This is a genomic window from Olivibacter domesticus (assembly GCF_900109575.1).
GTDB lineage: Bacteria > Bacteroidota > Bacteroidia > Sphingobacteriales > Sphingobacteriaceae > Olivibacter > Olivibacter domesticus.
Map to the genome: position 1 here is coordinate 288357 of NZ_FOAF01000001.1, position 115343 is coordinate 403699.

A 115343-nucleotide genomic window follows, 5' to 3' on the forward strand; every position below is an offset into this window, starting at 1 on the left:
AAAATTTAAGAGAGATTTTCAAAAATACAGCATACACAAAGCGCGAAGTTATGAGCTTGTTTTGCACTGGCTCAAGAGTAGGCTCAGCAGAAATCAGTTCCTCATTCTTTCGGGCGTTTTGGTTGGATCTACGTCAGGCTTGGCGGGAGTAGTTCTAAAGTCGCTTGTCCATTATATCCATTATTTTATCACCACCAAAGTGCATCTGGAATACCAACTGCTATTTTACGTTGTTTTTCCGTTTTTAGGTATTGTACTGACAACGCTTATTGTCGTCTTTGTTTTTAAAGGACAAGACCGGAAAGGTTTAGGGGCAATTCTTTATGAAATTGCAAGAAATTCAAGCATTGTCTCTTCTGTCAAGATGTATTCGCAAATAATACAGAGTGCGGTTACCGTTGGTTTGGGTGGCTCTGCCGGGCTGGAAAGTCCCATTGCCGTCACCGGTTCGGCTATTGGATCGAACTTCGCACAAACATATAAATTGGAATATAGGGAACGAACTCTTTTATTGGCTGCGGGTGCAACAGCTGGTATCGCTTCTGCATTTAATGCACCGATAGCGGGGATGATGTTTGCCTTCGAGATTTTGCTTACGGGGGTCGTGTTTTCGGACTTTATACCGTTGGTGGTAGCGGCTGTTTGTGGTAGCCTTATTTCCCGTATCTTTCTACAGGAGGATGTTCTTTTCGGTTTTCACTCGCGCGAAGCTTTCGATTATCATAATCTGCTTTATTTTTTGATTTTAGGTGTATTTACGGGGTTATATGCGAGATACTTTGTATTGGTCTCTCAACGTGTAGATCACTTTTTCCATAACCTCAGATTTTCACGGATACAAAAAGCAATAATTGGCGGATGCATCCTGTCCCTTTTATGTCTCTTATTGCCCCCTTTATTCGGGGAAGGCTATGAAACTGTTAAATTACTTAATGATGGGCAGGCAGCGGCTGTTCTGAAGAACAGTTTTTTCAGGTATTTAGATTTTGAAAACTTTTCCGTTATCATTTTTCTTGCTTTTGTATGTCTCTTAAAAGCGTTCGCTACCTCGGTCACCATATTCAGTGGGGGAAATGGTGGTAATTTCGCTCCTTCTTTATTTGCGGGTGGTACGCTGGGCTATTTATTCGCAATGATATGTCATGCCGTAGGTTTAACCGACGTGCCGGTAACTAATCTGGTGCTTGTGGGAATGGCCGGGGTGATGAGTGGTGTATTATATGCACCGCTGACAGCCATCTTCCTGATTGCCGAATCTAGCTCAGGGTATGATCTTTTTATTCCACTGATGATTGTTTCGGTTATTTCCTTTTTAATGGCAAGATGGTTCGCTCCGATATCTCCCGACTTACGTAAACTAGCTGACGAAGGTAAAATCTTTACGCGTGAACATGATAAGAATATTTTGACGCTTTTAGATACAAGTGAACTGGTGAGCAAAAACGCACAAATCATCTTGGATGATGCACCCCTGGAAGATCTGCTTAATATTATTAAAAATGGTAAAATGAATACTTTTGCAGTTTTGAACCAGCAAAGGAACCTCGTAGGCATCTTTACGTTGGATGATATACGCCCCTTTCTTTTTAATAATGATTTACAGGAGTGCTTGAATTTAAAACAGATCGTAAAAGCACCCGCGGCCATCATCAAAGAAACCGACCAGATGAAAGACATTATTAAGGCCTTTGATGAAACTGGTACCTGGAATTTGCCAGTTGTAAATAGTGATAACAAGTTTATTGGTTTCATCTCCAAATCATCGGTATTGACCAGCTATAGGCAATTGTTGAAGGAATATTCGTAATGGACGGTATTTGTTGTTAACAAATAATAAATTAGATTTATTTTTTAGGATGGATACAAGGAGAGATTTTTTGAAAAAGGCAGCCACGTTTGCTGGAAGTGCCTCTTTAATGCATTTGATGCCAGCCTCTATCGCGAAAGCGATGGCGATAGATCCAGCTTCCGGTAGCAGTTATCTGGACGCCGAACATGTAGTGCTACTGATGCAGGAGAACCGATCTTTTGATCATGCTTTTGGTACTTTACAAGGCGTACGTGGTTTTAATGATCCACGCGCGATCAGCTTACCGAATAAGAATAAGGTTTGGTGCCAAACGCGTAAAAGTGGTGAAACTTTTGCTCCTTTTCGGCTGGATATGAAGGACTCCAAGATTACGTGGATGGGCTGCCTACCGCATAATTGGACCGACCAGACTGATGCACGAAACGGCGGAAAGATGGATCGATGGCTGGATGTTAAACGATCGGGATTCAAAGAATTTGCCGAGATACCACTCACTATGGGGCACTATACACGCGGAGATATTCCTTTTTATTATTCATTAGCTGATGCTTTTACCATTTGCGATCAGCACTTTTGCTCGAGCTTAACAGGAACCAATCCTAATCGTTTGTATTTCTGGACAGGCAATATTCGGGAAGGCTTGGACGGAAAGGCTTTGGTTTGGAATGGTGACTCCGAGTATAGTGGAAAGGCTAACTGGAAAACGTTTCCCGAACGTCTGGAAGAGCAGGGTGTCGACTGGAAAATTTACCAGAATGAAATTTCTTCGAGCAGTGCAGGCTACAGTGGAGAGGCTAACAGCTGGTTGGCTAATTTCGGTTGTAATGTAATGGAGTATTTTCCACAATACAACGTGAAACTTAGCAGGCGTTATATCGATTTGCTTAATCAGCAAGAGGAAGAGCTATCACACAAAATCGGGGAGTATAGGCCAGAAAATAGCGGCGAGAAAATAGCGGAACTAAAAAAGAAATTGGAATACGTTATCGCTGAACAAGAATTATATACCTTAGAGCGCTATGAGCAACTGAGCGATCGCGAGAAGGCTTTGCATGATAGGGCTTTTGTGAATAATGCGGGCGATCCGGATTATATGAAGCTGGAAAGGCTCATGTATAAAGATGGGCAAACGAAACGAGCGCTAAATATCCCGAAGGGAGACATATTATATCAATTTAGACAGGACGTTAATAATGGTAAGCTACCGACCGTTTCGTGGCTTACGCCTCCTCAATTGTTCTCCGACCATCCCGACTCGCCTTGGTTCGGTGCTTGGTATGTGAGCGAGGTAATGGACATCCTTACACAAAACCCGGAGGTCTGGAAAAAAACGATTTTTATTCTCACCTACGACGAAAATGATGGCTATTTCGATCATGTGCCGCCATTTGGAGCACCTAACCCGTATAAGGATGGCACAGGGAAAGTATCGCCAGGTATTGATGTTAGGCCTGAATTTGTACGCCAAGAAGAGCAGTATTATCCGGAAAGTGGTCGGGAAAGCAATATAGGGTTGGGATTCCGTGTACCCTTGATCGTTGCATCTCCTTGGACAAGGGGCGGATGGGTGAACTCCCAGGTATTTGACCATACTTCACCCTTGCAATTCTTGGAAACTTTTCTTTCAAAGAAATTTAAGAAGCCTATTGTAGAAACTAACATCACGGCCTGGCGCCGTGCGGTCTGCGGCGATTTAACATCTTCTTTTAGGTCTTATGGGGGCGAGACTATTAAAAAGCCAATGAGTCTGGAAAAGGAACCTTTCATGGAAGGGATTCACCAAGCAAAATACAAAGGACTTCCAGCTAACTTCAAGGCTTTGACCACCGAAGAAATTGACCTCATTAATCGGAATGCGGTGGCGTCACCGTTTTTTCCGCAACAGGAAAAAGGTGTTCGCGATGCTTGTGTGCTTCCGTATGAGCTTTATGTAAATGGTTGCTATGATAAAGCTTTAAATCGATATGAGATTAGCTTTAAGGCGGCTAGTCAGATCTTTGGTAAGCACGCCTCTGGCGCTCCTTTTCTAGTATATGCCCTGAATTCTTATGGGGGGGAGCTAAGCCGTAGTTGGAATTATGCTCTTGAAGCCGGAACCGAACTGCGCGACGAATGGCCAGTAAATAAATTTGACGATGGATATTATTATTTAGGTGTATATGGTCCAAATGGTTTTTACCGATCTTTTAGCGGTACGGCTAATAATAATCCGCTGATACAGATCAGTTGCTTATATCAAAGTGATGCCTGGGAAAGGGGCTCTTTGACAGGCAAACTCTTGTTGAAGTTGATTAATAAGGATGAGCAGGATCACGAGCTGCTTGTTGAAGACAGAAGCTACGGCGATAAGACAAGGCATTTGGTAGTAGAAAGAGGGAGCACTGCTACTATCATACTGGATGTCAACAAAAATCATAATTGGTACGACGTAGAGGTGCGATGCAAGGGGTATGAGGATTTTGCAGAACGCTTTGCCGGTAGAATAGAAACAGGAAAACCATTGAAAACGGACCCTGTAATGGGTGGCATGGTATAATGTAACTAGGTAGAAGATACTAAATAAATTTTAATCAAGTAGGGCTAAATTTTGTACCATATATGAACGTAAACTTCCTATCAGGTTGGAATACGGACTCCAAATATTCATGGAGATAATGGAAGATTACTCATACATTCAACCTATCAATAGCTGATGGCTATTGAAACACGTCAAAAAAGCAAATGAAAGCACTAAATACAAATGATTGCTATCAAGCATTACTTCAACATTTCGAGCAACGCATTGATCTTAATGGGGAGGAGAAGGACTATATCTGCTCACAGTTTCGTTTAAGGGAACTGTTACCCAGGCAGTATCTTTTGGCGCAGGGTGAAATATGCCGCTATGAAAGTTATGTGTGTACGGGTTTTTTACGTTCTTTCCACGTGGATAGGCAAGGGAATGAACATACACTGCATTTTGCTCAGGAGGATTGGTGGATCTCGGATCTGCACAGTTTTCTGCGTCAGGAGTCTGCCAGCCGTAACATTATAGCGATCGAGAAATCAGCAGTTTTACAGATAGACCTACAACAGCGCGAAGCGTTAATGCAAAGTGTTCCGAAAACAGAACGCTTTTGGCGTATATTGAATGAAAGGGCCAGTATGGCGCAAGACCAGCGGATATTGAACAATATAAGCATGTCTGGCATGGAACGTTATCAGGCATTGTTAGAAAAATACCCCCATATCGAACAGCGTTTACCGCAGAAACATATTGCTTCCTTTTTGGGGATAACACCGGTTTTTCTGAGCCAAATACGCAAAGAAATGGTGAAAAAGTAGCAGGGAGCCAAAGCTCCCCCTAATTTTTATTTTTTCCATTCGGCGGCATCGTCCGCCACGGCTGTGGCTTCTATCTCGATAAGTGCATCGGGCGAGAAGAGGGAAGATACTTCAATAATAGTATCAGCCGGATATGGGGCTGTAAAATACTTGGCCCGAAGTGTTACAATTTTTTCAAAGTTACGCATATCGCGAAGCATGATAGTGACTTTGACTATGTTTTTTAAGCTTGATCCGCCGGCCTTTAATACCTTCTCTAGATTTTCAAATGCTTTTTGTGCCTGTGTGTCAAAATCTCCTATGCCTATCAATTTACCCTCATCGTTCAATGCTGTTTGTCCGGAAATAAATAGCAGGTCTCCTACACGATAGCCTTGTGCTAGGTGAAAAGGCTCGTAGGTATCGGGTATTATTTTAATCTGTTGAATGTTCATTTTTTACTATGTTGTTTAAACAAAATAAATCAATTCCTAGCGGCTCTCCATTCAACTATTTTAAGAAAGTTCGTTAAACTAATTTAATTTCTAAAGGCATATAGTCTCCAGATAAATTAATAGCGCATTTTACTTAATAATCTGTTCTTGCTTGTGTTTGGGGCAAGGTAAGGCGTGCAGATATGGCAGTAAATCCTGACATAATTTTAGATGTTGGTGTATAGGTGACACATTTGCAGTTGCATTGAAAAACGTTGTTTTATAATGGGCGCTTGGCTTTTTTTGGATTTATGGAAAGATAGGGTATATAATGTGTAACGAATAGCTGATGGTTAGCGACGATTCGCGATATTTTTAAACTTTTTCCAGATTGTTGCCTTGTTTGCATGATGATTGCACCACCTGGTTAAAAAACGGAGAGCGTCTCCGTATATTTAAATCTATTAAAAAATTACAGGTCTATGAAGGTACTAGTAATTGGAGGGGGGAATATGGGCTTCACCTACGCGGAAGCTATTGCAAAATCAACATTTTTAAAAGCCAAGGATCTGATGATCCTGGACAAGTCGGCCGAACGCGTGGCGGAATTGAAAAAACATCCGCTGCTGGATGCTTATGCCGACTTAAAAGAATGCTTACCCAAAGCAGATGTGATATTAATTGCCGTGAAACCGAACCATGCACAGGGATTAATGGCAGAAATGAAATCACTGGTAAAGAAGGGACAGGTATTTGTATCGATCATGGCTGGCGTTACGATTCAGGTAATACAAAAGGGACTGGGCGTAACGAAAGTAGTTAGGGCAATGCCTAATTTGCCGGCGCAGGTAGGACTGGGCATGACATCTTTTACCGCTGCGGAGCATGTCTCGAGATTGGAACTTTCTATGATTGAACAACTCTTGGACACCACCGGACGGTCGATTTATTTAGATACGGAAAAGGACATTGACGCGTCGACAGGTATTTCTGGCAGCGGCCCTGCCTATATTTTTTATTTTATGCAGTCTATGTTGGAGGCTGCACTCAACATGGGCTTTTCTGCCCGCGAAGCACGCACGCTGGTGCACCAAACTTTTGCTGGTGCAGTGGAGCTTTTCGGCTCGTCTGATCTGGACCCGAATGCTTGGATGGCAAAGGTTGCTTCTAAAGGTGGCACCACTCGGGCTGCACTTGACTCGATGGAGGATAATAATGTGAAGGAAATGATTAAGGAAGCAGCCTACGCGGCTTTTAACCGTGCTGTAGAACTGGGCAAGGAGTTTGATTATGCTTAAGGAACACAAAGAAATCAAACGGGTGGTGATCAAAGTGGGTACAAATGTGCTCACGAATAAGGATAACCGTATTGTGGGTACTGTTTTGAATAAACTGGTAGAGCAGATTGCTTATCTCTATGAAAATGATATCCTCACTGTACTGGTTTCTTCCGGTTCTGTTATTGCGGGAAAGGAGGTGATGCGCCACGAATTGCAGACACAGGACAAAATAGTAAGGAGACAGGTGTTTTCTGCTATTGGGCAGCCACGTATGATGCGCCATTACTATACGCTTTTTCAATCGTATGGCATGCGCTGCGCACAAGTGCTTGCTACGAAGCGCGACTTTGATCCCGGTAGGCACCGGGAAAATATGACCAATTGCTATGAAGGTCTTTTGCGAGAGGGCGTTATTCCGATCGCAAATGAAGATGATGCGGTATCTTTATCTATGTCTACTTTTACGGATAATGATGAACTGGCAAGTCTTGTGGCCGAATTGATCGATGCTGATATGCTGATTATCCTGACCGATGCAGAGGGTTTCTTTAATGGTCATCCGGCGGATCTTAGCAGTGAACTTATTAAACAGGTGGCTGTTGATGAACCGGTAGAACAATTTGTTAAGGAAAGTACAAAAGGCGAAGCGGAAGGTCGAGGTGGCATGAAATCTAAACTGAAGATTGCAAAAAAGACAGCACAGATGAATATTCCTACTTATATTGCAAACGGGAAGCGAGCCAATGTAATTTTAGATATTGTGAACGGAAAGGAAGTGGGTACGAAATTTACTTTGTAAATAATAAATAGGATGTTTGGTTCAGGAGAAATTTGATAGCAGCGTTTCTGGACGAGTTAAAGGGGCATTCACGAAAGGATTGCCCCTTTTCTATATTTAATTCGGATCATTCTTTACCCCACCAAGAGTGAAGGAGCTCTTGATGTTCTTCTACCCATCGTTTGGCGGTTTCCTTTTTATTTTTACCGGCTTCCATTTTGGTGAGCAAATCAGTCATTATTTCTTCGTTGAAGAATGCGTGTTGAAAATAGCGATATAGTTCTGGGAAATCTTTATCAAAATCTTTTCTGACAAACGTTTCGATATGTTCAGTGTCTCCATATATTTTTTTGGGGTCTTCAAGAAACTTGAGATCAAAACGGCCGAATAGCCAATGGGGCTGCCAGGCGGTAACCACCACCCATCGCTTTTCATTGACAGCCTTCTGCAGCTCTGAAGCCATCGCAATCATGGAAGAATTTAATTGTCGGTAATTTAGTTTATACGCTAACAACACACTGTCAGTATAGGTGGCCATCCCTGAACCGCGTTCGATACCGATGATTTTGCTGCCGAATTTATCACGCTTGTCGTTCAGTTCTTCAATGGAATTGATGTCTACATACTTTGGCACTACCAGCCCTAGCTTTGCATCTTCGTAGTTGACCCCTGCGCTGAAAATATTTTTAAAGGGTGCAATTTTATCGCCATGGGTTGTTGGCAGCCAAACATTCATGAAAACGTCGGTATCTCCATTATCCATAGATGCTAGTAAGAGATTAGGTGCTGCTTTATGGGTAACAACATGATAATCTTTTTGGGCGAGGAACTCTTTAGTGACCAAGGTCATCGCATTGCCCTCTGCCCATCCTTCTACCATCCCCATGCTGATCCGTTTGTTGATCCGCTCGCCGCAGCTCAATAGGATATTGCATAAAATAGTTATAACTAATAGTTTGTGTTTTATCATCTTTGTCAATTTAATCCTTTATTGCCGAAGGCTTGTGTAATACGGTCTAGAATGATAGCCAAAATAACGACCGACAAACCACTTTCAAACCCTAACCCAATATCCAAGTTGTTAATACCTTCCAATACTTTTTCTCCTAAGCCGCCTGCGGCAATCATGCCGGCGATGACCACCATGGATAAGGAAAGTAGGATGGTTTGGTTAACGCCAGTGAGAAGGGTTTTTAATGCTAATGGGAGTTCTACTTTAAACAATATTTGTTTTTGCGTTGCACCTAATGAGCGTGCTGCCTCTAACACATCACCGGGAACCTGCTGGATACCTAAGGCCGTTAAACGTACGGCAGGCGGCATAGCAAAAATGATCGTAGCAAAAGCGCCCGGTAGTTTTCCGATACTGAAGAAAAGCACCGCGGGGATGAGATAAACAAAGGCGGGCATGGTCTGCATCAGATCGAGAAGCGGCCGGATAATGCGCTGTGCAGTTTGACTCTTTGCTGACCATATTCCGAGCGGTACTGCCACTATTAAAGCGATGACGGTAGAGGAGATAATTAAGGCTAAGGTTTGCATCGTTTCTTCCCAAAATCCCATGAGATAGATCAATGCCAGCCCTAATAAGGTAAATGTGGCAATACGCTTTCCGGCATATTTCCAAGCTACGGCTGTAAATAGGGCGATTGTGATATAGAATGGAACGCTTACCAATACCCACTCAATACTTTCAATACCCGCGTTTCCAGTGGTTTTTATAAAATCAAATAAGGGTCGTAGATTTGCCATAAGCCACTTCACCGCGATGGCTACGTATTGTCCGATGTCGATTGTTTTTTCCATATCTTAACTGTTATTCGCGTGTTCTTTTAGTTTAGTAATCTCTTGCTCGTTAAATCGGGTGGCTTCAATGACCACAGAATTTTGACTGACAATGCCCAGCAGGCGTTTGCTGTCCCAGTCGATGACAGCAATGGGCGATCGGGTAGCGGTAATGAGTGGCAGCATCTCTTCTACGGTCACTTCAATGCTTACGGTAGGCACATTGGTCAACAGGATACTTTCTACCGTTTTTTCCTGCCTGTTGGCACATTGTACAGCATCGGCTACCCATACAAAACCGAGAAATGTATTTTGTTCGTCAACCACAGGTAGTACGTCTAAGCCGGTGCTGCGCATTTTGCGCAGGGTACCTTCGGGGCCATCTTTTCCAAATCGTACATGCGTTGGCTTTTCATGCATTAAGGTGCCCGCTGTAATGATGGTTTTGCGGTCTACTTTCTTAACAAAGGCTTCTACGTATGGTGTAGCGGGATTGGTAAGGATCTCTTCTGCCGTGCCGATTTGCTCGATAATGCCATCTTTCATAATCACTATGCGATCACCAAGCTTGATAGCTTCATCTAAATCGTGTGTAACGAATACTACTGTTTTTTTGAGTTTGTTTTGCAAGCCAAGTAATTCGTCTTGCATCTCGGTTTTGATCAAGGGGTCGAGTGCGGAGAAAGCTTCATCCATAAGTAGCACTTCAGGATCATTTGTTAAGGCCCGGGCTAGGCCAACACGCTGTTGCATGCCTCCGGAAAGCTGTGCGGGTGATTGACGCTCAAACCCATGCAATCCAACGGTGTCTATCGCTTGCTGGGCTTTGGTCTCGCGGGTTTCTTTATCTTCCCCGCGGAGTTCTAAACCGAAAGCAACATTTTCTAAGACTGTTCGGTGGGGGAGCAAACCGAATTTCTGAAATACCATGCTCATTTCCGTGCGGCGGACATCCAGTAACTCCCGGTGACTTTTGCGCGTTATATTGTCGCCGTTCACATAAACGTTTCCGGACGTAGGCTCTATTAACCGGTTTAAGCAGCGTAATAGGGTTGATTTTCCGCTGCCAGAGAGCCCCATGATGACAAAAAATTCACCTTCGTATATTTCAAAATTTGCTTGGTTGATGCCTACCGTACACTGGGTTTTAGATAGGATCTCTTTTTTGATGCTGCCCTCTTTTAGCATCTGCAGGGCATTTTCTTTATTCTTTCCAAAAATTAACACCAAATCTTCGACCTTTATTTTTACGGGTCTGTTTTCTTTCATATTAAGGGGATTTTATTCTACTTGCTGGATAATGTGTAATGCTACTCGTCTCCCGGATTATGGGCGAACCTGCTAATGGTTACAGAGATACAATGTATATAAAGATGTGGCCTATAGATAAGGATATATCGATAGCGTTAATGTTGCCTAACAAAAAAATGCATCTTGTGAACTAAAAACCGCGGTGCTTTAAAAGCGGCATGGAGGGATTTTTAAGATATTAATTAAGGATGTTTTTCTGATTCGATAAAATAAGCGATACGTACTATTGTATAGTTCTTTTTTTCTCATTGTTGCAAAGATACTAAAAAAAAATTAGAGGGGCTTTGCGCCTGATTTGTGAGCGGCACACTTGGAGCCTCCTTCATGTCCTATTCGCCCAATCGTCACGGTATATCCACACTATATTCGCCTTTTGGCTAGCAAATATGGGTTTCTAACAAATAACTAGCGGCTAAGTAGTGGGAGAAGAGGATGTGGAAATGTACAATCTTAAGCTTAGTGTGAAATAATTATTTTAATTATATTGCAGAATCAAAGTATAATTAAATATGCATGCTGTTCTAGATGAAATTAAGAAAATAAATACGTTTATTAAACAACCCGTGGAGTTCTTCCCGGAGCAGCTAACTAGAAAAGATAAAATTCGAGTCTTCTTATCGGCCATATTATATAAGGTGCTGTTTGTAGGTTTTATACTGGTGATATTGTATATGATAGAGAAGTATCTGTTCGTATTTCAAATGCCATTGTTAGGCACGAAATTATGGGTGATTTTTTTATATGCAGTTATCCTCGCGCCGTTATTCGAAGAACTGATTTTCCGTTTACCGCTTCGTTATAATAAGAATTGGATATGGCGTAAAATAGAAAGTTTGTTCCGTTTACAACCTCAGGTATTTTGGTTACAGAACTATAAATATATCTTGTATACATTTGTGTTCTTGTTTGGTATAGTTCATTTAATGAACTATACCAATAAGGAATTTCTTTTTTTTCTGATTGCGCCACTTATTGTTGGTTCGCAGTTATTTGGGGGGTTGTTGCTAAGTTATACACGTTTGAAATTGGGTTTTTGGTGGGGCGTTGCACAACACAGCATTTGGAATGGATTGATTATTACGTTATCATTGATTTTATTTCATAATAAGGAAGTTGTAAATATTAACCGAGAAGGATTTGCGTTGTCTATTCATGAACTGGGATATTTAGATAAGCAAGAGCAAGTTTTTGAGCTTTCTCAATTGAAAAATGGATCAGTCGATTTACTTGAAGTAAAAAATGGTTCAATTCAACAGTTAATGGATAGTTTATATCGCGATGATCACCTTGTTGTATTAAGCGATACATGGATGAATTTGACACTTAAGGCACCAAAGGGAATCGACAAGAAAGTGTTACTTAATGTATTAAAAGAACAATATCATATTAAATCGCTAACTGGTAAGTAATTTTTGTCTCTATTTATTATGGTGTTAGCCAATATGCGAAAGTATATTCACTAGTTTATTGAAGGGATCTCTAACGTAAAAACGATATACACCCCAAGGCTCGGTAGCTGGTCCATATTCTATCTTAAATCCAGCTTCTTTCATTTGAAGAAGAACAATATCCACATCATCTACTTCGATAGATATATCGGGCGTTGGTGTACCAGAGCCCCCTTCATTTGCAAAGCTGATTTGAACCTGCATTTTAACGTCATTTCCGTAGGTAGCAATCCAGCCATGATCCATTAGGCTTTCTAAACCAAGTATTTCACCGTAAAATTTCTTGGCTTCTGAGATATTTTCTGTGTTGATATTCGTAACAATCCGTTTTACTCTCATTTTTTACTTGTTTAAAGCGTTGCACTTGAAAATTAATTCTATCTGTTGGCTTGAAATATAAAGTGCCAAACTTAATTTTTTGTTTTATTTTAATTGGCTAAAAATACAACAGTCCGAATCTGAACGGCCAATGTACGATTCCGTACACCAATTGGAATGGATAGCTACTGATAATCTTTTTTTGCACGATTTTTTTCTTGGCAAATTTATTGTGGCCTTGCAGAGGAACGCGTGTAACAAAAATTATTTAGCTACATGATACGAAACTACTTCAAAATAGCTTGGCGTAACTTATGGAAGAACAAGCTGTATAGCATGATCAATATGGCAGGCTTAGCGATAGGGATTGGGGCCTGTTTGCTTATTTTCCTCTTTGTTCGCTATGAGTCGACGTATGATCAACATAATCTGAATGTTGATCGCATAGCGCGACTGACTACCACTGTATATACGCCCGAATCTGATCTTGCATTTGCTACCAGTCCGTATCCTTTAGCCGACGTGCTGCAGCGTGAATATCCTGAGGTGGCATCTGCTGTACGTATTGAATCTTCTCCTGCTGCTGTACGGTATAGGAATGAGCTGATTCGGGAAAATGGCTTCTATGAAGTAGACCAATCGGTGTTTTCGGTATTCACCTTTTCTTTTATTGCGGGGAATGCATCGGATGCCTTGACGGCCCCTAACACCATCGTGTTAACAGAACGTATCGCGAGGAAATATTTCGACACACCCGAGCGAGCTATAGGTAACACATTGCGCTGTAACGATAAACCCTACCGCGTGACGGCGGTGGTGGCCGACTTGCCACCTAACGTAGATATTAGGATAGAGGGGATGCTTTCGGCCAAATTTTCGGAGATAACTACATGGTCTGACATGGATTTTCCTCTATACACCTTTGTGCTTTTTAAGCAGCAAACTGACTTGAAAAACTTTGAATCTAAATTACAGAGGATTGCCAAGCAATACGCACAACCGGAACTGGATCGAACATGGTCAAAAGATTATCATTTACGTTTTCTGGTAGAGGAGCTTGGTGATGTACATTTCAGCACCGGCAAGCTGATGGACACGCCTAAAGGCAGCAAGCAGTTTAATTATATTTTTTCTCTGTTGGCGTTTTTTATTCTCTTTATTGCCTTGCTCAATTATATCAATTTATCTACTGCCAAGACAGTAGAGAGAGGAAAGGAAGTAGGGGTTCGTAAAGTGAGTGGAGCACGCCCGCTTCAATTGATCGGACAATTTTTGACGGAGTCTTTTTTGCTGATTGGCTTGGCTTGGGCTGGCGCCATTACACTGGTATTGCTATTGATCCCACATTTCAATGCTTTGTTGAATACCGGCATGGTATTCTCGTGGCAAGAATATGGACTGTTTTTACTGAGCATGTTTATCTTGACCAGCTTGCTGGCGGCTCTTTATCCGACTCTTGCGGTTATAGGTTACCAACCAGTTGAGGTGCTGAAAGGAAATTGGAAAACCAGCTTGAGAGGGATTGCTTTGTGTAAAGGGATTGTTACAATTCAATTTGTGATTGCTACGGCGATGATTACCGGTACGCTAGTGGTTTATCGGCAGATGGAATATGTAACCAAGACCGATTTGGGCTTTAATTTAGGCCAAATGCTGAGCATACGGGTGCCTACAGACAGCATATATCGAAGTCAAGTGAATGGCTTTTATGAAGCCTTACAGCAGCTACCTGGATTGGAAGGCCTAACGAGGGGTAGTGGTTTACAGGAAGACGATCTGGCTATGGCTACTACTTTTGCTAGGAGCAAGGGTGAGAAAAGGGAATTCATGTCTAACTATTTCCTGATTGATCCGAACTTTATACCCCTGTTACAGATTCACCTTGTTGCTGGTAGAAATTTATCTGACAGTTTACTTAGAGATAAAGAGGAAGCCTTTCTGGTGAATGAAAGTTTTGTACGTAATATGGGCTGGAAGGATGCGATTGGCCAACCTCTGGAGGGGTGGGGTCATCAAGGCAAAGTAGTGGGGGTAGTGAAGAACTTTTTCTACAGATCGATGCATAATCTGGTGGAACCCTTGGTGATGATCTATAATACCTTTCCGGCCACGGCAATTTCAATGAAAATAGCACCCCAGGATTTGTCTAAGGTGGAAAGCCTGTGGAAACGCTTTTTCCCGGATCGTGTAATTGATTATTCTTTCTTAGATGAGGCCTATGCAGCTAAATACAGAAAGGACAAAGTAACCAACCAATTGTTTAACTATTTTACCTTATTGGCCATTTTCGTTTCGTTCCTTGGTCTCTATGCTTTGGTAGCTGCAACCGCTGCTAGACGGGTGAAAGAAATCGGTATTCGGAAAGTGTTGGGGGCATCGGTGACAAATATTGTAGCACTTTTGTCAAATGACTTTATTAAACTGGTGGGTTTAGCTATCCTGATTGCTATGCCGATTGCTTGGTGGGTAATGAATAAATGGTTGGATGATTTTGCCTATCGAATGGAAATCCAGTGGTGGATATTTGCCCTCGCAGCACTGGTTATCGTGCTGATTGCGTTGCTCACTGTGAGTTGGCAGGCTATACGCGCAGCCGCCGCTAATCCTGTGAAATCTTTACGCAATGAATAATCAGACACATGGATTGCTTTTTTATAGTATTATACCGTAATTTTTAGATAAAATTTAAGCACCTCTCTACTATGTTGTTACAACTTAATTTTAATCTCGATTTATTGCAAAGCCATCCCCCAAAAGGTAGTATCGGAGAACAGTAAGGTACTCCAATGGTATGATAATTGCATAAGTTGTTGCTGACGAATTTTGGACTGCTTAAGAAAATTATTAGAAATTGTGTAATAGCTTGTTACATAATTTGCAATCTGATCGTTTTAAATAGATACATTAAAATTGTTTAAGAAAAATAGGGAAGTAAAGATTTAAATTGAATGGATTATGCAAAGTTTTTGGATGAAAGTAAGAGGTGACTTTTATAACGTTAATATGACCACTAAAAAGGAAACACAGATGTGCATTGTAGATATCATGAACGAGGAGGTTACATTTGAGTTTCGAAAGGAAGAAGTTTGTCGGTGTCGCGCAAAGCGAGTGGATCAGCAGCTGTTAAAGGAATTTGCGTATAGAATCGAGACTTATTTGCAAAGCTAGCAAAACGGAAGATTTGGGGTCTGATTAGAATAAAGTACTGATATAGGACTGTCAATGAATCGCGTAGGGCTTGTAACAATTGCACCATGGTTGTGGTGGATGAAATACAGGCTTAGTTGTGATTCGAAAGACCCAATTAAGATGCTGGCATAAATACCAGGGGCCTTAATTGGATCTTTGAGCATACGATGTTTTATTCAAAGGTGCTCACAATTTGGCTGATTTGATAACCAACACCATTCTGTGAGATGGTTACATAATCGACGCGGGAAAAGTTTCTGTATTTCATTGTTACCTTGGCAATGGCCATACCGTTATTTTCGTCTACTATGCTGTAATCTGTTTCACAATCCTGCTGAAAGTTTTTATTTCCTTTCAAAAATCCTACTAACTCTGACTTATTGAAGATAAAAGTCTTTTTTTTGCCGGTGTAACGTTGGTGGAACTGTTCACAGAACAGTTGATCGATACCTGCTACCTGTCCTTTGGATACGGCATTCGTATACTGTTCCAATGTAAGGTTAATGGCGGCAATTTTAGAGCGTTTAACTTTTTCGATTGTAGTGGCAAATGTGCCGCTTGTTAGCATGAAGGCTACTACGATAGTGGTGATGAACGTTTTCATAATATTTACTTTTTAATCTGTTGTTTTTTAATTATTGTTCCTATGCCAATAATTAGCATAATTGTTCCATTTTATTTAAGTATTTGTTTATCAGTGTAATATGTGTTTTTTAGAGATTCGTTTATGTTCGAAAACGTACACTCACTGTTCTCTGGCGCACAGTTGAAGGGCCGGATTCACGGTAGAAAATAAATGGATTTAATGTTAAATCATATCTGCCTAATTTATAAATTCGCAGCTACGGATATTTTTAACTCAAATGAATCGCTTGCTATTTTTTATATATGACTGATATTGCTTTTAAAACCTCGGAGGGTACAATACTGGGGTGGCGGGACGGAAATGTTATACGTGCCACAGGTATTCCTTATGCGACGGCCGAACGTTATCAGAAACCAGAGGAAACAACTGCTTTAAGATGGGGGGAACCTTACGCGGCTACCAAATGGTCGCCAGCTTGTCCGCAATCTTTTTCTCCTATATTGAGAGAGGTGCTGGGAATGGATATGCTGAATGGTTTACCCTTGAATGAAAATTGTCAGCATCTTTCGATAACGCTTCCTCCGCAGGATCGGTCATCTTCACCTAGGCCGGTCATGGTCTGGGTTCATGGTGGGTCGTATCTTACGGGTGCAGGTGATGCGACGGTGTATGATCCGGCATTACTGGTTTGCGAACAACAGGTTATTGTGGTCAATATCAACTACCGTTTGGGTTTATTTGGTTTTCTTGGGGGGTATAATGATATACCAGCTAACCTTGGATTATTGGACATCATAGCGGCCTTGCGCTGGATCAAAAAACATATTGAAGCATTTGGTGGCGATCCGGGAAATATTACGCTTTTTGGACAATCTGCTGGGGGTGACGCAATTGCCCATGTAATGTCGGCAGAGGGAATAGAGGGGTTATTTCACCGTGTTATTATTCAAAGCGCTCCTTTAGGTATACGAAAAGGAAAGACAGCCATCACTAAATCGATGATACGAAAAATGGAGGGTTTGGCGAAAGATGCGACTGTAGAGGAGCTTTTGGCTTTGCAGAACACGATGCTGTTTTCCATGAAACGAGTGGGCTTGAAAGGGGAAATGCCTTTTGGTGTCCAGTACGGACACCCGCCCTTACCGATGGAAGATAGGGTAGAGGAGGTCTGGCGGCAGCGTGCGGGGCAATGGGATGTACTGATCGGGTGGACAGATCGTGAAACCGCTCTTTTCGCGCCTTTTCTCAAACCTTTACAGCATTTAGCCGGTATACCATTGCTTGGCAAGCCTTCTTTGGAATGGCTAATTCGTAAAACAACCGACTGGATATACAGAACGCCGGGCAAGGTGTTTGCACAACTGATGTTGAATTCCGGTCGATCTGTTTACGAATACCAGATCGACTGGGGGACAAAGGATAATCCTTTCAAAGCGGCTCATGTTATAGATATTCCGCTATTATTCGGTAGCGAACAACTATGGAACGATGCTCTTTTATGCAAGGGAAAGTCGGCCGAAGAGTTACTAACGGAAGGAAGGAGCTTGCGGGCGATATGGGCTGCGTTTGCTCGAACCGGGGTGTTGGAAGAAGAGCTTTGTATTCCGGGGCTCGTGAGGTATCATAGGGTAATGGTTTAACTCCCAAAGGAAATATAAAGGCATAAACGCACATGGAAATGGATCATAAATTAAATGAAATTTCAATTAGAACGGATATTAGACCTGGAGATTTGGGCTACGTAATGTATCGGCATGGGAAACTGTATGGTGAGGAAAATAATTATGGAGTAGCATTTGAGACGTATGTGGGTTCGGGCCTGTATGAATTTTATAAAAATTATAACCCCGAATTAGATAGGGTTTGGATTTGTGAACAGGGTGATAAGATAGTGGGATTTCTATTATTGATGCACCGCGAGAATAACAGGGCACAACTTCGTTACTTTTATTTTGAACCGGAATGCAGAGGCCTTGGTTTAGGAAATAAGTTGATGCAACTTTTTATTGATTTTGCGAAAGCGTGCGAATATAACGCTGTTTATTTATGGACTACCGATGAGTTACCTACGGCTCATCATTTATATAAAAAATTCGGTTTTAAGTTGACAGAAGAGCGGCCTTCTAATCACTTTGGTAAATCACTGGTGGAGCAACGATATGACCTTATTCTTTAATTAAGAATAGGTTTCCAGCAATGAAATACGTTTTTACAAAGAAAGCCTACGTTCGAACAGTTTTTCCTGCCTCCACGTAATAGCTTCCTTTGATTACAGAATATGGCACTTTGCCTTCTAACTTTAGGCAATTATTTAATTAGATGTTTTTATTGTTACTAAAAAACCTAAACCCATAGCGCGCCACGAAAGCCCCTGGCAGCATAGTAGGATTCGGCACCGTTGTGATACAAGAAGACAGTGTTGTAACGGCGATCACAAAAAAGGGCACCGCCGAGCTTCCGGATGTCGGCAGGCGTTGTTATCCAGCTGGAGGTTTTTTTATCAAATTCTCCCAATTGTTGCAAAGCCCGATATTGTTCTTCTGTCAAAAGGGCAATGCCCATATCGGCTGCCATCTCTACAGCGCTATTTTCGGGTTTATGCTCTTTTCTTGCTTCCAATGCTTCATGGTCGTAACAAACACTTCTGCGACCTTTGGGACTTTCTGCTGAGCAATCGAAAAAAATATACTCGCCTGTTTTTTTGTCATAAGCAACAACGTCTGGTTCACCGCCCGTGTTTTCCATTTCATCGAGCGACCATAGTTTTTCTGTATTCGCTTCTAACTTTGCTTGTATTTTAGTCCACTCGAGGTCTTTATGACGGTTCATGTTTTTTTCAAAACGGACCTTTAATATGCTGATGAGTTCTAAATTTTGTTCTGGTGATAATTCCTTTTTATTATTTTTCATTCGGTATATGGTTTTCTTCTGAAGCCTGTATTACAAATTTAGTAATCCTTTTTGTCACTTGTTTATTTTCCTATCGAATATAGGAATCATTTAATCCTTTTCCATCAAGTATTTGCTGCATATGTTTTTCAACTCTCAATTCCCGGGTTTTAGATTGCTTAGGTTGCGAAAAATGAAAAAGATACGCTCTTTGCCGCCCTGGTGTCAATGCTTCAAAAGCAGTCTTCAAAGCAGGGATTTCCGTTAATTTTTTTTGAAATTCTTCGGAAACTGCAAATGCTGCCGTCTTTTTTAAATCCACTTTCAATCCGGCTTTTTCTACTTCAATGGCTTCATAAATATAGGCTTTCAAGATGGGCTCAGTCTCAATTATTTTTCGAACATCCGTGAACCGAATCTGGCGCGCCGCTTGTACATGCTCGGTTTGTTGGATGAGCATGCCGCTGGTGTTTTGTAATAATGCGCCTTTGAAAAACAAAAACGCACAGTATTCTTTAAACACATGTATTAAGATGATGTTTTTTTTCTGAAAGGTGTAACAAGGAGTACCCCATTTCAATTCTTCAGTTAGTCCGCAGTCAAGAACGATCGTTCTCATTTTCTTGATCTCTTCCTGCCACTTTTCGGTTTTATTAAAATAAAAATCAACTTTAGCATTCATCCTATTATTCATTTGTATGTTCGTTCGTCAATTTATTTTCTATGTTGTTGCCAATAGGAATACTTCACCACTTGCTGGTAAAAGATTGTCAGTTCTATTCGTAAAATAATATTGCACCATATCTTTTGTTGATATTGTTTTTACTTCTTTAAAGCCAGCGTCACGGGCCAGCGTCAATATTTCATTAGGAGCAAAAAAACTTCCAAACGGAGTTCCTGCTTCACGGGCACCTTTCTCTGCCATTTCCTGCATGGGTTTATCCTCTTCATCAAGAAGCTCCATTGGTAGGTAAAACGTCATAGCAAGCTTTGAACCTGATGCAAGGGAAGCAATCACTGCTAATGTAGAAGTAATGGCTTCTTTCGTAAGATACAAACTAACTCCTGTACAAGCAACGACAGCAGGCTTATTAGTATCAAAGCCGGCTTTTAATAACTTTTCCCACCAAGAAGAAATTTCGAAATTCACCGGTACAAAGTGCAAATATTTCGGAATACCAAAATCAAGTTCGATTAATCGTTGCTGTTTCCATGTCAATGTATCGGGTTGATCAATTTCATATATATGAAATTTGGAAGCAATATCTGGCTGGCGTTGAGCAAATGTATCAAGTCCTGCGCCGAGAATAACATATTGGTCAATTTCTTGTTTGCTTTGTTCTATAACGAAATCTTCAATAAAGCGAGCACGAGCTACAATAGAAGCCCGAAGGCGTTTCGTGAATTTCATATCGGGGCGTTGCTGCCAATCGTCAGGTGGTGCTATCAACTTCAAGCCAATTTCATCTTCAACTACATGCGGCATTGCATCTACTTGCAGATGCAATGCTCTCCATAGGGCTGTTCGTATCGCGGTATTGTCTGGTTCCTTTGTTTCTTTGTTTGGTTCCATCGTAGAATTCTTGTTATGCAGTTGTTAATTTAACTGAAGTATTTTTCCTATCAGCAGGCCTGAAATACCATGACAGGGCAGTCAAGATTAGTAATAATATTGGTCCGAAAAAATCTTTGCCACCGTTTCCAACCGCTAGATGGGAAAAGACAGCGCCCGACATGGCGAAGAAAAAGCCTGCATAAGCCCACTCTTTTAGCAAAGGGAATTTAGGAATAAGTACTGCTATTACCCCTAAGATTTTCCAAATACCCAATATGGTTAGAAAATAGATAGGGTAGCCTAGCTGGTTTATAACGGCTACTTCTTCTTTCATTTTAATTAATTGGACTATTCCTGTTGAAGACATTCCTAATGCAAGCCAGATAGTAGCAACCCAATAGATAATTTTAGTGCTTTTTGTCATGATAGATTATTTTAATTGACGTACAATTTCTTCCAGTCGGTTATGTGCCATGTTAATACCCTGAGCAAAGGGTAGCTGTAACTGTTGATCTCTGAGTGCTACTGATTTATATATAATATGTATATTGAGTTTGCTGGTGCTGTCCGTAAGTCGCTCAAATACTAAAAATTCAAGCTGAACATCAAAAGGTGCATTTTCCATTTCAAATGTCCGTGTTATTCGCTGATTCGGGACCACTTCATGGATTGCCCCATTTGCCCGAAATACAACTTTTCCTTGGTCATCTCTTGTCTCAAATTGGTAACTACCATGCTTTTTGTTTTCAAGTTTCAACACGTTTGTTCCCATCCATTGTCCTACAATATCAGGATCCACATATGCTTTAAAAAGTAATTCCAACGGCAAGTCAAATTCTCTTGCAATCACTAATTCTTGCTTGCCCTTTTCGGCATGGACCTTCGTTTTTCTTTCCATAATTTCTATTTATTTGGTTTGTAATTCTTCATGATGGTTTCCAGCTTATTAAACCTATCATCCCACATGTTGCGGAATGGTTCTATAAAGTCTGCTACTTCTTTCATTTTTTTTGCATTAAAGTGATAGTAAATTTCTCTGCCGTTTTGCTCTTGATTAAGCAATTCGCACTCGGTGAGTATTTGCAAATGTTTTGAAACGGTTGGCCTGGCGGTGTCAAAGTTGGAGGCTATTGCACCTGCTGTCATGGATTGCGTAGCTACCAATAGAAGAATAGCTCTTCTTGTTGGGTCTGCTATGGCTTGAAAAACATCGCGTCTTAAATTCATTGTGTAGCTATTTGACTACAAATATAAATGTAGTTATTTAACTACGCAAATTTTTTACAATTTTTATGTCTTTTATCGACTGCTTAATCAATGGACATCATTTAAATAATGTCTAATGAATACCTCTTGTTGGTTTTACTTGTTTATTCCCGCTATGGCTGCTATTTCAGCTGCTGATAGGTTTTCTGTAAAAACCATCACGTTCTTAGCTAACCCTTGGTAGATCCGTTCGCCGGGGAATTCTTCATTTTGTCCTAATTGCCATCTATTGGTATTGGCAAGATTTATGTTGGGTGCTACTGCCTGGCTTGCTTTTAATTGTCCATCTATGTATAGATATAGGTTCTTACCATCACACACACCCGCCACGTGGTGCCATTTACCATACCAATCGGTAGGGAGTTCTGCTATGCATTCTCCTCTTCCCCAACCGCCTGCGAAAAAATTTAACTTCTTACCATCAACCAATTGTAACACATGTTGATCACCTTTCGAAAAGATGTCTACCAGTTCTGCTGCAGGCATTTGAGGTTTGATCCACAACATAATGGTCATGCGGGTATCAATAGCATTTACAATGGCGTTTTGTTTCCATATAACATAACGCTGACTGTCTAACCTAAATGTTTGTTCTTTAGTTGAGAAGGCTTGTCCTTTTACATTTGCCACATTGGTAAAGGGTGTTTTATCTATTATCAATTCGCTCGACGCTACATCCCAGTTTGGGCCTCCAAGTAATAAAGCTTTCCGTGGCTGGTTATATACGACACATTTGCCATGTTGATCGGCTATCTTGATTGTCTTTTGCCCTTTTTCATTTGCCCGAAATACCCATTCCCTTTGTTGTTCCGCCCCAGCTTCCAGTGTGAAAGTATCCGTTCCTATAACTTGCTCATCGAAATGGACGGGTAATTGTATTTTTTGTGGGGCGCCATCTAAATTTTTTACTTTGTATTGTAATCGCTGCTTGGTACCGAGCTTTAACAAAGGTGTATAGGTTAATTGACTTACTTCAACAGCTGTTGCCTGTTTGTGATCTGAGGGGATAACTTGCATCGACCAGCGATGGTCTTCGAGTGTTAATTGATGGTTGCCAAAGGGATATAAACGAAAATACAGCGTGTCCTGCCGTGTTTCGTCTTCATGGAGCAGCACATTTTTAGAGGTATACGGTTTGCCGTCGAGCTTAATTTCCAATCGTTTAGTACGCATGGCTCCTTTATTACTAAGATGGACCACAACCGCTACGCGTTCATTAGGATTTACATGCTTCTTTGGGACCTCTACTTTATTTATGCGGACAAGGGGTTTTCTGCTGTCTGCAGTTATTGGACTGGCACACTTATTCCAAGGGCTATCGGATTTTTCACCAAGTGTAAATTCTAATAACGCGCCACTTGCTATCGTTTGGTGGTCTATTTCAAATTGCGCATATGGTTTTCCATTTACCTGAACTCCTTGTAGATAATAAGCGGAATCTTTATTAGCCTCTTTCTGTATCGATAAAATCTTTTTGCTGGGCAAATGAATGGTAACCTTATCAAACAAAGGGGTACCGAACGTATAAATCGGATTCCCGGGAGCCATTGGATAAAAGCCTAAGGCATTGAAGATATACCAACTGGATAGGGAACCAAGATCATCGTTTCCAGGCAATCCATCGGGAGTATCTGAAAAGCGCTTTGTTAGAATGCTATATACCCAATATTGGGTGAGATCAGGTCGCTGGGCATAGTTGAATAGGTAAGGTACATGAAAAGCGGGCTCATTGTCGAACACCAATTGCTGTTTAGATAGAAAATGCGCTAGGCGGCTGGTAAAAAGCGAGTCGCCCCCCATTAAATTAATGAGGTCTAGAGGATATTGAGGTACAAAATAGCTATATATATAGGCATCTCCTTCTTTGTAACCAACAGTACCTGGCTGTTCTTTCCATCCCGCATCGTCTTTTGGTATAAAAAGAAGTTCGTCAGTTTTGAACAGCTGACGATAAGCCCTGCTGTATCTTTCTGCAACATTTGCTGTTGCGGTATCATGCATCACTTTCCTGGCAAAATTGGCTAAAGCCCAGTCATCATAGGCATATTCCATCGTTCGGGTTACGGATTCACCCATGGTGGCAGGTATGAAGCCTTTTTTATGGTAAACAGTGAGATCTGGCTGCTTATATGGGCCCTGATAAATACTTCCTTTTAACGCTTGATATATTTCTTTGGCATCTGCTATTCTTTGGTTTTTTAGGTAAGAATCAACCAAGATAGGTACCGCATGGTTTCCTGTCATAGACTCGGTTGGAAGAAAACCACTTTGTTTATAGACATCTAACATCGATCCAACCATGTCTGCTTGTTTTTGTGGCCAAAGTAATTGGATCAAAGGATGTAATGTTCTGAAGGTATCCCAAGGAGAAAAGCCACCATACTGATTTTGTCTTTTTGTTTGATGTGTGAGCCCATCTACACCCATATAAAAACCATCTATATCCGAAATGACCCAAGGCAACAAACAAGCATGGTATAGGGCCGTGTAAAAACTGCGTTTATGATGTATATTAGTATCGTTGATGGAGATGGTTTGCATAAGTGCTGCCCATTCGTTGCTTGTTTGTTTGTTTGCATAAGAAAAGAGTGTTTCTTTTGTCTTTTTTGTTTCTTGTAGTAAGGCCTTAATGTTTTTCAAAGCAGCTGTATAACCTACTGGGGAAGCACTCACTAATACCGTTAGAACGGTAGGAGAGGTTTGGTTTCCTGTAAAATGAAGGGTATACCCACCATTTACCAGCTCTTGCTTTGAAACGGCCATGCTAAATTGAAATGCACTGCCATGTTGTGTACCATAAGCGGTGTTACTAGAGGTTAACGCGAGTGTGCCTACATCGTCGATCCAAAGCTTGGGTGCTGTTCTCGCCGGGAAGGTAATCTTTATGACGCCTACGCGGGCAGTGGCTGTACATTCTACTAAGGTGTTGTCGTCCTGAAACCTTATACTGTAATATCCCGGTTTGGCTTGTTCATCTTGGTGTCGAAAAGTGCGAAGCCTATTGCCGTCTTTGTTGATAGGCATGAGTTTTATATTGCCTTTTGATCCTTCGGGAAATCCACTTTTATGCCCAATGCAGGAAAAGTACTGAATGGAAGTATCTGCATAGTGGTATCCCGGTTGTCCGGCACCTACTGTTTCCGGACTCATCTGTATATAACCCCAAGGTGCAACGGCTCCTGGGTAGGTGCCTCCTTCTTTTCCCCATTTCGTATATACCTTGGCATTATCTGTACCAATAAAGGGGTCTACATACTTAATTTCTTCTTTCTCCTGTAGTGCGGAAGCCGGCGTGGCATATAAATAGGCTGTCGTTGAAAGTAGTAGAAGGAAAATTTTTTTGTACATGTGGTGTTCGTTAAGATCGCTTTTATTAAGACACTTTTTTAATCGCCAAATCTTAAAAACAAAAGAGCATAAAAGCAACAATATTTTTGTAAATAACAGAAAAATTAGGCTATAATTGCTAAAGATAGTATAACCAAGAGCAACATCAAATATCAACCTTTCAAAGCTTTTGAGATTAAAATGTTTATGCAAGAATTATTGCGGAAGATAAAGGAAGATGACGAATCGGCATTTAATGAATTGTATTTTCGTTATTTTAATCCACTCATTCATTTTTCCTATTCCTTTGTAAACAATAGGGACATAGCGGAAGAAATAGTAAATGACGTTTTCCTTAGATTATGGTTAAAAAGGAAAACTTTGCCTGATATCGCCAACGAAAAGGTGTTTCTTTATACCGCTGCTCGCAATGCTTCCTTAAATCATTTGCGTACTTTCTCAACCAAACGTTTTAAAAATATGGAAAGCTTTCTAACGTCTGACCATCACATCCTTGTTGAATTTAGTCCGGAACAATATTATATCAGTGCAGAAACAAAGAGTAGGATAGTTAAAGCAGTTAATAGCTTACCCCCTAAATGCCAGATTATCTACAAAATGGTGAAGGAAGATGGACTATCCATAGCGGAAGCCGCGGAGATATTGTTGCTTTCTTATAAAACTGTATTTACCCAATTACAGATTGCATTAAAAAAAATTGCCGTTGTGATAGAATAAGAAAATAAATAGTCGCATTGCTTTAAGAACTTCGGTAAAAAAACGTGTCATATAGATAACAACATGGTAGACAAAGAAGAAATTATTAGGTTAATAATTAAGCGGCTGGGTAAAGCGATCACCTCTGATGAAAGTGTACGGTTGGATGGATACTTAAAAAATTATCCCGAAGAAATGGCGCGGTGGGAAATAGAGGCTTTCATTAAGCTAAAAACGGCAGGTCAGCCCGACAATTTCACTCCTGAAGAGCTAAAGGAAAAAAATACGCAGCTTTGGGAAAACATTCATAGGGCTGAGATCCTGAATGAAAAACCTAACAATATACAACGTAATGATCGCATTGTTCGTTTTAGAAGCGTCTATTGGACTGCTGCCTGTATCTGTTTTATATTGATCGGTATAGCTGCATTTTTTATTTTTCAGAAACCTCAAGACCAATTGATTGCGCAAACGGCTTTTGGTGACACACAAAGTGTTGATCTGCCAGATGGTACGAAGGTAAAATTGAATGCCGGGAGTACTTTATATATAGATCAGCAATTTAACACGGATACAAGAAAGGTAAAACTGATAGGAGAGGCATACTTTCAAGTTGTCAGTCGGCCTAATGCTCCTTTTCTGGTAGAGGTAGGAAACATCAAGGTAGAGGTTTTAGGTACGGAGTTTAATGTGAAAGCGTACCCTAATGAGAATATTGAAACGACACTTATTCAGGGTAGGGTTGCTGTAAATGTTAACGAGGGAGAGCGTATTATCTTAAAGCCTTTGGAGAAGCTGACCGTCGCGACTGGCAATTTGCAAGGAGCAAGCGCAAAAAGTAAAAGGGTAAAGGTTAGTGAAATCACGGGTAAAGGATCCGATGATCGAGCGCAAATTGCGTGGCTTTCGAATCGATTTGCTTTTTCTGACGATCGCTTTGGAGATGTTGTGCATCAATTAGAAAGGAAATACGATGTTCATTTTAGGTTTCAGGACAGTACTTTACAAAATGAAAAGATTAATGGTGTGTTAGAGCATGAAAATTTAATACAATCATTGACGCTTTTGAAGCGAATAGTAGCTTTTGATTTTGAACAAAAACAAGACACTATAATTATCCGCAACGCAGAAAAATAAACGTAAAATATGAGAAAATGAAGACGAAACCAAGCTGAAAAGGAAAATAAATTAAGGACGAGTTGCCCCTCGCCCTTAATTTAACAAGGAACAAAGCTCCTTTATTCTAGTTATTAACCATACAAAGATAAGAAACCTTTTGATGTAATTCGCCTCACGGGGTAGCCGTTCTTTGTGAAAGCAAAAAATGAATGAAAATAAGATTTTTGAATGCTATTATCCTCAAACGTCCCTTTTACCTTAAACTTAGCATGATTATGAAAACCGGAATGCTGCTAACATTTGTAGGTGTAACACAGTTATTTGCCACTGGGCATACACAGGAGAAACTAACTATTAACGTAAAACAGTCGACAGTTAGTTATGTGCTCAATAAACTACAGCAGGAATCAACTTATCGTTTCTTCTACAATTCGGCTGTCTTGGATCCTCTTGGAAAAGTGGATATCGCTGTAAAAGATAAGGAGCTTACCCAGGTATTAGACCAACTTTTGGGAAATACGGTGCCTTATGAGGTACTTGATAAAAATGTTGTCCTTATAGGTAAGCAGGAAAACCGCCAACAAGCAATAAAGGGACGTGTGCTTGATGAGAGTGGCAGCCCTTTGTCGGGAGTAAGTGTGCGGATTCAAGGGAATAAGCAAGGAACTTCTACCGACAATGCAGGTGCTTTTTCATTGCCAGTTACCGTTGGTGCACAATTGGAATTCAGCTATATGGGCTATGAAAAGCAGGTGATCTCTATTGGTAACCAAACAACTCTCACCGTAACCCTGAAAATGGCAGCGGAAGGCCTTAATGAGGTAGTCGTGGTGGGATATAGCACACAAAGAAAAGCCGATCTTACAGGCGCGGTGTCTTCCATGAATATGGAAAGTGTAAAAAATACGGCAGTTACAGGTGTGGAACATGCACTTGAAGGAAAAATGGCGGGTGTAACTGTTCTACAGAACTCGGGAGCACCGGGAGCCTCGGCTTCGGTAAGGATTCGGGGTATCGGTACCTTGGGAAATAATAACCCTCTTTATATTCTGGATGGGGTTCCTGTAAATAGTATGAATGATGTGGATCCGAGTAGTATTGAGAAAATTGACGTACTAAAAGATGCAGCCTCTGCAGCCATTTACGGTTCGCGGGCAGCTAACGGAGTGGTTATTATAACCACTAAAAAGGGCATATCTTCTGATAAAGTGAATATTTCCTTTAATACCCAACAGGGTTTCCAAAGCCCTACGGGTAAAATAGATATGTTGAATGCGGTAGAGCGTAATCAAGTACATATGCAGGCTTATCGTAATTCAGGTTTAAACGTACCGGCTTATTATGGTACGCCTGAGGCGCAAATAACTGCAACCGATTGGCAGGATGAAATTTTTAAAAATGCCTATACAGCCAGTTACGATATCGGTTTCAGTGGTGGCAGCAATACGGCAAAATATAACATCATGGCAAGTCATTTCGATAATAATGGTTTTCTGAAAAATACCAATTTTAAGCGTACATCTTTTCGTGTAAACACGGAACTTAACTTAGCTAAGAATCTAAAAATTGGTGAGAATCTTATGTTAAGTGTCAACGATAATAAGGCCATTAATACCACTAGCGACTATTCTGGTGCACTTTATTCGGCACTTCTTTATCAACCTGATATCCCTGTTTACACATCCACGGGTGAGCTGAGTGGGGTAGGTGCTTTGGGCGGTGATGTGGAGAACCCCGTTGGTATCATCAACAGAGCAGATGATAAAACTGATCGAAAAAGAGTGATAGGAAATGTATTTGCTGAATGGAATGTGGTTGACCACCTTACCTTCAGATCTGATTTTGGATATGATTACACGAATGCGGTAAATAAAGTTTTCAGTCCGCGTATTCCGGAAGCTGGTCGGAAAAATGATGTGAACACCTTGTACCAAGTGACAGAGCAGACCACCCATTGGATTTCTACCAATACATTAAAATATGATAATATGTTCGGTAAGCATCATCTGATGGCTTTGGGAGGGATGGCTGTAGAATCCAACAATTACCTGAATGATAATCAAAGGGCCAGCGGTTTTATTTCAGAAGACGAGCGTTCGCGGTATTTCTCTAATGCTACTACCATCATTTCTATGTACAGCGGACGGGAGGAGTGGGGACTGATTTCCTATTTTGGCCGTCTAGATTATTCCTTTAACGATCGTTATCTATTGGCGGGAAATCTAAGGGCGGATGGTTCTTCTAAATTTGCTAAAAACAATCGCTGGGGGGTGTTTCCTTCTGTTTCAGGAGGCTGGCGTATTTCAGAGGAACCTTTTTTTGAAGGGGCAAAACATGCGTTTAACAACTTAAAATTAAGAGGCAGCTGGGGGCAGCTTGGCAATCAAAATATTTATGATAATTATCCTACCTATAGTATTATTAGGAACAATACCGACAATGATGGCTATTATAGTGTGTTTGGCGAGGGAGAAACACCAACGTTGGGACGTTTTGAATCTAATATTCCCAACCCAGATATTAAATGGGAAGTAACAACGCAATGGAATGTTGGTTTTGATATGGGTTTTCTGAACAATAACTTGGAAGTGGTAATGGATTATTATAATAAAACTACTTCCGATATCTTGCTGCAGGTGCCTATTACTTCACTGGCTGGTGTAACAACAGCGCCCTGGGTCAATGCAGGAAAGGTAGAGAATAAGGGCTTTGAAGCTGCCGTCACTTATCATAAACAAGATGGCGACTTTAAATATGATATTGGGGCTAATTTTGCTACGTTGACCAATAAGGTGCTGGCATTGGGTGCCTCGCAGGCGATCTACGGTTCTACCTTTAGGGGTAATACGCTAGTACGCACCACGACAGGGCTGCCGATTGGTTATTTTTATGGCTATAAAACAGCTGGTTTGTTCCAATCTGATGCGGAAGTCAATTCGTATGTAAATGCAAATGGACAAGTATATCAGCCTTCGGCGGTGGCAGGTGATGTGAAATTTGTAGACATTGATGGAAATGGCGTTATTAATGCAGATGACCGAACTAATTTGGGTAGTGGTTTCCCCAAATTAACTTATGGATTAAACTTTAATGCTAGTTATAAGCATTTTGATCTATCGATGTCATGGTATGGTGTGGGGGGCAATAAAATTTTAAATGCTACGAAGTGGACGGGCATATTTGTGGATCCGCATTATAATCAATATGCTGATATATTAAATGCTTGGAGTCCTGAAAACACTGATACGGCAATTCCACGTTTATCGATTACGGATCCAAATGGTAACCAGCAGATTTCTGATATCTACGTGGAAAGTGGTAATTATCTTCGTTTGCGCAATCTTACCTTGGGTTATACGCTGCCGAAATTTTCTATCCGTAAAATAGCCGTTAACAATCTCCGAATATATTTAACAGGGCAAAACCTACTTACGTTTACAAAATACTCAGGTATTGATCCGGAAATAGGTGAAACTTTTCCAGCATCGTATGGAAATAATGAGATTGGGGTAAACCGTGGGCAGTATCCGCAGGCTAAAACATTCATCATGGGCATTAACTTAAGCTTATAATTTATTATGGAACCGAGATGTAAATAATGTTGGCACACAGGACAATCATTATTTACTCGAGCTCTCATCAGCAATTTTAAAAAAAATAATAAGATGAAAACTAATAAAAAAATTCGATATACTTTTCTTGTCTTTTTCACAATAGTGCTAAGCGCTTGCACCAAAGATCTATTGGATAAGGAACCTAATGGATTAAACTCCTTTTGGAATACGGGTGCCGATGCTGAGCTGGGTATCAATGCGGCATATACACCTTTATATGAAGAAGAAGGTTTTGGTGAAGGTCAGTTCTGGTACCAAGCTGCCGGTGATGATTTTACCATTAATAACGCCGGTGAACGTAGTGATATTAACTTAACTAATTTTGCAACTACAACGAATGCTTCTGGATATGCATATGCCCGTTGGCAGATTTTCTACAGGGTTATCCGCAGAGCGAACGATGTGCTTCGAAATGTGCCTGATATTGATATGGATGAAACAATGAAAAATCGCATTTTGGGAGAAGCTAACTTTTTATTAGGTTTTGCATATTTCGAATTAGCAAAATGGTATGGTGGTCTGCCTTTTTATGATATCAATGATCCAGAGAATATCAATCAACCTCGGCAAACGAAAACTGAAACGTTTAATCGCATTGAGCAGTATTTGCTGACAGCAACCAAGCAGCTGCCCGATTGGATTTATACGGGTGATCAGGTAGGCCGTGCCCATTTAGGTGCTGCATGGGGATACCTGGCTAAACTATATGCCTATTGGGGGAAATGGGAAGCATCTAGAGAGGCATCGGATAACGTAATTAATAGTGGCGCTTATACGCTTCAGGAAGAGTACGCTAATCTTTTTTCGCTCGATCATGAGAAATCAAGCGAGGTGTTATTTGGCTTGGTGTGTGCTCCGGTACGGCATCAAACAACGATTACACCGATTATCTGTTTATCCAAAACTTTAACCGGAGGAGCGGGTTGGGCTTATTTTGCTCCAACTAAAAGCTTGGCGGATGCTTTTGAAGAAAATGATAGTCGTAGGAAAGCTACTTTGGCTGGTATCGATGAAACCGTGCGGTTGTTAGGACAAGATATTGTACTCAATTCTGATAATATCAACGACATGGAAACGGGCTATATGTGCGTTAAATTTATGCAACCTTATTGGAATGCCAACGCCTACTCTTGGGATGCAGGCTTAGATAATGCCATTTTACGTCTTGCTGATGTCTACTTGCTAAATGCCGAAGCTACCATGATGCTGAATGGAGGCGGACCACAACAGGCGGAAGTGCCTATTGCCGCAGCTGCTAACGCGTTAAACGCAGTACGGCTAAGGGCTTTTCATAATGATCAGAGCAAGCGCATTGATGCACCTACCTTTAACGATCTGATGCGAGAAAGGCGTTGTGAACTGGCCTATGAAGGCGATAGGCATTTAGATCTAAAACGCTGGAACTTGGCGCAAAGTACGTACAGCCAAGCAAGCACCACTACAGATCCAAGGGGGCCGCGTCAATTTGATCCTGTAACGAATGCTTCTTTTCCGCTTCCACAAACGGAACTGGATAACAGTAATGGCATATTGAAAAATAATCCGTTACCTACTTACTCAGATTTTGAATAGCGTTGGTAACTGATGAATATCACGCGAACAGATGCGTCGCATCTGTTCGCCATCTGGAGTTTTTTTTGGAAGTTTTAAATGCGAGAAAGGAATAGATACCACTTTAATCTTCCAGTGGATCCTTTGTAAAACGATAGAGATAAGGGGCTTTATGAGATTTTCCTGTATATTGTTTTTCGAGACGCTCTAAAATCCCAAGGCTTAACATCTTGCGTTGAAAGTTTGTTCTAACGAATGGATGTTGAAATACTGCTTCATACAGTTTTTGTAGCTCGTTCATGGTAAAAGAGTCACGCATGAGCTTTGAACCAACAAGCTTGGTATCAAGGTCGGTCTGTAAACGCTTAAGAGCTTTTTCTACAATTAGATTGTGATCGTATAAAAGTACGGGGATAGCTTCAATATCAAACCATTTAAATTCGGTGAAAAATGGCTCGGGTTTAGGATTCACTTTGGTGTCATCTACCAGTGCGTAGTAGCAAACAGAAACGAAACGCTGATTAAACCAATGATCTGCTGGTAAATTGCCTAAAAGGTCTTTCATGAGTTGGGAGACAATGGAGTTACTTGTTCGATTTTTTTTGCCACTGGTATAAAATTGCTCCAAAAAAATATTGTCGAGCCCGGTACGCTCTCGTAAAACACGTAGTGCTGCCATGTCCAGATCCTCGTCTTTACTTAAATAGCCACCTGGAAGAATGAAGTGCGCTGTTTGAGCAAATCGCAGTAGTAGAACTTTTAATTTGTTATCATGAAAACCGAAAATCACAGTGTCCAATGTAACTGATGGAACGTATTTCCCTTTGGCTTCCTGAATAAAATGTTCAATGCCCTCTTTTAACTCCTTATCACTGATCTGTTTAAGATAACTCATATTATACTGATAACAATTTCTAAGTTATGAAATGCAATGGAAGAAAAAAATATTTCTTTTATATTGTATCATTATGATACAATTGTATATATTTGTTAGGCAGTGCGATAGGAATAATTTCCGTGCCTGCTACTTTTTCGAAAAAACAGTTATAAACTTTTAAAATTCAATCGTATTATGAAAAAGCTAAGCTTATTTATTACCGGTATCTTTTTGATGTTATTAAACGTAGATGTCAAAGCCCAGCAGCAAGACAGCACGGATTATTTTGTAGGTAAATGGAAAGTGCTCGTAAAGGGGACGCCAAATGGCGACGCAACAATGGTTTTTGTATTAGACAAGGCGGCAGAATCGTTGGCGGGGGTTGTGCAGGACACTGTGGGCACTGAGATATCGAAAATTAGTAGTGTGGAACTCGCTGGTAATGCGGTAACGCTCTACTTTACAGCGCAAGGTTATGACGTTAATCTATTAATGAAAAAGGAAGATGAAAACAATGTGACGGGAAGTTTGATGGGAATGTTTGATGCGACGGGAAAGCGCTTAAAAAAGGATTGAACAACGTTCTATTATACAGAAGTGTACAAGCGTACACTTCTGTATCTTTAATGTTAACTAATGAACTAAATAATCGGCAGAAGCGATGTCCGTAAACAGATCGGCGGCTTTCGTTTCCCAGCCTAGGGCTGTACGCGTTTTCTCACTTGAGGCAGCACAGTCTAAACCGGCGAAATGGGTAAACCAGCCGAAATGTGCGGCTGCATCCTCACCGGTTTTGCTGACTACCGGCAGGCGCAAGCCTTTACCGATCTCCTCTGCAATTTTTCGAAAGGGAATACCTTCTTCTGCTACTGCATGAAATACCTTGAGCGCCGGGCGTTTTTCTACAATTAAGCGATAGAGGGATGCTGCATCTGAGCGGTGCACTGCTGGCCAATGATTGTTACCATCAGCAATATAGGCCGATTCACTTTTTTTCTGCGCAAGGTCAATAACGAGTGGCACAAAACCATGGTCGCCCGCCCCGTGTACACTTGCCGGTAAACGTACAATATATACATTGACACCTTTGGCGGCCACGGCATTCGCGGCCTCTTCTGAAGCGGCCCTTGGCACAATGTCGGAACTGGATAACAGCGGGTCGTCTTCCGTGAGCAGACGATCGTAATGCAAAAGACCTATTCCCGAAGTAATGACCAGCGACTTGTCCGAACCTATCAGTGCTTCACCCAGTAGTTCTATTACCCGGCGATCAGCTTCGCAGCTAGCTTTGTATTGCGAGAAGTCATGATTAAAGGCTGTGTGGATGACGGCATCACAATTGCTCGCACCTTGCCGGAGTGTTTCTGGATCGTTAACGTCGCCCTGATATGCACTTGCACCAGCAGTTGTTAATTGTTGGACAGCATGATCTGAGCGAACTAAGCCGAGCACGTCGTGTCCGTTCTGAAGAAGTTCTTGTACGATGGCGGAGCCCACAAATCCCGAGGCTCCTGTTACAAATATACGCATAGAATTACATTTTGTTTCTTACAAAATTGGTAGATCTGAACCCGTTAAACAAGGTCATTTGACCATCATTCTATTAACGTTGAAGCTGTGTGTGGCGGATACGGGTGAGGGTTTTTATCGATATACCTAGATATGCGGCAATCATGCGTAAGGGTAATCGTGATAAGAAACCGGGATAATTCCGAATAAAATCTGCATATTTCTCTTCTGGAGTGCCACTCAAGATGGTCAGCATGCGTTGCCTGCTGTGGTAGATATTTCGGGAGATAAGTTGTTCGGCCAATTTTTTGAAGGCGGGGATCTCGGTTAGCAGGGTGTTAAATGTTGACTTGTGCCAGAGTAAAATATTACTTGGTTCTACGGCTGCTATGCTGACATATGAAGGTATCTGCCGGTCATAGCTTTCTACATCCAGCGTCCATGTCAGTTCTGGCGAGAATTGCAGGATGTGCTCATTACCTGCTGTGGTGGTATTGAACGTTCTAAGCAAGCCGTTGACAATAAAAATTTTGTGCCGGCAAATTTCTCCAGCACGGAATATGAATTCGTTACGGCGCAAGATCCTGGGCATGGCCAGCGTACTGATTTTGCGGATTGCCTCATTGGGTAGGTTTGCCTGTGTGGCAAGATAATGTTCGAATTCGGTAAGCATTAATCAAAAATAGGAAACATTTTTGATAGGTGCTATAAGACCTGTACAAAGCTGGTTAGGTATTAATAACCTGTTGTTGGCATTTATGCCTTGCTGTTGTGCTTTATATATTGCCACTTGCATTTTCTTGCTACTTATAGCTAAATAGTCAAGTGAAATTTAGTATGATTTTTTTTGACACAGGTAATTTTTTATATATTCGAATATAGTTATTTATCTAAACGCTAGAAAGCTTAGTATAAACCTACTCTTCCATGAACGAAAAAAAAGATCATGCCTTGTTGCAGCGTTTATTTCCGACGATAATTCGATCAAGCCTGCTTTTCGGGCACGATGAATCCGTTTTAAAGCAGATGCTGATTGTAAAGTTACTGCATGCCTATCTTATACCTGGTTTTCTTGCTAATGAGGATATGATCTAAGTTTATGAAGACGAAGTTTTATTACGGTATTAGTTTATTCATAGGATGTTTATGGTTGACCGCTGTGACGGCGCAGGAGAAGAGCGAGAAATATACAGTTTCTGAAGCAGGGGAGGCCTACCCATTGGTACTGGTATATGATCGAGAAAACGATCCTGCCTACTTTTTTCGGGATATTTTTACACCGGTTTGCCTAGATAGTGTCTGTAAACCGGTGCGCATCAAGTTGTTTTGGGATTTGTTAGGGAATTACCTGAGATACGAGGTGCCAGCAGATGAACCCTTAACCAAGTTGGACCATGAGGAATTTACGCCTGAAGATCATGCACAGCTGCAGGCTATTCTTTCTAATGAAAATTCCTTATTAAAGGATTTTAAATTGGAAGATCTGGTTGACGCTAGAACGCAACATTTATCGGATTCGGTAGACGCCGTTACTGGTGCGACAAAGAATACGGTTAAAAGTGAGGTAATTGAGGGGGCTTTATATACCTGTTATACTTTATGGCATCTGGTACATGGGCCGGTAATGAATGAAATACAAAAGATTTCTCAAACAAAGTTGGATAATCAAATGCTCCATCGCTTTTTGCGGAGTGCTAATTTTCACTATGTGTACTTCGCATTGGATGAAGTAATGGATGAGGGCGGGGTAATCCGTGAGGGCTTTTTTCCTGATGTGTTGATTGTTTTGGCAAGTGACAATGTATTTGCAGCCCGTCATGTTTGGCAGCGAATCAATTTACGGTATTTTGCTGAACGTAAAGAGCAGGAGGAACTCTGGAGAATTTTTGTGCATTCACCCTATACCCAACAAGTCGTATTTTTAAAGCGGATGAAGCAATTGGCTTTAGATCCTAGAGTCGTTCGTCTCGTTACGGATTATCTGCCAAACCTAAATAATGCTTTATTCAAGCAGACATTAGCTGTACTGGCTAGCCAGGATTCGCTTCCGGAAGCTTCGCAGGAGCAACTTATCGTCTACCTGACCTCAACAGATAAAGATAAGGCTGAGGCGGTATATGAGGCGATGAATGGGCATGCTCAATTAAGTGAAAATTTCAATAAACAGTTAGGAATTTATAGTAAACCATAAAATAAATGATGATGAACGATTTTTTGAAAATTTATCCATTAAGCCTTATCTTCTTTTTCTGCTTATTGCGATTGGGTGCGCAAGAGCAGGTGTTGGTGGAGACTGAGTCTTTTCATCAAAAGGGGGGATGGGTTATTGATCAACAGTCCTTCCCGGTGCTCCATTCTTCTTACTTGATGGCTCACGGTATGGGGAGACCTGTCGCAGATGCCAGGGCGACTGTGAAATTTCCAAAAAAAGGAACCTATAAGGTATGGCTAAGAACAAAAGATTGGGCTCCTTATCCGGTGGGGCCTGGTAAATTTAAACTTTACGTTGATGGCAAAGCCTTGGCACCTACCTTTGGTGAAAGTGGTGACAGCGCTTGGAAATGGTACAGCGGAGGCGAGATAAACGTAGAGAAAGATTCGGTTGAATTGGTGCTGCAAGATTTAACGGGCTTTAATGGTCGGATAGATGCCATTCTGTTTAGCAATGGAAGTGATGCAGAACCTCCAAATGAGCTAGTGGCTTTGGATAAGCTTCGCAATGAGTTATTGGGCTTGCGTGCTGGTTTAAAAGAAATGGGAGACTTCGACTTGGTTGTGGTGGGAGGCGGCGTGGCAGGCACTTGTGCGGCGATATCTGCTGCCCGTTTGGGCTTGAAAGTGGCACTCATTCAGGACAGGCCCTTACTTGGCGGGAACAACAGCTCAGAAGTGCGTGTGCATCTTATGGGAGACCTCGACAAGAGTTATTATCCAAAATTGGGGCGGATTGTGCGTGAATTAGATAATGGCGATCCTGGTAATGGTAACCCGAATGCCAAAGAATATGGCGATGCTCGGAAGTTCGCCATCGTGAAGGCGGAAAAGAATCTTTCGCTGTTTGTCAATACGCATGTTTACCAGGCAGAGACGGAAAATAATATAGTCAAAGCTGTTGTGGGACGGGATATTGAGACGAATCAGGAAAAGCGCTTTACGGGTAAATATTTTGCAGACTGCACGGGCGATGGTACCTTGGGGTTTTTGGCTGGAGCGGATTTTCGTATGGGACGGGAAAGCAAACAGGAAACAGGTGAGACCTTAGCTGCCGATAAAGCGGATGATTTTACCTTGGGCACTTCTAATTTGTGGGCTTCTTTACCTGTTGACAGTGTAACGACGTTTCCGGAAACACCTTGGGCACTTACCTTTTCGGATGAATACCATATTGATGAAGAACAGTCGGATTGGCAATGGGAAACGGGCTTTGGCAACTTCAATACAATTACGGAAGCAGAGCAAATACGGGATCATAACCTTCGGGCTGTATATGGTAATTGGTCTTATCTTAAAAATCATAAACGCGATAAATATGATAAGAGGGACTTGGCCTGGGTGGCTTATATTGGAGGAAAACGAGAGTCGAGACGCTTGTTGGGCGATCATATCCTGACGCAGATGGATATTCAGGAAGGTAAAATATATCCAGATGCGACAGTGACGGCTACGTGGACCATTGATCTTCATTTCCCGGATAAGAAAAATAGTTTGTATTTTCCCGATGAAGAGTTTTTTGCCGGTACCAAACATATCCGGGTAGCGCCATATACCATACCTTATCGATGTCTTTATTCACGAAACATCAATAACCTTTTTATGGCAGGCAGAGATATTAGTACAACGCATGTAGCCTTTGGAAGTACGCGCGTTATGCGCACTTGTGGGATGATGGGAGAGGTTGTAGGAATGGCTGCTTTTTTGGCGAAAGAGCATCAAACAACACCTCGTGGGGTATATGAAAAACACTTGCCGGAATTTATGGGTATGATTAAGGATTAAAATTCCTTCATCATACCTTTCCTTATCATTCTGGAGCTCGATTTTGTTCATCCGTATTATCTCGCCGTTTACTTACGTTTGTCACGAAGGTGAATACGTTTATATTCCAAAGGTGTTACACCTTTTTGTTTCTTAAAATGCCTGTAAAAATTAGAAACGTTGTTAAATCCACATTCAAAACAAATAACCTCCGTAGGCAAAAGGTTTTCAATTAACATACGGCAGGAGTGGCTTACCCGAATTTCAATTAGAAAATCATAATAGCTTTTTCGAGTCATCATCTTAAAATACCGACAAAAGGAAGTTACACTTAAATTACTTATTGCGGCGACCTCCTGCAGTTTGATTTCTGATTTGTAATTGCTAAAAGTGTATGTGTAAACTCTGTTTAGCCGAATGGTATCTGCTTCATTTGGCGAATTAAAGGCATGGTATTCATTGGTGATCAATTTATACTCCTCGCTCTCCGCAAGGATTTTGAGTATGGAAAGTAAGAGAATGATCCGTTCAAGGCCTTCAGCTGTTGCCGTTTTCTGCATTAACGTAGCTACTTTCTCCTTTGTTTCACCGTAGATAATCATGCCGCTCTTGGCAGTTTCATATAGTTTGGGAATCATATAGGCTTCTGGAATATTGACCCATTCTTTTCCCAAATAATCCGGCATAAATTGTATAACGATCGCTTCGATATTTAAATCTGGATTCTGTTGAAAATATTCTTCACGACATCGCCAAGCGTGTGGTAAATTTTCGCCCAATAAGATGATTTCACCCGACGAGAAGTTATCAATATTATCTCCTATAAAACGTAAGCCTTCGCCTTTAATATTGTAATGTAATTCTAGCTCCGGATGATAGTGCCAAACATTGCCGAAATTAGGCATTACGTCGTGCTTAATATTAAAGGAGCTTTCCAGTTTTATGGGTATCTTTTTTAGGCGGGGTTTCATTATTAAATATTATTTATAAACTAAAGTTTCTTCGTCTATCTGTTACAGATAGCATCTATAAACCTCTTTTTTGTTTTTTTAATCGCTCCCTTAAATTCTATAGAGGAGTTTTTGGTTAGTTAATAATCGTTTTTATACCATGATTTCCTCAAAAGTAAAATATTTATATTTTCTATGCAAATATTGTATAATATGAAGGGAAAATCGTATAACAAAATCGATTTAACGGGCGCTATATTTGGATTTCATTTTATAACCTGCTTTAATCCACAGCAAGAAATAAGGAAGGACAGCAGCCATTGTGAACTATTTTGGGGCCGGTTTTGCCATGCCATTAATTTTGTTTACTTATTTAAAAAAAGAGATTGATAATTACGTGTTTATGACGATCGTTACAAGAGAGATAAGTGTTAATTTTCCAAGCAAGGTCACCTTCGGAAACGGATGCCTAGAGGAGATAGCTTCCGATATTCAACCAATGGGCCTGAAGAAAGTGCTGGTTATCAGCATAGCTCCCTTATTGCCTAAACTGAGCAAGTTGATTGATAGACTAGAAAAGGGAGGTGTTGAGCTTTTTATTAATACACAGATCGAACAAGAACCATCCTTTTTAGATTTTGAAAAGCTAGTACAACAATATACAGATAAAGATATTGATGGCGTTATTGGTATTGGAGGCGGGAGTGTGTTAGATATTGCAAAATTGGCGGCTGTGCAACTAAAGAGCGATCAAAAGTTGGAAGATCTGGTAGGAAAAAATCTTATTCAGAACAGACATCTTAAGCTAATTTGTGTACCTACCACTGCTGGAACAGGAAGTGAGGCGTCTCCTAACGCTATTTTGATCGATCCGGTAGATCACCAAAAAAAAGGCATTATCAGTCCTTATCTCGTGCCCGATCTGATCTGCGTAGATCCTTCATTAACATGTAGCGTGCCACCATCGGTAACGGCAGCTACAGGTCTTGACGCACTCACGCATTGTCTGGAGGCTTATACCAATAAATTTGCGCATCCTTTTATTGATATATATGCATTGGAAGGTGTAAGATTGATAGCCGCTAATTTGGTTAACGCCGTGGAAAACGGTGACGATCAAGAGGCACGTTATCAAGTAGCAATGGGCAGTTTATTTGGTGGTATCTGTTTAGGACCGGTAAATACGGCAGCTGTACATGCACTGGCCTACCCCTTAGGTACTCGCTTTCATATTGCTCATGGATTATCAAATGCATTGCTTTTACCGCATGTAATGGCCTTTAACATTCCATCGGCTCCTAAGCGGTATGCGGAGCTTGCTGTTGCTATGGGATGTGAAAAAAAAGCCAACGATACTGCCACTGCGATGGCAGGAGTAGAAAAAATCAAACAAATTATTGAAGATTGCAAACTTCCTAGCAAATTAAGCGACTTACATATTCCAGAAGAAGCCATTCCTGAAATGGCCGACGATGCAATGAAAATTACCAGGCTATTAGTGAACAATCCGAGAGAAGTTACGTTGCTAGATGCCGTATCGATTTACCAGGCCGCCTATTAATGACTCGATAATCTAAGAGCGCTCAAATCAGCAGTATGAAATACACGAAGACAGAAACCAAAAACAAATTAAGTTACGAATGAAAATAAAAAAGAAATATCATGGTACAATTGTTCCCTTAGTTACACCAATTAATGAGAAATTCCAGCTCGATAAGGAAGCCATTAATCGGATGTTAGAAAATTTAAAACAATTTGATGCATCTCCTTTTATATTGGGCACTACAGGAGAGTCTGCATTATTAAGTAATTCATTAAGGTTGGAGTATTTGGAAACCGTTTCCGGTATCCGGTCGTCAGAACATAAATTGTATGTGGGTATCTCTTCCAATTCTATGAGGGAAACGATAGAGTTCTCTAAGATGTGCTTTGATTTGGGTGCCGATGCAGTGGTTGCAACCTTACCCTTTTATTATAAATTGTCTGAGAACCAGATTAAGGAATATTTTCTACAATTGGCCGACCATGTGGCTGGACCGATGATTATCTACAATATTCCATCCACTACGCATATGTCTATACCTTTGGACCTATTAAATGAGTTGAGTTATCACGAACATATTGTAGGTACCAAAGATTCAGAACGCTCTGAAGAACGTTTAAAGGAATCGTTAGCCTTATGGTCTGATAGGCCTGATTTTAGTCATCTCTTGGGTTGGGCGGCTAAATCGACGTACGCCCTGATAAATGGCAGTGATGGTTTAGTACCTAGCACAGGGAATCTTGCTCCATCTATTTATCAAGGTATGTATCAAGCCATCGCCGAAGGAGCGGAAGAAAAAGCCTATCAATACCAACGCCAGTCTGATCTGTTGGGCGATCTTTATCAAACGGATAGAACCTTAGGCGAATCCCTTTGGGCGCTTAAAGTGCTGATGCAATCGGTCGGTTTATGTGAACCTTATATGATGCCGCCGCTACAAGGTCTTTCTGCCGAGGAAATTGATGCGTTAAAGGTATCCTTTCGGAAACTTGTTAAAGAAGAAGGAATAAAACTGAATATATATAATCATGTCTGAAAAGCCAATTATAGGAATTACAATGGGCGATCCGGCCAGTATTGGACCTGAAATCGCTATAAAAGCGCTATTGACAGAAGAGCTTTATCATATATGCCGCCCCATTTTGATAGGGAATGTGGAGGTGTTTGAGCAAATTATAGAAAAACTAAGTTTACCAGCAGTCATCCACCCCATTCAACATGTTGAACAGGCTAAGTATACATTTGGCCATCCAGATGTATATGATCTGGGAAAAATTGATTTAAATGCTATTAAATTCGGTGAAGTATCTATCGCAGCAGGAGACGCCGCCTTTCAATCGGTTAAAAAGGTCATTGAACTGGCAATGGATGGTCTGCTGGCTGCAACGGTAACAGGCCCGATTAATAAAAAATCAATTAGTGAGGCGGGACATGCCTTTCCAGGACATACGGAGATTTATGCGCATTATACCGGCACAAAAAAATATGCTATGTTGCTGGTGGAAGAGCAAATGAGGGTTATCCACGTGTCTACGCACGTTTCCTTGCGAGAAGCTTGTGATTTGGTGAAAAAAGATCGAATATTGGAAGTAATTGAACTGCTTCATAACGGCTTACTTAGTTTGGGTGTGGAGAATCTTAAAATTGGTGTGGCGGGCCTTAATCCACATGCGGGTGACTCAGGTTTATTTGGTACAGAAGATGATCAAGAAATCGCTCCCGCAGTAGTAGAGGCCCGTAAATTAGGTTATGATGTTGAAGGACCTGTTCCTGCAGATACTTTATTTTCAAAAGCAGCAACGGGCTATTATGGAGGGATAGTGGCTATGTATCACGATCAAGGGCATATTCCTTTTAAATTAACAGGCTTTAAATGGAATTCGGAGAAGCAGCAGATGGATAGCGTAAAAGGTGTTAATATTACAATGGGTTTGCCTATCATTCGTACATCAGTTGATCATGGTACAGCGTTTGAAATTGCAGGAAAAGGAATCGCAAGTCATGATGCCATGTTATTGGCAATCAAGGCTGCCACACAGTTAGCATTGAATAAAGTGAAAAAATGATAATAGTAATTGCAGACGATCTAACAGGGGCCACTGAAATAGGAGGGATTGGTTTGGGTTATCAGCTTAAAGTAGAGATTGCGAACCAATTGAATGCTCCCGTTACGCGAGGAATTGATCTATTTATTGTCAATACAGATACACGATCCATGCCGCTTGAGGATGCGATGGAATATTTACGGAAGGTACTAAACTGGGTAAGACAGTTGCGTTATACTTATATTTTTAAAAAAGTCGATTCAGTACTTCGAGGTCATGTGCTGGCCGAAATTAATATGTTGCTTGCTGCTACACAAACCAAACGGGCATTGCTTCTTCCTGCAAATCCTCGTTTAGGTAGAACGATACATGGCAGTAATTACTATGTAAATGGTAAGCTGATTCACGAGACCGATTTTTCCAGTGATCCTGAATTTCCGGTAAAGGATGCTAATGTGCTTCGTATGTTACACGCGACGGGAGAGGTTAGCGTACAAACTTGGAAACATCCATTTCCACAACGGGGCATTGTATTGGGCGAAGCAAAGACGGAATCTGATTTGAAAGCATGGATAAAAAAAACACCGGAAGAGACAACACTTGCAGGGGGTGCTTCCACTTTTCATGCGTTTTTACAGCAAATTTTAGCTGTGAAGTCAGTTGATGAACCTGTCGTCAAGAAACCATTCGCTGGTTTTAAGAAGCCGTGTTTGTATGTATGTGGAAGTAATTTCGAAGCTAGTGTGAAAAGAATTAAGGAGTGGGATTCAGCGCAGGAACCTGTGTTTTATATTCCAATACAACAGTGGAGTGAATTGACTTTTGAAAAATGGATAAACAATTGGACAATAGAAGTAAGCACCGCGATAGCTGCGCATAAAAAGGCCATCATAGCATTCGATAATCAATCACCTGCTACAGAAGTAGACGCAGCTTATTTAAGGCTAAGAATGGCAAAGTGTATCAAAATGCTGTTGGACCAAAATGCCATTGAGGAACTTGTGGTGGAAGGGGGAGCTACCGCTGGAGCTATATTGGAACAATTGCAAATATCAAAATTAGTGCCCTTGGAGGAATTGGCTCCTGGGGTAATTCGTTGCAGTATTAAAAGAAAACCAAAAATATGGATAACTTTAAAGCCGGGTAGTTATAACTGGTGCATCGCTGTAGCCTAAATACAAAAAACTAACTAATATTAAACGTATGATGAATAAAACTGCATTAGGGGCGGTTGATTATGGTATAATTACAATAGTAATTATGATAACGCTTTACATGGGGCTCCGTTATGCAAAAAATCAAACTTCTACTCATTCTTTCTTTTCCGCAAGAGGCAGAGTGCCGTCTTGGGCAATTGGTATATCACTATTAGCAACTTTAATCAGCAGTGTTACTTTTTTAGGCTACCCAAGTGAAGGATACACCTCTAATTGGATTTTATTGGTACAGGGGTTAATGGTGCCAATTGTGTTACTGGTGAGTATATGGTTTATTGTACCTATGTACCGAAAGGTTATCGGCCTTAGTACCTATGAATATTTTGAAAAAAGATTTGGCTCTTTCGCAAGATATTACAGCTCCATCGCGTTCGTATTGAGGCAATTTTCGGGTATGGGAACGGTGCTGTACCTATTAGCGGTAGCTTTAAGTAGTATGACTGGAGCAAACACTTTCTTCGTTATCGCTTGCACAGGTGCTGTGATCATTACCATCAACCTGCTCGGGGGCTTAGAAGCGGTTATTTGGTTGGATGTTTTTCAGGGATTTATGCTTTTCTTAAGTGGGGTTATTTGCTTGGTATTGATCTTTTTTGCAGTTGACGGAGGACCTAAACAAATATGGAATATCGCAGAAGCACATCATAGAACTGGTTTCGGTCCTTACACGATGGATTTTAAAAACCTTACCTTTATTGTAGTGGCAATTAATGGCCTATTTTATGGTATACAAAAATATGGTACAGACCAAACCGTCGTACAGCGCTATTTGACAGCAAAGACTAATAAAGGGGCTATAGGAGCGTCCCTTTTGGGAATCTTACTCACTGTTCCGGTATGGGCATTGTTTATGTTTATCGGCACTGCACTTTTTGCCTATTATACGCAGGAACCGCTTCCATCAACAATTAACGCCAATGGCGTGTTTCCGTACTTTATTATGACTGAACTTCCTACCGGTGTAGTTGGCTTCGTGCTGGCGGCCATGATTTCTGCAGCCATTTGTAGTTTAAGTGCTGACCTCAACTCCTTGGCAGCGGTAGGGGTTGAAGATTATTACAAGAAAATCAAGCCGGGTAAGTCGGATCGTACGTATCTGAAAAGTAGCAGATGGATTGTCGTCTTTTCTGGCGTGATGACTATAGCGCTTGGATTTGTTTATGCCTATTTAGGCAGTGAAGGTATTTTGGGCGTGATATTTACTTTATATGCTATTTTTTCAGGTGGTATTGTTGGCATCTTTCTCTTGGGGCTTTTTTCTAGCAGAGCAAATGAGAAGGGTGTCAATATAGCTATTATAACTTGTATACTTTTCACTGCTTATGCATTACTTACTTCAACGGAAATCGGTGTTGGCACGGAAAAGCACATTCTTCTAGACCTGGGAAAATTTAATTTTACTCATCACAAATTAATGCTTGGTGTGTATAGCCATATCCTCGTAATGGTTATAGGTTATCTTGCTAGTCTGTTTTTTCCGAAGCCTACCATTAATGAGAATTTATTGTATAGTGGCTGGTTAAAGATAAAAAGGGAAGAGAAACAAAATCGAAAAAATGAACAGGTTTTAAAAACTGATCATAAGAATTATCAAGAGGTGAAGTAATTCTCTTTGCTGGTATATCATCAGTAATATTTAAATTTTATATTTGCCCGATTAGTTATATCTTACAACAGATAAGCTATAAATGGAGGAAAAATGAAAATGACTGATTTGATTGTCGGAGGAGTATTAGTATTAGGAATTGGTCTATTAATAGCGGCTATCTGGCAATACACCAAAACAAAAACACTGTTGCATACCGGAACTAGAACGGAGGCTACTGTGATGGAGAACGTACTGGTGGAATCTCAATCGGATCATGGAACATCAATGATGTACCAGCCGATAATGGAATACGTTGTGAATGGAGTCCGGCAAAAATATGCGGCTACGGTGAGGTCTAATCCACCTTCATATGCCATTGGCGAAAAGGTTGCTATAATTTATGCGGAAGATAATCCGCAAGATGTCCGCATCGTTTCCTATTGGGGCTTACATTTGGCAAGTATCATTTTACTGGCATTTGCTATGCCTATGTTAACAATTTGTGGTGGATATTTTTTATTTAAAGCAGGGCTTATTTAAGTATATAGTATCATGTCAGAACAATGTTCACTTTATGTGCAAATTAAGATTGGGGAAAATAAATTAGCAGCATTCTTTGAGGATAAGCCGCAACCACCTTTAATCGATAATAATTGGTTGTTGTGGTGGGAAAGTAGAGCGATGTATTCAAAACCATCACTTACGGATATTTCAACCTACTCCATTCCTAATAATGGAGCGATTATTCAAGAATTTGTGAAAGATAACCGAATGGGTGCTTACGAAAACTATGATGAGGAAAGTGGTATATGGTATTTAGGCATTGTGTTCTTTAGCGAAAATTATACAGAGATCTTACCCATGCTCGCTTGGTTAAAAAGTTTAGCCAGCTATCTGGAAGAAGATGAAAAGGGTGTGGCATTTATCTATGACTTTTATTGGGGAGATGATTCGGTAATGGCCTATTTGGAATTTTCTGATAAAGAAGCGCTATTAATGCCGACATCGCATGTTTCAGAGATTAACCCAACCATACTCGCCCAAGCCAATCAGCACTTGGAAAGCATTGTGGAGGAGTTTCAGAAACGAAATGAAAATTGATGAAATTAACACGACCTGTGCTTGTGTAGCAACTCTTCCGATATGATCATCTTTATTAATAATATTAAGGAAACCTACAGTGTCTCCTTAATATTATATAAATTAGCCGTTGATATAAGCATTCATAACAAAGCCATTATTATAAGAAATTGATTTTTTGAGTTTTAAAATCTTTCTGTTCTTGAAGATTTTAAGACCACTACCGATGGCAATTGGGTTAATAAACAGATAGTATTCGTCAATTAAGTCGTTTGCGATCAAGGCGCTTACAAATTGGGCGCCACCATATACAAGAATATCTTTACCAGGCTCGTTTTTGAGCGCTTGCACAGCCGTCACCAAATCGCCATTTTTGACCTCTACATTTTTACCATTTATAGATGACTGTTGCCTGCTGAAGGCGATTTTGCGCATCTGGACTATTTTTTGGGCAACGGGGTACTCCGGACTATCGGGTTGGTTGTTCGCCACGTTTTCCCAATAGCTGACAATTTCGTTAGTTGTTTTGCGGCCTAGTATGATCGTGTCACAACTGTCGAGAAGGACGTTTATCAAATCGTTTAATGCTTGATCTGTTCCAAAGCTCCCAATCCAATCCAGTTGTCCTTCGGGCCCAGCCACAAAGCCGTCTAGGCTCATGTGCATCTGTAATTTTAATTTACGCATGTTGATTAGTTTTAAGTAATTGATAATCAAAGATACATGGTCAATGGCGGGAATAAGGGGGATGATTACGACATTATAAGGGGATGATTGTGCAGGTATGATCTCTGCGATGAATAATATATTCACATCATCTTGGCAAGGTTTCCCAGTTGTTTGAGTTTAAAATTTAGTTCTTGCGACCAAGGTAAGCCAATACATAACCGCATACAGTTTTCAAACTGATTTTGTAAGGTAAACATTCGCCCAGGCGCTATGCTGATACGTTGTTTCATGGCTAAATCATATAATGCTGTCGTATTGATTCTTTTATTAAATTCTACCCATAACGCAAGCCCACCTTGTGGTCTACTCATTTTAGTTCCTGCTGGAAAATATTCCGTTATAGCCTGGATATAGTGTTGATAATTGTCCCGTAAAGTGCCGCGAAGATGTCGAAGATGATTTTCATACCTACCGGTATTTAAAAAATTAGCTACAGCTTCTTGAACGATGGAAGTAGAAGAGATGGAATGAACTAGTTTCAATTTCAAGAGCTGATCTTTGTATTTACCCGGAGCAATCCAGCCTACTCGATAACCAGGTGCTAGCGTTTTGGAGATAGAGCTACACCATAAAACATTTCCCTCTTTATCGAATGATTTACAACATTTCGGACGTTGTGAACCAAAATAAAGATCCCCATATACATCATCCTCGATAAGTGGAATACCGTGTTTTGCTAAAAGAGTTACAACCGCTTGCTTATGTTGATCGGGCATACAGCTACCGAGCGGCGTATTGAAATTGGGAACCAACAAACAAAGATTGATCTTTGGAATAGCTTGCTTTAAGGCATCTATTTCAATCCCGGTAGTGGGATGTGTTGGTAGTTCCAACACTTTAAATCCCAGGTTGATGGCTAATTGTAAAATGCCGGGATAACAAGGGCTTTCTATCGCGATGGTGTCGCCTGGTTTTCCAATTGCCATTAAACTAAAAGATAGGGCGTTCATGCCACCGCTGGTGGTTATCAGATCATCTTCACTTAGATTTCCTCCCCAAGCTAACGAACGGGCAGCAACCATTCTTCGCAACCTTAGATTGCCTTGTAAGGACTCATATTCAGTACCCCCTTCCCGAAGTCGCCGTGTCGACTGCACAATCTCTTTTTTCAGTTTTGCTAATGGCAGGAGGTCCCCGGAAGGAATTCCAATAGAGAAAAGTGTAAGGTCATCCTTTCCCATATTGCCATAAACTTTGCTAATGAGTTCATCAGGTTCATGATCATTGGCCATAGATAAGGGTCGACTTGTTTCAGGAAGAGGAAGCTTCGGAGAAGATAAGTGGTTTACAAAATAACCTGATTGTGGCTTTGAATTGATGAGCGATTGGGCTTCCAGTTCTAAGAATACCCTTTTTGCTGTATTCATACTAATACCATGTTCTTGACACAGGATTCTAACAGAAGGCAATCTATCGCCCGCCTTTAAAACGCCATTTCTGATCTGAAAGGCAATTTTGTTTGCTATCTCGCTATACAAAAAATCTTTATGCATGGATAAAGATAACTGTGTCCATTCAAATATACAAAACTGATACTGTGTTTGTCGAATACTCTGCTCTAAATTTGAAGAAATTTAAATATTATGGTAGATACAGATACTAACAAATCAAGGGGAGATGCTTCAAATGGTTGGGTGAACGGCTTTATTGGTGTAGTCATATTCAGTGGCTCACTACCCGCAACAAGAGTGGCGATCTTAGATTTTGATCCGCTATTTTTAACGGTTGCCCGCGCAACGATTGCTGGTTTGCTTGCTCTATGTATGTTGCATGTTTTTAAGGAAAAGCGTCCTACAAAAGCTCAACTCTTTCCGCTGACAATTGTAGCAATAGGTGTAGTGCTTGGATTTCCATTATTGAGTGCACTGGCATTACAATACATTACTTCTGCACATTCCATCGTCTTTGTTGGTGTATTGCCGCTTAGCACGGCCGTATTCGGTGTTCTGCGTGGTGGCGAACGTCCACAACCGGCATTCTGGTTCTTTTCAGTGATGGGAAGCCTGTTAGTCATTGGTTTTGCGGTAGTCCAAGATCTCTCAGCATCGCCTATGGGTGATATCCTGATGTTGTTGGCGGTTATTTTGTGTGGACTTGGCTATGCAGAGGGGGCAACATTATCAAAAACATTGGGCGGCTGGCAAGTTATCTCTTGGGCGCTGGTGCTGTCGTTACCTTTTATGCTTCCTTTGACATTTTTCCTACAGCCTTCGTCATTCGTAGGGATAAGTACAGACGCTTGGATTGGTCTCACTTATGTGTCTTTATTCAGCATGCTTATTGGTTTTGTATTCTGGTATCGTGGATTAGCACAAGGTGGTATTGCCGCGGTGGGTCAGCTTCAACTGTTGCAGCCCTTTTTTGGATTGGCTCTTGCCGCCACTTTGCTTCATGAAAGTGTAAGCATTGGCATGTTAGGCGTAACTATTGGCATTATCTTCTGTGTTGCCGGGTCAAAGAAATTTGCAATTAAACCATAATGAAATCTATTGATGGTTTGCATGTCTGATAGCGGATTGATCACAGACGGTGAGGCAATGGATTATTTCCGTAATTTTCTCATATTTGATATGTATTGATAATTTTTGTGTTTAACAATTTATAAGAAGTTTCCCCTTGTGATCAAAGAATTTGAAGTGAAAATAGCTGATGAGGTTCTCATTGACTTGCAAAGAAGATTGGAAAATAGTCGTTGGATTGCTGACGATAAGACCATGGATTGGCAATATGGTACCAATATATCCTATTTAAAGGAATTGGTAGATTATTGGAAAAATACTTTTAGTTGGCGGAACGTAGAAGATAAGATCAACAGCTTTCCGAACTATATGGCAGATATAGACGGTTTTCAGATCCATTTCATCCATATAAAATCAAAAGCAAAGCGTTCAATTCCATTAATTATTACACACGGCTGGCCCGGGTCATTTTTGGAAATGCTGCACCTTATTCCAATGCTTACGGAAGATGAGGTTTTTTCTTTTGACCTCGTTATTCCATCTTTGCCGGGTTTCGGTTTTTCTTCTTTATCAACTCCACATGGATGTTCTTCCCGTACGGTAGCGAGCTTATGGAAGAAATTGATGAATGAGTTGGGTTATCATCGATTTGCCGTACAAGGGGGAGATATCGGTGCTGGGGTATCATCGTATATAGGTTTGCTATATCCTGAGCATGTAATTGGAATACATCTGAATTATATTCCGGGCTCTTATAAACCTTATATAGATCTCGAAAAGAGCGAGTTGGAAGAAATAGTTATTTATAGGAAAGATGCAGCCGAATGGTATAGTAGGGAAGGTGCTTACAGCTTTTTGCAAAGCACGAAGCCCGCAACGCCAGCGTATGGGTTAAATGATTCGCCACTGGGTTTGTGTGCATGGATTTTGGAGAAATTTATGTCCTGGAGCGATAATGATAGTGATATTGAGCATGTTTTTTCTAAGGATGAACTGCTGGCAAATATTACCTTATATTGGGTTTCGCAATCAATTTATACTTCTTTCTGTATTTATAATGAAAATAGTAAGGAACCATTTCATTTAAAAAAGGGCGAGTTTATAAGTCCTCCACTTTGTTTTGCCAAATTTCCCAAAGAATTGCCAACACCCCCACATGCGCTGGTTGGTAAAGGATATAATATTAAAGAATGGGTTGAAATGCCCCGAGGAGGTCATTTTGCTGCTTTAGAACAACCAACGTTATTAGCGGAAAGTATCAAAAGCTTTTTTATGAAATTGGCATAATCATCAATTTTGATGATGTTGTTTGTTGCGTACTGTACATCACTCATCATTTTTAAAAATTTTATGGATTAGGAAAAGAATGTATATATTTGTCTACTTAATCTATAGAGTTTATTATGTTTCAAAAGAAATTACTTTTTATTTTTTTGTCAGCCTTCATCTCACAACTTGTATTTGCCCAGCAAACAATCACGGGAACTGTAAAAGACGGTAACGATGTGGCCATTCTCGGTGCTACGATTGTCGTTAAAGGCACAACTATTAAGGCTGTGAGCGATGTGGACGGTGCATTCACTTTGCAGATCCAAAATCCGCCGCCTTATACACTTTCAGTTAGTTCGGTAGGATATAGAACGAGGGAGGTTCAGGTACCCTCAGGTCGTACTTCACCGGTTGATGTGGTATTATTTACGGATGACTTTCAACTTTCAGAAGTTGCGGTAACTGCCAGAAGACGTACAGAGCGTGTGCAGAATGTTCCCATATCGATCTCGGTGGTGGGAGGGGCACGTGTAGAAAATGCCGGTGCTTTTAACGTTAATCGTCTCAAGGAACTAGTTCCATCGGTACAGCTCTATTCTTCCAACCCACGTAATACAACGCTGAATATTCGAGGCCTTGGCTCTACTTTCGGCCTAACCAATGATGGGATTGATCCTGGTGTCGGTTTTTATGTTGATGGCGTTTATTTTGCTCGTCCGGCGGCCACGACACTCGACTTTATTGATGTAGAACGTATCGAAGTATTGAGAGGGCCCCAAGGAACATTGTTCGGTAAAAATACAACAGCAGGCGCCTTTAATATTACAACACGTAAACCTAGTTTCACTCCGGAGGTTAATTTTGAAGCAAGTTATGGAAATTATGGATACATTCAGGCAAAGAGCTCTATCACCGGGCCGCTTGGAAAAAAATTGGCCGCTCGTGTTTCCTTTTCCGGTACACAGCGAGATGGCCTCCTTTATAATGTTGCTACTGAAAAACATGTGAATGACCTGAATAACTTGGGTGTTCGCGGGCAATTGCTGTATGTACCTTCTGATAATGTGAGTATCATTTTAGCAGGCGATGCTTCCCGACAGCGACCTGACGGTTATGCGCAGGTATTTGCCGGTGTGGCTCCTACGCAACGGGCGGCATATAGGCAATTCGAGCAGATCATTGCAGACCTCGGTTACGATTTGCCAAGTCGCAATCCCTTTGATAGAAAAATTGATCATGATACACCGTGGAAGTCCGGCAACGATCTTGGAGGGGTTTCCTTGAATGCTGATGTTAAGCTAGGATCGGGTACACTTACCTCTACTACCGCTTGGCGTTATTGGAATTGGGATCCCTCTAACGACCGTGATTTTACGGGGCTTCCTGTTCTGTCACTTTCACAGGCTACGTCCAAACACCAACAATGGTCGCAGGAAGTCCGTTATGCAGGTGACTTTTCTTCTCGTTTAAGTGGGGTTTTCGGTATTTACGCTATTGGACAACGATTAAAGACTGACCCCTATCATGTAGAAGAATCTGGTGCAGCACAATGGCGCTTTTCGCAAAATTCCACCAGTCCACTTTGGTCTACGCCCGGCTTATTGGAGGGTTATGGCATCCGCACTTATTCTAAACTTACCTCATTTAGCGGTGCAGTATTCGGTCAATTGGATTGGTCGATCACAGACCGTTTACATGTGTTACCGGGGTTACGATTTAATTATGATGATAAGAAGGTCGACTTTAACCGTCAAACATACGGAGGGCTTCAGACCGAAGATCCTGATCTTTTGGCAATTAAGAGAGCCGTTTATACAGATCAGGCATTTAACGTAAATACAGATAATACCAATTTATCAGGGCAAATAACTGTAGCGTACAAAGCCAGTGAGCGCGTTAATGCCTATGGTACCTTCTCTACAAATTACAAACCAATTGGACTAAATCTCGGTGGCTTGCCAACTAGTAACGGTGAGCCAATGCTAGACCTTGCAGAAATTAAGCCTGAATATGTGAAACACTATGAAATAGGTATAAAAACAACTCCTTCTGAAAATTCTACGCTGAATTTCGCAGTCTATAATACTGACATTAAAGATTTTCAGACCCAGGTGCAAACTGCCGAGGTGGGTGTTAATCGGGGATATTTAGCTAATGCTGAAAAAGTAAGAGTACGGGGCGCCGAATTAGATGGAAATTTATTCCTTGGTCATATTCTTTCATTGTATGGTGCACTTTCTTATACAGATGGCAAATATATTTCCTTCAAAAATGCACCTGTTCCACTTGAGGAAACAGGCGCTGAGTCGGCATTCAAAGATATTTCAGGTGGTAAGCTACCCGGTATTTCTAAATGGGCAGGTTCTTTGGGAGGCCAAATTGACCTTCCGAGCAAGTTCCTTACACTGGGAGGGAATTATTTTCTTGCACTTGATTCTTACTTCCGTTCATCTTTTTCATCGAGCCCTTCGCCATCGCAATACTTAAATGTCGATGGATATGTCTTGCTGAATGCTCGACTCGGGTTTCAGGCAAGTCAAGGTGTTTCCTTCTTTGTGTGGAGCCGGAACTTATTAGATAAAGATTATTTTGAACAGTTGCTGCCTGCGGCTGGTAATGCTGGCCATTATGCAGCTGTTATTGGTGATCCGCGTACTTTTGGTGCTACGATTCGTTATAGCTTCGGCCGTTCCTATAGGTAGGGGATACATTGCCTTAGTTTAAAGCTTAGTAATGGAGACAAACAAGCTACTAACTCCTAACCAAATACCAGCATAATCTGTATGCTTCCTGACTATTATCTGACCGCTGTCTGTCTTTTTCTCAGATAAACCTCAGCCGAACCTCAGATGTGCGTCAGATAGCGGTAGAAGAAGGCTGGGAGCAAAGGCGAAGAAGGAGAGAAGTTCTTTAGTAGAAGGCAAAGGATTCTAATGAGGTAATTCTATATATTTATTGGGCTAAATAAAATTAACGATATAGACTTAATATGTAAATAAAATAACGTGGAGAATTTAAACAAATCCAAGCTATATGCTGCAACGAGGATCTTAATCTTGTTTTTGCCCTTTCTGAGTTTGGCACAAGAAGCCGCAAGGCCAAACATTCTGTTTATTGCTGCGGATGACTTAAATAATCATGAAGGTACATATGGGCAAAATTATGTGAAAACGCCTCATTTTGATCGCTTGGCCAAAAGTGGGGTGCAATTTAATAAGGCTTATAATCAGTATCCTTTATGTAGCCCCAGTAGAAGTTCTTTGATGACTGGACATAAACCCGACGTTACGCGGATCTATGATTTGCAAACGCATTTTAGGGAGATACTGCCCGAAGTAGTTACCCTGCCACAACTCTTTAAACAGCATGGTTATTTTACTGCTCGGGTAGGTAAGATTTATCACTATGGCGTGCCTTCACAGATCGGGACGAATGGTTTGGATGACTCTATTTCCTGGCAGATGCGCATTAACCCTAAGGGGAGAGATAAAACGGAAGAATCCTTGGTAAAGAATTTAACACCGGATAGGCACTTGGGCTCTGCCCTGGCATATCTAAATGCAGCTGGCACGGATGAAGAACAAACAGATGGTTTGATTGCCACGGAAGCGATTAAACTTTTAGAACAGCGTAAAAATGAAAAACAACCGTTCTTTCTTGCGGTAGGTTTCTTTAGACCGCATACCCCTTATATAGCTCCAAAGAAATATTTTGATTTGTACCCGCAGGAGACCGTGCCACTTCCCAAGCAGCTTCCGAATGATCTGGATGATATTCCACAAGATGCACTCTTTACGAAACCTGCACATTGGGGTTTAGATGAAGGGCAGCAAAAAGAAGCGCTACGGGCTTACTATGCATCCATCTCGTTTATGGATGCACAACTGGGAAGGGTCTTAGATGCGTTGGATAAGTTGGGCTTAGCGGAGAATACCATTGTCGTTTTTTGGAGTGATCATGGGTATAACGTGGGACAGCATGGTCAGTGGATGAAGCAAAGCTTGTTTGAAACGTCGGCGCGGGTGCCATTGATTTTTCGGGTACCGAAGCTGGGTGGAGGGAAAAAATCAAACAGAACCGTGGAACTACTGGATATTTATCCAACTTTGGCTGAACTGGCTAATTTGCCTGCTCCTACAGACTTAGATGGGAAGAGCTTGGTATCACTACTGGAAAACCCTGCCGCTAATTGGAACAAGGCCGCTTATACACAGGTAAAAAGGCCTAATGGAGTAGTGGGAAGAAGTGTACGAACTGAACGTTGGCGTTATACGGAATGGAATGAGGGAAAGGCAGGGGCCGAACTTTACGACCATGATCAAGACCCAGATGAATTTAATAATCTTGCTGCCGATTCACTTTATCAGACAATACGAATCACCTTGAAAGAAGAATTGAAGAAAAGATTTTAATCTTCAACTTCATGGTATGTCCACTATATAATCGGCTTTTAGCTATAAACATGATTATATAGTGGAATATTTGTATGGCTTTGCCATTCTGGTGAGCATGCTAAATTTGTGGGGTGAAGTAGAAAATGCTAAAATTGCTGATATAATAGGATATATTTCGTATTTTTTTTTCTGTTCCAATAGGTAGTTTTGTAACATCCTCGATATAAAACTAACAAAAACGCGAACAGATAAACCGATTATGAGGCAGCAATTGGAATGGGATGATCAGTCTATGTGGGATGGACTGATTAACGGACAGCAAGATGCTTTCACGGCTTTAGTGATGCATTATACGGATGTGCTCTATGTTTATGGTATGCGTTTATGCCAAGATGAGGAGTTGGTGAAGGATTGTGTGCAGGAGGTGTTCCTTTTTATGTGGCGCCGAAGGGCTTATCTGCAACAACCGGCTTCGCTAAAGTTCTATCTAATGAAAGCTGTTAGAAATAAGATTGCACGTGATCTTCCCAAATGGCAGATGAAGGGGCAGCCGTATGAAAACGAATTTAATTTTTCTGATTTTATCATAGAGCTTGAAGAGCATCAGGATGCTCCTCCGGCTATCCAACGACAGATGAAAGCTTATATCGATCAGTTGTCTCCCCGACAACGCGAAATTCTATATTTACGCTTTTATGAAGGTATTAAGCAACAGAAAATAGCTGAGATGATGAATTTAAACAATCAGTCGGTTTATAACTTATTGCGTAATGCGCTTGCTGCTTTAAAGGAAAAAGTAGATTATGAAGCGCTTATTGCTCATTTGTGTTGGTTAGTCTATCTGACGTCGGCCGTTATGAATTTTTAAAAAAAAAATCAGTTCACATGAGTAGATTTTGAGTAGTCGTGTCTATACAATTATAGATACACACGCAAAGCTGACCAATGCAAAAGTATAAATACTACAAAACAGTAGATTTTTTAAGTGATGATGAATTCATAGATTGGGTACGCGCACCGAACTGGGAAACCAATTTGTATTGGCAAGAGGTATTTATCCTTTTTCCTGCGGTTAAACCCTATGCCGATGAGGCACGCCAACTAGTAGTGCATATTCGCGTAAAGCCCATGAAGGGTGCTACCACCAATTTGAAGGAAGCAATTGTTGCAAAAGCACTTATTCAGGAAGTAAAAGGGAGTGGAACATCATCGAAACCGTTGACTATCCGTAGCCGTTCTAAATGGATGGTGGCAGCCTTGGTACTGATTGTATCGGGACTGCTGCTCGTTAAGATGCCGCTATATAGACCTACAAAACTGGAAGTTATTTCAGTGGATGATGCTCATATAAAGCAAGTCAAGAATGTATCTGATATGGTACTGCTAGTTGAATTACCGGATCAATCGACTGTTATCTTGCAACCGAAAGCATATATGTCTTATCGAACGGATTCTTTCGCATTAAAGCGTGAAGTTCATTTAGTTGGAGAAGCCTTTTTTGATATCAGCAAAAATAAACAAGTACCTTTTATTGTCAACACAGATCAGCTTATAACCAAGGTGCTGGGTACGAGCTTTTTCGTAAATGCTAGTCCTAATACTGCTGCGCATCGGGTTTTGGTCGCAAGTGGTTCGGTTCGGGTGGAGACGAAAAGGAATAAAAGCTCCACCGGACATCGCCAGCGTGAAGGACTAGTGCTACATGCTGGACAGGAGACGCACCTTAATGTCGATCGGCCAATGACGGTCACTTTTTCCGAACAGGCCTTGCATATAACAGAAGATTTGGAAAAGGCTTTTGATTTTCAAAATGTGCCGATGAGCAAAGTGGCAGCAACCTTACATGAGTATTATGGCTTAGATGTGCAGATAAAGAAACAAGAATTAGCAAAACGACCAATTACAGCCTTTCTGGGGAATGTTTCTTTGCAAGAGAAATTGAATTTAATTGCGAAAGCGGTAGAAGCTCGTTATCAACTGGATGATGGTGTTGTTATTTTTACCTTAGAGATTAACCAACAATAGAAACCAATATGAATAGTATGAACCAAACTTAAAAACACACATTATAATAAGCCCGCTAAAGCTGCTGGAACATCCTTAGCGGGAAATTGTGCCCTTTGCTATCAAAAAACCGTTTGTTAAAACGGTTAGGGGGCTATTTGTTAAATTTTTATTAAAACCTAACAACCAAATGTATGGAAAAAAAATCAACATTCATTGTTGTCATGAGGACAGGCACATTACAATTAATTATGGCGATATTCCTGCTGGGGAGTACTTGGGCTGCAAATACCCATGCGCAAGGAATATTGAAAGAACGGGTCTCGTTTCCAAGAAAAGAGGCCTCACTACAGACGCTGTTGAAACATATAGAGCAGTCGTTTGATATTCATTTTATTTATAGCCCAGCATTGGTTGATGTAAATCAACCCGTATCGATCGTTGCTGATGAAAAGCCACTGGACGCTTTATTAAATGAACTGTTAGATCCTTTGCATATTACCTACGAGCTTGCGGGCAATAACATCATACTGAAGCGGGTGCGCGGACACAAGCAGGTAACGATGAAAGGCGTAGTGCGTGATAAGGATGGTTTATTATTGAGCGGTGTATCCGTACTACTGAAAAATGCGGTGGGTAAAGGCACTTCCACAAACGAAGAAGGAGTTTTCTCGCTTTCAGTACCCGCAAATGCAACGCTCGTGTTTCGTTACGTTGGCTATAAAGAACAAGAGGTGGCGCTCGGTAACCGCACTTTTATTGAAGTCATGATGGTGGAGGATCCAGCCAATCTGGACGAAGTGGTGGTGGTGGGGTATGGCACACAGAAAAAAGCCAATTTAACGGGTGCTGTTGCAACAGTAAATGGAGAGGATCTGGTAAAGAGACCCGTAACGAATGCAGCCTCTATGTTGCAGGGGCAGGTACCGGGTTTACGTGTTGTACAAAATTCGGGTGAACCCGGAAATGAAGGACTGTCGGTTAGAATTCGTGGCCAAGGTACATTCAGTGGAGCAGGCTCTAATCCGTTGGTATTAATTGACGGTGTAGAAGGAAGCTTGAATGATGTGAATCCGAATGATATTGAAAATGTATCGGTATTGAAAGATGCGGCATCAGCTTCAATTTATGGATCGCGGGCTGCTAATGGGGTGATTTTGGTGACCACCAAGGCTGGTACATCCGGAGGGTTTGTGGTTGATTATACCTTTAATGGCGCTGTGCATAATCCAACGCGATTGTTTGATCTGATTACTAACTCGGCCGAATATATGGAATTGTGGAACGAGGCGAAAAGAAATAACGGAAATACCGCAGGCCTGTATTCACAGGAAACCATCGATTTATATCGAAATGCAACAGATAGAGTACAATACCCGAATGCGGATTGGTTGGACATAATGTTTAACCCGGCCTTTGTACAAACGCATAATCTGGGTATAAGTGGCGGTGCTGGCGGTACACATTACAATATGTCCATAGGTTATATCGATCAGCCAGGGGTAATGAAGGGTTTTGAATATAAAAGATACAATGCTCGCTTTAATATTGGCTCTTCTATTAATGACCATATTAAGGTGGGAGCGAATATTAGCGTGAAGCAGGGAGATGTTTCCCGACCTCGCCAGGGTGCGCAGGACGCCTTTATATCAACCATGTCACAGGCGCCTACTTATTTGCCTAAACTGCCTGATGGCCGGTATGCATTTAAGGCCTTTGATTTTGAATCTAACAATAAGAATATGGTGGCTATTGTGGAGAACGATGTGCTTTGGAAAAACAGGGATTACTCGGTGAACCTACAAGGCTGGTTGGATGTGCAGTTAAATAAAAAACTTAATTGGTATTCTAAGGCGGCTATTGTCGCTGATTTTGACAAATCGAAAGATTGGCGCCCTGTGGTGCCACTTTACAATTATCAGACAGGTAATTTTGCTACCGACCTGGATGTGGGGGGGAAGGGGCTGGCGGTAAACAACAGCGAAAATAGATACACAAATCTTTTCACTTACCTTAAATTTGAGGACGAACTGGGGGCTGGCCACAATGTGTCGGCGCAGGTTGGTTATAGCCAAGAATCGAACAAACACGAATACCTATATGGTTATCGCAGGGATTTTTTTAGTAATGATTTACAGGAATTAGATGCTGGTGGGCTTGCCGTACAAAATTCAAGTGGGTCTACTTATGAATGGGCGCTGCGTTCTTTCTTTGGTCGCTTAACCTACAACTATAAAGAACGCTATCTTTTGGAAATGAATATGCGTTACGATGGAACGTCCCGACTGCATAATGACCATCGCTGGGGTGCTTTTCCTTCGATTTCTGGGGCTTGGCGTGTATCGGAAGAGTCTTTTGTGAAGAATGCAGATCTTAAATGGCTCAATAACTTCAAAATTCGCGGCTCGTATGGTGAGCTGGGTAACCAGAACATTAATATTGACGTCCGTGCTAGCTCGCCTTATCAGTATTCGTATCAGGAAACTTATCCTTATCCTTTTCAGGAAATTTTAAATTATACCGGGAATTACCCTTTTGATAATACGAACCTGACTACTGGTGCAGCGCAAACAGCATTGGCAAACCAATTACTTATTTGGGAAACGACAAAGATTACCGATGTAGGGTTTGATTTAGCAGTGTTCAATGGCTTGGATATTACCCTCGATTGGTATAGAAAAACCACCACGGATATCTTGCGGGCATCGCAAGTAACAGGGATCGTTGGCCTGACAGCTCCAAACATTAACAATGGTACCATGCAAAATGAGGGGATTGAGCTAGCACTACGTTATAGCCATCGAGTGGCGTCGGGTGTGTTGGAAGGTTTGTCATACAGCTTTGGCGGAAATATTGACCGTTTTCGGAATAAGCTGGTTAAATTCGGCCAACGGGAAATTGGTAGTAATACGATCAAAGAAGAGGGACGCCCTTGGGACACATTCTATATGTTAGAGTGGACTGGCATCTTCCAAACAGAAGAGGAGATACAGGCTGCACCAAGGCAGTATAATGATGATACGCAGCCTGGTGACCTTATTTTTAAAGATCAGAATGGTGATGGCATCGTTGATGATGATGACCGTACTTATTTGGGTGGCCAATATCCATCTTTTGAGTATGCCTTTAACGGAAATGCCAGTTGGAAAAATTTTGATATTTCCTTTATGTTTCAGGGGGTAGAAGGAAGAAAGATCTATGTAGCCGATTGGGGAACAGTACCTTTTATCCAAGGATCACCACCAACTACGGATTGGCGAGATCGTTGGACGCCCGAAAATCCTTCGACTACTATGCCAAGGATCTATTGGGGCTTTGACGCACCTGCCAAGGTGCGACGAACATCTAGCTACTACTTGCAGGATGCTTCCTACCTCCGCTTAAAAAACCTAACCGTGGGCTATACTTTTCCAAGCGAGCTGGTGGAACGGATCGGTCTTAGAAAGCTTCGTTTATTTGTTTCAGGCGATAACCTCCTAACAATAACAAATTATCCAGGTCTTGACCCAGAGCGTGGCGGTAACGGTGTTTTTGTAGGTTATCCGCAAAATAAAATTTATTCTTTTGGTCTTAATGTACAATTTTAAGAAGAAAATGATGAAAAAGTATATATTTCTAGTTTGCACCACGATTTTTCTGTTAACTATGGGTGGTTGTAGTAAAGATTTTCTCGACAAAGATCCGTTGGATCGTTTGACAGCCGATCAATATTGGAAATCGAAGGCTGATTTTGATATGGCACTAACGGCTATCTATGGCCAATTGCAGAATAGTATCTTTTCTTATGGTAGTCCGAACTGGGACGTACTAACTGACAACGGATATGGGCAGCATAACTACAATGGAAGTCAGGGAATAGTGCGTGGTGAGATTTTTCCTTCTTCTGGAGGATATATTATCGATATTTATAATGCTTGCTACAGCGGGATAGCAAGAGCCAATATCTTCCTAGAGAAATTAAGCGCTTATGAAGGTGGCGAACTTGATGAATCCAATAGGGCACGCTACGCGGGGGAGGTGCGCTTTATTAGAGCTTACTACTATTATATGCTCTATGCCTGTTATGGAGCGGTGCCGATTATTACTGAGCCGCTAACTTTGGAAAACCAAGTTCAGCCGAAAGCCTCCGCAGCGGAAGTGCTGACCCAAACGCTGGCGGACCTGGATGCGGCCATTTCCAGTCTCGGATCTGACCTGTATGCTGGGGGAGGAGGCCACGCTGTGAAGACTTCTGCACAAGCTTTAAAGTTGCGCGTATTGATGTATGCTGCTTATGATGAAAACGGCGTGCCTAATCAGGAGATGTTGACGCAGGCCAGTACCTTGGCAAAAGAAATTATGGCAGCAGGCTATACATTGGCTCCTGCTTTTGAAAGCATATTTAGGGATGCTACACAGGAAGGGAACCCAGAAATTATTTTCTCCATTAAATTTCTAGCGCCAGATAATGCTACGCCGATGGACCAATGGTATGGTGATTGGGCTGTTGTTAGTCCCTTGCCTAATATCTTCAACGCGTTTGAAGCTGGCGATATTCGTCGGGATTTAACAATTTTTGACAAGGAGGTTAATTTCGACGGAGTTATTCATCGCCCTTCTAATAATTTGCCTACGGGGTATGGATTGAAAAAATTTCTTACACCTGGTTTAATACCTTATGGCTACTCTACGCAAAGCCAGCAAGATTGGGTAATGCTGAGGTATGCAGAGGTATTGCTCTTATTTGCGGAGGCTGAGAATGAACTATCCGGTCCTAGCGATGCGGTTCGTACTGCGGTGAATGCATTACGCGAGCGAGCGAAATTACAACCGATAGCTGCTGGGCTCAGTAAGGAAGGTATGCGCGAGGCTATCCGCCAAGAGCGGCGTGTGGAGTTGGCATTCGAAGGCTTTCGCTATTTTGACCTGAAGCGATGGCGAATCGCTCCAGAGGTGCTAAACAATGTGAAAGACGGCATACTTACGTACGTATTTGAAGAACGTTTTTACCAATGGCCGCTTCCACAAACGGAAATTGATAAAAGCCAGGGAATATTGGAACAAAATTCAGATTATTGATTCATAACACCGAAAGTTCTCTAGAACTTTCGGTGTTATTTAATTTTTTAGATCAGGCATTTTTATGAAACACTTATTTAACTTTTTATGTACATCGCTCATGGTAATCAATATGGTTTATGGTCAAGTGGTTGAACGACCGCGGCCAGCAGCTTGGGATAGTATTACCTTTGGTGGACGGTTCATAGATCGCTTTTTACCCATGGTAAATGGCCACACGCAGCAGGGAATATGGGGTGCCGAAGGTGTGCAAAAGCGTTACGTTGACAATGGCATTGAAGATAGTCTGCATTCGTATTGGTGTGGCAGTATCATCTATGATGCTACAGATAAATTGTACCATCAATATATTTGCGGCTGGGATGAAAATGCCGCCAAAGGTCATAATGAATGGCCTAATTCGATTGTTTATCATGCCACTAGTAAACAATTGAATGGCCCATACGGTATCAAAGACACCATCGGTTCCGGACATAACGCAGAGGTCTATCAGACTAAGAATGGAACATATGTGCTTTATGTGATCGACAAGCGGTATACGTCTTCTTCATTGAATGGCCCCTGGAAGCAGGATACCTTCCATTTTGATCAGCGGGACCGAAAAATTATCGAAGGTTTGTCGAACTTAACCTTTGCTAAAAGAGGGGATGGCTCTTACCTGATGGTTTGTAGGGGTGGAGGTGTATGGTTCAGTGCCGACGGTCTGTCCCCTTATTATCAGGTAACAGATAAGCGTGTTTACCCTGCTGTAGAGGGCCGGTTTGAAGACCCCGTGGTTTGGCGTGATCATATACAGTATCATTTGGTAGTAAATGACTGGTTAGGAAGGATTGCTTTCTATCTGCGTTCAAAAGATGGTGTACATTGGGTAACCGATCCGGGAGAGGCTTACACCCCTCATATTGCATTACACGAGGATGGCACAAAAGAAGCCTGGTTTAAATTTGAGCGTATGAAGGTTTTCCAAGACCAATATGGTCGGGCTATTCAAGCAAATTTTGCGGTTATTGATGTGCAAAAAAGTGAGGATAAAGCAAATGACAATCATAGTTCAAAGAATATAACCATTCCGTTAAATCCGGGTCTATTGATTACCTTACTCGATAAACAAATGCCTACGAGTAAAACGAAGACGATACAGTTAAAGATACAGGCGGAGCCAGGCTTTGATCCGGTAGAAGAGGTGGATGTGCAAAGTTTACGGTTTGGAGCATCTGATCAGGTTAATTTTGGTAGAGGCTGTAAGGTGCTGAGCGCTGCTCGTGAAGGAAAGGATCTAGTGGTGACATTTGATGCGGTAGGACATGGCATTACAAAAGAGGAATTTGCACCTAAGATGATCGGAAAATCTAAAAAGGGTAAACTACTATATGGATATACTCGTGTGCCATGGCTAAATTATGAGAAATCCCTTTTATCGACGCGTAAACCTTTTCTTTCAAAAGAAGGGGGGCATCTAATGATAAAGATTGAAAATTTTGGAGAGGTGCGTTCGGAAAAAGCAAAGGTTTTACTTTATAAATTGAATCAAGACAAAAAACAGCTTTTCGCAAGCGGAACTGTTCAATCTTTGGAACCATTTGGGAGTAGGACAATAAATTTGTCTGCAGAAAAATCTCTTAATAGCGAGCTGAAAGGTAATTTTAAGGTAGTGATCGTTACGACAAATGATACTAGTTTAGATTTCGATTTTCAAATGGGTGAAAATTTATAAGTTGATCATCAGGTATTGGTGCGGTTTAATTATGGAGTATGGGTCTAATAGCTTTTAGGAATGGACGGTAAGCAAGAAATCCAAAAATGAAATAAATTTGCGAAACAGACGGACCACATATATCTTTACCAAAACCAATTTTTTCTAATTTTTTATCTCAAGGGATATTACAATGGCAAAGACAGATTATAAAACAATAGAACAGTATCATAGTACTTTCCCTAGCGAACAGCAAGACAGAATGCAATCCATCCGTAATGTTATTCATAGCATTGTACCCGAAGCCGAAGAAGTCATAAGTTATCAAATACCTTGTTTCAAGTATAAAGGGTACTTCATTTATTATTCGGCATATACTAACCATATTTCACTTTCCTACCCGTTCAGTGAAGCGCTGCTTAAAACTTTTGACAAGGAATTGAAAAAATATAAAGTAAGCAAGTCGGCCATTCAGTTTCCTAATAAGGAAGCATTGCCATTAGACCTGATCAAGAGAATAGTTGCATTTAGAAAGAAAGAAAATGAAAAGACGTAAGGGCTAAGGTTTTTAATCAACCTTAATCCTTTATACATCTATATGAAGTTGATTCAGGTGAATCATCATGTCCTCACATTTTTGGGTGTATAACCGAATTTTTTCTTAAATGCTTTTGCGAAATGATGGGGATATTTAAATCCCATTAAATAAGAAATACTAGCGATACTATGCTCCCCTTTTTGTAGCAAGGCGTGTGATTGCTGCATCCTCACGTCATTGATATAGCCAAATACGGTATTGCCAAAAAGCTGTTTAAATCCCTTTTTTAATTTAAAATCATTAACGCCTGCAATTTCTGCCAATTGCATAAGTGAATAGTTGGCTCCAGGGTTGGCAGTTATAAGATCTTTTATTTGGCGGAGTTTCTCTACATCTTCTTTATGAAGTTTAATAGTTGATAGAGGGTATGTTTGCCGATCATTAAAAAATTGATCGATCTGTAAATTTAACAATTCTATTATTTTTGCCTCTATATAGGTTTTTTTAAAGATTCCATGATAGGGGCAATTCAGTATTTCTTGAATAACTTTGCTCATTGGATTCGTAATTATCCTACTTTGATTGCCTATCAGGGCTGGTTGATTTTCCTGTATCGCTTTGCCTAAATTACCCAGGCAACTCAAATCGTGCGCGAATAGTTTCTGGAAATACACGGTGGAAAATACAATATCTAAAACCTTACGGGAGCTGGGATAATATAAAGTACCATCTACTTCTGGCAAGAATAACAGTGTATGTTTACCATGGAGTATTTCAACATCCCTGCTTGCTATAGCAGTTTTGCGAACAAAATCGGAATGCCCTTCTATTTCAAACTGCATTTTTAAAAAGGGTTGTTCGTGTTTGGTAAACATTGAAATGGGAAATGGCATTTCCCAGTTTCTGTAAATTATACAAATCCCCTCCAAGGTGATAATCCTATGCGCTGCCTTTAAATAGGGATGATTAAACTGCATCATCTCATCACTGATATGTGTATCAGATAAATTGTAACCTTTTTCTGCTTGGAATATTTCTTGAAATGTCTGGTGTGATATGTGCTTGTACATGCATGCAGATTTTATTAAAATACTCCGTATAACGTTTAAATTAATCCCTAATATGTTATTTTGATTGACCTACTCTGTTTTATCTTTGCATTATTTATAATCAATCTAATTACACTTAATGCAAATGTATACAAAAATCAAAAATAATGGTAATTCATTTATCGGGCTTGGTTATGGGGGGCTTCTAGCAATATTACTTCTTTTTGTAGCAATAACTGCCGGTGGACAACAAAAAGTGGGGAAAATCAGTGGCATTATAAAAACTTCCGATGGCCAAGCATTGGCCTATGCTTCTGTTTTACTTGCAGATACACGCTATGGAATAATGTCCAATAATGAGGGTGTTTTTTCTTTTGAGGCACCTAGTGGTCAGTATATGCTTATCGTGACCTATGCTGGATTTACGACTGTCAGAATACCAGTTGACATAAAGACAGATATATCAAAGGATGTAGGTGTAATTATGGTGAATGCAGCCTCTAATGAGCTTAGAGAGGTTATTGTTTCAGATATCCAAAAAAACAAATTTGCCAAAAAGGAGAGCAATGCAATCGCGAGGATGCCTTTAGCTGATCTCGAAAATCCATCCTCATACAGCGTGGTCACAAAAGAAATTATGCAGGAGCAGATTGCGATCGACTATAATACGGCCGTTGCCAGTGTGCCTGGGGTTATTGTAAACAACGGTGTGAATGATAGCGGTAATGATGTGACGTTGCGTGGATTCCGAGGGCAGGCTACCTTCCGGAATGGCTTGGCTATTGATCCGCGAACACAGTCGGAAATCGCCAACGTAGAACGTATTGAAATATTGAAAGGACCGGCGGGTACCCTGTTTGGTGGCGCTATGTCAACCTATGGTGGCGTTGTAAATACGATTACAAAAAAGCCTTTTGAAAGTTTTAGGGGTGAAGTATCGTATACTACAGGTAGCTGGGGATTGAATCGTTTTACTGCGGATGTGAATACACCTTTAAATAAGGATCGAACTGCCCTGATGCGGGTAAATGCTTCTGGACATACCCAAAGCAGTCAGGACGCGGGATTTTTAAGAAGCACTTCCTTTGCTGCGAGCATGTTATTTAAAACGAGCGAACGGACTTCGGTCCGCTTTGATGCGGAGGTTTATTCGCCAACGAAGACGCTGAATGCTTACGTCAGAAACTCCAATGTATTAACGGTATCATCATTAAAAGATCTGAATTTGACACATAGACGGTCATTTACAAGTGATGACATCGGAACAACGCGTACCTCGGTTTACGCAATGGCTGAAATAGAGCATAAAATATCGAACCAGTGGATTTCCAAGACTTCTTTTCAGCATGGAGAATCGGGCGAGTCCAATTCGATCTTTTTAGTATTAACGTATCTAAATAATGATAGTATTTCAAGAGGCATTCGTCCTTTTGATCAATACCGCGTTATAACGGATAATCTGCAACAGAACTTTATTGGTGATTTCAAAATAGGTGGTTTGCGAAACAGAATGGTAATTGGATTGGATTATTTTGCTCATACCTTGAATTATCAGTTCGCTAATTTCCCCGCGGCGGGAGGAAGAACTAGTGTTTTTGCTCCTTATGATGCCGTAAGACTAGATGATGATACTCCTTGGAATGCTATATCAAGGAATCAGGTAAATGATTTGCAAAGAGCAAGTACCGTTAACCAAAGAGATAAATATTATACAATAAGTGCTTACGCTTCGGATGTAGTTAATATCACCGATAATATATTGGCTATGGCAAGTTTACGAGTTGATCGCTATGAGAATCAGCGAACACTGGTATCAGGTGTTAATCAGGATAATGCTTACGACCAAGTGCAGTTGTCGCCAAAATTTGGATTAGTGTATCAGGTGCTAAAAGATAAAGTTGCTCTATTTGGTAATTACGTAAATGGCTTCAGAAATATAGCCCCTGGTTTTGATACTAACGGTGATGTCGTTAATTGGAAGCCAGAGCAGGCAAATCAAATTGAAGGGGGAGTAAAATTAGATCTGCTTGATAATAAGTTAAGCAGTACCATTAGTTATTACAATATTGAAGTGAAAGACATGGTTCGTGCAATCGACAATATAACTTCCGTTCAAGATGGTAATCAAAAAAGTAAAGGCTTCGAAATGGAGTTGATTGCCAACCCTGTGGAAGGCTTAAATATTGTTGTCGGTTATGCTTACAATGATAATGAATATGAGCTAGCGAATGCAAGCTCTGAAGGAAAGCGTGCCCCCTGGACCCCAGTTCATGTGGCAAACTTCTGGGCAAGTTATAAATTGTTGCAGGGAAGGGTAAAAGGACTTGGATTCGGAGCCGGTTTTAACCACGCCGGAAAGACCTATATGGAAGTTTCTAACACCTTCTCTGTTCCAGCTTATAGCATTGTAGGGGCAACAGTGTTCTTTGATCAACCGAAATATCGGGTAGGATTGAAAGTGAATAATTTAACGAATCAAACTTATTGGAATTTCTATGGACAACCACAAAAGCCAACCGAATTAGTAGCTAATATTTCGTATAAATTTTAAACATATCAGGGTTCTACACTGCTAAACCAACAAACATATATGGAATCGAAAAGAAAATCAATGGATGCACCTCCAAAGAAAGCGGGTAAAAGCTTGATTAGCAAAATCATCGCTTGGATACACTTGTGGCCAAGCTTAGTGTCCGCTGTTATTCTAATTTTTGTATGCATAACGGGAACAGTGATTGTGTATTGCGATGAAATTATGGAATGGTCGGCAGGAAATGCGCGTTATGTGCAAGAAATTAAGAAAGAACGTTTGTCTGTCGAGCAGCTCGTGGCTAATTTGCGGCAGGAATTTCCCGATCGTCGGAATCCAGGATATATGGTAAGCTATAAGGATCCCAAAAGAAGCGTCCGCTTCAATATGTTTAGCAAAGAACTCGGACTAAGGATGGTCTATGTTGATCCATATACCGGAAAAGTGCTTAAAGATGATGGCACAATCTATTTCTTTTATATTACGGCCCACCTGCATAACTCACTGCTATTGGGGAAAACAGGTGCCTGGGTTGTAGATATTGCTACGATCATTTTCCTGATAGAGCTGATAACTGGATTGGTACTGTGGTGGCCAGCCAAATGGACAAAGTCTACACGTGATGCTAGTTTTAAAGTGAAATGGAAAGCGAAGTTTAAGCGATTAAATTATGATTTACATAATGTGATCGGATTTTATGCGCTTTCTATTTGTCTGATTCTCACAGTAACGGGGATGATCATCGCATTTAAGCCATTTGCTAAATTTACGATAGAAGCGTTTGGAGGAAGTGCCTCGCACGATTGGGAAGCGCAATTACCTGCATTTGACGCATCTAAACGGCCTTCAGATATCAACCGTACCATTTCAGAGCTCTTTGCTGCTCATCCAGATAAAAAAGAAGCCCAATTAGAAACTTTTAAAATTGATTCGGCTGGAACGTTGGGGTTGCGATTGGCACGAACTATAGGACTTAAAAGCGCAGATGACGCGCATGTTTTCTTTGTTGATCGTTACTCTGGAAAACCTGTAGCGGCACCAAAAGAGGCAAAAATGCATGAGGTGGTCGAAAATTGGTATTGGAGTTTACATATGGGAACATGGATGGGGCAGGTAGGAAAATTAGCTACCTTTATTGGTGGACTGGTAAGCACCAGTTTACCCATCACAGGTTTTTTAATCTGGTGGGGAAGACGACGTAAGAAAAAAAGCAATGTGGATGATATAAAAACAAAAGTTTCCATAAGTACGCCTTTGAGAAGTTATAAACCTAAAATGATGAAGCAGGCGAATAATTAGGAGCGATGCGAGAGGGTCAATGCAATAGTAGAAAAGCGATAACAAAAGAGAGAACGAGCGTCCGAACGTGAATTCTCCAAAAAAGCCATTGCTAAATCGTTTTTTATTTCTACTTTAGCCAAGTATAAACCTAATACAAGTGGCATTGATTTCTCTTGAAAAGGAAGCCGATCTATTGAGCAGAGTATCGAATGGCGATGAAAAAGCATTCGAACGGCTCTTTTATGCTTATTACGATTCGTTGGGTGCTTTTGTCTACCAGCTTACTTCTTCTCAAATATTGGCCGAGGAAATAGTGCAAGAGGCTTTTATAGAGGTGTGGCTACGTCGGGAATCTTTAACGGGAATTGCGTCATTCAAGAGCTTTATGTTTGTCCTTACCAAGAATAAAATGCTGAATGCTTTAAGGAAAATAGCAAGCGAAAAACTCAGAAACTGTGTTTGGCAAGAAAGCCTTGAACCTTATCAGTCGGCAGAACCTGTTGAAGACCCTATTGATCACTATAAATCGATACTTGAAGAGGCCATCCAAAAATTACCACCACAGCAGCAAAAGGTGTTTAAATTAAGTAAAATAGAACGCCTGAAACAGGAAGAGATTGCCCACCTGCTCAACCTGTCGCCCGAAACAGTAAAAAAACATATGAAATTGGCGTTGAAATTCCTGCGCAATTACTTCGCGGATGCACGTATTGACATGCCTTTGCTCGTAGTGTTACTGAGTCGCTTTTTTCGTTAATTTTTTCGCTGTATTACCCCTTTTTATTTTTGACTGTGTCTTTATACCAAATAAACCAATTGGCTAATTAATTATAAATGGAAACCAAGTTGCGCATCTTGTTCGAAAAGTATTTCAAAAAAACAGCTTCGCCGGAAGAAGAACTGGAGTTTTTTGCTTTGCTACAAAAGAACGAAGAGGATGGATCTCTAGAAGAATTATTGGAAAAAGCTTATCTGGTTTATGAGGAAAGTGAGCCCTTTTTTAATGCTGAACAGACAGGTCGGATGATGAACCAGATAAAGCAAGAAACTGCCGCGAAAGCTAGTATCAGGCGATATCACATATGGCAATATGCGGCCGTTATCTTGCTTGGTTTGTGCCTTGGGCTTTTTGTTTATAATTATATCGCCAAACCGGTAAATAACATGGCTGTAAAGCAGAAGACGGTTGTAAAACGGGATGTAGCACCAGGAAATGAAACAGCTACTATTACTTTATCCGATGGTCATACAATAACAGTGGAAGAGATGGCAAATGGTTTATTCAATGATCAGGGAAATGTTTTTCTGAAGGAACAGAGAGGTTTATTGAATTATGCCGCTATTGGGGCGGGTACTAAAGAGGGCGCGTTTCATACCCTTCAAGTGCCGAAAGGTGGACAATACCGGTTGGTACTGGCTGATGGCACGAAGGTTTGGTTGAATGCAGCTTCATCTTTACGTTATCCCACTCATTTCGGTGATAATATACGTGAAGTTAGCATCACCGGTGAAGCGTATTTTGAGGTAGCCCATGATGCCAACAAGCCTTTCTTTGTTAAATGTGAAGGGCAACGTATTCAAGTTTTAGGGACACATTTCAACGTGCGTGCTTACCCAGATGAGCGGCTAGTCAGAACTACTTTATTAGAGGGAAGCGTGGTCTTAACAAAAGATGATGTAGCAGACGATGTCACTAGTTTGCAACCGGGAGAAGAGGCCAGTCTGTTGGAGGGAGGAGATATGAGGGTTGAACGTCTAAGCGATGTTACTATACGCGTTGGCTGGACAAAAGGTTATTTTACCTTTTATCGGGCCGATCTTGGAACTGTGCTACGCGAATTGTCGAGGTGGTATAACGTGGAATTTAATGTGAAGGTGCCCACCACAAAAACTTATACCGGTAAAATTAACCGTAAACTGACGCTATCCGAGCTGATGAATGGTCTGGCTCTTTCTGGCATTTCTATTCAAATAGAGGATAAGGATCATATTATTGAATTACCAAAATGACTTATAACATAGATGAAGCGTATGAAAAAAAATGGAACTTATCATAGCTCAACATGAATGATTAAAGGAGCAATTATAGATTTAAATTAAACAAACCTAACATTAAGATTTATATGATCGCAATTAAAAACAAGGCGAGATGGGTTGCTATTGGCCTTTATTTAAGAAGAAAAGCACAAAAAAAGAGGATATCAGGCTGCATGCTGATCATCTCCTTATTATTGAATACTTCGGTGCTTGCTGCCCAGAACATCAACCTTAACATGAAAGGTGCCTTACTGGCAGAAGTTTTTGCTTCTATTGAAAAGCAGTCGGACTACACTTTTTTTTATAACGACCAACTGCTTGATCAGACACGTAAGGTGGATCTAGCTATCAAAAATGCCTCCGTGGAAGACGCCTTGAAAGCGGCTTTAACTAGCTTTCCCCTGGCGTATGAAATTAAAGGAAAGACCGTTTTTATTAGTGAAAAACACCTCGCAATTCCGACAAAAAGTGCAAAGCAATTGGCGTTGCACGGAAAGGTAGTTGATGAAGCAGGGTTACCCCTTGCAGGGGCCTCTGTACGGGTAAAAGGGGCTACGGCGGGGGCTTTGACGGATGGGAATGGCACTTTTACTATACGAGCTGCTTCGGGTGCTATTTTGGTTTTTTCTTACGTGGGTTATTCTGAAAAAGAAGTATCGGTTAGCGATACGAGTATGCTTACCATTACCTTAATTGCGGCCAGTAATAGTCTCGAACAAATTGTAGTGGTGGGTTATGGTACTTCGCGCAAAGGAAATCTTAGTACTGCTGTGGGCTCTGTAAAGGGGGACGAGCTACTGGAACGCCCCTCTGCACAGAATCTGTTGCAGGGAATGGCTGGCAAAATTGCTGGGGTAAACATCAATTTAAATTCCGGTAAACCAGGGGGCAACCCAGCGATTAAAATTCGGGGTACAGGTTCCATTAATGGTTCAAATACACCGCTCTATGTAATTGATGGTATTGTAGGGGCAGATCCAACTACTATTGATCCGAATATCATCCAATCCGTGGATGTCTTGAAGGATGCCTCTTCCGCCGCAATTTATGGATCGAGAGGCGCAAACGGTGTGGTAGTCATCACCACAAAAAATGGCGACCCTAACAGTTCTCAAATTGCTTTTGATAATACCTTAAGCCTGGCCTCACTACCGCGTGAACTCGACTTGCTGGATGCTACGGAAAGTTTGGAAATGTTCAAACGCCAATATGAATATGTACCGGGTAGAATTGCCCCTCATTTAGATCCCAACAATTTTTTTGCGCATAAGCAAGAGTTGTTTAACGACGATGGAACGCCTAAATATAATGTGAACTGGCAACGTGAAGCAACACGCTTGGCGGTATCGCACCAACATGCCTTGACATTTTCCGGTGGTAAAGATAATATTAAAGTGCTGGCCAACGTGTCGTATCGAAATAATGAAGGTATCATGTTGAATAGCTATTACAAGCAACTGAACGGTTTTTTAAACCTGGATTGGGATGTAAAACCCTGGTTAAACATCAAAGCCAATCTCAACACCGGCGGTTACCAAAGCAATAATATCGATAATAATACATTGGGATTGAATGCATTGCGGCAAAGCTTGGAATATTTGCCTTTCTTACCTATTACTTACCCGGATGGTACCTATTCGAGAAAGGGAGATTATCCCGGTGCAGAGAACTCAGAAAATCCTATTAAATTACTCAACGAAGTGAAGAACGTTACGGGGAGGACACAGTCTTTGGGAAACTTGATGGCAACGTTCCACTTATCAGATAAAATCGATTACCATGCTTCAGTAAGTGGGCAGCTATCCTCCAGTTACAACTTGTACTATGGTGGTAGGACCGTATACGATGTAGCGGAGAATCAGCAGGGAGTTGCCGAGAGGGGGCACACAGATTTTGGTTCATGGACGACTGAGCATTATTTTTCTTATAATACCAGCTGGAACAAACACCACCTAAATGCGGTAGCAGGGGCAAGTTGGTATTATTATGTTACGTCTAACGACCGCGCTGGAGCGGAAGGATTCTTTGATGATTTTTTTCAGTACAATAATCTCGGAACAGGAACTACACCACGCATACCCAGCTCCGGAAAAACGGAGAACCAGTTGAACTCTTATTTTACAAGAGCAAACTATAATTTCGATGATCGTTATCTTTTGGGGGCCTCTTTCCGGGTAGATGGTAGTTCGCGTTTTGGTGCGAATAACAAGTATGGTTATTTCCCCTCGTTTTCTGCTGCTTGGCGTATTTCACATGAGTCTTTTTTCAAAGAAATGAATAGTGGTATCGACGATTTAAAGCTGAGAGCAAGTTACGGTATCGTCGGAAATGCGGAAATAGGTGATTATGTTACGCTGAATCGATATAACAATGGCCAGGCGGTCTTTAATAATAATTATGAGTCATCCGTAACGCTGGCCGGTCTTGGAAATCCAGATTTGCGCTGGGAGAAGGCTAAGCAGCTGGATATTGGCTTAGATATTAGTTTGTTAAGCGGTCGCCTGTTGTTGACGGCAGACGTGTATAACAAGCGAAACGATGATTTACTTTATCTGCGAAAATTACCATTAACAACAGGTTACACCAATGTATTTGATAATATTGGAAGTATCCAAAACAGGGGTATTGAGCTTGGTATCAATACAGTGAATGTGAAAAAAAGCGATTTTACCTGGACTACCGGTTATAACTTTTCTATCAACCGCTCGGAGGTTATCGATATCAATAACGATGTGATTTATCCTTGGTTTGGCCGAATTATCGCCGGAGGTCCTCTAAATGAATTTTTTGGTTATGAACGCTTAGGGGTATGGGGAACGGATGAGGCAGAACAGGCCACACAGTATGGAAAAAAGCCGGGCGATATTAAATATCGCGATACCAATGACAATGGTGTAAAAGACGCGGACGATCGGGTCAATCTGGGCAATGCCATGCCAAAATGGGAAATGAATATGACGAATACGTTAAGCTATAAAGGGTTTTCGTTATTTATTGATTTGCAAGGCGTGTATGGAAATCATGTGATCAGCCTTGCCAAAGTACTCATGGTTAATCCAGGACCTAATGTGAACAGCTTTAAATCTATCTTAAATGCCTGGACACCTCAAAATCAGGAAACGATGCTCGGACAATTGCGGGTTAACTCAGATGGTTTTGATAATGAGGGGGGCGATTCATTCAACGTGGAAGACGGCTCTTTCCTGCGCGTACGTAATGTGGGTTTTGCTTACCGTTTCAATAAAGACTTCCTACAAAAAATAAAATTGAATACCTTAACACTGGGCGTTAATGTGGAGAATGCCCTGCTTTTCACTGGATACACGGGCTACGATCCGGAAGTGACTTCCTTCGATGCCGCCTTAAATCAGGGCGTGGATGTTTATCAATATCCCAAACCCAGAACAATCTCTTTTTCGCTTAAAACTAGTTTCTAACGTTATGAACAAAATCTTCAAAATATCCTTAATGATCTTGGTGCTTTTCAGTTCCTGCAGTAAATTTTTGGAAGAGGAACCTGCCAGTTTTCTGACAACTGATCAATACTATAAAACGGAAGATCAGATCCAAGCAGCGGCAAATGGCACTTATGATGGTTTGAACATGCCTTTTTCGAGCGAAATTACCGTGGCGGCTAGCCCTGTATATGCGTTGGAGTATATAACCGGATACAGTCGACGCCCACGCCCTTCTGGTGGTGCAGACGATCAATTCTTACTCTTGCAGAACATCGAGAATTCAAACGGTCGATTTGAAACCTGGTGGAGCTCCACCTATATACCCATCGAAAACTGCAATAGCTTTATTGCCAATGTGTCGCAGACGACGGTAATAAACGAGGAAAAGAAGAACCGATTTTTGGGTGAAGTGTATTTTCTACGTGCTTACTACTATTTCCGTGCCGTGCGATTGTTTGGAAGCATCCCGTTGAAAACCGAGCCTACACAGAATCTGGAGAATATGCTGATAGGTAAAACACCTGTAGAGGATATTTATAATCAGATTGTAAGCGATTTACAGTTTGCGGAAAACGCGGGTTTGCCCTGGACCGATAAGAGTGGCCGGATAAATCTGGCAGCCGTAAAAGGACTATTAACAGAAGTATATATGACAATGGCGGGCTATCCTTTGCAAAAGGGTGCATCTTATTATCAAATGGCTTACGATAAGGCCATGGAGGTGATCAATGGAGGTGAATATAGCTTGTTTACCAGCTATGCTGACTTACGTGATCCTGCTCAGAATAATGCGGGGGAGCATATCTTGATGAATCAACGAGACCAACGAAATGCTACCAGCATTATCCATTTTAATTTCGTGCCTTACCCAGAACCTCCCGAACCGGTATCCGTTATTCCGAACTTTGGTGGGGCCATGGCGCCTACCTTGGCCTTTTATAATTCTTTCGCGGTCAATGACCTGCGTAAGCAAGAGAAACAGTTTTTTTACAATGTAAAATACGTAGGTGATGTTGTGGGTAAATTAAATCCGTTTATCTATAAATTTTGGGATGATGCAGCGGAAGAGACTTCCCGATCAGGTGCTAATTTTCCTTTAATGCGTTATGCCGATTTATTACTTTTATGTGCAGAAGCAAAAACGATGGTAGACGGAGGATCAACTGGTGATGCAGCGGCTGTTGAGGCTTATTATGCAGTGCGCTCGCGCGCTTTTCCGGGAATGGCAAGGCCTGCAACAATTACCTTCGAAGAGGTGTTAAAAGAACGTTACTGGGAGTTATGCTTTGAATTCCATACTTGGTTTGATATGCAGCGAACCCGTAAAGCGTTTGACGTTGAAAATAACCGAATTGTGGATTTGATCGGTTTTAAGACACCCAATCATGTGCATGCTTTCCGCGAACAGGATTTGCTGTGGCCTATTCCCCTTTCGGAAATACAAGCAAATCCAAATTTGAAATAGTTTGCCTGATTCATGAAAACAGAATTGATAAAATCGGTTTTTTGGTTAAGCTTTTGCTTGTTTAGCGTTTTCCTTTCAAAAGCGCAAACGGCTTACTTTGTAGATGGTTATCATGGAGGAAAATGGGGACACTATCCACCTCAATATACGAGCTTTATGGTAGAGCAGTTGCAGCGTCATCCGGATTGGAAACTTAATTTGGAAATTGAACCTGTTACCTGGTCTTGGGCCAAGCAGGTGGATAGGAAAGGTTATAATGCGTTTACCAAATTAATAGCCGATCAATCGGATAAAGGAAGGATTGAATATGTGAACCCTACGTATGGGCAGCCTTATTTATACAATATTTCGGGCGAAAGCATCATTCGGCAGTTTGCATATGGGATGAAAGAACTTAAAGGGCATTTTCCAACAATACAGCTCGATACTTATTCGTCTGAAGAACCTTGTTTCACCAGTGCCTTACCCCAGATTTTGCGTTCTTTTGGTTTTCAATATGCTTCGCTGAAAAATCCAAATACGTGCTGGGGTGGTTATGTTCGAGCATATGGAAAGGAGATGCTTGATTGGATTGGTCCTGATGGTACGGCTATTCCTACCGTTCCGCGTTATGCTATGGAGCAGTTGAAAGATGGCTCGACATGGGAAACCGTTGGCAATTACAATGGAAAAGTCTATATAGAATCGGCGTTGGCAGATGGTATCGAATATCCGGTAGGAATGTGCCTGCAAGATGCAGGTTGGAAAAACGGTCCATGGTTGGGCGCAAATAATGGAGGCTATCATCCTACGGTATATACTACTTGGCGCCATTACTTTGAAAAGGTGAGCATAAAGCGCAACTTAGCGAAATGGAACCTTTCGCAGGAAGATATACAAGTAAGCCTGGTGTGGGGATCGCAGGTTTTACAGCGGATTGCCCAACAGGTGCGAAAGGCTGAAAATAAATTGCTGATGGCTGAAAAATGGGCGGCAATGGATCATGCATTATATGGAACAGTATGGTCCGATTCTGTCTTTAGAGGGGCTTGGTATCCACTTTTATTGGCGCAACACCATGATTGCTGGATTGTGCCTTACAATAAGGTAGATAGCTTGGATTGGGCAGCGAAGGTGCGGCAATGGACAAGCGTCACGGAGCAATTGGCAGACGAGGTAATGGCGAGTGGGGACACTTTGGAGTCTATTGTGCCAACGACGTTAATTGTGCGTAATACCTTGCCTTATGAACGTAACGATATAGTGGATTATATACTACCGGATGCGCAGGTTGACACGGGCTTAGTGGTGTTGAATGCAAAGGAAGAGACAATGCCTACCCAGTGGAGCCATCAGCCTGATGGCTGGCATCTGTTATTTAAGGCAAGGGTACCGGCTATGGGAGAAGCTTTATACCGACTGGCGAAACGAAAAGATAGGCCTGTTCCTTTTGCAAAGGTATTACAGGAGGGAGAAGAAATGGCAATAGAGACCGATAAATATACGATTCGCTTGAACAGCGGTTTGGGTGGAGTGATCACGAGCCTACGGATGAAAGATAGAATGGATAAAGAGCTTGTAGATACAAGAGAAAATAAAGGTTTCAACGAGCTGAGAGGTTTCTTTTATGATGAGCAACGCTTTCGTTCAAGCACGGAGCAAGCGGCGAGTATTGCACTCTTGGAGTGCGGCGCGGTGCATCTGAAACTCTTAATAAAGGGTGAAATAGCGGGACATCCCTTTACTCAACGGATTTACTTAACAAAAGGCGAACCTCGAATCGACTTTGAATTGAATATTGATTGGCAAGGGCAACCGCATATTGGACAGTTTAATGAGGAAAAGCTTCGAGCGGAAAATAGGGAGAAAGCTTTCTATAATGATCGTTATAAATTGCTGTTACTATTTCCGACAAACTTGAAGCGACAACATATTTCCAAAAATGGTCCTTTTGATGTAACTGAAAGTAAATTGAATAATACATTTTTCAGCACTTGGGATAGCATCAAAAACAATGTATTATTAGATTGGGTAGATGTTAGAGATGGGACGGCGCAGCAAGGCCTTGCTTTGTTTAGTGATCATACGACTTCTTATGCGCACGGGGAAAAACATCCGCTGGCTTTGAACGTGCAATATGCAGGAAAAGCGCTGTGGGGACGAAATTACGGAGTGGACGGGCCTACGCAAATAAAATATAGTATACTACCTCACGAGGGGGATTGGGCAAAAGGCCAGCTGTGGTATGCAAATGACAAGTTAGTAAATCCTTTGAAAGCGCAAATCCGGAGCGATTGTGCACGAAAAGGGGAGCAATCTTTGTTCAATTTTAGTAAGCCAGGCTATCAATTGACCAGTTTGCAGTGTGTTGGCGATGATATACTACTACGTGTCTTCAATGCTGCAAGCGACGGGGCACCACTGAAAATAGGAATGGACCTACCGGTGAGTAAGGCTCATCTGGAAGATTTGAATGGGAAAACAGGCGAGGATTTAAAAATAACACATCAGCATAATAAATCAGAAGTATTTGTACAAATGCCTCGTTTTGGTTTTCGTACGATACGGATCAAGATAAATAACTAATATAGATGATTATGAAAAAGGTTTTCCTTATATGGATTTTGTTAATTATTTGTAGGATATCTTATGCACAGTCGGTCCAACCCTTTAAGAAGGGTGATCGGGTTGTATTCGCAGGTAATAGTATCACAGAGGCAGGATTGTATGAAAATTACATATGGTTGTATTACATCACTCATTTCCCCGAAGCGAGGTTGCAGGTTTTCAATGGTGGGATAGGGGGCGACGTGGCGGGTCAGATTTATGATCGCCTACAGAAAGATCTATTGGCCAAAGATCCGTCTGTGCTAGTGCTAACCTTTGGCATGAACGATAGTAAATATTTTGAATATAGGGATACTACCAAAACAATACAAGTAACGAAACAGGCAGTTGACACTTCTTATGCCAGTTTTTTAAAAATTGAAGAAGTGTTGAGAAACCGTTCGGCTATCCGAAAAATTATGATGTCTTCTTCTCCTTACGATGAAACCATGCGGAATAAGGATAACTATTTCAAAGGCAAAAGCCATACCCTAGATCTTATTACTGCTTTCCAAAAGGACGCGGCAGTGCGTAATAACTGGGAATATATTGATTTATTACATCCTATGCTAGCTATTACGCATCGGGAACAAATGAAAAAACCGGATTTTACCATAACGGGACCAGATAGGATTCATCCGGGTAGTGCAGGGCATTTTGTGATGGCGTATCTTTTTTTAAAAGATCAGGGACTAGCCGGAAAGCCAGTAGCTGATATCCGCATTCTGGCGAAACAAAAGAAGCTTGTGAAGGCCTTAAATGCCAAAATCACGCATATTCAGGATGATGGAAAGGGCTTTAGCTTCCGTTATTTAGCAAAATCATTACCTTACCCCATTGATACCTTGCCGCGTGTTTGGCAAAATGCCCAAATCCAAAGGGATGCTTTAAACCTTATTCCTTTTACAAAGGAATTTAATCAGGAAGTGATGGCCGTTGATGGCTTGGATGCAGGCAACTATGCCTTGAAAATTGATGAGAAGTTTATACATACTTATAGCGCGGATGAATTGGCAAAAGGTATTAACCTAGCAGAAATGACGCAAACACCACAATATCAACAATCGCTCCGGATCATGGAGCTTAATCGGAAACACCGCGAGCTTGAAGGTAAGTTCAGGAATTATTATTGGGTAAATTATAACTTTTTGAAAGAAAAGGGCTTGTTACTCAACGATAGTGAAGTAGCACGAGATACCATCATGAACCATCAGGAGGATAATGGCTGGTTAAAAGCGAAGACGGCCGATTATGAGCAGATCCGGGTATCGAGCTCCCGTAAGCAGCTGGAGCAGGAAATGCAAGCGCTACGGGACGAAATATATCGTGTAAATAAACCAATGGAACATCGTATTACTTTAACGCTCTTATAATGATATCTCAAAATAGGCAAATATGGATCGCTCAGCTGGTGATACTTTTTATGATATCTTTTGCAGCTTGTTCTCCACCTCCTAAAAATGGGAAGAAAACCGCAGTGGATTACGTAAATCCTTTTATTGGCGCAAGCACTAGTGTGGGCGCAGCGGGTGTATATCATGGTTTGGGAAAAACTATACCAGGGGCTACAACACCTTTTGGGATGGTACAAGTGGGGCCTAACACCATTACCGGAGGTGATAATGGCTCCGGTTACAGCTATGAACATACAAGTATAGAGGGCTTCGCTTTTACACAAATGAGTGGCATCGGCTGGTTTGGTGATTTAGGAAATTTTTTAGTAATGCCTACCGTCGGTCCGCTCAAAACGGCTGCTGGAAAAGAAGGAAAAACGCCTGGCTACCGCAGCAGTTATGATAAGGAAAGTGAACAAGCTTCGGCGGGTTACTATGGAGTGAATTTAACTGATTATCATATCAAGGCAGAGATGACGGCTGCGCCACATAGTGGAATGCTTCGATTTACCTTTCCTGAGAATGAGCAGTCGCGCATACAGATTGATTTGGCACGAAGGGTTGGAGGTACAGCTATCGAACAGGAAGTCCGTGTGTTAGATGATCACAGTATAAGTGGATGGATGCGATGTACACCTGAAGGGGGTGGTTGGGGCAATGGTGACGGGCAGGCTGACTACACCGTTTATTTCTACGCTGAGTTTAGTAAGCCGCTCAAAGATTTTGGTGTTTGGCGCGCAGCAATTCCTGATACGGCACATCGTAAACGAGAAAATGTGGAAGCGGATTATTATCAGCAATGGGTGGCTGATGCTACTATTGAAGCAGGAATAAAGGACGCAAAGGGTAAACATTTAGGTTTTTTTACCTCGTTTGAGACGGAAGGGCAGGAGCAAGTATTGATGAAAGCAGGTATTTCTTTTGTAGATGAGGCTGGTGCAAAACAAAATGTGAACACAGAGATAAAAGGGTGGGATTTTGAGGAAGCGCATGAGCATGCCCGTCATTTATGGTCGGAAGCATTAAATAAGATGCAGATTGCTGGTGGAACGGAAGAGGAAAAAACCGTGTTTTATACGGCGTTATATCGAACAATGCTCGATCCGCGATCCTTGCAAGACCTAGACGGTCGATATCCGGGCGGGGATGGGAAAATACATAAGGCGAATAAAGACCACATACGTCGAACTATTTTCAGTGGTTGGGATGTGTTCAGAAGCCAGATGCCTTTACAAAGTTTAATCAATCCACAGGTAGTAAGTGATCTTATTCAGTCGTTAACCAACTTAGCAGACGAAAAGGGGAAAAACTATTTTGAACGATGGGAGCTACTTAATGCGTACTCGGGCTGCATGATTGGGAATCCCGCTGTTAATGTATTGTCGGAAGCCTATACAAAAGGCATCCGAAATTATGACGTAGAACGTGCTTATCAATTAGCCGTTGGTTCTTTGGAAAAATTTGGTAATGGGACAGACCTTTATACGGCAGGTAATCAAGGAGTATCGCTTACATTGGAATATAGCTATAACGATTGGTGCCTCGGTAAACTGGCGGAACAGTTAGGCAAACAAACGGAGGCTGATAAATTCTTTAAACGGTCTTTGGCTTATCAAAAGCTTTTTGATAAAGAAAAAGCTTGGTTTAGACCGAAGGATGGTCGTGGAAATTGGCTGCCTTGGCCTGCAAACGGGAGAGAAGAACAATGGTATGGCACGATTGAATGCAACCCTTATCAGCAGGGCTGGTTTGTGCCACATGATATCTCAGGTTTGGCAGGCTTGATGGGCGGAAAGGAAAAAATGCTAATCGATTTGGAATCTTTTTTTGAACGTACCCCCGCTGATTTTAGCTGGAACGACTTTTATAATCATGCCAATGAGCCGGTTCATCATGTTGCCTTTTTATTTAATAAACTGGGTAAACCTTCTTTAACTCAAAAATGGACAAGGCAAATATGCGAACAAGCTTATCGCAATGCAGTAGAGAAGGGGTTGGTAGGAAATGAAGATGTTGGCCAGATGTCGGCTTGGTACGTATTGGCGTCGAGCGGTATCCACCCGATTGCAGCGGCCGACGGCACTTATGAAATTACTAGTCCGGTATTTGATAGCATCCGCATTCGTGTTGATAATAGGAGTGGTAAGGACGGGGAAAAGCATTTTACGATTGTTGCTCATCATAATTCTCCGAAAAATCGCTATATCCAGTCGATCCAGTTAAATGGTAAACCCTATCATCGGTCTTATATTTCACATGAGGAAATCATGAAAGGGGGTGACCTTGTGCTTGAAATGGGGGATACACCACAAGATAATATTTAATGAATGATGACACAGCAAGTTAACTTACAGACAAACTAACATATCAGATGAGAAAATCGCTCTTTTTACTACTTACTTTTTGGGTTCATTTTGCTGTTGCGCAGAAGGCTGATTTACTCAGGTATGTAAATACCTTACAGGGAACCGACTCGGAACCGAAACTATCTTATGGGAATACCTATCCCACCATCGCACTGCCTTTTGCGCAGCATTTCTTTTCGGCACAAACTGGAAAAAATGGTGATGGATGGAAGTATAAGTATACGGATAACAGTATTCGGGGTTTTCAACAAGTGCATCAATGTAGCCCGTGGATGAACGATTATGCGGTGTTTTCATTGATGCCAGTATCGGGCGCTCTGAAAGTGAAGGAAGACGATCGGGCTAGTACATTTAAACATGAAAATGAGTTGGGGAAGCCAAATTATTATCAGGTAACATTCGACAATGGGATAAAAACAGAGATCTCGCCCACGGAGAGAGGAGCGCATATGCGCTTTAGCTTTCCAAAAAAAGACGAAGCACATTTGGTGCTGGATGGTTTCCTGAAAACGGCTGCGATCAAGATTATGCCGAAAGAAAAGAAAATTATCGGTTATGTTAAGAATGGCTTGTTTACGCAGGAGAATTTTAAAAATTACTTCGTGATGGAGTTTGACCAACCTTTTAGCGCCTTTGGTACTTGGACGGCAAAAGGCGAAGGTGTAAATACAGGAGAAGTTACCATTGACGGTGAACAAGTGGGGGCTTATCTGACATTTAAAAAAGGAGCAAAGGTGCAGGTAAAAATGGCTTCTTCGTATGTCAGTGAAGAGCAAGCGGTATTGAATTTACACCGCGAGTTGGGAGGTCATAAAAACTTGGAAGAGACAAAGCAAGAAGGGGCTGCTGTTTGGAACAAATTGCTGGGTAGAGTGTTGGTAGAGGGCGGCACGGAGGAGGAAATGGCGACCTTCTACTCTTGTTTATTTCGGGCAAATCTCTTTTCGAGGAAGTTTTACGAGTTGGATGAAACAAATAAACCCATTTATTTCAGTCCGTATGACGGAAAGATACACAAGGGATATATGTACACAGATAACGGCTTCTGGGATACCTTTCGCGCTCAATTTCCTTTGAATAATATCTTGCATAGAGAAATGCAGGGGCGCTACATGCAGTCGCTTTTGGACGCATACGATCAGTCGGGATGGCTGCCCACTTGGTCAAATCCGGGTATGTCGGGTGTAATGCTCGGTAATCACGCCATCTCTTTATTGGCAGATGCTTGGGTGAAGGGCGTGCGTACTTTCGATCCGGAAAAAGCATTAGAGGCTTACTTACATGAAGCAACAAACCGAGGGCCTTTTGGCGGATCTAATGGTAGAGAGGGATGGGAAAGTTATTTTATCAAAGGCTATATTCCTTATGGGAAGATTCATGAAACAACAGCCAAAACACTGGAGTATGCGTACGATGACTTTTGTGCCTACCAACTAGCTAAGGCTATTGGTAACGACTATTATGCTGGAATATTTGAGCGGCAGCTATACAACTACCGCCATGTGTGGGATCCGGAGGTTGGATTTATGAGGGGGAAATTGGAAGATGGTAGTTGGATGCCGAATTTTGACCCAATAGAATGGGGTGGTGCTTTTACCGAAGGAAATCCTTGGCAATATACGTGGTCGGTATTCCACGACTTAGGTGGTTTGGCTAATTTGATGGGAGGAACCAAACAGTTTATTGCGAAGCTTGATACCTTTTTTAACATGCATAGTCGATTTAAGGTAGGTACCTATAAACAGGAAATACATGAGATGACCGAAATGGTATTGGCTAAAATGGGTCAATACGCACATGGCAACCAGCCTGTACAACATGTCGCTTATGCTTATAACTATGCAGGCGAACCCTGGAAAACACAGGCTCAAGTACGTAAAATTATGCGTCAGCTATACAATGCCTCTCCAAAAGGTTTTCCAGGAGACGAAGATCAAGGGCAAATGTCTTCTTGGTATGTAATTAGTGCACTTGGTTTGTACAGTGTATGTCCAGGAACCTCACAATATAATGTAGGCAGTCCGGTTTTCAAGAAGGCTACAATTAGCTTGGAAAATGGGAAGAAATTTATTATTGAAGCGGAAAATAACAATCGGCAAAACGTGTATATCGAGTCTGCCAATCTGAACGGGAAGCCTTTCGATCGCAATTGGCTTGACATGGGAGAGATAGAACAAGGTGGCGTCTTTCAATTGAAGATGAGCAGTCAACCAAACAAACAACGCGGAAAAAGGGAAGAAGATAAACCATTTTCAATCAGCAAGATGAAACCATAATATAAACAAACACATTAAACTATAGTGTTTGTTTTGCCAAGTCGATAAAAATTATAATAACGGTTGTTATGACGTGTTTGAAAAAAATTTATATCAGTATTTTTTTAAGTGGAAGCTTGGTCAGTGCCGCAGGGCAGACGACGCATTTGCATATATCACCGGTTTTGCAAAATAAGATGGTGGTACAGCAGAATAAACCTTTTAAAGTTTGGGGAACGGCAAAGGCCGGTGAAGAGATTGAGGTGAAGGCCGATTGGCTATCGAGTAAGGTGTCGGTCACAGCCACCGAAAAGGGACACTTTTTGGCAATATTAGATGTACCTGCTGCTAAAGCGGGTGATTTTAGAAATCACCAAGTGGAAATCCGCACAAGTGACGAAGTAGTCATGCTTGACTCTTTACTCATAGGCGACCTGTGGTTTTGCTCTGGACAATCGAATATGCAATTTTCACTAAAGGAAGATAAACATGCGGCGGAAGAATTGCCGCATGCGGCTGATGCTAATTTGCGTCTGTTTAATGCTGGCCTTAATTTTAGTGAAGAACCATTAGATTCGATAGCCGGTAAATGGCAGCTTTGTACGCCAGAAACGGCAAAAGACTTCAGCGCGGTTGCTTACTATATGGCGAAGAAGCTACGGGATTCATTACGTTATCCAATTGGTGTGATTTTCACTGGTATTGGAGCATCGGCAGCACAGGCCTATGTTCCCAAGGATGTTTTGGCAACAGATTCGCAGTTGAACAAATCTTACTTGGCGCCATATTTAGCTAGCCCGAAAGCAAAAGAGGAAATAGATGGTGGATTTTCTTTCGAAAAAGTAACACGTCCTTATTTGTTATACAATGCGATGATTCACCCTTTTCGAAATCTCTCTATAAAAGGCTTCTGTTGGTATCAGGGGGAAGCAAATCATTTTGAAAGGAAAATATATACTCATTTAACACAGACATTAATAAGTGCTTGGCGTCAAGTATTTAAGCAGGGTGATCTGCCCTTTTACTACGTGCAGATTGCTCCTTTCTATCATGAAAAAGAAGACCCTGCTTTGGCCTTTGATGCTTTTTTCAGGGAAGCGCAGGAAAGGATTGCCGATCTGAATAATACCGAAATGATTGTGAGTATGGATGTGGGAGAAGCGAGAGACTTACACCCCAAAGATAAACGGCCCTTGGGCGAGCGGCTAGCTTATACGGCTTTAAACCGTACTTATGGGTACTTGAATGTAACCTATAAGGGGCCCAAAATGTTATATATACAGTATGAAGGTAATAAGGCAATTGTGCATTATGCAGCACAGACAATAGTAGGCGGACTGACCACTCGTAATGGTGAGTCGCCTGCTTTTTTTGCCTTGGCTGGTGATGATCAGGTGTTTTATCCGGCAAAAGCTAAAATTACAGAACATACTATTGAACTGACAGCGGATAGTGTAACGAACCCCGTAGCTGTTCGCTATGCTTTTTTCAACTATCCCGTCACTAACCTACAAAATGGTGCTGGTTTCCCAGCCCTGCCTTTTCGAACCGACCATTGGCCTGAACCGCTAATCAAGTAAACTAATATGCGATGTGTTAAGTGGATTGATGCCTTTTAAACCATTAAATCTTAAATTATGAGAAAACAATTAATGTTCACGAGCTTATGCTTATTGCTTTTTACCAGTGCTTGTCAGCGTGTTATGAAAGAAGTAGACCAGTCTGCCTCATTGCAGGTAGCATCCATCCCAGATTACGTTGTTGTGACGCTCAAGAACGTGGCAAGTAGTAAGTTGATGGAGGTGGCAGGAGACCCTCTGTATAATAAAAAATTTGGCGACCAAGCTAAATTGCAGCAATGGGAAACATCTTTATCGGATGGAAAGGTTAGTCGATGGCAGAAATGGCATTTGATTTATCGCACGACCGTTGATAATGTTAAGTATTATCATATTAGAAATTTGCACAGCGGAAAGTTGATTGATGTACCCGGAGCATCTGATTCAATTGGCATGCAAATACAGCAATATGCTGCTTTTCCTTTTTTAGGAGATCAGCAGTTATGGCGTTTGGAGGAGCAATCAAGCGGAACTTCGTTTAAATTGGTGAACAAAGGAAATGGTTTAGCGTTGGCGGTAGCTAATGGAACAACAGCGAATGGTGCTGCTGTCATTCAGGAGAATGCGGCGAATGAAAGCCGGCAACTTTGGAACATCGCCGTTGAAGAAGACGATACTTACCGTGATGACGAGGTAGTTCGCTTTTTCAACAGAAATGAGTCGGAGCAGGGTTCGGTGGCCTTTGATCAGGGAAATAGTATTTTGTTGAGCTGGGGATCGAATAATGGTAAGGTATTATGGGTGACACAAGATGCGTGGGATGGCACTTCACTAACGGCAGATGATAAATTTCCCTGTAACTATTTCTTCAGCTACGGAAATTCTATGCTTTTACAACCGTCGCTTACGGACTGGAATAATCTACATACACCTAACGTAACCATCCCAGGAGGAGCGAATGGTCGACCGAGACAAGTCTGTACTATTCAAACGGATAATACCTTCGCTTGGCCTGGTGTAGGCGTAGAAATTGGTGATAAAATTTATGTACACTGTGGTGAGGGGTCTGGTTTAAATGCAACAAACCAGTCGCTCTACGTTTTTACACAAAGCGCCAGTACGACTTGGCAAACACAACGTACATTGCCCAGCGGAATGAGTGGTCAAACGGCGATTCTTTATGCAACGGGTATGGCAAAGCCAGGAGATGGCTATGTGTATGCTTTTGGTAGTGAAACGGTGGGTTTTGGCTATGAAAGCTATATTCATGTCGCCCGTTTTTTGGAATCGAACCCGCAGCAATGGGAATTTTTTAATGGCACCACATGGACCGCTACTCCTAACACAGGAGCGGGTTCAAAAGTAGCCGACGGATTGGGATCTAGTGCGGTATCGTATCTTAATGGAAAGTACATCTTAATGACCATGGACCAAGGTTTTAATTGTGATGCAAATCGTCATATTTATTTAGCTACTGCTGACAGTCCGACCGGGCCCTTTACGGAGCGTAAGGCGGTGTATACCATCAATGAATACTTCTACGGCCAATATGCACGCTATTATACGCCCGCGATTCATCCTCATTTTGACAATGGACGGAATGAACTCCTGTTAACTTATTGTTTAAATTATTCTGCCTGCGGTTTAGATGGATGTCAGGAAGGAGTTATTGACCCATATTATTATCGTGTTAAAGGTATTCGTGTACCTTATGCCATGATTGGATTGTAAATTGTCGTTATGAGTTGCTCGTTATTCACATCACCAAGCTTGGTACAGCGTTCTTACGAAAAGAAAGTTGAGACAAATTTGCTAGACTTTGATTCAAAATGTATACCCGTTTTGGTTACTTTTGGTTAGTTGAAGGTTAACTGTGATATCGAGGAAGCCTGTATACTAGTCTAAATTATAAAGATTAAATATGAAGAAAAATTTATCGGTTATCCTTTTATTTATTGTGTATACCGTTCATGCAAAAATACATGTCGATAATACACCGGAAAAGAAAGATACACGACCAAATATTATCCTCATTATGGCGGATGACCTTGGCTATTCCGATCTAGGTTGTTATGGGGGTGAAATCAACACACCAAATTTAGATAAAATCGCAAAGCAAGGCTTACAGTTTACGCAATTCTATAATATATCTAGGTGTTGTCCCACACGTGCCGCACTGCTTACCGGAATGTATAACCATTCCGCTGGAATAGGGGATATGACAACGAAGCAAGATGATCAAGCTTACAAAGGCTACCTGGGGGAAAATACAGTTACCATTGCGGAAGTGCTGAAAGAGGCAGGATATAGAACGGCTATGGCTGGTAAATGGCATGTGTCTAACACCTTAACGCAATCCGATCCTAAGGAGCAATTACGTTGGTTGAACCATCAGGCTGCATATCCTTTGTTTTCTCCTTTGGAGCAATACCCAACCCAAAGAGGTTTTGAAAAATTTTATGGAACGATCTGGGGCGTGATTGATTTCTTTGATCCTTTTAGCCTGGTGGAGGGAACAAGCCCTGTGAAAAATGTGTCGAAAAATTACTATCATACTGATGCTATAAATGATAAAACCGCGGAATACGTGCGTGAGTTTAGCAAAGAGGATAAACCTTTCTTTTTATATGTAGCTCACAATGCGCCACATTGGCCAATACAAGCACTTCCTGAAGATATTGCCAAATATGAGAATACCTACAAAGAAGGTTGGGAAACCATTAGACAGCGCCGTTATGAGAAAATGGTGCAGCTTGGGTTGATCGATTCGACAATAACCAAGTTATCTCCGCGGCATCCTGGGCAGATGAGCTGGGCTGATAATCCACATAAAGAATGGGATGCAAGGGCCATGGCTGTTCATGCGGCGATGATTGACCGAATGGATCAGGGTATCGGCAGAATACTAAAGACGCTGGAAGAAACCGGTGAAATAGGTAATACGATTATCGTTTTTTTGAGCGATAATGGGGCGAGCGCGGAGCGCAGCGATCAATATGGGCCGGGTTTCGATCGACCAAGTGAAACGCGTGATGGCCAGCATATCTCTTATGCTACTGATAAAAGCGTTATGCCGGGAGCACAGACGACCTTTTTCTCCATCGGTCCGAATTGGGCTAATGTAGCCAATACACCCTATCGCTTATGGAAGTCGCAATCAATGGAGGGGGGAATACATACACCTATGCTTGTTTCATGGCCAAAGGGTATAGCGCACAAGGGAAATAGAAGTGCACGTGTTAGCCATGTGATGGACTTTATGGCTACTTTCATTGAGGTAGCCAGTGCTACTTATCCGCAAGAATATGCAGGAAAGTCAATATTGCCATTAGAAGGACAGAGTTTTGTTTCCGTGCTCAATGGTGAAAATGCTAAAGGACATAAAATTTTATTCAATGAACATGAGGGAAGTAAGTATGTACGCCAAAACGATTGGAAGTTAGTGATGACAAAAGAGGATGAAAAATGGCATCTTTATAATTTAACAAACGATCCTACGGAATTGAATGACTTAACGCAACAGTATCCCGATAAGACAAAATCCTTGATAAGCTTGTGGGATGATTGGGCACAAAAACATCATGTTTTACCAAAACCGTAATCAGAAAAACTCTTGAAGTAACAACGAAATGATATTTTATGAAAAATGTTCAGAAAAAATTAGTTGGGTTGTTGTTGGCAACAGCCATAAGCACCTCGTTATATGCTAAACCAATTCATCATTATAAAGAAGAAAGGCCGAACATCATTATCATTATGGCTGACGATCTCGATTCGCGACAGTTGAGCTGTTATGGAGGACAGAATATTCGTACCGAAAACATTGATCAGTTGGCTTCTGAGGGCCTGAAATTTAATTCTATTATTGCGTCGGAAGCGATGTGTATACCTACAAGGGCTTCCTTGTTCACTGGCTTATATCCAGCGAAACATGGTGCTTATCAAAACCATAAGCCCGTATACGGACATTTGAAAAGTGTGGTTCACTATTTGAATGAAGCAGGCTATCGCGTGGGATTAACCGGTAAGAACCATGTCACTAAACCAACTTCCGTTTTTCCTTTTGATAGGATTGCTGGTTTTGAGCCGAATTGTGTGTCAAAAACGGATGATTATACCTTGGATAGTGTAAGACATTATATTCAACAAAAGGATCCTTTCTGTCTTTTTGTAATGAGTATTAACCCGCATGCGCCTTGGACCATGGGTAATCCTAGCGAATTTGACCCAGCTAAACTGAAATTGCCAGCACATTGGGTGGATACCAAATTAATAAGGGAGCAGTTCTGTAAGTATTTGGCAGAGGTGCGAAGGTTGGATAATCAGGTTGGCGATATCATGAAATTATTGAAAGAAACAGGAACTGAAGAAAATACTATTGTTATTTTTCTGGGTGAACAAGGGCCGCAATTTCCGGGAGGTAAATGGACACTGTTTGATAATGGACAGAAAAGCTCGATGATTGTTAAATGGCCAGAAAATGTAAAAGCTCATACGGAAACGGATGCCATTGTACAGTATGAAGATATTACACCTACTTTGATAGATATCGTGGGTGGTAAACCCGTAACAGGTTTAGATGGATTGAGTTTTAAAGAGGTGCTGCAAGGAAAAACTGAAACACATAGGGAGGTGGCTTATGGTATTCACAACAATATACCCGAAGGGCCAGCGTATCCGATAAGAAGTATAAGAGACCTTCACTATAAATTTATCCGGAACTTAACACCCGATTCTACTTATTATATAAAGTACATGATGAATACCAGCAATGAGCAATTGGCGTGGACTACCTGGGTGCATAAAGCTACAAGTAACGATCAAGCTAAAAGGCTCATACAAAGGATTCAACACCGCCCTGCGATAGAATTGTACGATTTACAAAAAGATCCATATGAGTTAGAAAATTTAGCCGACAAACCTGCTTATCAGGATGTGGTTGACAAATATGCAAAGCATTTGGATGCTTGGATGAAAGCACAGGGAGATAAGGGGGTGGCCATGGATATTCCAATTAATAAAAATGGAAAAGAATAATATGAAAAAATGCAAAGGTTTTTAGCTAGGCTTTGCTTGTTATTGCAATCATTTTTCTTATCTGCACAAAATAAAAAACCGAACATCGTACTCAATATGGCGGATGAGATGATTTACTGATCAATATGGGTTTTTACCAGATACCACGTACAGCTTAAATAGGTATTTCGATTTTGGTTTGTTATCTTAGATAAATATTTAAGAAATATTTTATGAACCTAAAGATAACATCCATCGTAGCAGCTATAGGCTTCATTATAATCTCGTGTGGCCAGCGCTCAATAAAACAAGAGGGAGAACATGCTAAGGACAGCACCACAATAACATCTGTTGCTACTAATGCGGTTATTCCCTTTTTTGAAGCGAAAAACTATTTTGTTAAAAACACGTATAAAAATGAAGAGGTAGCAACCTTAAAAATTACCTCTCAAGAAGAATTTGATAACGTTTTTGGCCCTGCTACTGTGATGGGAGAAAAGGGAAAACCAACCCAGCTTGATTTTTCTAAACAGTATGCCCTTGCAGTTATTACACCAGTTACGAATAAAGAGACCAGTTTGAGGGTCAATAGTTTAACTTATCGTAATACCGAAATCGTGCTTGATTACAAAATTACGGAAGATGAATCACAGTCATTTACTACCCAACCATTTTTATTGATTTTGGTAGACAAGGAATATAGTGGATCAGTAAATTTTGAAAAAGAGTAAAAGCGATTTCTTTTTTAACTAAAATGGTACTGAAAAGTCGGTCGTCCAAAAGTACTGATACTAGTGCAATATTAATTTTCCACCTTTTACCAATTCTTTGAAGGGCAGTGTTAACGTTTTTAATGTTTTGCCATTGAGTTGGGCCTCTTTGGTATACCCGTTGCGGTTTTCTTCCTGATTTGCATAAATGATAAATTTTCCCTTTCTGGCAGTTTCTGGCAGTGCAATGGTAACCGTATCGAATAGGGGAGTTCCAATTTGAAAACCTGGATTGGGGGAAGTGAGTCCTCTCACGTCAAATATGCCCATACCTGCCAAAACATACCATGCCCCCAATTGGCCCTGATCTTCATCTTGGCCATAACCGTAGCCATGAATGCCATCTGTTCCATAAAATTCATTGCAAATAGCATGCACCCATTTTTTAGTAAGATCTGGTCGGCCAGCGAAATGAAAAAGCCAGGAAACATGCAAGTTAGGTTGGTTTCCATGATTATAGAGGCCTTGTATGCCAGCAAAAGCATCAATTTGCTTACCACCGCCAAAAACATTTTTTTGCGATTCCATGAAGATGCTATCTAATCGTCGGTTAAAAGTCTCCTTGCCGATCATATTCACTAATCCTACGGGATCTTGCGGCACATAAAAGGTGTATTGCCAGGCATTTCCTTCCTGAAAGCCTTTCCAAGGTGCAAGCGGATCAAAATCTTGTATGAATTGACCATTTACATCCTTCGGCCTGATGAATTTTGTGGAAGGATCATAAAGTGTTTTCCATGCACTCGCTAATCTCGAAAAGACCTGATAATCATCTGCCTTACCCAGCGACTGTGCAAATTGTGCGGCGGCGTAACAGGAAAAGGCATATTCAAGCGTGTGGGATGCTCCAAATGCGGAACCTTCTCTATCTAATTCGGGCTTGCCCGTTTTGTCGGGAATAAAGGGTGAGAATCCATTTTTTACAAAGACACCGAGGTCTAATTTTCCTGCTCCAGGAATACGTTTTGCAGCAACCAATTCATTCTTGCGTACTGCTTCATAAGCTAAAGGAACATCGAAGTTTCTCAATCCTACGTTATAGGCTGCGGCAATTGCTAGACCTGTGTAGTTCGTTCCTACACCCGACACGTATTTACTGGTAGCTATACCATCGCCGAGCCAGTTGGCATCCTTATATACAAGAAGCTGACTTTGTATCCAGTCTTCAAAGTACTCTGGATAGGCGATCGACCATAGTTGAGTAAGGTTCCAAAAGGCTCCCCAGATCGCATCGGTATTATAGTGGGCATGGAGCGGTTTTCGATTAGGGCCCAAGGGAATTTGGCCGATGCTACCGTCATTTTTGGGATAAGAACCATTTACATCGCTTGCTAATCCTCTGCCTAACAAAGCATGGTATAAACCAGTATAAAATTTAATTTTATCCGTTTCTTTACCACCTGTTACCTGTATTCTCCCCAAATAATCGTTCCATGTTTTAAAAGCTTGTTGTTTGGCGGTTTCGAAAGAGAGCTCTTTAGCTTCTGCTAACAAATTCTGCTTTGCATTCTCTACAGAGGTATATGACAAACCAACCTTTATCTGAATAGACTCTTTCTCCTGCGTTTTGAACCGAAGATATAAGCCAGCCCCCTTACCTGTTGCCTGTGCTTGCCCTTCTGAAGGTACACTATCGATAAAGGTGCCATATGCAAGGGGTTTCTTGTCTACAACCGCATAAAAGTACATGTTCACCGTCGCATTCTCTTGGTATTTTTTTACATAGGCAGGTTTAGTGACCACATAACCTTCTATGCTATTGTCTTTATATGTCACAGCGGCATCCAAAACGGGTCCGCTTTCGCCCATTTGGTGACCGATATCAAAAATGATATTGGATGAATCTGATGCAGGAAAGGTATAACGATGGAAACCAACCCGCGGCGTAGCCGTAAGCTCAGCTGTTATCTTATAATCTTTCAGTAGCACGCGATAATACCCGGCAGTAGCCCATTCATCTTTCTTGTCGAATGCTGAGCGATATCCGGAAGCTGCGTCTTCTAGTTTACCCGCCTGTGTTTGCAGTTTGCCTGTTGTAGGAGCAAAAACTATCCCGCCAATTTGAAACTCATGAAAGTTCGCGAACCCTTCAATAGAGGTATGCCGTTCGTCGTAGCCCACAGCTTCCCATCCGGAAGCATTTCCATAGCTCCCATTTGTGCTTGGGGCTAATTTGGCCATACCAAATGGTAGGGCAGCAGGTGTGTAGAAGAAATATCGGCTATGCGCTGTTCCGATGTTAGGTTTAACATAGTGAATAAGGTCGTTTGTCTCCTTTGGTTGGCCGGTAACATTTGTTGTAAGCAATATGCTTAACAACACAAAAATATAGTTAGTTCTCATTGCTCAGGTGTCTTTCGCTTTGAATTTAAATTATTCATGGATACCATTACTTGTATGTATGTACATATTGGGTAAATATATTTATAAATTCTGAAATATCAAGTGGTATTTTTCTTTTTAACGTAAATCCATCGGAAGAAAGACGCACCTGTATATTCTAATTTTAACTAATAGATATTGAGATTTTCCGAGCTATCCTCTATATGTATATACAACATACAAACATCGACCGTTGTAGAACGAGAAGTTATTAAATGCTTCTATTTGGGGGAAGTCTAGAGACTTATTTGCAGAGCTTGTTTTGAATAGTGTTACATGACCAAGCCCATTCTACTACTTTGAGATCGGACTTAAAAAAGAAAGGAATAAACGAGGGTAAACTATTTTTACATCTTTAGTCCCGTCGACTTTCAACGGTAAATGTAAAGCTATCTGCTTTATAGTAACCCAGATTATATTCGATTGGACGACCTGCCTGATCGAATACGAAACGCTTTCTAAACAGAATCGGGTCTCCCTGGGTAATTTCGAGCTTGTCTGCTATAAATTTAGTTGCCGCTTTTGCATTTATCTCTTCTTGTGATAAATCGGCTATGATAAGGTAATCTTGTTCCAATATCTCATATAGCGGGCGCTTAAAATCTTCCTCTCCCGTAAGTCCCACACGTGGATGAAAGTAGGAAATGAAGTAGACAAATGGGTCATCTTTTTTTCCACGTAACCGTTCTAGTTTTAACACTTTACGATTTTCCTTTAGTTCAAAAAAATCAGCGATATGTTCCTCAGGAACAACCCAGCTAACATGCAATTCAAAATTTTTAACTTCAATACCACGATTTTTCATTTCTTGCGAAAAACTTAGCCAATTTTTCGATTTAGAGCTAAATTTTGGGGAAGCAACTTTGGTACCGACACCTTTCTTTCTGACCAACAGCTCCTCATAGACCAATTTATTGATAGCTAAGCGTAAGGTAGTGCGTGAAATGGCTAAGCGTTTTGCAAGTTCTACTTCATTAGGTAGCAATTTACCATTTTGATATTCGGGCGACTTGATCAACTCTCGTAGAAGCATTTCTGCTTGCATATGTAGGGGGATAGCACTTTTATGATTTATCTGAAGATCCATGGTAACCGTTTAATGAGCTAATTTAAGATAATTTGTAGAATTTAAAAAATAGTTATATGTTTGTATGTATATACATATTGTTTATATGTACTGTCAAACCATAAAATTATGAATGCGTCTTTTAAATTGATTATTGCTATTGTCTCGCTAGGTGGTTTACTTTTTGGTTTTGATATGGCGGTGGTTTCTGGAATTATCCCTTTGGTTAAAAGTGATTTCGGTTTGAGTCCTTTGCAAGAGGGCCTTTTCGTTTCATCCGCTTTGATCGGATGCATTTTAGGAGTTGCTTTCGCTGGAAAGTTGAGTGATAAGTATGGCAGGAAGTTATTGTTAATTGCTGCTGCCGCTCTCTTTTTTTTATCTGCTATCGGTTGTAGCTTAAGTCCGGGTTTTGAGCTGTTGCTGGTTGCTAGATGGTTAAGTGGTGTTGGTGTTGGTGTAGCGTCTATTGTGGTTCCACTTTACATTGCTGAAGTCGCTCCTTCCAAGATCCGGGGGCGTGCCGTTACCTTCTATCAATTAGCTGTAACGATAGGCATCTTGGTGGCTTACCTTAGTAATGCCCTGGTTTTACACTATGAATGGCATTGGTTTGATGGAACTTATTGGCGAATGATGTTTTTAATAGGCGCGTTGCCAGCATTGCTGTTTTGGATTGGACTATATCGAATTCCGGAAAGTCCTCGTTGGCTGATGCAACAGGGAAATGACACAAAGGCATCAGCAATTATGCGGGAACTCGAGATCCATGAAATCGTTGTTACGCCCTCTTCTACTAAAGGAGCAAAAGTATCGCTTTTTACGCCAGTATACCGACAAGCTCTGTTACTGGGACTGTTGCTGCCCCTCTTTTCTCAATTGAGCGGAATTAACGCCATCGTGTACTTTGGACCAACTATTTTATTGCAATCGGGCTTGTCATTAAGCGGGTCATTGCAAACGCAGATTTGGTTTGGCTTAGCAAATGTAATCTTTACCTGCATCGCTATTTGGAAAGTGGATAGCTGGGGCCGTCGTCCATTATACCTTGTGGGTTCGGCCGGTGCAACGATTAGTCTGCTGTTAACAAGCTGGTTTATAAACTATAACATTCAATTGTATGGTTGGCTTCTCGTGCTTACCATTCTGGGGTTTCTACTATGTTTTGCCTTCTCTATTGGTCCACTGAAATTTGTGGTGGCCTCCGAAATATTTCCAAGTGCCATTCGCGGACAAGCGATGGCTGTGAGTGTTTTAGTGATGTGGATTGCCGACGCATTAGTAGGTCAATTAACACCCTTGATGCTTTCAAGCTGGGGATCTGCCTGGACCTTCCGATTTTTCGCTGTCTGCTGCGCCATTGCTTTTTTTGCTGTCTTTTATTTGCTACCGGAAACAAAAGGTAAATCCCTAGAAGAAATAGAAGCATACTGGTTAAACAAATTTAAAAAGAAACAAAAAAATGAAAATACCAACTTAAAATAACCTACCAATATACTAACCATTAATAAACTTAAATGCGATGAAAGAAACAAAGATGTACAAATGTTGGATATCCTATCTAATGGGATTATCGCTCCTACTAACGGTCCAATTGGATGCCGCTGCAAGGCAGGGCAATATCGTAGTAAAAGGAGTTGTTTTTGAGAGACAGGACGGGGAAGTGCCTTTAGCAGGTGCAAGTGTAGTTGTAAAAGGAAGCGGGGATGGTACCATTACAAACGCACAGGGGAGGTTTCAATTAACAGTGGCTAATGAAGACGTAACACTTGTTTTTAGCTACATTGGTATGACACCGCAGGAAATTGTCATTGGTAAGCAGCGCGACTTTAATGTTTATCTCGAGTCGGGTGATGAAACATTAGATGAGGTGGTTGTAACCGGCTATGGTACGCAGCGAAAATCCGATCTTACAGGTGCGGTAGCAGTAGTTTCTTCAAAGGAGTTACTCAAGGTTCCTGCAAACAATGCGCTGCAAGGCTTGAAAGGTAAAGTGTCGGGAGTCAATGTGTTTTTAAACTCCGGCTCACCAACCGGTAGCCCAAGGGTGCTGATAAGAGGGCTCGGTACTATTAATTCCTCTTCTAATCCACTTTACGTGGTAGATGGAGTAGTAATGGAAAATATCCAATTTCTAAATCCAAATGATATTGACCGTATGGAGGTTTTAAAAGATGCCTCTTCCACTGCAATATACGGCGCTCGAGGCGCTAATGGGGTGATATTGGTTTCTACCAAGCGTGGTGCGCCAACGGAGGGATTGGTGATAGGATACGATGGATTTGTTAGCTTGGGTGTCTTGCCAAAAAAGCTTGATGTACTAAATTCAAATGAGTTTTTGGAAGTTATAGAAAGAGGTTTCCAAAATTATAGTAAATACAATACAAGTGGCACTCCTCCTGTTTTTACTAGGTCGGATCCACGTTTATTCGATGCCGAGGGTAATCCATTGTACGATACCGATTGGCAGGAAGAAGCAACTCGTACGGCTGTTTCACATAACCATCAATTGTCTGTACTGGGTAAAGCGGAAAAGTCTTCTTTCGGAGCATTCATGAATTATGCAAAGACTGAAGGAATCATGCTTAACAACTGGCTGGAGCGGATAAATGGTAAGTTGGCGTATGATGCAAACCCAAAAAAATGGCTTTCTTTAGGAACGAATATATTGGTGAACTACAATCGTGGTAATGAATTTGAAGAAGGGGGGGGACATCAGATGCCAAGAAGATCAATGCTGGAAATGCCCCCTATATTTCCGGTTAAATTTCCAGATGGCACATGGGCACATAGTGGCATGATCAGCGATTCTTATTCATTAGAAGCAATACCAAACCCGGTACACGTATTAACAACACAAGATCGTTTGCGGAAACGTACGCAGATTTTTGGCAATAGTTATGTGACATTCCATATATTACCTGGATTGGATCTGCGTACGCAGTTCGGTTTTGATAAACAGGATAACATTATCCAAAATTATGATCCTACTGATTTGATTAATATTTCTTCACCATTAGGTTACGCCTATATTGAAAATCAGCATTCGTTTTATTGGCAAGAAGAAACTTATTTGAATTACAATAAAGAAATTGGTGACCATCGTATAAATGGCGTCATTGGCTTAAGCTGGCAAGAGCGGACGGCGGAAACAAATGCTATTTCTGCGCGAGGCTTTTCAGACAACTTTTTCCGCTTTAATAGTATTCAAGCAGCGAGTCAACCGGGTGCGCCAACCTCTTCGTACGATAGATGGTCAATGAACTCTTATTTTTTAAGAGGTAGCTATAGTTATCGAAGTAAATACTTGTTGACCTTTACTGGCCGTATAGATGGATCGTCGCGTTTTGGCGCTAATAATAAATACGGAATTTTTCCATCCGTAGGTTTAGGATGGGTATTGTCGCAAGAACGCTTTCTTGCTGATATCGATGTAATCGACGAGCTGAAGTTACGTTCTAGCTATGGAATAACTGGAAATACCGAAATTCCTACCTATCAATCGTTGGCTACGATCTCTTCCGAAACAACGCTGATCAATGGGTCCCGGGTTTCGCAGAGCTACATCAACAGATTGCCCAATCCAAATTTAGAATGGGAGAAAACAAAGCAGTTTGACATCGGTATGGACCTTGTGCTCTTAAATCGACGATTGACACTTGGACTCGACTACTATCATAAACTAACCACAGACCTGTTGCTAGATCGACCAGTACCTACATCTACTGGATTTGCGGCTGTTAGAGATAACATTGGTTCCGTTTCTAATAAGGGTATAGAAGTGTTAATTAGTGGTACACCAGTTAAATCGGCCGATTTTAATTGGGAAACGACGCTTAACTTTAACTATAATAAAAACCGTATTGAGGCTTTGGGCCTAAACGATGAAGATATCTTTCCCGGACCTAACTGGGTGTCTGGTAGCCAGACCATCTTGAGAGTGGGAGAGAGTCTCAGCTCATTTTGGGGTTATAAACGGCTGGGTACCTGGAGTACGGCCGAAGCAGCTGAAGCAGCAAAGGTAGGAGCGATCCCCGGTGAAGCAAAGCGCAGCACCGAACGCACCATTATTGGCAATGGCTTACCAGATTGGACGGGTAGCTTTATAAATAATTTCAGGTATAAGAATATTGACTTGAGCATAGATCTTCAATTCGTGATGGGCGTTGACATTCTTCAGCAATTCTTTCATTCTATGGAAGACCGGACTGGGTACTCTAACGGACTTAAACGGACATTATATGACAGCTGGACCGAAGATCATCAGAATACCATGATTCAGCAGATACGGAATGGCCCTTATTCAGGTCAAAATAGTGAAGTAGACGACCACTGGGTAGCAAATGGATCTTATTTGAGAGCAAATGCTATCAGTATTGGCTACAACTTCGGTGTAGAGCAACTGAGCAAAATAGGATTGAAAAACTGGAGGGTTTATGCGAGTGTTCAGAATGCTTTTTTAATAACGTCTGACAGTTTTATGGGATACGACCCGGAGGCTACTTCTTGGGAAGGAGATCAATGGGGACAGAATATTTTCTTCCATCAGTATCCACGGCCGAGAACTTTCACGTTGGGAACAAGCTTTCAATTTTAAGCACAGCGTGAAGATGACTAAATTAAATTTAAATCGTAGAAAAATGAAACCTATCATATTTTGTTTGATCATAGCAACGGTGTTCTTCAGTTCTTGTAAAAAGTTTCTCGATGAAGTTCCGAAGGACGAAATTTCCGGTAGTCAATATTTTGCACAACCGGAGCATGCTACAAATGCTGTAAACGGACTTTACAGGACAGGTGCGCCCCAACTTTACGACGGAGCAGGCACCCACTACTCTGGCGCCAAAATGTTTTTTGGACCGTATTTAACAGGTTATATTGATAATGAATTTAAGGGACAAGAGGTGCACGTTCAGCATGCTCAAAACATGACATTCAACGCAACAAACCTATCAACTTATTTTCAGGACATTTGGAGTATTTTATACCGAGGGATTTCTAGAGCCAATAACGCTATTAAATATATCCCGACAACGCCGGGACTGTCTGATACGCAGCGTAACCAATTGTTGGGTGAATCTCGCTTTTTTCGAGCCATGGGTTATTTTCAATTGGCAAGGTTATTTGGAGAAGTACCCTTAATTACCGAGCCATACGAAGGCTTGGAAAATCTAAATGTAACGAAGAGTTCGCTTGAAGAGGTTTATAACCTTATTACATCAGATTTGGAATTTGTGGTCAATGAAGCGGAATTGGCTTCCTCTACTATGGCCAATAATGCTGGCCGGATAACACAAGGTACCGCGGCAACGCTTTTGGCGGATGTTTATCTGACCATGAGCGGTTATCCTTTGCAAAAAAATGAATATACTAAAAGCGCAGCGGTTGCCAAGTCGATTATAAATAGTGGTGTGTATCAATTGACGACACACGATCGGAACGCAGACGGAACAGTTAATCTGAATAGCACTGCTTACAACAAGTTGCGGCGGGTAGATAACAACAGCAGCGAATATATTTACTATTTTGAATTTGCGATTGGCATTTCTACCTCTACGCATGTGCATTGGGCTTTCCCGAGCACAGCAGCGTCATTCACCGCCTTTGCAATAACTAATAATGCTTATGGTCCTTCTACAACCTTTTTGCGAGGTTATAATAGCGATGGCGACCTGCGTATACAGGAAAAGCAATATTTCCATTCATCTCTAACGAGACCAAATGGCACGGTTCTTAATTTCGCTCCTTCTCCGTATATGTGGATGGATGACGAAGCAACATTTGAAACGGCGAGCTCGGGTAAGGATCTGGCCATTTACACCTACTCCGATGTGTTATTGATAGCTGCTGAAGCGATAGCGCTTTCTGAAGGTGTGACGGACGAAGCGCTAAACTACCTAACGCAGGTAAGAAGTCGAGCTTTTTGGAAAACCGATGCCAATCAATTGAAGCAATCGCTCGCAGGCCTGTCAGTAGAGCAATTTGTACAGGAAGTATGGAAAGAACGTTATAGGGAATTGGTATTCGAGGGTCGTCAATGGTTCGATGTACAACGAACGAGGATGTTTCCGGTACCGGTTGGCAATGCAAGTGGAGAAATCCGTTTCGAACCTGTTGTGGGACATGCGAATGGCAAAGGGGCTATTATACAGGAAAAGCATTTATTACTACCCATCCCAACAGATGAGATACAGAGAAATCCGAGTTTGGTACAAAATCCCGGTTACTAGGGATAAGGTATAAAACGCTTATTCGCCATCACAAAGGGCAGCTCATTAATTTAGAAGATAGAAGAGAAGAAAATCAGAATAAATATATATGGAACAAGAAAACAAGGAAATGGAACTAAGCAACAAAAATGAGCACCTGAATTATGAAATATGTCCGACTTACCCGGCAAAAGGCGAAATTTTTAAAGGCTTCGATACATTAGCTGCCAGTATGCGCGATCTTCCTATATGTCTCTTAGACGGTTACATAGGGGTAGATTGGAAAGAGCTTGTACATAAACTGGGCTTAGCTTTCGAAAAGCTGAACAAAAAGGTGTACTTTGTCTCTGTGGCGGATAGCATGTTGCCAACAGCTAAGATTGATGCTATGGTGAATCCTTTTCTCGGGGGCGACGACCCGCTTATTGGTTCAAAAACGACCTTATCATTAGCTGACTTTTTTGATGGCGAAAAGTTATCTGAAATTATTCCTGAGCCAGATGAGTCACTTGTGGTGATTTACGGCTGTGGGGCAGCACTTTGCCATACCACAGCGCCGATTATCTATTTTGATCTACCTAAAAACGTGATTCAACAAAGAATGCGTGGAGGTCTCGTTCGTAACATCGGCAGTGACCTTAAACAGGATAATAAGCAGATCTACAAACGTTTTTACTTTGTGGATTGGGTTATCTTGAATAAGCACAAAAAGGACGTACTGCCTCGCATAATGATAATGGTAGACCAACAAATTGGCGAAACCATTACCTGGATGTACGGTGATGTTCTAAGGAGAACACTCAATGCCATGTCGCAAAGTTATTTTAGGGTAAGACCTTGGTTTGAATCTGGCGTTTGGGGCGGACAATGGCTGAAGAAACATCTGGCCGATTTGGATCAGACAGTCGCAAACTACGCTTGGTCTTTTGAGATGATTGTTCCGGAAAATGGTATCGTGTTAGCCGATGGAGAAAATAAGTTGGAGGTTTCTTTTGATCAACTGATGTTTTTAGAAGGCGAACAGGTACTTGGGAAAGCCTTTGAACGATTTGGTGATGAATTTCCTATCCGTTTTGACTTTCTAGATACGTATGATGGTGGAAACTTATCGATTCAATGCCATCCGAGTACAACCTATATCAAAGAGCATTTCGGTGAAAATTTCACGCAAGATGAAACTTATTATATTGTTGACTGTGAGCAAGATGCTGTGGTGTACCTAGGTTTTCAAGAGGATATTAATCCTACAGGCTTCAAAAAAGTCTTGGAAGAGAGTTTTGAGCAAAACCGTAAAATACCTATTGAACAATATGTGCAAAAATTTCAAGCAGAAAAGCATGGATTGTACCTTATACCAAATGGTACAGTCCACGCTTCTGGTAAGAATAATTTAGTGTTAGAGATCAGTGCGACACCTTATATCTTCACTTTCAAAATGTACGATTGGCTAAGACCCGATTTGGATGGAAATCCGAGGCCATTGAATATCGACAGGGCTTTTGATAACCTCGATTTTTCTAGAAAAGGAAAAGTGGTCCCAGATACATTGATTGCTCAACCGGCAACGAAAGTGATAGATGAACAGAGCTGCGTTGTGCATTTGCCTACGCATCCTGAACATTTTTACGACATATTCCGTTATGAGTTTGACGATCGTGTTGATATATTAACGAATGGACAATGTCATATCCTTATGTTGGTTGAGGGAGAAACGATTGAGTTAACCACGGCTGATGGATCTCAACAGCTGTTTCATTTTGTGGAAACCTTCGCTGTTCCCGCAGCCGCCAATAGCTATACGCTTCGTAACATAGGAAATAGCAAAGCGAAAGTGATAGTCGCATTTGTGAAAGAGGAAGCTTGTTTCATTAAAAAAAATTAAAATAATGCAGATAACAAGATATTTTTGGTTTTTGCTTGTGATGTTTATCCCAACAATTGGATTTGCTTCGGATGAAGCCCACCTGCTTTGGGAGATTGGTAAAAAAGACAATAGTCCGCAGGGTATGGCCCTGGCTCCTGATGGATATCAGCAATTTATAAAAAATGATTTCGGCTTTGAAGATCGCTTTTTTCTCGTTGGCCATTCAGATGCTGGTACCGAATGGCCCTATGTGTTGCCAGGTCCGGCAACAAAATGGGGAGGCACAGGACCTACTGCCGGTATACGCTCTCACATTTTGAATATTGATTTCGAACTCGAAAAAGTAAGTAGCAAGTCGAGCTTCTATTTCGAAGTAAATGTATTGCAAACCGATCCACACCAGGCTCCTGTGGTGAAGGTGTTGATTAATGGAAACGCCCATCAGGTTGCGCTTGAAAAAGGAAACGGTAAAGAAGAACCAACAGGTTCTTTTGATAGTGGTAAGGCACAACGTATTTATATAGAAGTGCCAGATGGACAGTTGAAAAATGGTTTTAATGAAATCCAGCTAACGAGCCTTCAAGGAGGATGGCTGGTGTTCGATAATTTAAGTTTGAAAGGACCTGCTTCGGTAGAGATAAAGACAAGTAAAAATGCTCTGCTGCGAGGAGTAAAGGCAGCAAATTATGAGTTTGAGCAAAATGGACACAATTTTCAACCGCTGTTGGTAGACGTTTGCCATCTGAAGGGGCAGCCGCTTATAGAAGTCAAACTAGCTGGGCAATCTATTTTCAAACAACAACTTGATTCGGGCAGGTATGTTTTTGAAGCACCGATGCCTGCAGTACAACGCCAAGAAGAAAGCATCTATGCCGTTTATATTGACGGGCAGTTAGCAACAAGAGAGAAGATTGTAAGAGCTCCTCAACAAGTTGTAAGCCCTTCGGATTATGTTAATACAATGATAGGCGCAGGGCATTCCCGTTGGATGATAGCACCAGGGCCGTGGATGCCCTTTGGTATGGTGAAGCTAAGTCCAGATAACCAAAACAGCGGGTGGCAGGCAGGTTACGATCCTACTATTGAATCTGTTGGTACCTTTAGCCATATCCATGAATGGACTATGGCTGGTTTAGGGACCTTTCCCGTTACTGGCCCTTTGGAAACTACCATTGGAGATGAACATCAACCGGATAGTGGCTATCGATCTCGAATGGATAAGTCGAGTGAAAATGCAGCACTGGGGTATTATCGTGTTGACCTCACAGATTACCAGATCACAGCCGAATTAACAGCCGGTACAAGAAGCAGTTTTCAACGCTATACATACCATAAAGGTGATACGGGAAGAATTATGATAGATCTGCAAATTCCGAGTGAGTATCCCTACGCTATAGAAGAAGCAAGCATCAAGCAAGTTAGTGCAAACCGTGTTATAGGCCATAGCAAACAACTATCAAAGAATGTTTGGTCTGGAGGTGTTGACCAGGCTTATACCGTATATTTTGTAATGGAATTCGATCAGCCTATACGTGATTTCGGCAGCTGGAGAGATAATGTGGTAGCTAAGGGTCGCAATTTAGAGACCGATAAAATAGGGCAGGCGGGCATGTTCGTTGAGTTTGATACAAGGAAAACACGTACAGTTCAAGTGAGGACAGGTATCTCTTACGCTGGCATTGAGCAAGCCGAAGAAAATCTGCAACAAGAGATAAGCACTCCGTTTGGATGGTCATTTGAAAAGGTTTTTAAGGCACATAAAGATGTATGGAATGAATTATTAGGTCGTATAAAAATTGAATCAAGCGACTTTCTTGAAAAACAACGTTTTTATACTAATATGTATCGTTCGCTGGCTAGTAGAAATACATTTAGTGACGTCGGTGGAAGTTGGATATCGGCAGATGAGCAGATACGTCGCTTTGCAGATAAGGAAGATCGCGCTTTAGGCTGTGACGCCTTCTGGAATACCTTCTGGAACCTAAATCAGTTTTGGAACCTGGTAACACCCGAATGGTCCAACAAATGGGTGAGGTCTCAGCTGGCGATGTATACGGCCAATGGATGGCTTGCAAAAGGGCCTGCTGGTATGGAATATGTGCCGGTGATGGTTGCTGAGCATGAAATACCGCTCATTGTTGGCGCCTACCAAATGGGTATCCGCGATTATGACGTAAATAAAGCCTTCGAGGCAGTATATAAGATGCAGACAACATTGCCAGCTGCAGTAGAAGGTGGCTATGCTGGAAATCGAGATTTAGCTACTTATCTTAAACATCAATATGTGCCTTATGATGAAGGACGTTTTTCCAATTCATTGGAGTACAGTTTTGATGATTGGACGGTAGCTCAGTTTGCAAAAGCGCTTCATAAAGACAAAGAATACAACCTTTTTTCTCAGCGAGGTTCATGGTGGAAAAATGCTATCGATACAGCAACAGGCTATGCTAGAATGCGCGATAAGTCCGGAAATTGGTTGCCAGACTTCGATCCATTTAAGTCCGGTGCCAACAAGCATTATGTGGAAGGAAACGCTTGGCAGCTTACCTATTTTGTTCCTCAGGATGTTGCCGAGCTGGCTACCTATGTAGGTGAAGAAACTTTCAGAAAGCGCTTGGAATGGGGATTTAATGAAAGTTATAGATGGCGTTTTAATGGACCAAATGATCAATATTGGGATTATCCGGTTGTACAGGGTAATCAGCAATCTATGCACTTTGCCTTTCTATTTAACTGGGTCAAATACCCTTGGTTGACACAAAAATGGAGCCGGGCAATTATGGAACGCTATTATGGGCACGGCATTGCCAACGCCTATTTGGGAGATGAGGATCAAGGTCAGATGAGTGCTTGGTTTGTGATGAATGCACTAGGTTTATTTCAGACGGACGGTGGTACACGCGTAAACCCCATATACGAAATTGGGAGCCCACTTTTCCAAAAGGTTACCATTGACCTTGGCAATCGCTACGGCAGGGGTAAATCTTTTGTCATTGAAGCCCGAAATAACAGCAAGAAGAATATTTATATACAAAGCGCTTATTTAAATGGTGAACCATGGAATAATTGTTGGCTCTCGGCAGCCGATTTATTAAAGGGAGGTACGCTCGTATTTGAGATGGGGCCCACACCGAATAAAACATGGGGTATAACTGGTATACCTGCCGCAAAATGAGCATCTACTAAAAAAATATTAAAATGAAGAATTTACCTATAAGTTTACTAATCGGGGCTGTTGTGTTTTTAATAGCTTGCAGGTCAGGTGATAAGAGTAGGAGTCAAGACAATGCTTTACGTGAAAAAATCGCTTCAGATACCTCATTAAATGTTGTGAAAGAGCGTGCCCTGAAAGTGGTAAGCACGGGCTTTAATGCAGGAGATGGCTACCGCGAAGTATGGATTCGTGATTATAATACTTTTATCAACCTGGCAGCCCAGGTTCATCCCAGCGATACGTTAAGGGATAACTTGATTATCTTTTTTCAGTTACAAGGTTCGGACGGCAATATTGTAGACGGATTTGTTCCAAAATCTACTGTTAAACCTACCAAAGGGGGTTATGATTATATTTACAATGATTTGGCCCCACATTATGCCGGGCATAAAAATACGGTGGAAACTGATCAGGAAACTTCATTAATCCAAGCCGTTTATAAGTATGCGAAAGCTACCAATGATACAGCCTTCCTGCATAGCAAAGTAGGGCAGTTTTCGATGATCGATCGGATGGAACAGGCCTTGTCTTTTCTGATGAAAGAGCGTTACAATGAAAAATATGGATTACTCTGGGGTGCTACCACAGCTGATTGGGGAGATGTACAGCCAGAGCATGATTGGGGCGTGTATTTAACGAATGATTCGCATTTGGCTATTGATATTTACGATAATGCGATGTTTCTGATAGCGCTGGATAATTTTATGCAGATGGCACCTGAGCGTGCTAAAAAATGGAAACCTATTCATGCGCAAATCGCTAGCAATGCGATGAAGTATCTATGGGATGAGAAAAATCAAAAGTTTATCCCACATATCTACTTGAAGGGTTCTCCTTTTGACAATACCTTCGATGAAAATGCTATTTTTTACCATGGCGGCACAGCAATAGCCATTGAGGCTGGCTTATTGTCTAAAGAACAGATTAAAAGCTCACTCAATAAAATGATAGCCAATGTAAAAGCATCAGGAGCAGCAACTATTGGATTGACAGTCTACCCAACCTATCCGGAGGGATCTTTCAAAAACAAAGGAATGTACCCTTATGGCTATCAAAATGGGGGCGATTGGACGTGGTTTGGTGGGCGGATGATTCAGCAGCTGGTAATAAATGGTTTTGAAGAAGAAGCTTATGAGCAACTGAAACCTATGGTGGGTAGGGTGTTGAAAAATAATGGCTTTTTTGAATGGTATACACGCGATAATAAACCCGAGGGTTCCGGAACGTTCAGGGGAGAAGCAGGTGTATTATATGATGCCATCATTTTATTAGAGGAGCGTATAAAAGAGCAAAAAATGTAATACTCAAGCTTGGCGCTTGATCGATTGCTTGCGTAATGGCTTGCCTTTGGATCAGGATGTGTACGACGCGGCGGTTTGGAGCGTTATTGCCCCACTAAGCGAATGATATGGTGTGTCCTTCAGTATTGAGTTAATCAGGATCCAATAGGTAGGCACACCATATAAGAAGGTGCTTTTGCGCAGCCCTATAGACAAGCGCCAAAATTAAGTGAATTTGAGCTTTTCTTCCTCTAAATCCAGCAAAAGCAGATGCTGGCGGATGACCTCTTCATCCAATTGTTCCTCTACCTTGTTTTTATTCAAAAGCCATTGTCGCTGGTGGTCGAGGATATTTAGATAGATCAATTTACATTCCGCGGAAATTAATACATCTTCTGCTATGCGACTATTGTCTTCCCACTTGCGGGCAATAAGTTGTAAAACAGGCTGACTACCTAGCTCTTCGCTGTAGTTATTCTTAAGATGTTGCAAGGCGTAAGTGGCCAGTTGCTTTCGGATAGAAAGGTAAACTTCTTCTTCTGGAAGACTTTCATCAAGATTAGGTATTTTTATTTTCTTGATTAAATAGGGAAGCGTTAAGCCTTGTAGTAAGAGGGTTAATAAAATAACGACAAAGGTAATGAAGAGAATAAGGTTACGTTGTGGAAAGGCTGAACCGTCACTTAATTGTACCGGTATAGATAGGGCTGCTGCTAATGAGACCACACCCCGCATTCCAGTCCAACCCAATACGAAAGGTATTTTATAACCAGGATTCCTGCTATCAGCAACAGTTATAAAATTGCGTGCAATAAGCGTAACGATTACAGCACCATAAGTTGATAAAATTCTTCCTATTATCAATACCCCCGTTATGAGTATGCCATAACCAATAGCCGATGAAACACTTACCCCCTCCAGTCCGGCAGTAATTTCAGGTAAATCAAGCCCAATAAGCATAAAAACGAGTCCGTTCAATACAAAACATAAGCTCTCCCAAACGTTAACTCCTCTCAGACGTGAGGTACTGCTCAGAAAAAAGTGTCTTTTATTGGATAAAAATAGCCCCCCACTTACCACCGCCAATACACCGGAGCTATGCACTTCTTCTGCTGCAATATAGATAAGGTAAGGTGTTACAATAGAGAGCACGATATCTATATTTGCATCTGTTGGCAGAAATTTGTGGGCTTTCATAAAAATCCAGCCAATCAATAGACCAATACCTATACCGCCAATCAACATCCACCCAAAACTTAGGGCGGCTTCATGCCAGATAAACTGACCTGAGGCAACGGCAATGAGGGCAAAACGAAAAATGATGAGTGACGATGCATCGTTTAACAAGCTTTCCCCTTCTAAAATGGAAGCCATTCGTTTGGGTACTTTTACAAATTTTAAGATCGCACCGGCACTAACTGCATCCGGTGGCGAAACAATACCCCCCAAGAGAAAGCCCAATGCCAATGAAAAGCCCGGAATAAAGTGATTCGCTACAAATGCTACAGACATGGCTGATAGAAATACAACAATAAATGCAAAACTGCTGATGATACGGCGCCAACGCCAAAGTTCTTTCCATGATATGGCCCAGGAAGCTTCGTATAATAAAGGTGGTAGAAAAATAACAAAAATAAGCTCGGGATCGATGTGTATCACTGGGATACCCGGAATAAAGCTAATAAGTAAGCCTGCTAGTACCAGGAGCACCGGATAGGCCACTTTTAATTTATTAGCCAACATTATAAGCAGTAGGATAGTGACAATAAGACCAAGGTAAAACGGAAAATGATCCAACATTTTATGTAAGGTTTAAATAAATTACATAAAGATATGAATTAGGTCATTTATATGGATACGAACATCGATACAAAAGTTGACTTACTTCAAAAACTATTGCCGCTTATAGCTGTGTCTTTTACTCTTTCAAATAAAAGAGGCGATCGGTTCCAATGGAAAGCCTTATAATTGTGATTATGTTTTATTGTGTTTCCTTTAAATGTAAAACCAGCTACTGATTTTGCATAAACAATTGGCTGGTCAAATGTGTCAAATTGATTGTTGACAATAACAATGTTCTTATGAAAATACTTCTTCTGATTGACTAAGTCAGGTATTTCCGGGTAAATGGAAATAATCGCGTTTGTAAACTGAAACATGTTGGTGAGTGCGTTTACAAAACGGTTATTGCGTATAATAACGTCGGTGCAGGCCCCAGTTTCGAACTCATCGGCATGACCTATATCAATCAGATTAAAATGGACTTTTTTTACCAATGTGTCCTCCTCCTTATTTTTTTATTAGGAAATCCAGCTCGGCAATAGCAAAGCTTTTGCCCTTAGCGGCGATCATTTCTGATTCAATTCGTACAAAACGAGCGCTAGCTGCTTGATCAAAATAATGTGTTCTAGCCGTTGGATCGTTGATCAAGTTTCCAAATGTGACTGTTCCGAGTGTCTTCCAGTTTTGTCCGTCGCTGCTGATTTTAATGACACCTTTTTCGAGCATGCCCTCGGGGTACAGGTTTTGAGGCGTATAAATGAGTCCTGTTAACGAATAGGATTTTCCCAAATCTATTGTTATGGTATGTGTTCCGGCTTGTTCTTCCGACTGCCAATAGGTTCTCGGATCGGCATCGATAGCCAATGAGGCTGGATGTTTTGCCATTTCACTGCTTGCTTCAAGCACTCTCCAATCTTGCTTTGAGATACCTAAGGTCTGCGATACGATGGAACCCTTCAGGTTGTTTTTATCGATGGCAATGGCTTTGATCTCTCCCGGCGATGCTAAGAACGGACCTTGGTAGTGCATGGATTTTTCGGTAGGTTCGGTGCCGTTCAAGGTATAAAATATCCTATAATCGGCGCTGAGATTCTTGGTTGCATCTTCACCATGCGGTTTCCACCCAAAGTTGCTTGCTTTTGGCATGATACTAACCAGTCCCTTCATATCCCGGACGATTTCTAATTGGGGTGGTCTAGCGGGATAATAATAGGCTTCAATGCTGCTAATGGCAGGTATAAAGCGACCCTCGAGCACCCGTATTCTAAACTTGTTAGAGGTGACTTCTGGAAACCGTAAGATGCGCTTATAGCCCACGTTAGTTGCGCTGGCAACATCCTTCCATTGATTATCAATCCAGGCATCGAGGATAAGCTTCTCGATGCGTTCGCTGTGCGTGGCAACTGCTTCTTGTAATAATAGCCTATTTAGGGTAATCGTTTTCGGTGTTGAAATGATAATTTCGCCGGGTATAACCGGCAGCAAGGTATAGGAGGAGGCATCGTGGTCGAGCACTTCTTTAGGACCTGAAGCTTTTGCAAAGAGATCGTTTTGATAAGTTTCGTTGATCCGTTTACCCACTTCTTTCAATACCGCTACATCAGCAGGTGAAAATTTACCGTCGCGATTCGGGGGAATGTTTAGTAAAAAGGTTGAATTCCCACCAACGGAACGTTCGTAAATATCAAATACATCGTCGGCACTTCTAACCTTTTGGTAGTTATCATCGCGGTAAAACCATCCTTCGCGTATGGAGGTATTGGTTTCCGCTTGCTGATAATGTAAAAAATTTGCCTTGTAAAGCGCTTCCCGGCCACCGAGGGATTCGGCAGTTAAATCACCGAAATTATTCATAAGGGCTGGGTCTTCGGCGTAAGGAAGAACATTCCATTCTGTAGCACGTGTTTTACCGGCTTCATTGCCACACCAGCGAATGTCCTCTTTACCGAAAATGACCGCCTGCGGAGCCAACGTTTTAATCAGTTTTTTCCAAGCTTGGTAATTATACTTTTGGCCTCCCTTTGTTTTGGGGTGTGCACCATCAAACCACACTTCGTGAATAGGGCCATATTCGGTTAGTAACTCAAACAGCTGATTCAGAAAATATTCATTATAGTCGTCTACCTCAAACTGAAAGGTCGTTTTATTTTTAAAGGGGCGACCTGTTACCTGGCGCGGAATAGTCCGTTTGGTATATTTACTGAGGTTGCCATATAAGCCTTCGGGATTTTCAATTTGATACAGATCTGCAGGGGAGAGGTATACACCTACTTTTAAACCGTATTTTTGGCAGGATGTCACAAGCTCTTTTAAAACATCGCCTTTACCTTGTTGAAAGAGTGTAGACATGATGCCGTGTTTGGTATAACGACTTTGCCATAAAACAAATCCGTCATGGTGTTTAACAGTGAGAATGACCATCTTCATTCCGGCGGCTTTCATGGCTTCACACCATTGGTCTGTATGTAATTCCTTCAAGTCAACTATTTTAGGGTCTTCTTTTCCGCTGCCCCATTCCATGCGGGTAAAGGTGTTGGGACCGAAGTGGATGAAAGCAATAAATTCATTGCGTAAGGCGCTATATTGATTAGCGGTGGGAACTACATGTGCTGCTTTCTGAATGATCGTTTCGTTGGAATCTCCTTCCTCGACTTTTATAGTTCTTTGTACAGGCATAAGTGTGCCTGTCTCTTGGGCAATCCCATGCTGTATGAGGGTAAATAATAAGGGTGCTAAAAGAAATTTTTTATTCATTTTCGGATATGGATTGGCAAAATAAATTTAATGAGCTTATACTTTTGATGTTGGTTTATTGATGTGCCGTGCTGATATGTAGGGTACAACTTCCTGATTTGCCATGAGACCGGATTCGTCATTATAGCCTAAATCTATCGGAGACTTGCCCTGCCAATGGCTAGTTTTCCCTTGTATTTTAATGTTCGACGTTGTTGGATCTATCTCTAAGATAGTGAACAGCGAATTCTGATAAGGAAAGGTATAGGCTATCCAGGGATGTTCTTTATGAACAGCCTCTGAGTAGCTGTTATGTTTAAATCTTTCGCCTGCCCAAAAATAAGATGCAGAATTTATATGTACATAGGTAACGCCTTCAATGGTGACCGAAGCATCTATATGGGTATGTCCGTTTATGGCCAATAATATTTTATCTGAAGCAGTTGACAGTATTTCCTGCACTTCGCGCGCATTGTCTATCGCTCCGGGACCAGCAAGCGGTTGATGTGATACAATAATAATGGGCTCTCGTATGGTGGTTAGTTGCTCTTTTAGCCAGGCTACCTGTTCGGGATTTATATAGGAAGGATACCCCCCTTTATAGGTTGGTGAACCTTTATCATTACCATCAAGTATGATAAAGCAAACACCATTAACCTGTTTGGTGTAATAGCGTGCGGGCATGCCCCAATGTTCAATACATTCTTCTTTTGTATGATTATTGTCTGTATCATGGTTGCCAATGACATGTAAATGCGTTTCATGCGCCTGATTAAATAGCGAGATCAGTTCTGCATTTTTTTGGGAAGGATAGGCGAAGTCGCCCAATTGCATAAGGGCATCGGGCTTCGCTTTTGCCATTTCCGTTAGGAATTCTTCCAATCGTGCTGGTGCATCATGCATAATGTCATGATGTAAATCGGTAATCAAGCCAATTTTAACTTTTCTCTTAAACGTTTTTGGTAGTTTACCGAAAGCGATGGGCATCTGTAGGGCCATGCAAAGGCCGATGCCCTGTTGAATAAAGGTTCTCCGTTTCATTTACTGAATTAGGTTGGTTTCTGATTTTTTGTTCATAAGCTTCTATCAAAGAAAAATACACATAATTTTCTTTGCAGCTTCTAAGTGTTGTGGATGGAATTGGTTTTTAAATATAGACGTTACTTTTCGGATTTCACAGTATATGTTAACATAATTGTCAAACTAGCTAATAAAGTTTTAACGCCTATCTTTTTTTCTTTCGTTCTTTGGAAACAAACAAAATCTTTTGAAAAACGGGTGTTTTGCAGTATCTTAGATATGAAAAGCCTGAATGATTGAGAACCAAGATTAAAAACCATAAAAAGGGACATGAACATATTCCGGAATAAAAAGCTGCTTGTTGTGTTGGTGGTTGTTTTAACGATATTGGTAGCGGTATTTGCTTTTCCGCACGAAGAACCGATTGATTTCAATACGCAAGTAAAGCCTATTATCAATAAAAAATGTATATCATGCCATGGTGGTGTGAAACAGCAGGGGGGATTTAGTCTGTTATTCAAAGAGGAGGCTATGGCGGCAACCAATAGTGGTAAACCGGCAATTATTCCTGGAAATCCAGGTGATAGCGAATTTATAAAGCGTCTATCTGCAAAGGATCCAGAAGAACGAATGCCTTATAAACACGAACCGCTAAGTGAAGAAGAGATCGCTATCTTTAAGAAATGGATAAAGCAGGGCGCGAAATGGGGCAATCATTGGGCTTATTTACCTGTAAAAGAAGTACCAATTCCTTCAGAAGGGGCAGAATGGTCGCAAACCGATGTTGATCCTTTTATTTACGAGAAATTGAAGGAAGCT

82 protein-coding genes and 1 pseudogene (2 of these 83 cut by a window edge) are annotated in these 115343 nt (G+C 41.3%); 57 read left to right on the forward strand and 26 right to left on the reverse strand.

Annotated features, from left to right (window positions below; translation table 11 throughout):
- The 3 genes from BMY50_RS01235 to BMY50_RS01245 all read left to right on the forward strand — a co-directional run.
- On the forward strand, nucleotides 1-1807 hold the 3' portion of the coding sequence (locus tag BMY50_RS01235; RefSeq protein ID WP_093317074.1) for a chloride channel protein. The gene continues 38 nt to the left of window position 1, outside the view; 1807 of the gene's 1845 nt are visible here — the last part of the coding sequence; its start codon lies beyond the left edge, outside the window; the stop codon is at nucleotides 1805-1807.
- Between the two features lie 49 nt (nucleotides 1808-1856).
- Nucleotides 1857-4346 carry a phosphocholine-specific phospholipase C gene (locus tag BMY50_RS01240; RefSeq protein ID WP_093317078.1) on the forward strand — a complete coding sequence of 830 codons (2490 nt, stop codon included), beginning with the start codon at nucleotides 1857-1859 and terminating at the stop codon, nucleotides 4344-4346.
- A 185-nt stretch (nucleotides 4347-4531) separates the two neighbouring features.
- Nucleotides 4532-5134, forward strand: a complete 603-nt coding sequence (locus BMY50_RS01245) for a Crp/Fnr family transcriptional regulator (protein WP_093317083.1) — start codon at nucleotides 4532-4534, stop codon at nucleotides 5132-5134.
- A 26-nt stretch (nucleotides 5135-5160) separates the two neighbouring features.
- Here BMY50_RS01245 and BMY50_RS01250 read toward each other — a convergent pair whose 3' ends face one another.
- Nucleotides 5161-5568, reverse strand: a complete 408-nt coding sequence (locus BMY50_RS01250; protein WP_093317087.1) for a RidA family protein — start codon at nucleotides 5566-5568, stop codon at nucleotides 5161-5163.
- Between the two features lie 455 nt (nucleotides 5569-6023).
- On the opposite strand from BMY50_RS01250, the pseudogene proC reads away from it, so the two are divergent.
- Nucleotides 6024-6845 (forward strand): annotated as a pseudogene (gene proC / locus BMY50_RS01255) (pyrroline-5-carboxylate reductase); the annotation flags it as partial.
- Nucleotides 6838-7626, forward strand: coding sequence for a glutamate 5-kinase (gene proB / locus BMY50_RS01260; RefSeq protein WP_093317097.1), 789 nt, complete (start codon nucleotides 6838-6840; stop codon nucleotides 7624-7626). The pseudogene proC and the gene proB, both read left to right, overlap by 8 nt.
- Nucleotides 7627-7732: 106 nt before the next feature.
- Here the strand turns inward: proB and BMY50_RS01265 are convergent, their stop codons facing one another.
- The 3 genes from BMY50_RS01265 to BMY50_RS01275 are packed head-to-tail and all read right to left on the reverse strand — an operon-like array spanning nucleotide 7733 to nucleotide 10659.
- The gene (locus BMY50_RS01265; RefSeq protein ID WP_238383638.1) at nucleotides 7733-8575 is read right to left on the reverse strand and encodes a glycine betaine ABC transporter substrate-binding protein; all 843 of its coding nucleotides are present in this window, start codon (nucleotides 8573-8575) and stop codon (nucleotides 7733-7735) included.
- A 5-nt stretch (nucleotides 8576-8580) separates the two neighbouring features.
- Complete coding sequence (locus tag BMY50_RS01270; protein WP_093317102.1) at nucleotides 8581-9411, reverse strand: ABC transporter permease; 831 nt, start codon at nucleotides 9409-9411, stop codon at nucleotides 8581-8583.
- Nucleotides 9412-9414: 3 nt separating this feature from the next.
- A complete protein-coding gene (locus BMY50_RS01275; protein ID WP_093317105.1) occupies nucleotides 9415-10659 on the reverse strand; it encodes a quaternary amine ABC transporter ATP-binding protein in 1245 nt (414 codons plus the stop codon).
- 551 nt (nucleotides 10660-11210) lie between these two features.
- On the opposite strand from BMY50_RS01275, the gene BMY50_RS01280 reads away from it, so the two are divergent.
- Nucleotides 11211-12110, forward strand: a complete 900-nt coding sequence (locus tag BMY50_RS01280; RefSeq protein ID WP_093317109.1) for a CPBP family intramembrane glutamic endopeptidase — start codon at nucleotides 11211-11213, stop codon at nucleotides 12108-12110.
- A gap of 24 nt (nucleotides 12111-12134) precedes the next feature.
- Here the strand turns inward: BMY50_RS01280 and BMY50_RS01285 are convergent, their stop codons facing one another.
- Nucleotides 12135-12488: a VOC family protein gene (locus BMY50_RS01285; RefSeq protein ID WP_093317115.1), complete on the reverse strand. Its 354-nt coding sequence runs from the start codon at nucleotides 12486-12488 to the stop codon at nucleotides 12135-12137.
- A gap of 255 nt (nucleotides 12489-12743) precedes the next feature.
- Here BMY50_RS01285 and BMY50_RS01290 point away from each other — a divergent pair, with 255 nt between their 5' ends.
- Together BMY50_RS01290 and BMY50_RS01295 are read left to right on the forward strand one after the other, a co-directional pair.
- Entirely contained in the window at nucleotides 12744-15098 is a 2355-nt protein-coding gene (locus BMY50_RS01290; protein ID WP_093317119.1) for an ABC transporter permease, read from the forward strand.
- A gap of 324 nt (nucleotides 15099-15422) precedes the next feature.
- Nucleotides 15423-15635 carry a hypothetical protein gene (locus BMY50_RS01295; RefSeq protein ID WP_093317123.1) on the forward strand — a complete coding sequence of 71 codons (213 nt, stop codon included), beginning with the start codon at nucleotides 15423-15425 and terminating at the stop codon, nucleotides 15633-15635.
- Nucleotides 15636-15828: 193 nt separating this feature from the next.
- Here BMY50_RS01295 and BMY50_RS01300 read toward each other — a convergent pair whose 3' ends face one another.
- The gene (locus tag BMY50_RS01300) at nucleotides 15829-16260 is read right to left on the reverse strand and encodes a nuclear transport factor 2 family protein (RefSeq protein ID WP_093317128.1); all 432 of its coding nucleotides are present in this window, start codon (nucleotides 16258-16260) and stop codon (nucleotides 15829-15831) included.
- A 284-nt stretch (nucleotides 16261-16544) separates the two neighbouring features.
- Between BMY50_RS01300 and BMY50_RS01305 the strand changes: the two genes are divergently transcribed.
- The gene (locus BMY50_RS01305; protein WP_093317133.1) at nucleotides 16545-17882 is read left to right on the forward strand and encodes a carboxylesterase family protein; all 1338 of its coding nucleotides are present in this window, start codon (nucleotides 16545-16547) and stop codon (nucleotides 17880-17882) included.
- A 38-nt stretch (nucleotides 17883-17920) separates the two neighbouring features.
- Nucleotides 17921-18418, forward strand: coding sequence for a GNAT family N-acetyltransferase (locus tag BMY50_RS01310; protein WP_093323431.1), 498 nt, complete (start codon nucleotides 17921-17923; stop codon nucleotides 18416-18418).
- Nucleotides 18419-18585: 167 nt separating this feature from the next.
- Here BMY50_RS01310 and BMY50_RS01315 read toward each other — a convergent pair whose 3' ends face one another.
- The 7 genes from BMY50_RS01315 to BMY50_RS01345 form a co-directional block, all read right to left on the reverse strand.
- Nucleotides 18586-19152 carry a DUF4256 domain-containing protein gene (locus BMY50_RS01315; protein WP_093317138.1) on the reverse strand — a complete coding sequence of 189 codons (567 nt, stop codon included), beginning with the start codon at nucleotides 19150-19152 and terminating at the stop codon, nucleotides 18586-18588.
- 70 nt (nucleotides 19153-19222) lie between these two features.
- Nucleotides 19223-19813: a YdeI/OmpD-associated family protein gene (locus BMY50_RS01320; RefSeq protein ID WP_093317144.1), complete on the reverse strand. Its 591-nt coding sequence runs from the start codon at nucleotides 19811-19813 to the stop codon at nucleotides 19223-19225.
- A gap of 39 nt (nucleotides 19814-19852) precedes the next feature.
- A complete protein-coding gene (locus BMY50_RS01325) occupies nucleotides 19853-20704 on the reverse strand; it encodes a class I SAM-dependent methyltransferase (RefSeq protein ID WP_093317149.1) in 852 nt (283 codons plus the stop codon).
- Between the two features lie 13 nt (nucleotides 20705-20717).
- On the reverse strand, nucleotides 20718-21110 hold the full coding sequence (locus BMY50_RS01330; protein WP_093317153.1) for a DoxX family protein: 393 nt from the start codon (nucleotides 21108-21110) through the stop codon (nucleotides 20718-20720).
- Nucleotides 21111-21116: 6 nt separating this feature from the next.
- Nucleotides 21117-21584 carry an SRPBCC domain-containing protein gene (locus BMY50_RS01335; RefSeq protein ID WP_093317157.1) on the reverse strand — a complete coding sequence of 156 codons (468 nt, stop codon included), beginning with the start codon at nucleotides 21582-21584 and terminating at the stop codon, nucleotides 21117-21119.
- A 5-nt stretch (nucleotides 21585-21589) separates the two neighbouring features.
- Complete coding sequence (locus BMY50_RS01340) at nucleotides 21590-21913, reverse strand: ArsR/SmtB family transcription factor (RefSeq protein WP_093317167.1); 324 nt, start codon at nucleotides 21911-21913, stop codon at nucleotides 21590-21592.
- Nucleotides 21914-22048: 135 nt separating this feature from the next.
- Nucleotides 22049-25300 (reverse strand): GH92 family glycosyl hydrolase, encoded by a 3252-nt coding sequence (locus BMY50_RS01345; RefSeq protein ID WP_139202163.1) that lies wholly within the window; start codon nucleotides 25298-25300, stop codon nucleotides 22049-22051.
- Nucleotides 25301-25486: 186 nt separating this feature from the next.
- Here BMY50_RS01345 and BMY50_RS01350 point away from each other — a divergent pair, with 186 nt between their 5' ends.
- The 4 genes from BMY50_RS01350 to BMY50_RS01365 all read left to right on the forward strand — a co-directional run bounded on the left by BMY50_RS01350 (nucleotide 25487) and on the right by BMY50_RS01365 (nucleotide 32301).
- Nucleotides 25487-26017 carry an RNA polymerase sigma factor gene (locus tag BMY50_RS01350; protein ID WP_162276504.1) on the forward strand — a complete coding sequence of 177 codons (531 nt, stop codon included), beginning with the start codon at nucleotides 25487-25489 and terminating at the stop codon, nucleotides 26015-26017.
- 63 nt (nucleotides 26018-26080) lie between these two features.
- Entirely contained in the window at nucleotides 26081-27133 is a 1053-nt protein-coding gene (locus tag BMY50_RS01355) for a FecR family protein (protein ID WP_093317181.1), read from the forward strand.
- A gap of 191 nt (nucleotides 27134-27324) precedes the next feature.
- Complete coding sequence (locus BMY50_RS01360; protein WP_202907718.1) at nucleotides 27325-30687, forward strand: SusC/RagA family TonB-linked outer membrane protein; 3363 nt, start codon at nucleotides 27325-27327, stop codon at nucleotides 30685-30687.
- Nucleotides 30688-30780: 93 nt separating this feature from the next.
- A complete protein-coding gene (locus BMY50_RS01365; protein ID WP_093317187.1) occupies nucleotides 30781-32301 on the forward strand; it encodes a RagB/SusD family nutrient uptake outer membrane protein in 1521 nt (506 codons plus the stop codon).
- Nucleotides 32302-32404: 103 nt separating this feature from the next.
- Here BMY50_RS01365 and BMY50_RS01370 read toward each other — a convergent pair whose 3' ends face one another.
- Nucleotides 32405-33175 carry an NUDIX hydrolase gene (locus tag BMY50_RS01370; protein WP_093317191.1) on the reverse strand — a complete coding sequence of 257 codons (771 nt, stop codon included), beginning with the start codon at nucleotides 33173-33175 and terminating at the stop codon, nucleotides 32405-32407.
- Nucleotides 33176-33352: 177 nt separating this feature from the next.
- Between BMY50_RS01370 and BMY50_RS01375 the strand changes: the two genes are divergently transcribed.
- The gene (locus BMY50_RS01375; protein WP_093317196.1) at nucleotides 33353-33733 is read left to right on the forward strand and encodes a hypothetical protein; all 381 of its coding nucleotides are present in this window, start codon (nucleotides 33353-33355) and stop codon (nucleotides 33731-33733) included.
- Between the two features lie 57 nt (nucleotides 33734-33790).
- Here the strand turns inward: BMY50_RS01375 and BMY50_RS01380 are convergent, their stop codons facing one another.
- Entirely contained in the window at nucleotides 33791-34687 is an 897-nt protein-coding gene (locus tag BMY50_RS01380) for an SDR family oxidoreductase (RefSeq protein ID WP_093317199.1), read from the reverse strand.
- A gap of 73 nt (nucleotides 34688-34760) precedes the next feature.
- A complete protein-coding gene (locus BMY50_RS01385) occupies nucleotides 34761-35339 on the reverse strand; it encodes a Crp/Fnr family transcriptional regulator (RefSeq protein WP_093317203.1) in 579 nt (192 codons plus the stop codon).
- Between the two features lie 254 nt (nucleotides 35340-35593).
- Between BMY50_RS01385 and BMY50_RS28055 the strand changes: the two genes are divergently transcribed.
- From BMY50_RS28055 to BMY50_RS01395, 3 genes are read left to right on the forward strand one after another with little or no spacing between them, the layout of a single operon-like run.
- Nucleotides 35594-35761, forward strand: coding sequence for a hypothetical protein (locus BMY50_RS28055; protein WP_162276505.1), 168 nt, complete (start codon nucleotides 35594-35596; stop codon nucleotides 35759-35761).
- A 4-nt stretch (nucleotides 35762-35765) separates the two neighbouring features.
- The gene (locus tag BMY50_RS01390) at nucleotides 35766-36857 is read left to right on the forward strand and encodes a hypothetical protein (protein WP_093317208.1); all 1092 of its coding nucleotides are present in this window, start codon (nucleotides 35766-35768) and stop codon (nucleotides 36855-36857) included.
- A 5-nt stretch (nucleotides 36858-36862) separates the two neighbouring features.
- Nucleotides 36863-38662: an FAD-dependent oxidoreductase gene (locus BMY50_RS01395; protein ID WP_238383639.1), complete on the forward strand. Its 1800-nt coding sequence runs from the start codon at nucleotides 36863-36865 to the stop codon at nucleotides 38660-38662.
- A 68-nt stretch (nucleotides 38663-38730) separates the two neighbouring features.
- Here the strand turns inward: BMY50_RS01395 and BMY50_RS01400 are convergent, their stop codons facing one another.
- A complete protein-coding gene (locus tag BMY50_RS01400; RefSeq protein ID WP_093317213.1) occupies nucleotides 38731-39612 on the reverse strand; it encodes an AraC family transcriptional regulator in 882 nt (293 codons plus the stop codon).
- A 382-nt stretch (nucleotides 39613-39994) separates the two neighbouring features.
- Between BMY50_RS01400 and BMY50_RS01405 the strand changes: the two genes are divergently transcribed.
- The 7 genes from BMY50_RS01405 to BMY50_RS01435 all read left to right on the forward strand — a co-directional run bounded on the left by BMY50_RS01405 (nucleotide 39995) and on the right by BMY50_RS01435 (nucleotide 47085).
- A complete protein-coding gene (locus BMY50_RS01405) occupies nucleotides 39995-41152 on the forward strand; it encodes an iron-containing alcohol dehydrogenase (protein WP_093323438.1) in 1158 nt (385 codons plus the stop codon).
- Nucleotides 41153-41231: 79 nt separating this feature from the next.
- On the forward strand, nucleotides 41232-42170 hold the full coding sequence (locus BMY50_RS01410; RefSeq protein ID WP_093317218.1) for a dihydrodipicolinate synthase family protein: 939 nt from the start codon (nucleotides 41232-41234) through the stop codon (nucleotides 42168-42170).
- Nucleotides 42163-43200: a 4-hydroxythreonine-4-phosphate dehydrogenase PdxA gene (gene pdxA, locus BMY50_RS01415; RefSeq protein ID WP_093317222.1), complete on the forward strand. Its 1038-nt coding sequence runs from the start codon at nucleotides 42163-42165 to the stop codon at nucleotides 43198-43200. Before BMY50_RS01410 ends, pdxA begins: the two co-directional genes overlap by 8 nt.
- Nucleotides 43197-44354 (forward strand): four-carbon acid sugar kinase family protein, encoded by a 1158-nt coding sequence (locus tag BMY50_RS01420; RefSeq protein WP_093317226.1) that lies wholly within the window; start codon nucleotides 43197-43199, stop codon nucleotides 44352-44354. Before pdxA ends, BMY50_RS01420 begins: the two co-directional genes overlap by 4 nt.
- 28 nt (nucleotides 44355-44382) lie before the next feature.
- On the forward strand, nucleotides 44383-46002 hold the full coding sequence (locus BMY50_RS01425) for a sodium:solute symporter (RefSeq protein WP_238383640.1): 1620 nt from the start codon (nucleotides 44383-44385) through the stop codon (nucleotides 46000-46002).
- A gap of 93 nt (nucleotides 46003-46095) precedes the next feature.
- A complete protein-coding gene (locus BMY50_RS01430) occupies nucleotides 46096-46524 on the forward strand; it encodes a DUF3592 domain-containing protein (protein ID WP_093317235.1) in 429 nt (142 codons plus the stop codon).
- 12 nt (nucleotides 46525-46536) lie between these two features.
- A complete protein-coding gene (locus BMY50_RS01435) occupies nucleotides 46537-47085 on the forward strand; it encodes a hypothetical protein (protein WP_093317240.1) in 549 nt (182 codons plus the stop codon).
- A 102-nt stretch (nucleotides 47086-47187) separates the two neighbouring features.
- Here the strand turns inward: BMY50_RS01435 and BMY50_RS01440 are convergent, their stop codons facing one another.
- Nucleotides 47188-47877 (reverse strand): dihydrofolate reductase family protein, encoded by a 690-nt coding sequence (locus BMY50_RS01440; protein ID WP_202907719.1) that lies wholly within the window; start codon nucleotides 47875-47877, stop codon nucleotides 47188-47190.
- Nucleotides 47874-49286, reverse strand: a complete 1413-nt coding sequence (locus BMY50_RS01445; protein WP_093317245.1) for an aminotransferase-like domain-containing protein — start codon at nucleotides 49284-49286, stop codon at nucleotides 47874-47876. Before BMY50_RS01445 ends, BMY50_RS01440 begins: the two co-directional genes overlap by 4 nt.
- A gap of 90 nt (nucleotides 49287-49376) precedes the next feature.
- On the opposite strand from BMY50_RS01445, the gene BMY50_RS01450 reads away from it, so the two are divergent.
- The 10 genes from BMY50_RS01450 to BMY50_RS01495 all read left to right on the forward strand — a co-directional run bounded on the left by BMY50_RS01450 (nucleotide 49377) and on the right by BMY50_RS01495 (nucleotide 65226).
- Complete coding sequence (locus BMY50_RS01450) at nucleotides 49377-50273, forward strand: DMT family transporter (RefSeq protein ID WP_093317250.1); 897 nt, start codon at nucleotides 49377-49379, stop codon at nucleotides 50271-50273.
- 138 nt (nucleotides 50274-50411) lie between these two features.
- On the forward strand, nucleotides 50412-51539 hold the full coding sequence (locus BMY50_RS01455; RefSeq protein WP_238383641.1) for an epoxide hydrolase family protein: 1128 nt from the start codon (nucleotides 50412-50414) through the stop codon (nucleotides 51537-51539).
- A gap of 116 nt (nucleotides 51540-51655) precedes the next feature.
- Nucleotides 51656-54223, forward strand: coding sequence for a TonB-dependent receptor (locus BMY50_RS01460; protein WP_093317253.1), 2568 nt, complete (start codon nucleotides 51656-51658; stop codon nucleotides 54221-54223).
- Between the two features lie 303 nt (nucleotides 54224-54526).
- Nucleotides 54527-55933, forward strand: coding sequence for a sulfatase (locus tag BMY50_RS01465; protein ID WP_093317258.1), 1407 nt, complete (start codon nucleotides 54527-54529; stop codon nucleotides 55931-55933).
- A gap of 241 nt (nucleotides 55934-56174) precedes the next feature.
- Entirely contained in the window at nucleotides 56175-56783 is a 609-nt protein-coding gene (locus tag BMY50_RS01470; RefSeq protein ID WP_093317262.1) for an RNA polymerase sigma factor, read from the forward strand.
- 77 nt (nucleotides 56784-56860) lie between these two features.
- Complete coding sequence (locus tag BMY50_RS01475; RefSeq protein WP_093317265.1) at nucleotides 56861-57940, forward strand: FecR family protein; 1080 nt, start codon at nucleotides 56861-56863, stop codon at nucleotides 57938-57940.
- A gap of 173 nt (nucleotides 57941-58113) precedes the next feature.
- On the forward strand, nucleotides 58114-61506 hold the full coding sequence (locus BMY50_RS01480) for a TonB-dependent receptor (protein WP_093317270.1): 3393 nt from the start codon (nucleotides 58114-58116) through the stop codon (nucleotides 61504-61506).
- A gap of 7 nt (nucleotides 61507-61513) precedes the next feature.
- Nucleotides 61514-62977, forward strand: a complete 1464-nt coding sequence (locus tag BMY50_RS01485; protein WP_238383642.1) for a RagB/SusD family nutrient uptake outer membrane protein — start codon at nucleotides 61514-61516, stop codon at nucleotides 62975-62977.
- Between the two features lie 64 nt (nucleotides 62978-63041).
- A complete protein-coding gene (locus BMY50_RS01490) occupies nucleotides 63042-64691 on the forward strand; it encodes a glycoside hydrolase family protein (protein WP_202907720.1) in 1650 nt (549 codons plus the stop codon).
- Between the two features lie 172 nt (nucleotides 64692-64863).
- Entirely contained in the window at nucleotides 64864-65226 is a 363-nt protein-coding gene (locus BMY50_RS01495) for an iron chaperone (protein ID WP_093317278.1), read from the forward strand.
- Between the two features lie 65 nt (nucleotides 65227-65291).
- Here the strand turns inward: BMY50_RS01495 and BMY50_RS01500 are convergent, their stop codons facing one another.
- On the reverse strand, nucleotides 65292-66278 hold the full coding sequence (locus tag BMY50_RS01500) for a helix-turn-helix transcriptional regulator (RefSeq protein ID WP_093317282.1): 987 nt from the start codon (nucleotides 66276-66278) through the stop codon (nucleotides 65292-65294).
- 124 nt (nucleotides 66279-66402) lie between these two features.
- Here BMY50_RS01500 and BMY50_RS01505 point away from each other — a divergent pair, with 124 nt between their 5' ends.
- The 15 genes from BMY50_RS01505 (at nucleotide 66403) to BMY50_RS01575 (ending at nucleotide 92935) form a co-directional block, all read left to right on the forward strand.
- Nucleotides 66403-68808, forward strand: coding sequence for a TonB-dependent receptor (locus BMY50_RS01505; RefSeq protein WP_162276506.1), 2406 nt, complete (start codon nucleotides 66403-66405; stop codon nucleotides 68806-68808).
- Nucleotides 68809-68847: 39 nt separating this feature from the next.
- Nucleotides 68848-70086, forward strand: coding sequence for a PepSY-associated TM helix domain-containing protein (locus BMY50_RS01510; protein WP_202907721.1), 1239 nt, complete (start codon nucleotides 68848-68850; stop codon nucleotides 70084-70086).
- Between the two features lie 139 nt (nucleotides 70087-70225).
- The gene (locus BMY50_RS01515; protein ID WP_162276507.1) at nucleotides 70226-70825 is read left to right on the forward strand and encodes an RNA polymerase sigma-70 factor; all 600 of its coding nucleotides are present in this window, start codon (nucleotides 70226-70228) and stop codon (nucleotides 70823-70825) included.
- Between the two features lie 77 nt (nucleotides 70826-70902).
- Complete coding sequence (locus BMY50_RS01520) at nucleotides 70903-72078, forward strand: FecR family protein (protein ID WP_093317294.1); 1176 nt, start codon at nucleotides 70903-70905, stop codon at nucleotides 72076-72078.
- Between the two features lie 113 nt (nucleotides 72079-72191).
- Nucleotides 72192-75542 (forward strand): TonB-dependent receptor, encoded by a 3351-nt coding sequence (locus BMY50_RS01525; RefSeq protein ID WP_093317298.1) that lies wholly within the window; start codon nucleotides 72192-72194, stop codon nucleotides 75540-75542.
- Between the two features lie 4 nt (nucleotides 75543-75546).
- Nucleotides 75547-77028, forward strand: coding sequence for a RagB/SusD family nutrient uptake outer membrane protein (locus BMY50_RS01530; RefSeq protein WP_093323455.1), 1482 nt, complete (start codon nucleotides 75547-75549; stop codon nucleotides 77026-77028).
- A gap of 12 nt (nucleotides 77029-77040) precedes the next feature.
- On the forward strand, nucleotides 77041-79593 hold the full coding sequence (locus BMY50_RS28060; RefSeq protein ID WP_093317301.1) for a glycoside hydrolase family 38 C-terminal domain-containing protein: 2553 nt from the start codon (nucleotides 77041-77043) through the stop codon (nucleotides 79591-79593).
- A gap of 11 nt (nucleotides 79594-79604) precedes the next feature.
- Nucleotides 79605-80987 (forward strand): SGNH/GDSL hydrolase family protein, encoded by a 1383-nt coding sequence (locus BMY50_RS01540; protein ID WP_162276508.1) that lies wholly within the window; start codon nucleotides 79605-79607, stop codon nucleotides 80985-80987.
- On the forward strand, nucleotides 80987-83332 hold the full coding sequence (locus BMY50_RS01545) for a GH92 family glycosyl hydrolase (RefSeq protein WP_093317309.1): 2346 nt from the start codon (nucleotides 80987-80989) through the stop codon (nucleotides 83330-83332). Before BMY50_RS01540 ends, BMY50_RS01545 begins: the two co-directional genes overlap by 1 nt.
- Before the next feature lie 47 nt (nucleotides 83333-83379).
- On the forward strand, nucleotides 83380-85650 hold the full coding sequence (locus tag BMY50_RS01550; protein ID WP_093317314.1) for a GH92 family glycosyl hydrolase: 2271 nt from the start codon (nucleotides 83380-83382) through the stop codon (nucleotides 85648-85650).
- A 68-nt stretch (nucleotides 85651-85718) separates the two neighbouring features.
- Complete coding sequence (locus BMY50_RS01555) at nucleotides 85719-87209, forward strand: sialate O-acetylesterase (RefSeq protein WP_238383643.1); 1491 nt, start codon at nucleotides 85719-85721, stop codon at nucleotides 87207-87209.
- A gap of 57 nt (nucleotides 87210-87266) precedes the next feature.
- Entirely contained in the window at nucleotides 87267-88919 is a 1653-nt protein-coding gene (locus BMY50_RS01560; RefSeq protein ID WP_093317317.1) for an RICIN domain-containing protein, read from the forward strand.
- A gap of 190 nt (nucleotides 88920-89109) precedes the next feature.
- Nucleotides 89110-90789: an arylsulfatase gene (locus BMY50_RS01565; RefSeq protein WP_093317321.1), complete on the forward strand. Its 1680-nt coding sequence runs from the start codon at nucleotides 89110-89112 to the stop codon at nucleotides 90787-90789.
- 38 nt (nucleotides 90790-90827) lie between these two features.
- A complete protein-coding gene (locus BMY50_RS01570) occupies nucleotides 90828-92225 on the forward strand; it encodes a sulfatase family protein (RefSeq protein WP_093317327.1) in 1398 nt (465 codons plus the stop codon).
- Nucleotides 92226-92437: 212 nt separating this feature from the next.
- Nucleotides 92438-92935 (forward strand): hypothetical protein, encoded by a 498-nt coding sequence (locus tag BMY50_RS01575; protein WP_093317332.1) that lies wholly within the window; start codon nucleotides 92438-92440, stop codon nucleotides 92933-92935.
- 60 nt (nucleotides 92936-92995) lie between these two features.
- Here the strand turns inward: BMY50_RS01575 and BMY50_RS01580 are convergent, their stop codons facing one another.
- Both BMY50_RS01580 and BMY50_RS01585 read right to left on the reverse strand, forming a co-directional pair.
- Nucleotides 92996-95317 (reverse strand): GH92 family glycosyl hydrolase, encoded by a 2322-nt coding sequence (locus tag BMY50_RS01580; RefSeq protein ID WP_093317338.1) that lies wholly within the window; start codon nucleotides 95315-95317, stop codon nucleotides 92996-92998.
- 394 nt (nucleotides 95318-95711) lie between these two features.
- On the reverse strand, nucleotides 95712-96443 hold the full coding sequence (locus tag BMY50_RS01585) for a GntR family transcriptional regulator (protein ID WP_093317343.1): 732 nt from the start codon (nucleotides 96441-96443) through the stop codon (nucleotides 95712-95714).
- Nucleotides 96444-96551: 108 nt separating this feature from the next.
- Here BMY50_RS01585 and BMY50_RS01590 point away from each other — a divergent pair, with 108 nt between their 5' ends.
- From BMY50_RS01590 to BMY50_RS01615, 6 genes are all read left to right on the forward strand, one after another.
- Nucleotides 96552-97907, forward strand: coding sequence for a sugar porter family MFS transporter (locus BMY50_RS01590; RefSeq protein WP_093317348.1), 1356 nt, complete (start codon nucleotides 96552-96554; stop codon nucleotides 97905-97907).
- A gap of 37 nt (nucleotides 97908-97944) precedes the next feature.
- Complete coding sequence (locus BMY50_RS01595) at nucleotides 97945-101019, forward strand: SusC/RagA family TonB-linked outer membrane protein (RefSeq protein WP_093317352.1); 3075 nt, start codon at nucleotides 97945-97947, stop codon at nucleotides 101017-101019.
- Between the two features lie 43 nt (nucleotides 101020-101062).
- Nucleotides 101063-102652 carry a RagB/SusD family nutrient uptake outer membrane protein gene (locus BMY50_RS01600; RefSeq protein WP_093323463.1) on the forward strand — a complete coding sequence of 530 codons (1590 nt, stop codon included), beginning with the start codon at nucleotides 101063-101065 and terminating at the stop codon, nucleotides 102650-102652.
- An 88-nt stretch (nucleotides 102653-102740) separates the two neighbouring features.
- Complete coding sequence (locus BMY50_RS01605) at nucleotides 102741-104513, forward strand: class I mannose-6-phosphate isomerase (protein ID WP_093317356.1); 1773 nt, start codon at nucleotides 102741-102743, stop codon at nucleotides 104511-104513.
- 4 nt (nucleotides 104514-104517) lie between these two features.
- Nucleotides 104518-107670, forward strand: coding sequence for a GH92 family glycosyl hydrolase (locus BMY50_RS01610; RefSeq protein ID WP_093317360.1), 3153 nt, complete (start codon nucleotides 104518-104520; stop codon nucleotides 107668-107670).
- 23 nt (nucleotides 107671-107693) lie between these two features.
- Nucleotides 107694-109010 (forward strand): glucosidase family protein, encoded by a 1317-nt coding sequence (locus BMY50_RS01615; RefSeq protein ID WP_093317363.1) that lies wholly within the window; start codon nucleotides 107694-107696, stop codon nucleotides 109008-109010.
- 204 nt (nucleotides 109011-109214) lie between these two features.
- Here BMY50_RS01615 and BMY50_RS01620 read toward each other — a convergent pair whose 3' ends face one another.
- The 4 genes from BMY50_RS01620 to BMY50_RS01635 form a co-directional block, all read right to left on the reverse strand.
- Nucleotides 109215-110789, reverse strand: a complete 1575-nt coding sequence (locus BMY50_RS01620) for a Na+/H+ antiporter (RefSeq protein ID WP_093317367.1) — start codon at nucleotides 110787-110789, stop codon at nucleotides 109215-109217.
- An 86-nt stretch (nucleotides 110790-110875) separates the two neighbouring features.
- Entirely contained in the window at nucleotides 110876-111265 is a 390-nt protein-coding gene (locus BMY50_RS01625) for a hypothetical protein (protein WP_202907723.1), read from the reverse strand.
- Nucleotides 111266-111278: 13 nt separating this feature from the next.
- Nucleotides 111279-113525 (reverse strand): alpha-L-fucosidase, encoded by a 2247-nt coding sequence (locus tag BMY50_RS01630; protein ID WP_093317372.1) that lies wholly within the window; start codon nucleotides 113523-113525, stop codon nucleotides 111279-111281.
- A gap of 36 nt (nucleotides 113526-113561) precedes the next feature.
- On the reverse strand, nucleotides 113562-114545 hold the full coding sequence (locus tag BMY50_RS01635) for a metallophosphoesterase family protein (RefSeq protein ID WP_093317376.1): 984 nt from the start codon (nucleotides 114543-114545) through the stop codon (nucleotides 113562-113564).
- A 309-nt stretch (nucleotides 114546-114854) separates the two neighbouring features.
- Between BMY50_RS01635 and BMY50_RS01645 the strand changes: the two genes are divergently transcribed.
- Nucleotides 114855-115343: the 5' portion of a DUF1553 domain-containing protein gene (locus tag BMY50_RS01645; RefSeq protein ID WP_093317386.1), read on the forward strand. The gene runs 2247 nt beyond the window's last position; the window shows 489 of its 2736 coding nt (coding positions 1-489); the start codon lies at nucleotides 114855-114857; its stop codon lies off the right edge, out of view.

What these genes read in the sequence shown, in the direction of transcription:
- BMY50_RS01240 (WP_093317078.1), top strand. Translation starts at nt 1,857, where the DNA reads ATGGATACAAGGAGAGATTTTTTGAAAAAGGCAGCCACGTTTGCTGGA.
- BMY50_RS01245 (WP_093317083.1), top strand. Translation starts at nt 4,532, where the DNA reads ATGAAAGCACTAAATACAAATGATTGCTATCAAGCATTACTTCAACAT.
- BMY50_RS01250 (WP_093317087.1), bottom strand. Translation starts at nt 5,568, where the DNA reads ATGAACATTCAACAGATTAAAATAATACCCGATACCTACGAGCCTTTT.
- proB (WP_093317097.1), top strand. Translation starts at nt 6,838, where the DNA reads ATGCTTAAGGAACACAAAGAAATCAAACGGGTGGTGATCAAAGTGGGT.
- BMY50_RS01265 (WP_238383638.1), bottom strand. Translation starts at nt 8,575, where the DNA reads ATGATAAAACACAAACTATTAGTTATAACTATTTTATGCAATATCCTA.
- BMY50_RS01270 (WP_093317102.1), bottom strand. Translation starts at nt 9,411, where the DNA reads ATGGAAAAAACAATCGACATCGGACAATACGTAGCCATCGCGGTGAAG.
- BMY50_RS01275 (WP_093317105.1), bottom strand. Translation starts at nt 10,659, where the DNA reads ATGAAAGAAAACAGACCCGTAAAAATAAAGGTCGAAGATTTGGTGTTA.
- BMY50_RS01280 (WP_093317109.1), top strand. Translation starts at nt 11,211, where the DNA reads ATGCATGCTGTTCTAGATGAAATTAAGAAAATAAATACGTTTATTAAA.
- BMY50_RS01285 (WP_093317115.1), bottom strand. Translation starts at nt 12,488, where the DNA reads ATGAGAGTAAAACGGATTGTTACGAATATCAACACAGAAAATATCTCA.
- BMY50_RS01290 (WP_093317119.1), top strand. Translation starts at nt 12,744, where the DNA reads ATGATACGAAACTACTTCAAAATAGCTTGGCGTAACTTATGGAAGAAC.
- BMY50_RS01295 (WP_093317123.1), top strand. Translation starts at nt 15,423, where the DNA reads ATGCAAAGTTTTTGGATGAAAGTAAGAGGTGACTTTTATAACGTTAAT.
- BMY50_RS01300 (WP_093317128.1), bottom strand. Translation starts at nt 16,260, where the DNA reads ATGAAAACGTTCATCACCACTATCGTAGTAGCCTTCATGCTAACAAGC.
- BMY50_RS01305 (WP_093317133.1), top strand. Translation starts at nt 16,545, where the DNA reads ATGACTGATATTGCTTTTAAAACCTCGGAGGGTACAATACTGGGGTGG.
- BMY50_RS01310 (WP_093323431.1), top strand. Translation starts at nt 17,921, where the DNA reads ATGGATCATAAATTAAATGAAATTTCAATTAGAACGGATATTAGACCT.
- BMY50_RS01315 (WP_093317138.1), bottom strand. Translation starts at nt 19,152, where the DNA reads ATGAAAAATAATAAAAAGGAATTATCACCAGAACAAAATTTAGAACTC.
- BMY50_RS01320 (WP_093317144.1), bottom strand. Translation starts at nt 19,813, where the DNA reads ATGAATGCTAAAGTTGATTTTTATTTTAATAAAACCGAAAAGTGGCAG.
- BMY50_RS01325 (WP_093317149.1), bottom strand. Translation starts at nt 20,704, where the DNA reads ATGGAACCAAACAAAGAAACAAAGGAACCAGACAATACCGCGATACGA.
- BMY50_RS01330 (WP_093317153.1), bottom strand. Translation starts at nt 21,110, where the DNA reads ATGACAAAAAGCACTAAAATTATCTATTGGGTTGCTACTATCTGGCTT.
- BMY50_RS01335 (WP_093317157.1), bottom strand. Translation starts at nt 21,584, where the DNA reads ATGGAAAGAAAAACGAAGGTCCATGCCGAAAAGGGCAAGCAAGAATTA.
- BMY50_RS01340 (WP_093317167.1), bottom strand. Translation starts at nt 21,913, where the DNA reads ATGAATTTAAGACGCGATGTTTTTCAAGCCATAGCAGACCCAACAAGA.
- BMY50_RS01345 (WP_139202163.1), bottom strand. Translation starts at nt 25,300, where the DNA reads ATGTACAAAAAAATTTTCCTTCTACTACTTTCAACGACAGCCTATTTA.
- BMY50_RS01350 (WP_162276504.1), top strand. Translation starts at nt 25,487, where the DNA reads ATGCAAGAATTATTGCGGAAGATAAAGGAAGATGACGAATCGGCATTT.
- BMY50_RS01355 (WP_093317181.1), top strand. Translation starts at nt 26,081, where the DNA reads ATGGTAGACAAAGAAGAAATTATTAGGTTAATAATTAAGCGGCTGGGT.
- BMY50_RS01360 (WP_202907718.1), top strand. Translation starts at nt 27,325, where the DNA reads ATGAAAATAAGATTTTTGAATGCTATTATCCTCAAACGTCCCTTTTAC.
- BMY50_RS01365 (WP_093317187.1), top strand. Translation starts at nt 30,781, where the DNA reads ATGAAAACTAATAAAAAAATTCGATATACTTTTCTTGTCTTTTTCACA.
- BMY50_RS01370 (WP_093317191.1), bottom strand. Translation starts at nt 33,175, where the DNA reads ATGAGTTATCTTAAACAGATCAGTGATAAGGAGTTAAAAGAGGGCATT.
- BMY50_RS01375 (WP_093317196.1), top strand. Translation starts at nt 33,353, where the DNA reads ATGAAAAAGCTAAGCTTATTTATTACCGGTATCTTTTTGATGTTATTA.
- BMY50_RS01380 (WP_093317199.1), bottom strand. Translation starts at nt 34,687, where the DNA reads ATGCGTATATTTGTAACAGGAGCCTCGGGATTTGTGGGCTCCGCCATC.
- BMY50_RS01385 (WP_093317203.1), bottom strand. Translation starts at nt 35,339, where the DNA reads ATGCTTACCGAATTCGAACATTATCTTGCCACACAGGCAAACCTACCC.
- BMY50_RS28055 (WP_162276505.1), top strand. Translation starts at nt 35,594, where the DNA reads ATGAACGAAAAAAAAGATCATGCCTTGTTGCAGCGTTTATTTCCGACG.
- BMY50_RS01390 (WP_093317208.1), top strand. Translation starts at nt 35,766, where the DNA reads ATGAAGACGAAGTTTTATTACGGTATTAGTTTATTCATAGGATGTTTA.
- BMY50_RS01395 (WP_238383639.1), top strand. Translation starts at nt 36,863, where the DNA reads ATGATGATGAACGATTTTTTGAAAATTTATCCATTAAGCCTTATCTTC.
- BMY50_RS01400 (WP_093317213.1), bottom strand. Translation starts at nt 39,612, where the DNA reads ATGAAACCCCGCCTAAAAAAGATACCCATAAAACTGGAAAGCTCCTTT.
- BMY50_RS01405 (WP_093323438.1), top strand. Translation starts at nt 39,995, where the DNA reads ATGACGATCGTTACAAGAGAGATAAGTGTTAATTTTCCAAGCAAGGTC.
- BMY50_RS01410 (WP_093317218.1), top strand. Translation starts at nt 41,232, where the DNA reads ATGAAAATAAAAAAGAAATATCATGGTACAATTGTTCCCTTAGTTACA.
- pdxA (WP_093317222.1), top strand. Translation starts at nt 42,163, where the DNA reads ATGTCTGAAAAGCCAATTATAGGAATTACAATGGGCGATCCGGCCAGT.
- BMY50_RS01420 (WP_093317226.1), top strand. Translation starts at nt 43,197, where the DNA reads ATGATAATAGTAATTGCAGACGATCTAACAGGGGCCACTGAAATAGGA.
- BMY50_RS01425 (WP_238383640.1), top strand. Translation starts at nt 44,383, where the DNA reads ATGATGAATAAAACTGCATTAGGGGCGGTTGATTATGGTATAATTACA.
- BMY50_RS01430 (WP_093317235.1), top strand. Translation starts at nt 46,096, where the DNA reads ATGAAAATGACTGATTTGATTGTCGGAGGAGTATTAGTATTAGGAATT.
- BMY50_RS01435 (WP_093317240.1), top strand. Translation starts at nt 46,537, where the DNA reads ATGTCAGAACAATGTTCACTTTATGTGCAAATTAAGATTGGGGAAAAT.
- BMY50_RS01445 (WP_093317245.1), bottom strand. Translation starts at nt 49,286, where the DNA reads ATGCATAAAGATTTTTTGTATAGCGAGATAGCAAACAAAATTGCCTTT.
- BMY50_RS01450 (WP_093317250.1), top strand. Translation starts at nt 49,377, where the DNA reads ATGGTAGATACAGATACTAACAAATCAAGGGGAGATGCTTCAAATGGT.
- BMY50_RS01460 (WP_093317253.1), top strand. Translation starts at nt 51,656, where the DNA reads ATGTTTCAAAAGAAATTACTTTTTATTTTTTTGTCAGCCTTCATCTCA.
- BMY50_RS01470 (WP_093317262.1), top strand. Translation starts at nt 56,175, where the DNA reads ATGAGGCAGCAATTGGAATGGGATGATCAGTCTATGTGGGATGGACTG.
- BMY50_RS01475 (WP_093317265.1), top strand. Translation starts at nt 56,861, where the DNA reads ATGCAAAAGTATAAATACTACAAAACAGTAGATTTTTTAAGTGATGAT.
- BMY50_RS01480 (WP_093317270.1), top strand. Translation starts at nt 58,114, where the DNA reads ATGGAAAAAAAATCAACATTCATTGTTGTCATGAGGACAGGCACATTA.
- BMY50_RS01485 (WP_238383642.1), top strand. Translation starts at nt 61,514, where the DNA reads ATGATGAAAAAGTATATATTTCTAGTTTGCACCACGATTTTTCTGTTA.
- BMY50_RS01490 (WP_202907720.1), top strand. Translation starts at nt 63,042, where the DNA reads ATGAAACACTTATTTAACTTTTTATGTACATCGCTCATGGTAATCAAT.
- BMY50_RS01495 (WP_093317278.1), top strand. Translation starts at nt 64,864, where the DNA reads ATGGCAAAGACAGATTATAAAACAATAGAACAGTATCATAGTACTTTC.
- BMY50_RS01500 (WP_093317282.1), bottom strand. Translation starts at nt 66,278, where the DNA reads ATGTACAAGCACATATCACACCAGACATTTCAAGAAATATTCCAAGCA.
- BMY50_RS01505 (WP_162276506.1), top strand. Translation starts at nt 66,403, where the DNA reads ATGTATACAAAAATCAAAAATAATGGTAATTCATTTATCGGGCTTGGT.
- BMY50_RS01510 (WP_202907721.1), top strand. Translation starts at nt 68,848, where the DNA reads ATGGAATCGAAAAGAAAATCAATGGATGCACCTCCAAAGAAAGCGGGT.
- BMY50_RS01520 (WP_093317294.1), top strand. Translation starts at nt 70,903, where the DNA reads ATGGAAACCAAGTTGCGCATCTTGTTCGAAAAGTATTTCAAAAAAACA.
- BMY50_RS01525 (WP_093317298.1), top strand. Translation starts at nt 72,192, where the DNA reads ATGATCGCAATTAAAAACAAGGCGAGATGGGTTGCTATTGGCCTTTAT.
- BMY50_RS01530 (WP_093323455.1), top strand. Translation starts at nt 75,547, where the DNA reads ATGAACAAAATCTTCAAAATATCCTTAATGATCTTGGTGCTTTTCAGT.
- BMY50_RS28060 (WP_093317301.1), top strand. Translation starts at nt 77,041, where the DNA reads ATGAAAACAGAATTGATAAAATCGGTTTTTTGGTTAAGCTTTTGCTTG.
- BMY50_RS01540 (WP_162276508.1), top strand. Translation starts at nt 79,605, where the DNA reads ATGAAAAAGGTTTTCCTTATATGGATTTTGTTAATTATTTGTAGGATA.
- BMY50_RS01545 (WP_093317309.1), top strand. Translation starts at nt 80,987, where the DNA reads ATGATATCTCAAAATAGGCAAATATGGATCGCTCAGCTGGTGATACTT.
- BMY50_RS01550 (WP_093317314.1), top strand. Translation starts at nt 83,380, where the DNA reads ATGAGAAAATCGCTCTTTTTACTACTTACTTTTTGGGTTCATTTTGCT.
- BMY50_RS01555 (WP_238383643.1), top strand. Translation starts at nt 85,719, where the DNA reads ATGACGTGTTTGAAAAAAATTTATATCAGTATTTTTTTAAGTGGAAGC.
- BMY50_RS01560 (WP_093317317.1), top strand. Translation starts at nt 87,267, where the DNA reads ATGAGAAAACAATTAATGTTCACGAGCTTATGCTTATTGCTTTTTACC.
- BMY50_RS01565 (WP_093317321.1), top strand. Translation starts at nt 89,110, where the DNA reads ATGAAGAAAAATTTATCGGTTATCCTTTTATTTATTGTGTATACCGTT.
- BMY50_RS01570 (WP_093317327.1), top strand. Translation starts at nt 90,828, where the DNA reads ATGAAAAATGTTCAGAAAAAATTAGTTGGGTTGTTGTTGGCAACAGCC.
- BMY50_RS01575 (WP_093317332.1), top strand. Translation starts at nt 92,438, where the DNA reads ATGAACCTAAAGATAACATCCATCGTAGCAGCTATAGGCTTCATTATA.
- BMY50_RS01580 (WP_093317338.1), bottom strand. Translation starts at nt 95,317, where the DNA reads ATGAGAACTAACTATATTTTTGTGTTGTTAAGCATATTGCTTACAACA.
- BMY50_RS01585 (WP_093317343.1), bottom strand. Translation starts at nt 96,443, where the DNA reads ATGGATCTTCAGATAAATCATAAAAGTGCTATCCCCCTACATATGCAA.
- BMY50_RS01590 (WP_093317348.1), top strand. Translation starts at nt 96,552, where the DNA reads ATGAATGCGTCTTTTAAATTGATTATTGCTATTGTCTCGCTAGGTGGT.
- BMY50_RS01595 (WP_093317352.1), top strand. Translation starts at nt 97,945, where the DNA reads ATGAAAGAAACAAAGATGTACAAATGTTGGATATCCTATCTAATGGGA.
- BMY50_RS01600 (WP_093323463.1), top strand. Translation starts at nt 101,063, where the DNA reads ATGAAACCTATCATATTTTGTTTGATCATAGCAACGGTGTTCTTCAGT.
- BMY50_RS01605 (WP_093317356.1), top strand. Translation starts at nt 102,741, where the DNA reads ATGGAACAAGAAAACAAGGAAATGGAACTAAGCAACAAAAATGAGCAC.
- BMY50_RS01610 (WP_093317360.1), top strand. Translation starts at nt 104,518, where the DNA reads ATGCAGATAACAAGATATTTTTGGTTTTTGCTTGTGATGTTTATCCCA.
- BMY50_RS01615 (WP_093317363.1), top strand. Translation starts at nt 107,694, where the DNA reads ATGAAGAATTTACCTATAAGTTTACTAATCGGGGCTGTTGTGTTTTTA.
- BMY50_RS01620 (WP_093317367.1), bottom strand. Translation starts at nt 110,789, where the DNA reads ATGTTGGATCATTTTCCGTTTTACCTTGGTCTTATTGTCACTATCCTA.
- BMY50_RS01630 (WP_093317372.1), bottom strand. Translation starts at nt 113,525, where the DNA reads ATGAATAAAAAATTTCTTTTAGCACCCTTATTATTTACCCTCATACAG.
- BMY50_RS01635 (WP_093317376.1), bottom strand. Translation starts at nt 114,545, where the DNA reads ATGAAACGGAGAACCTTTATTCAACAGGGCATCGGCCTTTGCATGGCC.